Origin of the sequence: Mediterraneibacter sp. 210702-DFI.5.30 (assembly GCF_020560115.1) — a bacterium.
GTDB classification, from domain to species: domain Bacteria; phylum Bacillota; class Clostridia; order Lachnospirales; family Lachnospiraceae; genus Mediterraneibacter; species Mediterraneibacter faecis.
In genome coordinates this window covers 1-99,354 of record NZ_JAJCME010000011.1, presented here as the reverse complement: position 1 = coordinate 99,354, position 99,354 = coordinate 1, and the positions used below count along the sequence as shown (strand labels likewise).

Below are 99,354 nucleotides of genomic sequence, written 5' to 3'. Positions count from 1 at the left end.
AAGTGCTTTTACACGAGCACTTTCGCTGTGAATTCAACTAACAATGGAAAGAACCTGTTGAGCGTTTACATACTTGGTCATAACTTACGACCTCCTTTATCTGTATTTACACCCAAGGTGTGTATTTACAGTATAAAGGAAATATATGTAATAGAGCCCGATAAGGTGGCTCTGAATTACCGGAATATATGGCTCTCATTCTCCGGAATGGTGGCTCTCAAAGTCCGGACAGGTGGCTCAGAGAGCCCCGGAATAATCACGAGTACAAAGAGAAGGGGATAAGTATGCCCATATACAAACAAAAAGCAGGAATCATAGTTTTATAAATGCTTACGATTTCTGCTCTTTGCTAAACTACGGTTTCGACTACTAAGGCTCATGGGCGGAATCTGGATAAAGGCAAAGGTGTGGGGGAGAAATCCTTAGTAGTAAGGGACTACTAAGCGATGGCACACATACAAAACTTTGAACATAAAAAGCCACAATTGTTGGTAGGGAGACTACCGGGATTGTGGCTTTTTTAGTTTAAGAGAATATTTCTTTTTCGAAATCTACGGCTGCCTCGATTTGACATTTAGTGGCTGTATCATAATATATTTGGGCTTCATCTTTTGCATCAAAGAATTTTTTTATTATTTGTTTCTGAATTGGTATAGAGGGAACTGGAAGGCGGATAGCTCCAATTTCGTCACTATTCAAGTTATATTGTCCCCCTCCTTGTCTTCGCATAACTGCAATTTGTTCTCGAACAAGAGGTGTCATAAATAAAATATTTACATACTCAGGTAACACAATAGTTGTGTCAAAACGATATCTGATGAGATAAGATGCATACGTATATGTTTCGTCACTGTTAAAAATAGCGGCTTTGCCTATCAAATCTTTGCTACCATTAGTTCTCGTTATTAAAAAATCTCCTTTACGTAAAATCCACTTTTGAGGCTCTTTTTCAGTTGATGCACAATCTGCAGGCAAATATTTTAATGTTGAAAAATCGAGTTCTCCATTAATCACATTCGACATCCTTAATACAGGAATCATACCATTTTTCTTATCTAAAGAAGCCTTCACTGAAAGTCCAAATAGTGATTCCTTTTGCAAATCGTTAATACAATATTCCTGATACTTAAAACTATTGTATATGGTCTCTAATCGTCCTTTTTTTTGTATATAGTCAACTTCCCACCTTATAGTAGATGTGAAAGGGATAATTTGTAAGATTGACGAACTAGCAGTATTTTTAGTTGTTTTGTTTTTTAAATCTGAAACATCAGCTTGAACACTTAATAACAATCCATCGCTATAATTATTACCCTTCCTGATATTTTCATCTGCTTCATCAAGTTTAGCATGATATGCGTCGAGAATCTGTTGTTGCACGGTCACAGAAGGTATAGGTGCTTTTATAGATGCAAGTTTTTCAAAATGCAATGTTTGTCTAACTGAACCAGTTGTCGAATCCTTGATAAGCTTATTGAAGAAATCACTTTTCATCATCAGCCACAAATATTCAGGTAGAATAGTATCCTTACAACTAAAAACAACATATGCAGGACTTATATAACTACCTTTCAAATTAGGTGTTTTTATTCCTATTGAACCTACATTAATTCGATATGGGTTGTAGGCTAACCAATTATCTTTTACAACATGGTACTTTTGTTTAATTTTGCTTCCTTTTTCAGTAGAACCATCAAACATACCGATTTTATTTGACACGCCTAATATGGTGAATTCTTTGGTAGGCTCATCAGATAGTTGTATTTTTTCTGTTTGATGAATTAAATGTTTTCCTAATTCCTCCACGGGATATTTTGAAAGTATCTTTGCAAAAAAGAACTGTTTCACATCCCATTGGGAAAATGAAGAAAAAGGAACAGTTGAAAGTAGTGCTGGTTTATTGCTCATTCAACACCACCTCCTGACTACCAATATACCTACAATATTTTCCGTCGGTATTCATGGCATAGATTATTTCATTGTTTAAAACTGGCCATAAATTATTCTGTATTCTATAAGCTGAGTATTCATCTACTAACTGCGGTAACTGATTTCCTTCGGATGCAGCACCAGTCGTTGTGATTCCAGCATCATCAATCTTTGCAATAGGAATATCATAATCAAACTTCTTCTTAACAACCGGTTTTGTCTCTTCATCAATCTGCTTATAAAGTTCCTTCAATTCTTTTTCAGCAGTTTTCTTATTTAGCCTATTGTCAGCTTGCTCTTTTTTGATTGTTGTTATTTCTGTCTCAACTGATGTTGTATTTTTCTTGTCCTTCTTTGCCTGCTTAAGCTTTGTCTGTGCCTTCTTAAGGTCATCTTTAAGTGATTCCGTGAGAGCATCTGCTTTAGCAATAGTGGCTTCTAATTTGTCAATTTCTGCTTGGTGTAAAGCTGTTACTTCAGCAAGTGCTTCAGACTTGCAATTTGCATATTTAGATTCTTCATCATTTGTGAATCTTCGCATAAAAACAAGACTTGGTTTTACAGTTGCGCCTGCAGCTATAAATACATCCTGTGGGATAGAGCAAATCAGAATAATTTTTGCTTTTCCTTCAAAATATTCTCTAACAGCCTGCAGGTTTTTATTGTTTAGAACGCCTTCTGGGAGTACCATCCCCATACGACCTCCTTTTTTTAGAAGTCGTAAGCATCTTTCCATAAATAAAACTTCTGTCAGTGTAGAAGTATTACCTAAATCGTAAAGAGATAGTAATGACTCGCCGATATGGTCATCAACCTGCTTTAGGGCTTCATCGTAAGCTGCACCATATTTTTTCTTATATTTTTTCTTCATTTCTTCGTCAGTGAATTTATCTGCTTCTGAAATGAGCTGACCTCTATCCACATTCTGACCAAAAGGTGGATTTGTTAAGATAACGTCAAATCTCTCTTCAAAAATACCATTAACATTAAGCAACCCGTCATGATGATGCACACCACCATGACCATCGCCATGCATAATCATGTTCATTTTAGATGTACGAGCCATACGTGGATTAGCATCTGTACCATAAATGCAATTCCTAGAAAGCTGATACATTCGACTACCCTCAATGCCAGTATCTAATTCAGTATTTAGTGCTGCTTGCATTTTATCTATGGAATGACTTATCTTTACTTGTTTATCTTCTGGAAGAGCATCGTAGTCATTCCCTTCAATGGAAAGTCTTAAAGAATCCTTTTTTGAACGGATATCTGCCTCTATTTTTTCTCTTACATATTCAAAAGCCTTAATTAAGAATCCGCCAGAGCCACAGGTAGGGTCACAAATTACCTCACCCTCTTGAGGGTCAAGAATCTCTGTCATAAAATCAACGATAGTTCTAGGGGTGAAGAACTGTCCTAATTCGCCTCTGAATGTTGTTCCGAGGAATTCTTCGAATGCTATTCCTTTAACGTCATCTTGCGTATCGGATAGATTAAATGTTTCAAGTTTCTCCAAGATTTGAATGAAACTATTCTCTCTGATATTTATTTCGTCTTTATCATCAAATAATCTGTCATCTTTAAAGAACTCTTTGGTAGTTCTAAATAAAAACTGCATGTAAGAGAGTGCGTATAAGTCAGTGCCCTTTAGACCCGGTCTGACATTTTTTTCGTGATTTTGGGCAGCATCAAGGTATTCCTGTTTTGTGAATACTTTCATACCCTTATTGTCACGCTCGAATCTAATTTTCATGAAAAGTAGTTTGCTGATTTCGTCAAACGCAGCCTCTGGAGATAGCTTATCATTATTCCTAATTATGCTATGACAAGCGCGTAACGTCTTTGTGAATTCATCACGTGTAAAAAGCTTGGTTTGATTTTTGATTTGTTCAATTCTTGCAGCATCATCTACATCTTTAGCAGTAGGAATAGCTACAACTTCATCTAATTTTTGAGGTAAATATGCAGGGTCTACATTAAAATATTTTATTTCTTTTTCGTTTGTTGTTACAAAGAATTCTGCATGTGCCCAAGAAGCATAATTAAATCCTTGGTAATAATCTTCAACTCGAATCTTAACATTTTCAGCTTTGCACTCTACTACAATAAAAGCAGCCTTTTTGTCTTTTTTGTCCTGCTCACTTTTCCAAATTACAATATCTGCGCGAGCTTTACCTTGACCACGTTTGGAGTTATTTACTTTAAGTTCCTGATCCATTTGTTCAAGAGAGTATCCATATTTGTTAGCAAGAATAGCGATGTAATATTGACGAACTCTTTCTTCTGGTGTTGATACGTGCCATGCTTTCTTTAAGGGACAATATATTTTCCCGTCTTTTTCTTGTACTTCTAAATCTGCCATTATGTATGTCCTCCTTTACTCCATGGGGGAGTATTATCTCTGTAACTATTTATCCTAAAGACCGATGCCCCCTCACACACGTTTTTTCGCGAAATTGCATAGGGGGGATTCCGGCGTCTTTTAACATATTTTATATAATATCATAGCACATAATTGCATGTAGCTGGCTGACATTAGATACAATAATCTATTTGTCTTTCCGCCAAATCATATAAATTAATGTGCTTTTTTCTTGATTTTTTGAGCCTTTTCAATGGCTTTTCGCTCACGATAGGCTTTTTGCTTTCGGGCATTTCGAACCTTCTGGCATTCTTCGGCATCACAAAATTCCTGTCGGTTACTTTTTCGGATTATGAATTTACCACAGTTCCGACAACGAATCATAATGCCTTCTGGACGATTATCCGATTTACCTTTATCTTCTGGTGCAGGGTCTTCGGAAAGCATTCTTGCAAGTGTCAGCCATGCAATATCAAATACAGAATTAATATCGGTAGAAAATTCTAATCGGTTAGTGCGGGGATCTACCTTTAATTTCATGGTAAATTCCGGAATAATGTCAATAAGTGCATTCCGTAATTCATCGTAATCATCATATGGTATAGTAGCAAATTCTCCGGTTGGAGGTTTTTCTGCCGGATGATTTTTAATGTACTCATTATCAATTCGCATTTCTTCTATGAGATTTCCTTTTGCCTCCCCATAATCTAAGTCATCCGGTATTGCAACGATAGGATGCTTATATTTATCAAAGAAAGAGTAGCCCTCAAAGTATTTTCCTTCTTTGGATAAATCATATGCAGCTTCGTCATCGGCAATACAGACACCTTCAAGAGCAACATAAAACATGACTGCATTATATAATTTTCCGAGGTCATCTAAGAAGTTGTTAATCTCGAATGTTCCGTCTTTTTCTACCATTTCTGCATCGAAGCTATTTATATCAAACGATTCATTCAATTCAGAATAAATGAAATCAATATTATATGGATGCATATTATTTGTACACCATTTCATGATGAGCTGTGTATATGGAATTTTATTATCAAAGCTGTTTATCTGCATTGCCAGATTGCAAAGGCTGGTAAGCAGTCCCTGTCCGGAAAGAAAATCTTCTTTAGGAAAGATGGGTTCATATCCGGGGCGGCAAAATGGTGTTGCACAATAATCATCGCTTTTATCAATATCAAGTTCATATTTCTTGAATCGGAAAGGGTGGTAAATCAGTTGCCCGATACCACCGATTTCTTTAAATCCTAATATATCTGTTGTTTTATCTGCTTCTGATGGAATCGTTTCATCATTCCAGTTTAATGGCATATCATACCTCATTCCAATCGTTAATTCGTAACCGTTAGCGTTACCGTCAGTTTTTGGACTTCGGTTACATTATAGCTTAAAATATTCATGAAAACAATAAAAAGTTACACAAAATGCTGTAACGGATTTGTACCTTGACAATTTCATCCCGTTCTCAATGAACAAGCCTTTGTTACTGCGGGGACTGGTAGCCGCCATGAGCGGTAGCAGAGAAACGACCATTGAAGAGACGAACGCAACAAAATCTACGAAAGGAGCAACATCTTATGGAAAAAACAACTATGAGTGTGCAGGAATTATCTGCACAGATGGGAATCAGCCTGCCAAAGGCATATGAACTGGTAAAGACACCGGGATTTCCGACAATACGAATCGGAGCAAGAATTCTGATTCCGATTGAAGCTTATAAAGAATGGCTTGTAAGAACGTCTATTAACCATTAAATAGAATTGCAGAAAAGGAGGAGGTGAGCAGGATGGGAGATATGACAGTGGATGAATTAAAGGATAAAAATCTGTGGTTTTTATGGTCAGCAAAACCCGGCAAGAATGGGAAAGTTACCAAAGTTCCATTCGCAGCAAACGGAGGAGCTACAGGAACAGATGATGCACATAATGGTACATGGGTATCTTTTGATGATGCAGAATCAGCCAGAAATCAGTTTCGGGCATCGGGGCTTGGCTTGAAGATTCCGAAAGGCTTCTTCTTATTAGATATAGACCATAAGGATATTTCAGATCCATTTGCACAGCTTATGTTATCTCGGTTTTCTTCCTATGTAGAAGTATCTCCAAGTGGCAAAGGGATTCATATTATTGGGTCAGTGTGATATTACAAAACTTCCGGTACATTTTGATGACAGAAGGAAGAGACTTCTTAGCTGAAAAATAAAAAGTTTAATGCAGAAATAAAACGGCATATAAAAAGAGTAATTGTGATTATAAAACCGTGAGAACTGCTACCTCGGAAGATAGAACTGCTACCCACAGAGAAAAGGAAGGAGAGAAGAAGATGACACACAGAATATTTTATGGCACAGACTTCAAGTTGACAGATTCTGATAAGAAGATGTTTTCAAGAGAGGGATATGAATGCAAGGATTTATTGCAGGGAAGGGCAGGATTGCCTGTGGTGGTATCTCAGAAGCAGGATAAGAATTTTCCAATATGGAAAGTGCAGTATGGATTTTCGTGTCTGGTGTTCCCTACTTATGAAGATGCAATGGATTTCTGCAGAGACAGATTTACAAGATTAGATGGAAAGGCGGTGTAGTGGATGCAGATGATAAGATACCATCCTCTGATTGATGGAGATACAGATGGACTGGAAAAGGTACCGATGTTTTTATCAACAGACAAGGAAACAGTACGGCAGAACAGTAGAATGTACCTGTCGGAGATTATTTCCAATTATTACAGGCTTTATTCAAAAGAGCCGATGAGCCAGAATGCTACGGACAGCATAGAAATTCACTGTCCTTTGTGTGGTGCAGTATTAAAGCAGATGGCTCAGAATCATGATGCAAATAAACTTGGTCTGTACACCTGTGATAAGTGCAGACGATAGAACAAAGGAGGATTTTATTATGGTATTTCCATTAACTAAACTGAATAAGGAAGGAACATTGTTGAATGCGTCAAATGCATATTATTCTGAAGAATATGCACAGAGAATGTGCAGTTTATATCTGACGGATGAACTGAGCCGGGATGAGACTGGAAAGATAAAGAAAACGTACAGACTTCATGCGAGCAATGATCATACAGAGGAAATGGCATTTGCGTATGAAATTCATTGCCCGAAGTGTGGCAATCATTTGAAACAGATTGGAAGACAGCTGACATTAAATACACTTGGACTTTATAAATATCCTGTGTGTGATAGAAATTAAGGAGGAGAAAAGCATGATTAGCAATACACAGATTACGGCACAGCCAGAATATGATATTCAGTTCTGGAATGCGATGAGAAACAAAGAGGCGAGAGAGGATATTCTTGCAAAGGGTAGGGATATTAGTACAGGAACTTACAGTATGCCGACTGTTGCAGCCGGAAAGGTTATGAATGAAATTGAAAAGGAATCTGATTTCAGAAAGATAGCGACAGTTATTCGTGCATATAAAAATGGTTATAGAATCTTTGCGAAGGATTGTAAGGATAAAGCGGAATTTGTAGCGGAGGGAGCTGCAATTCCAGTATATGAAAGTGCAGGAGATTTCAATGAAAAAACGATTGAAAGCTATAAGCTGGCATCTATCGTTACATTGGATGAGGATTTTGTAAATGACGCAGGATTTGATATTGAAAAGTATCTGACACAAAAGCTTGGAAAGTCATTTGGAAAAGCTGAGGATAACGCATTTATTAATGGAACCGGAGCAGATGAACCTACTGATATTCTTCATGATACAGATGGAGCAGAAACAGCACTGGCAGTAGAAACACTGACTTATGATGATGTGATTTGTTTATATTTTAGTGTTGATAAAGAATATAGAAGAAATGGTATCTGGCTTATGAATGATAAAACAGCACTTGTACTCAGAAAACTGAAGGATAATAATGGCAATTATTTGTGGAATCAGGCAAATGATACAATTCTTGGCAAACAGGTTATTATTTCTGAATATATGCCGGATATCGAAACTGGTACTAAGCCGATTGCATTTGGTGACTTTTCATATTACTGGATTGTAGGAAGAAAGCCTGTGACGGTAAGAACATTGTTGGAAAAATTTGTACTGTATGATCAGATTGGATATCTTGCATTTGAGTTCCTTGACGGAAAACTTGTAAGAAATGAAGCAATCAAGGTTATCCAGATGGCAGATGCAGGGAAATAAGCATAGAATTGTTTGATTTTATTTCTATCATCTTGAATGGGATATATGCCCCTTGTATGGTATTTAGCTGTATTGGGGGTTAATACCCCGTTTAAATTCGCAGTTTTTGTGCGTGAAGGGGCGGCACCGTTGCCCGGCATAAAAGGTGACAGAGATTTAGACCGCCCCTGGGGGCAAATATCACAGAATCAGAGCGAAAATGACAAAAAAGAAAAAATAGTACAAAGGAGTTAGCTGTGTGACCACCTTGTCGGAAGGAGAGATACTATGAATGCAGAAAGCAATGAAATGCTTCCTGTTAGTGAGAAGTATATGATCACCATCAAGGAGGCAGCAGCTTATTTTAATATTGGTATAAAGAACCTGAGAAGAATTGCAGAGGATAACCTTGGAACGGCGGCGGTGTACTGTGGAAACCGAATCCTCATTATCCGCCCGAAGTTCGAAGAATTTATTCTTAATTCTTCAGAAATATAGTTCCTTTTATCTGCCGAAAGTAGTTGCTATTACAGGGTATAAGAGCGAACATAGGATGACCCCGAAAACCCTTGAAAACAGCCACTTTTGGCAGAAAGGAAGTCCTTTTATGGCAAGACCAAGTTTAGCAGAAAAGGATATTTTGAATCCTTCTTAGGCAATTGAATATTTTGTTTTGAGCCGGAGAAAATTTTACGATTTATTGAATAATACGGATGGGGAAGATTTTCTGGCATATTACGGAGAACGCAAGCTGATTCTTCGTGTAGCCTTTGAAAGGTATCTGCGTAACCATCCAGAACTAAGGAGGCGGGTATAATGGCAAAGGCAGGAAGAGGACAGACAAGGCGAGACTCCAAACGCAGAGTATTAAGACCGGGAGAAAGCATAAGAGCAGACGGAAAATATCAATATAAATATCACATTGATGGAAAACCACATTTTGTATACAGTTGGAAACTAGAGCCTACGGACAAACTTCCAAAGGGCAAGAAGCCATGCCTCTCCCTTCGTGAATTGGAAAAACAGGTAAACACAGATTTGGATTTGCTTGTAAATATCGTAGACGGACAGATGACTGTCTGTGAACTGGTAGACCGATATTTGAAAACAAAGACAGGAGTAAGGCAAAGCACAAAACAGGGATATGTTACAGTACAGAGATTACTTGCAAAGGAAGCATTTGACAAAAAGACGATACGAAGTGTGAAAACATCCGATGCAAAGCTGTTCCTTATCAAATTGCAGCAAGAGGATGGGAAAAGCTACAGTTCCATTCATACCATCCGGGGAGTGCTGCGCCCGGCCTTTCAGATGGCGGTGGATGATGACATTCTGGTAAAGAATCCATTTGGATTTCAGCTTGCCGGAGTATTGGTAAATGACGCAGTCACAAGAGAGGCAGTCACAAAAGAGCAGATGAGAAAGTTCCTAAAGTTTGTGCATGACGATGTGGTGTACTGTAAATACTATGAAGTAGTGTACATATTATTTCATACAGGAATGCGAATATCGGATGATGATGATAAAATAAGACTAAATCAACGGAAACCCAGTAAATACAAGGGGTTGAGTCGATTTGGTCCTGAAAAAAACTTGCAACGAATCAACAAATTTATGAAGGAAAGGCCTACCTTTTATAAAAAACTTATTCAGATGAAAGAAAATTTCCGCTTTTATCTGAGATGCTTTTACTGTATCACGAAAGTGGTGATATTACAATTTAATAGCGAAAAACAGGACCGAATTAGCTCGTAATGGATGAAAATCTGTTTAGCTGATTCGGTCATTTTTATTGATTGAAAGGTGATGAAAAAATGGCTAGAATTATTTCTATTGTAAACCAAAAAGGGGGAACGGGAAAATCCGCATGTACAGCTAATTTAGCAGTAGGATTGGCACAAAAGAATATGAAAGTGTTGATTGTAGATGCAGATCCACAGTCTGATGTATCCGCAGGATTTGGATATCGTGATTGTGATGAAAGTAATGAAACACTTACAGCTCTTATGGATACAGTAATGAAAGATGAAGATATTCCTTCAGACTGTTATATCAGGCATCAGGCAGAAGGAATAGACATTATCTGTTCTAACATTGGACTGGCAGGTACGGAAGTACAGTTGGTAAATGCAATGAGCAGGGAATATGTATTGAAACAGATTTTATATGGTATCAAGGATCAATATGATGCAATTATCATTGATTGTATGCCATCATTGGGAATGATCACAATCAATGCACTGGCTGCATCAGATGAAGTACTAATTCCGGTTGAAGCGTCTTACCTGCCAATCAAAGGATTGCAGCAGTTATTAAAAACGATCGGTAAGGTCCGTAAGCAAATCAATCCGAAGCTGCAAGTCGGTGGAATTCTGTTTACGATGGTGGATGCTCATACGAATGATGCCAGGAATAATATGGAACTTCTCAGAAATGTATATGGAAGTCAAATTAATATCTTTGATAATTATATTCCATTTTCCGTAAGAATGAAGGAGGCAGTCAGAGAAGGACAGAGTATTTTCTCTTATGATCCGAAAGGCAAAGCTACAGAAGCTTATCGGAGAGTGACGGAGGAGGTGCTGAAAGATGCCATCTAAAAAAAGAGCAACACCCATTTCCTTACAGCCGCTTGATGCGTTGTTTGGAACAAGCGAAGAGACAACCAATGGAATCAGTGAGATAGCAATAGGAAGCCTTCATCCGTTTCCAAATCACCCATTTCAAGTAAAAGATGATAAGAAAATGGAGGAATTGTCTGAAAGCATTACACAATATGGCGTGTTGGTTCCCGGTATTGTGCGGTTGAGAGAGTCCGGTGGTTATGAGCTTGTAGCTGGTCATCGGCGAAAACGAGCATGTGAACTTGCAGGATTAGAGAAAATGCCGGTTATCATCAAAGATATTACAGATGACGAAGCGACGGTGATCATGGTAGATTCCAACATTCAGCGAGAAGAGCTACTAATCAGCGAAAAGGCATTCGCTTATAAAATGAAATATGAGGCGTTAAAGCGTCAGGGGAAACGGTCTGATTTAACTTCTTGCCAAGTTGGCAAGAAGTTAGCGGCGGAAGAAGTCAGTCAGAATACAGGAGATAGTTCCAGACAGATTCTTCGATATATTCATCTGACAGAGTTGATCGCAGAGTTTTTAGAATTGGCAGACGAGAAGAAGCTTCCCTTTAATACAGCTGTTGAAGTTTCCTATTTGAGAACTGAAGAGCAGCAGATATTACTTCAGTATATGCATAATCACAATATAGTACCGTCCATGAAGCAGGCAAAGGAATTGAAACAGATTTCAAAAGAACGGATGTTGACGTATTCAGAGATTGACCAGATTTGCATGAATGAAAGTATTGAAAAAGTTCAGGTGCAGATTCCGGCGAAGAAATTGAAACAATATTTTCCAGAGACATATACAAAGACTCAGATGGAAGAAATTATATTTATGCTTCTGGCATCGTGGGCAGAAAGAGAGGGTAAAGAATGAACAATGAAGATATGGCAAGTAGAATACAAGTCTATCTGAAAAAGATAGAAAAGATACGTGTTAAACGGATAAAAAGAGAGAAATTTAAACATTTGTTGAAAACATTAGGATTATCAGCAGGAAGGAAGTGAAAGTATGGCTTTAAAAATTGTACGAAGATATGATGCGAACGGAAGGGAGCTTACGGAGAAAGATCTGGAAACCTTTCGATTGGATTCTCCTGTGGTTAGAGAAATACTGGCAAACCTTAATCGGGAGGTGGCGGAAGGAATCAGACAGAGGGAGAAAAAAAGATGACGATTGAAGATGTAATTAAAAAATCAATTCTGCCACTGGCATTTATGGTATTCTGGTTTTGGATGACAAAAACAATTATGAAGGTCAGTGGGCAGACGGATTGGTTCTGGTGGGTATTTATTGCCGGACTTCCATTTGGAATACATAAAATGCGGTTGATTCTAATTCCGAGAGGAATGGATACCACAGCAACACTTGGGATGGCTGCATTAAGTGTCATTATTGGAGCATTGATTGGAAGCATCATGATTCCAGTGTATGTGATCAGAGCGATATACGTGTTTATACGGTATGTCATTGGAAAATAGAATATTAGATTGATAAGAGGCAGGCTTGCGAAAATAAAAATCGTAAGTCTGCCTCTTTTTTTGTGCTTAAAAACAGGCAATTCAGGGGAATTCCCTTTTGCAAATATATATATTCTTGGAGGATTTTTAAGATGAGAGAGCGAATTGAAAGTAAGCATGTAACAAAGGAAATCAAAAGTCAGATGCCAGTGATTCCGGTGGCAATTGTTAAAGAAAGAGGCTGTACGTTCTGCCCATATTATCTGGGCAATTATGAGAAACAGCCACGCTGTATGATGAAAACCTGTGCCTGGGATGATGAAAATGAACGTTTCCATCCAGTTCTTCGTGAACTGATCCCATTTTACAAAGAGAAGATGGAAAAAGCAGAAGAAAAATTCCTGGCAATGAAAAAGATTTACACAACACTGTTAGGAATGTTTGCCGATGAAATGAAGCAGGAAGAGTTGGAAAAAGATGAATGTTACGGATGTGCCTATGGAAAATGTGGACCATGTATCGGTATCTGTTACAAATCAATGAAAGCATAGGAGGGGTAAGCCAATGAATACAACAGTTATTTCCGGGCGATTAGTAAGAAATCCCGGATACAACGAAGTGGAGAATGAAAAAGGACTTCATAAGATTGCCAAGTTTGTTCTGGCAGTCAGAAGAAATTATTCCGATGAAGTCAGTTTCATTCCGGTAAAGGCTTTTGCAAAGAAAGCAGAATTTGCCAGAGATTATCTGATGCAGGGAACGAAGGTCATGGTGGAAGGCGAGATTGTCACAGGTAATTATGAAGATAAGGATACTGGGAAAAAGATCTATACCACCGAAGTGTATGCAAACCGGATTGAATTCGCAGGTGCAAAAATGGTTGACAGACCACCGTTTCCAGAAGATGCGGAAGGGTTCTTAGAGATCCCAGAGGGTATGGAAGAAGAAATGCCGTTTAGATAGAGGAGGATAAAAGATGGTTTCAGTAGATCAGGCGTATATGGTAGGGCATATGAAAAATGCCGATGGAAGTATCAACAACAAAAATGTAGTGCTGTCAGCAGCATGTGAAGCAGCGGAACTGTTCCAGTGCATGATGGCAGTAAATCAGAAACTGGAGGACTGGCAGAGATTTAATCACACCTTGGAGATGCATCTTAGAAGTGTGGAATGTGAGAAAATCCATGATATCTGTCAGGCAGTATACGGAATGAAACATCCGTCCAATGAACTGGAAGGATTGTATCTGGCAAGAGAGGATGAACAGATATGCCTGCTGTACTATCAGGTGTTTGTAGGGATGCTGGAAATCAATATTAATTCAGCCGAAGTGCTGTACAAACAGAAGGAGGAAACAATCAATGAGTAAGATGGAGTATATGCCGGTAGATTGTCTGCAGGTGCCAAAGGTGCTGTTTCAGATGGAAAAATACAAAAATCTGTCAAATACAGCAAAGATTCTATACAGCTTATTTCTGGATCGTTTGAAATTTGCGGTGCAAAATGGCTGGGTAGATCATAACGGGAATCTGTTTGTTATCTATCCCAAAAGTGAAATAAAGAAAGACCTGAATACGACTCGGTATGGAGTAGATCAGGCAGTACAGGAACTGGTTCAGGTTGGTAAACTGGTGCGTATCATTCCAAACAATGGAAAGGCGAACCACTTTTATATCAATGGTATTTATGAAAATGAGATGGAGGAAGAATCAATGATGACATTAGATACTATCATGGCAAATATGCCGCTGGCTGAAAGAGAAATTATTATGGATAAGATGGTGAAAGCATCCAGAGATATTTTTGAAACTATTGCGGATATGGGATATATTGATCAATATGAAACGTCTTTAACTGCAATGGAAAAGCGAGGATACCAGGATGAGCTTGGAGAGATGGATATTGATCAAATTAAGGCTGATGGATATGAGTTTGGTATGGATCTTGCATTTGGAATTCTGGAGGAAAATGAAAATAATCCTGCTCGTGTGTTAGATATCCAGAAATATGTGAACAGACAGTATGAAAGCTGTTCAAAAAAGAAGTTTATGAAGGTCCTGGAAACCCTTGTTCATGCGATGGGGAATGATGAAGGCTTTATTGGTGATATGTATGCTTGTAACAAGAAGGCCAGAAATTATTATTTGGACGAAATGATTCAATCATTCAATTTTGTATTTGATGAGATGTGCCATGGTACAGGCAGTGCAGCAAATTGTGATTTTGATGTAGAAGAGTAGGAAAATATTATGGCAGATTTTGAATATTTCAGAGCAGAAGAATCTGACCAGTTTTCTTTTTTTCGGATACCAAAAGCTCTGTTCACAGAAAAAGAGTTTGCAAGCCTGTCCACAGACGCAAAGCTCCTTTATGGAATTCTGCTTGATCGAATCAGCCTGTCCAAGAAAAATGGCTGGATTGACAGTGAGGGTTATGTCTATATCATTTACACGATCGCAGAATTGCAGGAGCTGTTGCGAATGTCGCATACGACAGTGACAAAGCTTCTATATGAGCTGGATAGTGTGCATGGGATTGGATTGATCGAGCGGTATCGGCAGGGGAATAATCGTCCCTCTGTCATATATGTGAAAAATTTTGTAAAACGGAGTAGAGGAAAGCCAGTAAGATACTTTGTTTCTGGAATGCCAGAAACTGGAAATCCAGACTGCAAAGAATTGGAAATCCGGATTGCAAGAAACTGGAAGTCCGGAACGCAAAAAAATAGAAGTCCGGACTGCAAGAATCTGGATGGAAGTAATACTAAGATAAATAAGACTGAAAAGAATCATACTGATAAGAGTAAGGGCAATACACCCGCTTTGGAAGAAAAATTCAGTCAATATGGTAGATTTAAAAATGTTGTTCTGTCGGAAGCTGAACTGCAGGAGTTGATGACGCTATTTCCATGGGATTACCAGAAACGGATTGATCATCTTTCTGTTTATATGAAATCCAGTGGAAAAGAGTATCAAAACCATTTTGCAACAATCTGTCTTTGGGCAGAAAGGGATGGAACCAGGATAGGAATGGATAAATATGAATTTCAGGAAGGAGAAAGCCTGTGATGGAAAACAAAGTAACAGCAGATTATCTGGACGAAGAGGGATGTCTTCATTGTGGCACCTGTGGAAAAAGAAAACAGATGAAAGTCAGTCTGATGGGTTTTGAGCATGTAGTGTCCTGTTTGTGCGAATGCGAGGTAAAAGCCAGGCAGGAACTGGATGAGAAGATGCAGCGGGAAGAAGAACAGCGGCAGCTTTATCAGAGAAAATCCGTCGGACTTCGGGAAAGAAGATTCTGGGAATGGAAATTTGAAAATGACAATGGAAGCAACCAGAAGATACTAATCGCCAGGCAGTATGTAGAAAACTGGACAGATATGAAGAGAAAAAATGTAGGATTGCTTTTGATGGGACCGGTTGGAACCGGGAAGAGCTTTTTTGCAGGCTGTATTGCAAATGCACTTTTGGAACAGGGAGAACGTGTCATGATGACAAACTTTTCCAGGATTTTAAATGAAATGACCAGCTATCAGGCAGATAAGAACCAGATTATACAAAATCTTGTGGATTATCCGCTGCTGATTATTGATGACTTGGGAATAGAACGAAATTCCGAGTTTGCTTTGGAGCAGGTCTATAATGTGATAGACAGCCGCTATTGTAAAATGCTTCCGCTGATCATAACAACGAATCTGGGACTGAATGAAATGAAGTCCACAGATTTGGATACTGCCCATCAGCGTATTTACAGTAGAATACTTGAAATGTGTGTTCCCATCTATTGTGGTGGAGAAGATAAGAGAAAAGAAGAAGGGACAGAAAAACTCGTACAGGTGCAGAACCTGATTACCGGTTAATCTGTCTTTTTTCATTAAAGGGGGTGATTGCCATGATTACAGATTTGGACAGCAGTTGAATCGCTGAAAGGAGGGAAAAGTCATGCAGGAAGAGGTAACTCAGAAAACGGTCACGTTCTGTATTCGGGCTACTAAGATTACGGCAGACCTGTTGAAAAAGGTTCTTGTTGCGTATCTGCGTCATCAGAAGCAGAAATCAGTAGAGAAGAAAGCACAGAAAAATCAGCCGAAACAGGGAAAGGTCACGGTAAAAGAGCTGGCAAAACAGAATGCCGGGATGGTCAATATCGAGATCACGGACAAAAATATCAAGTCCTTTGAACGGTATGCCAGAAAATATGGGATCAATTATGCTCTGAAAAAAGACAAGAGCAAAGAGCCGCCGGTTTATCTGGTATTTTTCAAGGGACGTGATCAGGATGCCCTCAATGCTGCTTTCCGTGAGTTTTCCCAGAAACAGATTCAAAAAGCGAATAAACCTTCCATTCATAAGCGTCTTGCAGCTTACCGGGCAATGATGCCAAAGAAGACGAAGGACAAAGTAAAGAGCCGACATCAGGAACAGAGCCGATGAAGAAACAAAACGGCAATAATCTGATGCAGAAGTGGAAGAATAAAGCTGGGGTCAGGCTGTCCGCCCTGGATAAAAAGAAACTGGTTCTTACGAATCTTCCCTATGTTCTGACCGCTTTTTATGCGGATCGAGCATCCTGCCTATACAGGAGCAGTCCCGGAGAAGATATAGGGAACAAACTGTTATATGCGATGGAACATGCAGATCGGATTTTTACAGGGATTCTGTTGAGTTTTGACCTGAGAGATCTATTGGTTGGAGTTACTGTCGCAGTTGTTTTGAAACTATTAGTTTGGCAGAAACAGTCAGATGCAAAGAAACTTCGGAAAGGAATCGAGTATGGTTCAGCCAGATGGGGAACTGCAGAGGATATCAAGCCTTATATGTCAGATGATCCCTGGATGAATATTCCGTTGACAGCAACAGAAGCACTGACTATGGAGAGCAGACCAAAGCAGCCGAAGTATGCGAGAAATAAAAATATCGTGGTCATCGGTGGCAGTGGTTCCGGAAAGACACGATTTTTTGTAAAGCCGTCGGTCATGCAGATGAATTGTTCCATGGTCATTACAGATCCGAAAGGTACTCTGATCGAAGAGTGCGGGAAGATGTTAGCAAAGGGACCGCCTAAGAAAGATAAGAATGGAAATATTATGAAAGATAAATCTGGAAAAGTGGTTCATGAGCCATATGTGATTAAGGTTCTGAATACCATCAATTTTTCCAAATCGCTTCATTACAATCCATTTGCTTATATACGGTCTGAAAAAGATATCCTGAAGCTGGTGACAACAATCATTGTGAATACCAAAGGCGAAGGGGAAAAAGTTTCCGAAGATTTTTGGGTGAAAGCAGAGAAATTGCTGTACACAGCACTGATTGCTTTTATCTGGTATGAAGGGGATGAAGAGGAAAAGAATCTGAATACCCTTCTGGATCTTTTGAACGAAAGCGAAACCCGTGAAGAGGATGAAACTTATCAGAATCCGGTGGATATGATGTTCCAGGAACTGGAAGAAAGAGATCCGCAGCACTTTGCGGTCAGACAGTATAAAAAATATAAAATGGCGGCTGGAAAGACAGCGAAAAGTATTTTGATATCCTGTGGAGCCAGACTTGCCCCATTTGATATCGCAGAACTTCGTGAGATCATGTCTTACGATGAAATGGAACTGGATAAGATCGGAGACAGGAAAACAGCCTTGTTCTTGATTATGTCCGACACAGATACAACCTTTAACTTTGTGATTGCCATGTTACAGTCACAGCTTTTCAATCTGCTTTGCGATAAGGCAGATGATGAATATGGTGGAAGACTTCCGGTGCATGTGCGTGTCATCGCTGATGAGTTTGCCAACATCGGACAGATTCCTCAGTTTGACAAGCTGATTGCAACCATACGAAGCAGGGAAATCTCTGCTTCTATTATTTTGCAGTCCCAGAGTCAGTTAAAGGCAATGTATAAGGATAGTGCAGATACCATTCTGGGCAACTGTGATACCACACTATTCCTTGGTGGAAAAGAGAAAACTACCTTAAAGGAAATGAGTGAGCTTCTGGGGAAGGAAACCATTGACCTGTATAACACTTCGGAGACGAGGAGTAATCAGAAGTCCTTTGGATTGAATTACCAGAAAACAGGCAAACAGCTGATGACGGAAGATGAGATTGCAGTCATGGATGGAGGAAAATGTATCCTGCAGATCCGTGGTGCCAGACCATTTTTCTCGGATAAATATGATATCACGAAACACAAAAACTATCGGCTTCTTGCAGATGAAAACGAGAAGAACCGGTACAAAGTAGAGAAAGAGTTAAATCCGCAGTACACACCGAAACCCGAAGAAGAGGTGGAAGTGATTCATGTAGAACTGTCGGAGTAACCTTGGGAATGAACGAAAAATAATGAGGAAAGGAATAACTGACATTAGGTGCGCCGGCTTTTTAGTCGGTGTTTTTTCATTCCCGTAAACACCTGAAAGAAGTCAGTTTTGGTTTATGAATATATGGCATTTTTTAGCAGTGCAATTACAACTTTAAAAACTCTTGTAGTCGCAATCGGCGCAGGTCTTGGTGTGTGGGGTGTCGTAAACCTTCTGGAAGGATATGGAAATGACAATCCCGGCGCTAAGAGCCAGGGCATCAAACAGCTGATGGCTGGTGCCGGAATCATGCTGCTGGGAACTACCCTGATTCCACAGCTGGCAACATTGTTCTCTTAAGAGGAGTGGTAGATGAACACCATCATTGAGAGAATTACGGAAGCGATAAAGGATATCCTGATTGGACTTATCAAGTCATGTTTGGATAACATGTTCACGTCTGTCAATGAGCAGGTGGGAACCATAGCCGGGCAGGTGGGACAGACACCGCAGGGATGGAATGCAGGGATTTTTAATCTGATTCAGAATATATCCCAAACGGTGATTGTCCCCATTGCGGGACTGATCATCACCTTTGTCCTGTGCTATGAATTGATCACGATGGTAACACAGAAAAACAATTTCCATGAATTTGAGACTTATAACATTTTCCTCTGGATCTTCAAAGCGTATGTAGCCATTTATCTGGTGACAAATACGTTCAATATCACGATGGCGGTCTTTGATGTTGGCCAGCATGTGGTCAACAATGCCGCCGGGGTGATATCAGGAAACACTGCGGTGGATGCAACAGAAGCAATTTCACGGATTGTGGATGCCCTGGAGGATATGGAGTTAGGGGATTTGTTCCTGCTATCCATGGAAACGATGTTGATCAGTGTTACCATGCACATTCTGTCAATTATCATTACGGTAATCTTGTTCGGAAGAATGATAGAAATTTACCTTTATACTTCCATAGCACCAATTCCGTTTGCCACCATGACCAATAAGGAATGGGGCAATATCGGAAACAACTATTTAAAAGGCTTGTTCGCACTGGCATTTCAGGGATTCTTCATGATGGTCTGTGTGGGAATTTATGCAGTTTTAGTAAATGCAATGACCATATCCAGTGATCTTCATGCAGCTATGTTTTCAGTAGCGGCTTATACCGTGATTCTTGCATTTTCATTATTCAAGACCGGAAGCCTTAGCAAATCTATATTCAATGCCCACTAGCGGGCAGGAAAGGAGCGCATACCATGGCGTATGTACCAGTACCAAAAGACCTTACCAAGGTCAAAACAAAAGTAGCATTAAATCTGACAAAGCGGCAGCTGATTTTCTTTTCACTTGCCGCAGTTGTGGGAATTCCGTTTTATCTGTTCATGAGAAAACCAATCGGTTCCAGTATTGCTGCCATTTTGATGGTAACGATCATGCTTCCGTTTTTCTTCATGGCAATGTATGAAAAAGACGGACTTCCCTTTGAAAAAGTGGTGGCAAATATCATTCGACAGAAGTTTATCTGTCCGGCAGTAAGACCATATAAGACAGAAAATTTTTATCAGGAGATTTCCACCCTTGTAAAAAAGGAGGGTGTGCTGGATGGCAAAAAAGACAAAGCAGGAGACTCAGCAGGAGCGTCTGTCCCTGGCGGAAAAAAGAAACCGTCAGGAAAGAAGAAACAAAAAAAGCAGAAAAGAAAGAGAACAGGAAAAGCGTAAGAAGAAACAGGAACGGGACCGCAGGAAACAGAAAAGCATTCCTACAACTGCACAGCAGAGTATTCCGTATATTCGGATGTTGCAGGATGGTATCTGCCAGGTGACAAAGACCTTTTTCTCCAAGACGATTCAGTTTTACGACATCAATTATCAGCTTGCTTTAAACGAGGATAAGACCACGATATTTGAGAATTACTGTGATTTCTTAAATTACTTTGATTCTTCCATCAGTGTGCAGCTGTCCTTCATCAATCAGCAGGTGGATGTGGCAGAATTTGAAAAAAGCATTGATATTCCGGATCAGAACGATGACTTCAATGCCATTCGTGAAGAGTACCGTACTATGCTGAAAAATCAGCTTTCCAAGGGAAATAATGGTCTGGTAAAGACGAAATATATCACTTTTGGAATCGAAGCAGAAAGTCTGAAGGTAGCAAGACCAAGGCTTGAAAGAATCGAAACAGATATCTTAAATAACTTTAAGGTTCTGGGAGCACAGGCACATTCTTTGAATGGACTGGAAAGGCTGGAGATTATGTATCATGTGTTCAACCAGGATCGGATCGAACCATTTAAGTTCCAGTACAAGATGCTACCAGAAACCGGATTAAAGACCAAAGATTTTATTGCACCGACTTCCTTTAACTTTTCCAAGAATCAGACATTTTTGATGGGAAGAACGATGGGAAGTGTAAGTTACCTGCAGATTCTTGCACCGGAGCTGACAGACCGGATGCTTGCAGATTTTCTGGATGTAGATGACAGTATTAATGTCAACATCCATATCCAGTCTATTGACCAGAGTTCAGCGATCAAGATGATCAAGAGCAAGATTTCAGATTTGGATAAGATGAAGATCGAAGAGCAGAAACGAGCGGTACGTTCCGGTTATGATATGGACGTGCTTCCATCGGACCTTGTGACTTATGGAGAAGAAGCGAAGAACCTGCTGGAAGATCTGCAGTCCAGAAATGAGCGAATGTTTCTTGTGACGGTTCTGGTTATGAATACCGCAAAGAAGCGTCAGAAGCTGGATAATAATATTTTCCAGGTACAGGGAATCGCACAGAAATATAACTGTTCCTTAAAACAGCTGGATTATCAGCAGGAAGCAGCACTCATGTCCTGTATTCCGCTTGGAGTCAATCGAATTGAAATTCAGAGAGGGCTTACCACATCATCAACCGCAATCTTTGTGCCATTTACGACACAGGAACTGTTTCAGGAAGGGGAAGCTCTTTATTATGGATTGAATGCGTTATCCAATAACATGATCATGGTTGATCGGAAACGCCTGAAGAACCCAAATGGACTGATTCTTGGTACACCAGGTTCTGGTAAGTCATTTTCAGCAAAGAGGGAAATTACGAACTGTTTTCTGATTACGGAAGACGATATCATTGTCTGCGATCCAGAAGCCGAGTATTCGGCACTTGTGCAGGCGCTGCATGGACAGGTGGTTCGGGTTTCACCGGTATCTGACCAGTATATCAATCCGATGGATCTGAACCTGAATTATTCCGAGGAAGACAATCCGCTGTCATTAAAAGCAGATTTTATTTTATCTCTGTGTGAGTTGATTGTTGGTGGAAAGAATGGACTGGAGCCGGTAGAAAAAACGATTATTGACCGTTGTGTTCGGTTAGTATATCAGGAATACCTTGCCGATCCAATACCGGAGAAGATGCCAATCCTGGAGGACTTATACAACCTTCTGAGAAAACAGGAAGAGCCAGAAGCACAGCGACTGGCCACTTCATTGGAGATCTATGTTACAGGTTCTTTGAATGTATTTAACCATCAGACGAACGTGGATATCAATAACCGTATTGTCTGCTTTGACATCAAAGAACTTGGCAAACAGCTGAAAAAGATTGGGATGCTCGTAATCCAGGATCAGGTCTGGAACAGGGTAACGATGAACCGTTCTGCCCATAAGTCCACCAGATACTATGTGGATGAGTTCCATCTTCTTTTGAAGGAAGAGCAGACTGCAGCTTATAGTGTGGAAATCTGGAAGAGATTTCGTAAATGGGGTGGTATTCCAACTGGTATCACCCAGAATATTAAGGATTTGTTGTCTTCCAGGGAGATAGAGAATATATTTGAAAATTCAGATTTTATTTATATGCTCAACCAGGCTTCCGGTGACCGGCAGATTCTTGCAAAACAGCTGAATATCTCACCAACCCAGCTGTCCTATGTAACCAACAGTAATGAGGGGGAAGGACTTCTGTTCTATGGAAATGTCATTATTCCATTCGTAGACAGATTCCCGAAGAATTCCCTCTATAAAATCATGACAACCCGCTTGGAGGAAACTTCCGAAGCAGGTTAAATCAAAGGAGAAGACAATGTTACGAGCAATTTCATATGTATTAACTTTTAGTGGCGGTGCTGTATTTGGCATCGCTTTTCTCTGTTTATTACAGGCAGGGAAAGGGTATCCGAAGAAGGAGGAGTAATCAGTGGCAGAACAGAGAATGAAAGTCAGGGATAAGAAGGTCCAGAAGATGACCAAAGATGGTCTGGTGGAAGAAAACCTGACGGATAAATCTTCTGTTCGTGTCAGTAACCGTGCCAGTGATGTGCAGATGGGAATAAAACAGGGGGAAAAAGCAGAAAACCTTGTGGATAAGTCTCCCCGCCAGTCTGAACGGAGTGGGAAAAATATTCGACCCTCTGTGCAAAAATCCAGGGATGCACCGGAACTGATACGGACAGAGAAGCAAAGTGAGGATTTGGGACAGAGTAGTAAACAGCAAAATAGAAAAAGAATCCGTGCTGAAGTCGGAAAAGAATCCAGACTTGCAGAAAAATCCGAAGCCGGACAGTCAGGGAGACTGAAAGAAAAACGTGCTGATCTATCAGAAAACAGAGGAGACAGCCGGAGAAATCAGACAGGTGGCAGCAAAAAGCCAAAACAAAAACAACGTTTGAAGTTTGCTTATGAGGAAACTGGTACTTCTGTGAAAAATGACAAAGATATGGAGAAATTGAACCAGATGGATACGGATGGAGTCAATTTCCGTCATCAGAAACAGAAGGAAAAAGCCAAAAAGTTTTCTTATGAGGAAGCAAGAAAGAAAAAGGAAGCAAAGCAGCATTCCAAGAAGGCACAGGTTTATCAGGCAAATGAAGGAGAGGGTTCTGGAAAGAAGAAATCCCGCCTGAAGTTTGGGGAAGGGGAATCTGTGAAAACAGAAAAAGCTTTTGTTGTTAAGAAAGCAGGAAGTGCAACTTCCGCAGCATTGCACCGTGAGATCAGTAAAAATGAAGACGATAATGCGGCAGTAGAAGGTGCCTATAAGTTGGAAGAAGGCTGCGAAGGTATTTACCGGCTGGAACAGAGAAGTGCCAGACGAAGGAAACAGAGGGCTTCCAGAAAGAGAAGCAGACTGGAGAGACAGGCAGAGAAACAGACACAGGCGGCAGCCCGTCAGGAGCAGAAGAAGCTAAAAAAACAGATTCAGAAGCAACAGATCAAACGGGATTATGCCAAAGCAAAGCGAAGTGAACAGACCGTAGGTACAGCTACAAAAGGTACGATTGATTATATCAAGAAGATTGGCGGCAAAGTCACCAACTTCTTTAAAGAAAACCGGAAGGTGTATATCAGTGTGGCAGTTCTGATCGGATTGATGTTTCTGATTATAACGAATGTCACGTCATGCTCTGCAGTGTTTTTACAAAATGTGATCACTTACACGGGAACCAGTTATCTGTCATCGGATCAAGCAATCCGGGAAGCGGAACTGTATTATACACAGCTGGAAGCTAATCTGCAGGAGCGGATTAACAACATGGAGTCTGAAGAACCGGGACATGAGGAATACCGATATAACATCGGACCTATTGAGCATGATCCGTTTATCCTAATCAGTTATCTGTCAGCAAAGTATGAGGAGTTTACTTTTGAACAGGTCAAGCCTGAACTGGATGCATTGTTTGCAGAGCAATATCATCTGACTACTGAAGCAGTCAATGAAACTGTGACAGAGACAGCAACAGTAAGAGTTGGAGAATCGTTGGGACAGGTTGTAACAAGCGGATATTGTAACTGTCCAATCTGTTGTGGTATTTGGAGTGGAGGACCGACTGCCAGTGGAGCATATCCAACAGCCAATCATACCTTAGCAGTAGATGCTTCCAATCCGTTTGTTCCAATGGGAACAAAGGTGGTCATGAATGGTGTCGAATATACGGTAGAAGATACCGGAGCTTTCGCAAGATACGGTGTACAGTTTGATGTCTATTATGACAGTCATGCGGCAGCATCCGCACATGGTCATAAGACCTGGGAATGCTATCTGGCAGATGATAATGGAAGCCAGGAAGTGGAAGTGACCAGGACAAGAGATGTAGATGTGCTGAATGTCACCTTAAACAGCGGAAATCTGATGTCGATCTGTCAGGACAGGCTGGGATTTTTCCAGAAAGAACTGTTCAGTGCCTACAACGATACAAAAGGCAACTTGCAGATGTTTGCGACACCGGTTGATTTTAACTGGTATTCCAGTGTGACCAGCTATTATGGATACAGGATTCACCCGATTTCTGGAGCTAATCAGTTACACAATGGCATGGATATCGGGGCACCGGAAGGAACAAAAGTGATGGCAGGACTGACAGGAACAGTTACAACTTCTGCTTATAACGACAGTTATGGCAATTATGTTGTAATCAAGGACAGTAAAGGCTATGAACTACGGTATGCACATTTAAGCAGCCGGAGTGTATCTGCAGGAGCATCCGTCACGAAAGGTGATGAGATAGGTCTTGTAGGAAATACTGGAAATTCCACAGGAAGCCATCTTCATATTGAACTTCTGAAAAATGGAGAGCGGTTAAACCCGATCTTTTATCTGGAAACTGGAGAAGGAGCAGGCTTTGGCGGCAATGAATATACCAGTGAAGCAGCACAGCGTTTGTTAAATGAAGCAGCGAGATATCTCGGAACACCGTATGTGTGGGGTGGATATTCCCCAAGTGGATTCGATTGTTCCGGATTTGTAAGCTACTGTCTGACAAACTCTGGTGTAAGGAATACAGGAAGACTAACAGCACAGGGACTGTACAACATTTGTACACCAGTATCCCAGTCGGAGGCACAGCCGGGAGATTTGATCTTCTTTACTGGAACTTACGACGCAGGGGAGCCGGTAACGCATATCGGAATCTATGTAGGCAATGGTCAGATGATCCATTGTGGACATCCGGTGCAGTATACGTCCATCAATTCCCCATACTGGCAGAGCCATTTCTATGGATTTGGACGATGGTAAGAAAAAAGGGCGGCTGCATCAGCCGTCCGGAAAGGAGAAGCGATGAAAAGTCTTGAAAAAGCAACGGCGGATTATGAGAAAGCCAAAGAGAAAATGGAAACCTCCAAAGCCAGATATGAAGCAGATTTAAAGCGTTTCAAGGCTGCGGAGATTGCCAAAACAGAAGCGGAAAATCTGGAAATTGTAAGAATTATCCGTGCAATGGATATGAGTATTCCAGAATTGGAAGCTTTCAAAAAGAGAATGAAAAATGAACTGCCCGGCAGGGTAGAAATACAGAAGGAGGAAACAAAAGCCGATGATGAATCTGGAAAAAATGAAACAGAAGAAGAGAACAATTACTAAAAGCAGGGTAAAAAAGAGCTTGCTTGCAGCAACGACATTTCTTTGCCTGACAACACCTTTGCTCCAGACACAGACTGCTTATGCAGCTGAGAATACCACGCCTGCAATCACGATTGAGAAACCGGATGGCTGGAAACAGGGAGAAACAACCATTGCTGTTACGGTAGATGCCAGTCATATGCCGGAAGGTTTCTCAATAGCAAAGATTGAAGCAAAAGCAGGAAAAGATGGAAGCTGGCAGGATGTAACCGGAAGTGGAAGTATCACGATCACTGGAAACCAGACAGTGTATGTGCGTGTGACAGATGGTGAGGGGAAGGTCTATGAGCAGAATCGCTCTATTAAGTGTTATGACACGGAAAAGCCTACACTCTCTGCTTCCCTGACAGATGGTGTGCTGACGATTCAGGGGAATGATACAGTATCAGGGATTACTGCAGTAACAGTCAATGGCACCACTTATACAGACTTGAAGGATGGAATGCTGAGAGTGCAATTGACACAGAAAGATTTTACTACAAAACAGATTGAGATTACGGTAACAGACGGTGCCGGAAATACGTCTGAAAAGTATGTGTTACAGAATCCTTATTATGAATGGGCAAAGAAGCAGGCAGAGAAACAGAAAACTTCCATTGACAGTAATGGTGCAATGGCAACCACGACCAGTGCAGATGCAACTGGGACTGAGAAAACAACGACTTCACCGCTTCCGCAGGATGCACAGGCTTCTGAGCCGACAGATGCAAAAGGAACCGTGGATGATCGGACAGTGACAGGTATTGAGGAACAGCTTAATAAAGAAGGCGAGACAGCAGATTCTGTTACTAAAACAGCTACGGAAGGCACAAAAGAGTTTTATACCATTTCAACTAAGAGTGGTAAGATTTTCTATCTGATTATTGACAATTCAAAATCTCAGGATAATGTGTATTTTCTTACAGAAGTCAGTGAAAAAGATCTGATGAACTTCACACTTTCTGATTCGGTGACACTTCCGGAAGTGGATACGGTTTATGCAGAACCAGAGAAAAAAGCAGAGGAAGAAAAACCGGAAACGACAGAGACAGATGAGAAAGATAAGGTAGAGGATGATATTCAGATGCCTGAAGATAAAAGTCCATTTGGAACGTATCTTTTGATTGCACTGGTTGCAGTCGGAGCTGCGGCAGGAGGATATTACTTCAAAGTCTATAAACCAAAGCATGAATATGATGACGAGGATGAGATGGAAGAGGATGAAGATGAATCCGAAGATTCAGAGTCAGAAAAACGGGAAGTAGACGATGCAGATGAGCAGGAAGAAAGTGCAGAACCGGAAATCCTGAGAGATGAAGATTTCAATGATGATGTACTGGAAGATGAAGAAGAGGAGTAGGAGTAAATGAAATTAGTGATTGCAGAAAAGCCATCGGTTGCGATGGCACTGGCTTCCGTGCTTGGAGCCAGAACAAGAAAAGATGGCTACGTGGAGGGAAACGGTTATATCGTTTCCTGGTGCGTAGGACATCTGGTTGGATTATGCGATGCATCGGAATACGATGAAAAATATAAAAAATGGAGATATGAAGATCTGCCGATTGTGCCGGAATGCTGGAGACACAAGGTTTTGGATGGAACAAAGAAGCAGTACGGAATCTTGAAAAAACTGATGAGAGATTCCAATGTAGATGAAGTGATCTGTGCTACTGATGCAGGACGTGAAGGAGAGTTAATCTTCCGTCTGGTGTATGAGCAGGCAGGATGTAAAAAGCCGATGAAGCGACTCTGGATCTCATCTATGGAAGAACAGGCAATTAAAGATGGATTTGCGTCATTAAAAGACGGTTCGTGTTATGACAGTCTCTATCAGTCAGCACTTTGCAGGGCAAAGGCTGACTGGCTGGTGGGAATCAATGCGAGCCGTCTTTTTTCCGTTCTGTATAACCAGAATCTGAAAGTTGGAAGAGTACAGACACCAACACTTGCCATGATCGTGGATCGAAATCAGAAGATCAAGGAATTTACCAAAGAAAAATATTATATGGCTCATATCAAGTTTGATGATATGGATGCAGTCACGGAGCATTTTCAGAAAAAAGAGGATGCAGATAAAGTGGCTGAGGACTGCCTAGAGCGGATGTGCGAAGTGGAGAAGGATGATGTGAAAGAGAAAACGGTCCGTCCTCCGAAGCTTTATGATTTGACCACTCTGCAGAGGGAAGCAAACAGAATGTTTGGCTATACCGCTCAACAGACATTGGATGCCGTGCAAGAGATGTATGAGCAGAAACTTGTCACTTATCCGAGAACAGACAGCCAGTATCTGACAGATGAGATGGGAGAAAGCACAGAAACTCTGATTCAGATGTTACTTGGGAAAATGCCCTATGCCGAAGGGCTGGAATATCAGCCGGACGTGAGTAAGGTATTAAATTCAAAGAAAGTATCTGATCACCATGCAATTATCCCAACCATGGAAGTAGCCAAAGCAGATATTGGTGAACTGAAAGAACGAAGCCGCAAGATTTTGTATCTGATCAGTGCCAGGGTTCTGACAGCAACTGCAGATCCTTATATTTATGAGAGTCATAAATGTCAGATTACCTGCAATTATCATACGTTTTATCTCAATGCAAAGAAAACAAAACAGGAAGGGTTCAAGACAATTGAGAAAAAACTGAAACAGTTCTTTGGAATCATTGCAGAAAAAGAAGAGCCGGAGTTGGATATCTGGGCAGGCAAGCATTATGGTCCCTGTGATTCTTTTGTATCGGAGCATTTTACACAGCCACCGAAACAGTACACAGAAGATACCCTGCTTTCTGCGATGGAACGTGCAGGGAATGAAGAGCTGACCGAAGATACAGAAAAGAAAGGACTTGGTACTCCTGCAACAAGGGCAGCAATCATTGAAAAACTGATTCAGTCTGGCTTTGTGAAAAGGGAAAAGAAAAATCTGGTGCCGACAGATGATGGAAATGTGCTGATTACGGTTCTACCGGATGAGATTAAATCTCCGAGGATGACCGCAGAGTGGGAAATGGCATTGAATCATATTGCCCAGAATACAGAGACAGCAGATGAATTCCTAAATGGGATTACAGAGCTGATGCAGGAACTGGTTGCCAGGTATCAGGGGATTTCAGAAGAGAAGAAAAATCAGTTTCAGGGAAAGGCAAAAGGAGAAGTCATTGGCAAATGTCCCCGCTGTGGAGCAGATGTCAGGGAAGGAAAAATAAATTTTTACTGTTCTGATCGGAACTGTGCTTTTACCTTATGGAAAAATGATAAATTTCTTGCAAGCCAGGGAAAAAAGATGGATAAGGTGGCAGCAAAGAAGTTCCTGTCTAAAGGAAAAATCCATTATAAGGATCTGGTATCAAGAAAAACAGGGAGACAGTATGAAGCAACTGTGGAGATGGTCGATCCCGGAGAGGGAAATGTACAGTTCAATCTTATTTTTCCACAACGATAAGTAGTGTATTGCAGGCAGTCTAAGGACTGTCTGTTTTAATACAAATATTATGAAAGAGAGGACCTTAGCATGAAGAAAAAAGGTAATTTTAGAAAAGTAGTATCTGGCTTGCTGGCAGGCATGACAATGCTTAGTACAGTGCTGTCTCCGATGACGGCATATGCAGCGGAGATCCAGCCAGAGGAAAAACCTCCACTTTATGAGGAAGTGAAAGACCTTTTGGATGAAGATGAGGTGGTGACTGCCAAAGATTATGAAATTGAAACAGGCAGTGTATTTGATGTGAAATCAGACTTTACAGGACTGGAAATCAAGGATGATAACAAGGTTAAAGTCACATTTGAGGAAGCAAAGAATGACAAGAATGAAGATTTTACGACAGATCATGTGGACACTTACAAAGCGGTCTATTATGTGGAACCGGTAAATCAGGAGCATCCGAAGTACCAAATCAGCCGAAAACTGATTGTGCGTGAGAAAGCAACAGAAACTCAGACAGAGGTGGCAGTGAGTGAAGCAGTGACCGAATCCGAAACAGCTGGCAGTGAACAGCAGACAGAAGAAGCGGAGGATTCAGAAGCAGAATCGGAGATTACCGATATTGACGCTGATGAATTTGATGATTTGGTAGAGCAGGCACAGAATCAGGATACCTATGATGAAGAATCAGGGTTAGAGCTTCATGATGTTTTGGAACAGGCAGGAGACGAAGGTGTGGATCTTGATTCTATGGAAGAAGGAGAGATTGCAACATTTGAAGCAGTTTCGGCTTATTCAGCAAGAAGTACACAGCAGGTAACAATCGAAAAAGGACCTCTGTATAGATATGCAGATTATAATCTTGGAACCTATCTGACAGAGCCGTACTATATCAGCTACGGAAGCGTCAGAGCAACTGCGTATTGTGTACAGCCAGCAAAACCTGGACCAGGATCCGGAAATTATACAATCACAAAGATTGGGGACAATCAGGCGTTAGCAAAAGTGTGTTATTACGGTACAGATGCCGCAGGGAGCGAAAGCTTTTTTGCGAATAAACACACGGATTTCTCAGAAGGAAAAAGATTCATCATTATTCACATGGCTGCATCTTATGCCAATGGAAGCAGTGATGCATTCTATGGAACAAATGCTACAGGCGAGGCTTTGGCAAAAGAGCTTTATAATTATTGTGTGAATAAGCCGGAAATACCAGATGTAGCGATGTCATTTTCAAAACCGAATGTAAAAGCTTATGTAGATGGAAATGTTCAGAGAACGGAGAACATTCAGTTCAACGCATCTTCCCAGCAGAAAATTACAATGGACTTACCAAAGGGAGTAAAGCTCCATAATGTATCTACTGGAAATGTAAGTGCGGCAGGTGCAAGCGTAACAATTGGAGGAGGAACCACGTTTTATCTTTCAGCGCCTCTGACACAGACAAAAGATGTAAGTGCTACTTTTTCTACAAAGATGAAGGGAAGTATTACAAAAGATTACTCAGCATATAAACTGACTACGAATGCAAGTGTTCAGGATCTGGCATTTGTATTTGGAGAAGGTGTTGCTGATGAAAAATATGTAAGCTTAAAGGTGTCCTGGATTGAACAGGCTACGATCGAAATCGTAAAGAAAGACGATACAGCGGATGTCAATCTTGCAGGCGCAGTATTTGGCGTTTACAGCGATGAGGCTTGCACAAAGCTGATTACTCAGATGCCGGCAACAGATAAGAATGGAAAATCCTCTGTTACGATCATTAAGACACAGGATACCGTTTATCTGAAAGAGATCACAGCACCACAGGGATATGTAGTAAACGCAACGGCAACAAATGTAAAATTGGTAGCAAGTAAGACCTCATCTGTAACCGTGGAAAACAAGGAGCAGCTGGCAGAGCTTACCATTTATAAAGAAGGACAGGTTCTTACCGGAGCAGAGGTCAGTGAAAATGGAACGGTATTTCAGTATGAAAACCGCAGACAGAAAAATGCAGTATATAACGTGTATGCCGGAGCAGATATTGTAACGGCTTATGGAACAAAAGTGTACAGCAAAGGTGACTTGGTAAAAGAAAATCTGACAACAGGTGAGAATGGTTCTGTCACACTGAAAAACATGCATCTTGGAACCTATGTGGTAAAAGAAGCAAAAGCACCGGACAATTTCTATAACGGCAGTGAAGAAAAGTCAGTGACTCTGACTTATGCCGGACAGAATAAAGAAGTTGTGTTTGCAGATGTGACTTTTAACAACGAGAGACAGAAAGCAGATGTTTCCGTAGAAAAACAGGATAAAGACACCAAGAAACCACTGAAAGGCGGAATTTTTGCTCTGTATGCATCCGATGACATCAGAAATGCAGACGGAACAGCTGTTGTGAAAAAAGGAACACTGATTGAGAAAGCAACTACTGGCGAAGATGGAACTGCAAAATTCACAGCAGATCTTCCGATTGGATATTCCTATTCAGTAAAAGAAGATCAGGCGCCGGAAGGTTATGTAAGAAATATAGAAGATGTGTATACGTTCAAGTTTTCTTACACCAATGATAAAGAAGCAACCGTATCTTTTGCCCATACCTTCAGTAATGACCGTGTGACAGCAAAGATCAATCTTTATAAAGTGGATAAAGAGACAGGAAAAGCAGTACCGCAGGGAGATGCCACACTGAAAGGTGCAGTTTATGGTCTGTATGCCCGTGAGGATATCGTGCATCCGGATGGAGCAACGGGAACTATTTATAAAGCAGGAGAACAGGTAGCTTCTCTTACAACAGATGACAAAGGACAGGCTTTTGTAGATGGCTTATATCTTGGCAAATATTATGTCAAAGAGATTACTCCGCCGACCGGATACCTGGCAGATGCAGAAGAGCATGATCTTACGTGCAGTTATGAAGGAGATATGACAGCAGAAGTAAAAAGAGAGTGCACTTCCAGTGAGCAGGTCATCAAGCAGCCATTCCAGATCATCAAAGCAGCCAACAATGGAAAGACCGATGCAGATCTGTTATCCGGAGCTGGATTTACAGTTTATCTGAAATCTTCCCTTACAAAGAAAGCAGATGGAAGCTATGATTTTGATTCTGCCAAACCAGTAGTGAGTGGAGAAAATGGAGCAACGGAGATTTTCACAGATGAAAAAGGATATGCCTGCAGTATTCCATTACCATTTGGAAGCTATATCGTGCGTGAAACTACAACACCGCACAATTACAAGCCGGTCGATGATTTTGAAGTGAATATCACAGAGCATCATCCAAATGAGCCGCAGATCTGGCGTGTGCTTCTGGATGAAGAGTTTAAGGCAAAACTAAAAATCGTGAAAAAAGACGATGAAACAAAGAAATCCGTATTGATTGCCGGAACAGAATTTAAGGTATATGACCTGGACAACAAAAAGTATGTGGAACAGGTAACAACTTACCCAGTGACAACCACTCACAAGTCCTATTTTACGGACAGCCAGGGATATCTGATCATGCCGAAGAATCTGAAGATCGGACATTACAGGATTGAGGAAGTCAATGCACCGGAAGGGTACACGATTAATAAGAATTATGTAGAGATTGCGGTGGATGCTAACACAGCATACCAGATGGATTCTGAGAGTGGAGATGCCATTATTACGGTAGATTACGAGAACCATCCGGTAAAAGGAAAGTTGACGATCTATAAAAAAGGTGAGATGCTGACCGGATTTAAAAAGGATTTTGTTTATGAAGAAAGATACCTGAAGGGTGCATCATTTCATGTCTATGCAGCTGAAAATATCTATACACCGGATTATCAGAAAGATGAAAACGGAAACAGACAGCTGATCTATGCAAAAGATGCACTGGTAACAATGGTAACGACTGGAGAAGACGGAAAAGCAGTTGCAGAAAATCTGCCACTTGGTTCTTACTATGTAGTAGAAAAGACTGCACCGGAAGGATTTGTCCTGAACCATGACAGATCAGATGTCGCATTTGTCTATGCAGATCAGGATACACCTGTGATCGAACAGGAAGTGACGGTTGGCGATGACCGCCAGAAAGTTGCAATCCAGGTAGAAAAACAGGATGCAGAAAATGGTGCAACCGTAGCAGGAGCTGTCTTTGGTATCTATAACAAAGCGGATATTAAGGCAGATGGAAAAGTAATCGTGAAAGCAGACACACTCTTACAGGAAATGACTTCTGATAACGATGGTCTTGCAACATGTACGCTGGATCTGCCACTTGGACAGTATTATGTGAAAGAGTTAAAAGCACCGGCGGGATTTGTATCCTCTGATGAAGTTCTGAATCTGGATGCTTCTTACCAGGGACAGGATGTGAAGACAGTAAAACTGAAAACAGTGAAAAAGAACCAGCCGACAACAGTAGAAATTACAAAATCTGATATAACCACAGGTGTGGAACTGGATGGGGCAAAACTCACTGTTCTTGATAAAGAAGGAAATGTTGTGGATCAGTGGACTTCTGTAAAAGATCAGCCACATGTGATCAAACGACTGACAGTTGGAGAGGAATACACTCTTCGTGAGGAAATGGCACCGTATGGATATTTGAAAGCAACGGATGTGAAGTTCACGCTGGAAGATACTGCTGAGATTCAGAAAGTAGAGATGAAAGATGAAGTTCCGACAGGACTTCTGATCATCAACAAAAATGGAGAGTTTCTGGATAAGGTGACACTTTTGGATCATGTAAAAGGTACTGTGGAGCATCTTTTTGAGTATGTAACCGGAAGCCTTACAGATGTGACGTTCGACGTATTTGCTGCGGAAGATATCAAAGCGGCAGATGGTGTCAGTGAAGATTATTTCAAAGCAGATGAAAAAGTGGGAACCATTACCACAGATTCCAATGGTATTGCACAGATGGGAGATCTTCCGGCAGGAAAATACTATGTGAAGGAAGTAAAAACAGCCCATGGTTATGTGCTGGACAAAGAGCCGAGATATGTTGACCTTTCCTACCGTGATCAGGACACACCAGTCATCACTTATGATGAGAAATGGCAGAATGCCCGTCAGAAAGTAAAGGTTACGGTTCTGAAGAAAGAAAAAGATACAGAACGTGTTCTTGCAGGTGGTGTCTTTGGTCTTTATACCAGTGAAGATATCAAAAATGCAAAGGGCGAGGTACTCCTTGAGAAAGACAGTCTGATCGAGCAGCGGGTAACGGATGAAAAAGGACAGATTACTTTTACGGCAGATCTTCCGGTAGACGGAAAATACTATGTGAAAGAGATCTTTGCGCCGGATGGATTTGTTACAACAGAAGAAGTACAGGAATTTACCTTAGAATATGCCGGAGAAGACCAGGCAGAAGTAAGCTACGACTTTATTTTTGAGAATCAGCCAACCACAGTGGAGCTGACTAAAACAGACCTGACAACAGGTAAAGAACTTCCAGGTGCACACCTGAAAGTGACGGATTCAGATGGCAACACAGTAGATGAATGGACTTCTACGGAAGAATCCCATGTGATCAAAGAACTGGTGGTTGGCAAGGAATACACCATGACAGAGACAAAACCGGCAGATGGATATGTCACTGCAGAAAGTATTACCTTTACAGTAGAAAATACAGCCGAGATTCAGAAAGTAGAGATGAAAGATGATGTGACAAAAGTGCAGATCAGTAAGACAGATATCACAGGAGAAACTGAAATTCCGGGTGCGAAACTGACGATTCTCGATAAGGATGATCAGGTAGTAGAGAGCTGGACTTCCACAGAGGAAGCACACTATATCGAAAAAATTCCAATCGGTAAATATACCTTACGTGAAGAGCAGGCACCGAAAGGATATCTTCTGACATCGGATGTTAGTATTGAAGTAAAGGATACTGGAGAAATCCAGAAAGTAGCTATGAAAGATGACACTGCCAAGGGAAAAGTGATTCTCAATAAGACAGATAAATCATCAGGAGAACCGCTGAAAGGGGTAGAATTTGAACTTCGTGACAGCAAAGGAAAAGTTCTGGAAACCTTAAAGACAGATGCTGCCGGTCATGCAGAAAGTAAGCTGTATGAGATTGCCACATTTAAGAACGGCAAATATGATACCGCTATCAAGTATTATCTGGTGGAAACAAAGACACTGGATGGATACACATTGGATCAGACAAAGCATGAAGTGACATTTGCCTATGCAGATGACAGTACACCGGTTGTAGAAGTTACCTTTAATCTGACAAATGAGAAACCGGAAGTTCCAGAAACACCGAACACACCGGATACACCACAGTCCCATGAAGAGACAAAGGTATCAAACGCACCGAAAACAGGTGACAGCACGAATATCTGGCTGCCGATCCTGCTTCTGGTAATCTCCACAGGAGGTATGGCAGGACTTTATATCAGCAGAAAAAGGAAAAGCAAATAAGGAAATTAAAACCAACGGTTATGATTGGGAGCTTCTATGTGAGGCTCCCTTTTTCATACAAAAAACACAGAAAGGAACAGAAAACTATGATGAAAGCAATGGAAAAAAGACAGGAAGCACGAAAAAACCAGGAGAAAACTTTAAAGAGAATGATGGCTTATCAGAAGAAAGCCGAGCAGATGGTCAGCAGAAAAAGAATGAACCATCACATGATCAGAAAGGGGTAAAAGCGTATGATGAACAGAAAAGAATTTTATGAATATGTCAAAGACAATGTAAAGGAGTATCTGCCAGAGTCTTATAAGAACGCAGAAATTAAACTTCAGGAAGTAGAAAAAAACAACGGTTTGAAACTGACAGGGATTACGATTCCAAACGGAGATCAGAGAATCGTACCGACAGTCTATCTGGATTCCCTCTACCAGGAATATATCAATGGAAAAGATGTAGATTCTTGTGTTGGTGATGTAGCTGATATGCGTATTGAGGCACAGGGAAAAGCAGAATTTTTTGATATGGGAGTTCCGGATATTCTGGATTATGAAAAGATGAAGGACAAATTACAGATGAGAATTTGTGATAAGGAATGGAATACCGATCTTCTTGCAGATAAAGTAGTCACAGAACACGGAGATTTTGCAGCTTATTATGCAGTAAATCTGGAGGAAAATGGAGAAGGAATCAGCAGTATTCCGGTAACAATCTCTCTGATGAATGAATGGGGAGTATCTGTCGAACAGATTCAGGCAGATGCGATGATGGCAGATAGGAACAGAGGCGTGCAACTGGTGGATATGACGCAGATTATCAAATCTATGATTTTTGGTGAAGAACCAGAAAACCTGCTGAATGAAAAAATGGATATGGAAGCCATGGAAAACCCAATGTTCTGTCTGACAAACAAAGCTAAGATGAATGGAGCTTCCCTGTTACTGCAGGAAGATATTCGTAAACAGATTGGGGAATGCCTGGGAAGTGATTACTTTGTCATCCCATCTTCCATTCATGAAGTGCTGATTCTCCCTGATAACGGCATTTTTCAGGTTCCGGAATTAAATGCGATGGTACAGGAAGTCAATGAGACACAGGTGGAAAGACAGGAACAGCTTTCGGATAAGGTTCAGTTCTGTGATAAAAAGACCGCAGTAATGGAAAATGCTGAGCGTAGGGAAGCTCGTCTGGAGAAAGAAAAAGCAGCCGAAAAAGCGGAAGTAAAAGGTGGAATCCATGGAAGACTGGAAAAAGCCAAGGCAGAGATCAAGGCAAAAGAGGCAGACAAAGTGCCAAAGAATAAGTCAAAAGATCTTGCCGCAGCATTATAAAGAGAAACAACGATGATTTTAAGGGGACTGTACTAAGCAGTCCCTGATTTTATGAAAAGGAGTAGCACATGGCAAATAAATTATATGCAATGGAACAGCTGACGGAAGAGGTGGCAAAAGATGTGGCTGCCAGTCCGCAGGAATGGATGCGGTTCCTAAATACTGCCTCCAGATTGTACAAATACACTTTTCCAGAACAGCTTTTAATTTATGCACAGCGACCGGAAGCAACTGCCGTAGCATCCATGGAAATATGGAATCAGAAGATGTACCGCTGGATCAAAAAGGGATCCAAGGGGATTGCCTTGATTGACAACACTTCCGGACCGAAAACAAAACTTCGGTATGTATTTGATGTGCAGGACACTTATAAGGTGCGGAATCTGGGAAAAGATCCACAGTTATGGAATCTTCCGGTGGAAGGAGAACAGCTGGTGGCAGATTATCTGCAGGAGCAACTATCACTGGAAGATACACAAGGAGGACTTGCTGAAAGTCTGCATCAGGCAGCGAAGGAGAGTATGCAAGAATGGATTCCAGATGCATTGGAAGAACTGAGACTGGATGTAACAGGGACATTTCTGGAAGAACTGGACGAACAGAATCAGGAAGTCGAATTTCGGGAACTGATGACCAATAGTGTCTGGTATGTATTACTAAAGCGGTGTGGACTGGATGTACAGGAATATCTGGATGCAGAGGATTTTCGGCATATTACGGACTTCAATCAGCTGAAAGTATTAGGACACCTGGGAAGTGCAGTCAATGAGATCAGCAGACCAGTTCTGATGCAGATTGGACGATATGTTCTGAATGATCTGGAAAATGACCTGAAAACGGTTGCAAAAGAAAAAGAAGTAGCTTATAATGAATTTAACACGTTAATTCGTGAAAGTAATACAGATAACACAGAAGATAGAGAAGAAAAAAAGGAGGAAACAGACTATGAGAGAGATCAGTTACAGCCAGAACGGAGAGTATCAGATTCCAGATATCAGCCTGGAAGAGACGAGAGGAACCATCGGCAAGTACGGAATGATGCGGAAAGAGTATCTGAGAAACCACAAGGTAGCCAGGTTCAACATTCTGACACTGCAGAACCGTCTGGACAGTCATCTGATGGAGATCGACAGCCAGGCAAGACAGAGAGTAGACGACCTGATGAACGAACTTCTGGAGAAAGATCCGGCACCGGACAAAATGGCAGACGGGATGGCATGGACCAGACACATGAACCAGATCAAGGCACAGGCAGAGGAGCTGGTGATTCAGGAGATTATTTACAGTTAAGTCTGTTCCCAACAGAAGAGGAACAGTTAGGAGAAATAAGGAAAGCGGCAGCTGCATTGGAACAGCCAGCCGCTTTTCTTATTTCCGATGAAGTGGTAAATGATATTCTCCGCACGGGAAGCGGACAGAAAAATACACTGTTTCATATTACAGCAAGACTGATTGAAGGTCTGGATAATGAAGAAATGCGGAGTTTTCTGAAAGATGAATATGGAACTGGTGGCAAAGGATTTACCATAGATGGTCAGAAAATCAGTATCTGGTATGACAATGATGGTATCCGTATCCGGCGAGGGGACTCTGCCAGAAGAAACTTTGACCGCATGGTTACGTGGGAAGAAGCAGCGAACAGAATTCGGGATATGTATGAGGATGGAAATTACGTGGATAATTTGATTTCCAATAATGCCATTGAACAGGAGCAGGAAGAAATGACCAATCTTCTTGCACTTCATTTTCGGGATACTTGCAGAAACTGGGAAAAGAAACAATCATATTCAGACTGGCAGGATGTAGTGAGTGGAGCATGGACAGATCAAGAGGAAGCAGATGCGATTGTCTATCGTTTTGAATGGCTGCAGAAATATATGGATGAGAATCCGGGAGATTATCACCGCTGGGAGATTCAGCATAATCCGGAATATTTCCAACGCTTTCAGGATCTTCAGAGAGAGCGTTCCTGGGTAGACCAGAAATTTACGGTCGAACGTCCGGCACTATCCTTTATCACACAGGATGAAATTGACGCAGTGTTAAGAAGAGGCGGCATTACTGCAGGAGGACGTAACCGAATCTATGAGTATTTCATGGAACATCATGATATGAAAGATGCAGCTGAGTTCCTGAAAAATGAGTATGGAACAGGTGGTTCCTCACCCGGAATACCAGGAGCAGATGCTTCCGACGCATCCCATGATGCAAAAGGATTAAAACTTGCAAAAGGGAAAATTGGCAGTCCAGAGGTAGAAGTTTTATTAAAGTGGAACAAGGTTGCAGAACGTGTTCGCCAGTTAATCCGCACAGATGATTATTTGTCACCGGAAGAAATGGAAAAGTACGAAGAACGACAGGAAGCACAAAGACTGGCAGATTTGGAAGAAGCACAGCAGATGTTAGGAGAACAGCTGGAGCAGGATACTTTGACAGCGGAAGATATAACTGATTTGCGATTAGTTGATTCAGAATATATGTCTGGTACCAGAACAAAAATCCACGATTTTGATTGCAAAGTTAAGGGAGAAGCGAATCGACTTCAATACACATTAGAATATCATGATGATGGAGAAGGTTTCACGATTCATACGGAAAAAGATGATATTTGGAATCGAATGTCAACACAAGAATTGGAACGTCTGGATGTAAAACTCGGACAAGAAGTACTTTATTATCATTATCACAACAAAACTGTAAATGCGGATACTTTAGATGAATTACGGGAAATCAGGGAAGAAATTATGGAGGAAGAGTCCTCGTATTTTACTGCTATTTCTCAACGTGTGTGGACAGATTATGATAAAAAAGAAAAAGAATTATCTGGAGAAGTTGAGGTATCGGAAGAAAAAGAATCTTTGGAAGAGATTAACGGAATATCAGAAACGATTCCAGCAACGAACTTCCGCATCACAGATGATGAGCTTGGACAGGGTACAGCAAAAGAAAAGTTCCGTGCCAATATCATGGCTATCCAGTTGTTAAAGAAATGTGAGGATGAGAATCGCAATGCAACACCGGAAGAACAGGAAATCTTATCCAGGTACGTTGGCTGGGGAGGTCTTGCAGATGCATTTGATGAGACAAAAGCTGCATGGGAGACAGAATATTTGGAATTAAAGACGGTTCTTACACCAGAGGAATATGCTGCAGCCAGAGCTTCCACCTTAAATGCTCATTATACACAGCCGATTGTGATTGAAAGTATGTATCAGGTGTTGGAGAATCTGGGATTTACAAAAGGAAATATTCTGGAGCCGTCTATGGGAGTTGGTAACTTCTTTGGAATGCTTCCGGAGAATCTAAACCAGTCCAAACTCTATGGTGTGGAACTGGACAGCATCAGTGGTAGAATTGCAAAGTTGCTCTATCCAGATGCCAATATTCAGATTAAAGGTTTTGAGAAGACAGATTATCCTAATGATTTTTTTGATGTGGCGATTGGAAATGTGCCATTTGGTGCATACAAGGTCAATGACCGTCAGTATGACCGCTACAATTTTATGATTCATGATTACTTTCTTGCCAAGACTATAGATCAGTTACGTCCAGGTGGTGTAGCTGCGTTGATCACAACAAAGGGAACTATGGACAAGGAATCACCGGAAGTCCGGAAATATTTGGCAGAGCGTGCAGACCTGCTGGGGGCTATCCGACTGCCGAACACAGCTTTTAAGGCAAATGCAGGAACAGAAGTCAGTGCTGATATTTTGTTTTTCCAGAAGCGTGAGAGTTTCACAAAAGAGATGCCAGACTGGGTGAATTTGGAGAGTGATGCAAATGGGATTACCATTAACAAGTATTTTGTTCAGCATCCGGGATTGATTCTTGGTGAGATGAAAGAAGTGTCCGGTCCGTATGGTATGGAAACAACCTGTGCTCCAATGGAAGGAGCTGATCTGGAATTACAGTTACAAGAAGCTGTAAAACACATCAGAGGAAGCATGGTAGCGGCAGTAGATATAGAGGCAGAACTGGATGAGATGCCAGAGAGTATTCCGGCAGATCCGAATGTCCGAAATTACAGCTATACGGTGGTAGATGATCAGGTATATTACCGTGTCAATTCTTTGATGAATCAGGTGAAAATGCCTGCAGTCACTGCAGAACGTGTAAAAGGCATGGTTGCAATCCGTGATACCGTTCGTGAACTGATCGCCATGCAGATGGAAGAATTTGTCACAGACGAAGAAATCCAGAAACAGCAGAAAAAACTGAATCAGGTGTATGATACCTACACAGCAAAGTATGGAGTTATTGGAAGTAATGCTAACAAACGTGCATTTTCTGATGACTCTTCTTATTGTCTGCTGTGTTCCCTGGAAGACTTGAATGAAGATGGAACATTGAAGCGGAAAGCGGACATGTTCACCAAACGAACCATTAAAAAGGCGGTCGCTGTGACAAGTGTGGAGACAGCCACAGAAGCACTTGCTCTGTCCCTAAATGAAAAGGCTAAAGTAGATCTTCCATATATGGCACAGTTGACCGGAAAGACCGAAGAGAAAATCACAGAAGAGCTGGTTGGAGTTATCTTCAAAAATCCACTGACAGACCAGTGGGAAAGCGGAGATGAATATCTGTCTGGAAACGTCAGAGATAAATTAAATACAGCGAGAACTTTTGCAGAGAATCATCCGGAATTCACACCGAATGTGCGTGCATTGGAGGCAGTTCAGCCAAGAGATCTGGAAGCGTCGGAGATTGAAGTGCGTATTGGAGCCACCTGGATTGAACCTTCGGATTATCAGGATTTTATGGTGGAACTGCTTCATACGCCGAGGTATCTTGCACAGAAGGAAATACAGGTAAAATTCTCTGAGGTAAATGGTGAGTGGAGGATTACAGGAAAGAACGCCGACAGTCCAAGAAATGCGTTTGCTTATGCAACGTATGGAACGGAGAGAGCAAATGCCTACCGGATTCTGGAAGATACCTTGAATCTAAAAGATGTTAGAATCTATGATAAAGTCGTAAATGACAATGGGGATGAAGTGCGAGTTTTGAATAAAAAAGAAACTATGTTGGCATCACAAAAGCAGGATGCCTTGAAGGCTGCATTCCAAGATTGGATTTTTAAGGATCAGCAGAGGAGAGAAAGGCTGGTAAGCGTGTACAATGAGCGTTTCAATAGTATCCGTCCCCGTGAATATGATGGTAGTCACTTGAGTTTTCCAGGAATGAATCCGGAAATAGAGCTTCGTCCGCATCAGAAAAATGCAGTCGCACATCAGTTATACGGTGATAATGTGCTTCTGGCACATGTAGTAGGAGCTGGGAAGACTTACGAAATGGTAGCGGCGGCAATGGAGAGCAAACGTCTGGGATTATCACAAAAGAATCTCTTTGTTGTGCCAAACCATTTGACAGAGCAGTGGGGAGCGGAGTTCCTGCAGTTATATCCAGGAGCAAATATTTTGGTAGCAACCAAGAAAGACTTTGAACCGGCAAACCGAAAGAAGTTCTGTGCCAGAATCGCTATGGGAAATTACGATGCTGTTATTATTGGTCATTCCCAGTTTGAGCGTATTCCAATCTCTGATGAGAAACAGGAAGCCATGCTTCAGAGGCAGATTGATGATCTGGAAATGGCAATCCAGAGTGCAAGGTATGAACAGGATGGTGGACGTTATACCGTCAAACAGATTGAAAAGACAAGAAAAACATTGCAGACAAGGCTGGAGAAACTGAATCAGAAAGAGAAAAAAGATCAGGTAGTTACGTTTGAAGAACTGGGAGTGGATCATTTATATGTAGATGAAGCACACAGTTATAAAAACGCATTTCTTTATACAAAAATGAGAAATGTAGCCGGGATTGCACAGAATGAAGCACAGAAGTCGGCGGATATGTTTAATAAATGTCAGTATCTGGATGAGATTACCGGAGGAAAAGGCATTACCTTTGCTACGGGCACACCGATTAGCAACAGCATGACGGAATTATATGTTATGCAGAGGTATCTGCAGAACAGCAAATTACAAAATATGGGACTTGGACTGTTTGATTCCTGGGCCTCCACCTTTGGCGAGGTAGTCACGAGCATTGAGCTTGCACCAGAAGGAACAGGCTACCGTGCAAAGTCAAGATTTGCAAGATTTTATAATATTCCGGAACTGATGAATATGTTTAAGGAGATTGCAGATATCAAGACTTCCGATCAGTTAAAGCTTCCTGTGCCAGAGGCGGAATATGAAACAGTGGTGCTGAAACCAACGGAACAGCAGAAAGAAATCGTAGAAAGTCTGGGGGAACGTGCAGAAGTTGTCAGAAACGGAGGGGTAGATGCTTCGGTTGATAATATGCTGAAAATTACCAATGATGGAAGAAAATTGGCATTGGATCAGCGTTTGGTGAACGAATTATTGCCAGATAATCCAGAAAGCAAAATATCAGTCTGTGCAGAGAAAAGTTATGAGATCTGGAAAGACACGGCAGCACAGAAATCTGCACAATTGATTTTCTGTGACTTGAGCACACCGAAAGGTGATGGCAGTTTCAATGTTTATGATGACTTGAAGCAGAAACTGATAGCGAAAGGTGTACCGGAAAAAGAGATTGCTTTTATTCATGATGCAAATACAGAAGCAAAGAAGACGGAGCTGTTTGGAAAAGTGAAATCCGGGCAGGTTCGTTTTTTGATTGGCTCAACAGCAAAGATGGGTGCCGGGACCAACGTGCAGGACCGTCTGATTGCGTTGCACCATCTGGATATTGGCTGGAAACCATCTGATTTGGAACAGAGGGAAGGGCGTATTATCCGTCAGGGAAATCATAATAAAAAGGTTCATATCTTCCGGTATGTAACTGAATCCACATTTGACAGCTACATGTGGCAGTTGGTTGAGAACAAGCAGAAATTCATTTCTCAGATTATGACCAGCAAAGCACCTGTGCGAAGCTGTGAAGATGTGGACGAAGCGGCACTTTCCTATGCAGAGGTCAAAGCTCTTGCAACCGGAAATCCAGCAGTAAAAGAGAAGATGGCATTGGATGTTGATGTGGCAAAATTAAAACTTTTAAAAGCCAACCACATGAATAACCAGTACCGCCTGGAAGATGATATTGCAAGGAATTTTCCACAACAGATTGCAAAACTGACAGAAATCATTGACAGCTACAAGGCAGAAATCGCTCATTACTCAGAGCATAAAATCACAGATCCAGAGCAGTTTACTATGGAGATTGGCGGCAAAGAGTTCACAGAAAAGAAAGAGGCAGGAGCAGCACTTCTGGCGGTATGTAAAGATATTAAAGCTGTAGATGCTGCGATGGATATCGGAAACTATCAGGGATTCAATATGAGGATTCAGTTTGATGGATGGAGTAAAGAATTTATTCTATCTGTCAAACATGAGGCTGTCTCGAAAGTTCATCTTGGAGCAGATGCACTTGGAAATATTACTCGTATCAACAATCTGTTGGACAGTTATCCAGAGAAGCTTTCAGAAGCACAACAAAGACTGGAAACAGTATATGAACAGCTTGCAAATGCAAAAGAAGAGGTTGGAAAGCCATTTCCAAAAGAAGAGGAGTTGAACCAGAAACTGGAGCGACTGTCAGAATTAAATGCATTGCTCAATATGGATGAACGGGAAGATGCAGAAACAGAGGTGTCTGAATCAGATGAGAAAGAAGAAAGACCGACACGTGGTTCTATCCATGAAAAACTGCAGATTTATAAAGAAAAGAGTCAGCGGGAAAGTGAAACTGGCAAGGAAAACAGAAAACGGGACTTCGGTCTGGAATAAATAAACAGGAAAGATGGCATAATTTGGTAGAAGAAGGTTCTGCCTGTTATGCCATTTTTTAGAACACAGGAGGAATTTGAATGGCGAGAAGTATGATAACAGGAAAAGAAACGCAGAAAATGCAGGAATATACGCAGGAACGGATTGCTCAGGCAGAGCGTAGAGATATAGAATTTTCAACAGATGTAAAAGAACAGATTTTTGAATATGCGAATCTGATCGGCGAGGAAGAGAAAGTTAGGAATTTGGTAAGAAATCTGGCAGATGCAGTGAGTCAGGCAGATCAAGAAGGTGTAGAGGATTTGCTGGATGACGCAAGAATGGATATTCAAGAACTGCTGGATCCAACCATAGGTAAGCTGGAATTACGTGACTATGGATATACAGCAGAAGATATGGTGCCACTTAGAAAAGAAGCAGCCTTGGATTATCACAGAATGGGTTCTAAGATTTATTGCCTTGGAAGTGATGGCAGTAAAGGTGAATATGCGAGTAAAGAAATGATACAGGCACACGACGGTTTGTTTGGAATGGAATTGCAGATGTGGGAACGGATAAAGGATAACAACCTAGATTATGCAGAAGAAAATTTAGGAGCATTTCAGGAGCCTATGAGTGTCATTGAGCAGGAAGAAGCACTGAAATTATACGATGCAGGAGCAGATATCTATCTGATCACTAATTTTTCATCACCGATGTATGTCACAGAACGTATGGAAATTGAACGAGGACCAGAGCATTATCAGATGTCTATGACAGAACTGGAGCGTTTCCGTAACCTGGAATGGGAAATGCAGAAATATCCACAGATTCAGTCATTGAAAGAAGCAAACCTGTTGTTAGGAACAAGAAGGGTATTTGGTATTTATCAGATCCGGGATGATTCACCGGGCGAAAACTATGCTTTTATGAATATGAGTTTTATTGAAAGTCATGGTATGAAGATAAAAAAAGAAGATTACAAGCTGGTCTATGTTGGTGAATTATCAGGAAATATGTCACTGGATGATATTTTTGAAAGGTTCAACATTGATAGACCGGAAGATTTCCGTGGGCATTCCCTGTCTGTCAGTGATATCGTAGTTCTGAATGACGGGGAAAAAGTAACTGCTCATTTTGTAGACAGTATCAGTTTTGAACAGCTAGATTCTTTCCTGAATCTGGAAGAACAGGTCCTTAGTGAACTGGCATATGAGGTAGGAGAACGTTACTTTGCTATTCAGAGAACAGAAGAAGGATATGATTATTCCTTTTACGATGAAGATTTCCGCTTGATGGATGGTGGCGTTTATGAGAATGATGAAATTTCTATTGAAGAAGCGGCGGAGGAACTTTTGGAAGACGAAGGCTGGACTGGAGAACGCATCCGTGGAGATTATGATCGGTTGATGGAGAAAGTAGAAGAAATGGATGAAGTTGTAATGGCAGAGATTCAGAAAAGCCAGGGCGAATATAAGCCATTGGCAAAGGTGGAGGAACTGGAAGAGGCCAATTATAACATGATTGATAATGTACTCAATAATATGCCGCCTAAGAAAGAAGCTTATCTTGAATATTATGCTGCAGAATGTGATGAAATTCATGATATGGGAGCTTATGAGAAAAGCACAGATGTGAAAGAAATCGCAGCAATCTATGAGAAGTACAGAGAAGATCCGGAAAACGCTTATAAAGGCAGTGGAATGGGGATTATTTATCGTGATCCGGAGGATAGCTTGTTTGATGAAACAGAACTGTTGATTGTAATGGGAACAACGATACACGGCGACTTCTTGGATAATGTGCGGTTTTTAAAAGATCAGCCGGTGGTGCGTGAAGGTTTGGAGAAGATTCATAAAGCATTGCCTGATTATAAATATATCCCGATTCAGGATGTGCGTGAGGCAATGTATCCGAAAAAAATGACAACAGAAGAACTGGCAGCAGCATTGGATGAGATTGCGGAAGACTTCGATCCGTATGACTATCGGGACCATGTAGAGCCAGGGCAGGATACCATACAGGAAGTCATGCTGGATCTGCAAAGTGGAAATGTTGGTTCTTATATTTCCTTTCTGAAGGATGTGATTGAAGAAGACTGTGAGCAGTCCGTGTGGGCAGGTGTTTTGCTGGAACGGCTGAAATCCTACGAACCAGATATATCCAAAGAAACAGAGCCGATGGTGTATGTGAATTACTGTGAAAAGCGAGAGCTGATGGAACCACGCTGTCAGAAGCTCTCAGATCTGGATTCCCGTACTGCACAGAAGGATAAGGAATGGTACGCAGACCGTAATCCGAGGACGGATGAGCCGATGGTAACAGCCCAGATGTTTTTTACTATATATTATGCGGAAAAAGGCGATAAAATGCTGCAACATTTCAAAGGGAAAATAGATATTGGAACAGGAAATGGCGGTATTTTAAGTCAGCTGAAACTCCAAAATGAACTGAAACTTACGGATGAAAGCTGGATTGGTTATCTGAAAAACAAGGGAAATGAAGAGTTTCAGAAGTGTATGGAAGATCTGACCGATATGCAGAACCATGTGCTGCCATATTTGCAGAGCTTTTGCAGTCTGGAAGAAAAAAGTGTGCAGGAAAAGCAGGAACGGCAGGTTGCAGAAAAGCAGGACAGCAGAGTAGAAGCGTCAAGAGCAGCGAATGTGACAAAAGGGGATAATGACAAAGCTGTGAAAAAGGTAGTTTCGAGTATGCAAACAGAAAAGAATAAAGCAACTACGAAGGCAAAGAAGCCATCTATTCATGAACGACTGGAAATCAATAAGAGAAAAATCCAAGAAAAGCAGGGAAAAGATGAGCTGGAGAGAGGAGCTGATCGGGATGTAAGAACGGTATAAATTTATAGAAAGGCACTTGGCTCCGTTTTGGACATAGCAAAAGTGCTGACAGTGACGAACGAAGATGTGCTGCCTGCTTATTTGCAGAGAGTATCTGATTTTGAAGACTGCCTGCTTGCAACTTGTACGAAGGCGAATCAGTGTGATGCGAGTGTGACAAGGAATAAAAAGGATTTTCTTTCCTTTTGGATTACACTGCTTTCTCCGGAAGAACTGCTGAATATTTATTCGTAAAAATATGTTTTTACAATCGGCAGCAGAAGGAAAGTTGAATGATAACTCCGATCCAGCATACTGCAAAATATAAAAATTTTATAACAAAGTGGAAAACCCTGCGTAGGATCAGAAATGTTCTCACAGGGTTTCATGTATCTAATAAAATATAGAAATTTAGCGGATTTCTGCTAGAATAAGAAAAACTGTTAAAAAAATATCGTACATAGATCAAAAAGACTATATATGGGCGACCTTTTAAAGCCGATTTATATAAAATAGAAGAAAAAAAGGTGGTCGATACCGTGGATATAAAAACAGCGGTCATATATCGTTTAAACGATCTGATTAATCAGAAAGATATCACAGTGAATGAGGCGGCGGTATGTTCTGGCGTTCCTCCTTCAACATTAAAGAATATTTTGTATGGTCAGAGTAAGAATGCTGGCGTAGTTACAATAAAAAAGATATGCGATGGATTGGATGTCACAATACAGGAATTTTTTGCTGATCCCATCTTTGCAGATTTGGAACCCGAACTATAGGAAGAGTAAATGCTCATAGGATTCAGATTCTGCAGGATGGATTTTTTATGAAAAAGGGTTAGGGGAAACTAACTTAGGAGGACATAGATGTATAAAATAGCAATTTGCGATGATGATAAAAATTACAGGGAGAAAATAGAGAAGGTTATAGAAACGGAAGGGATTCTTCCTAAGAGCGAGATACGGTTTTATGAATACGAGTCAGGAAAGGAACTACTGAAAAATGCTGATATTTTGCATGATTTGGTCTTTATGGATATGCGTATGCCCGGATTGGATGGGAATAAATCGGTACTGAAGCTGAGGGAATACAATAGGGCAGCGATATTGGTGTTCTGCTCCGGATACTTTGAACCGACTTCAGACAGCATCAATATTGGGCAGCCGTTCCGGTATATTATGAAAGACTTGCATGACAGAAGTCTAAAAAGGGAAATCCCTGCAATTTTATCAAAAGTAAAATTGCACTGTGGAGATTCTTCCGTGACGGTTACATCAGCGGGAAGAGTAATTCGTATCTATACGGAAGACATTTTATATATCTGTCTGGCGAAAAGGGGTTGCTCTATATACGTTGCTAGGCAGGGGGAGATAGATGAGATGCATTGTAAGGAATCTTTAGGCGATTTATATGAACGTCTGGCCGGAAGGGGATTTGAGTATGCACATAACAGTTATATTGTAAATCTGGCGAAAGTGGAAGGATTGGAAAAGAATGTGGCGCTGCTACAGATGGGAATCCAATTGAATGTTTCAAGGTCGAGAAAAGGTCAGTTTGCTGACGCTCTGATCATGTTTCTTGGGGAAAGGAACGGCATGGTATGATAGTAAGAGATTTTTTGATCTGCCTTCTTCAAATGTATCTGTTGGAAGATCTGGAAAAGAACATGCTTCCATACAGAAGAGAAAACTTTTGGGGAAAATTTCTCATATATTTTGTCGTAGCGCTGATAATGCTCGGAATCAACCACTTGGAATCCTCAATATTTAATATGGTAATGATTCCGGTAACGTATATGATTGTGTCAATGGTTGTGTTCCGGGGAAATATATGGAAGAAGCTGGTTATAGTATGCTGCTATTATGTGCTGGCAATTATTCCTGAATTTCTCTTTGCAACGCTTACGAATGCGTATGGCGTGACTGGTGCATCTGAGGGTTTTGGGACGGAAATAGAAAAAACATTAGCGCTACTACTGATGAGTACCATGACATTTCTGTTTATTAAATGCATTAATCAGGTAACGAGAAAAAGGAATTATCTGACGATTGAGAATAAAACTTTTACTGTGCTGCTCATGCTGCCAACCGCTACGATCATTATATTAGGATGTGTGTTTTATTCAAATATTTCTTTTGAAGGAATGAACAGGGTTATGGTTCCGGTAGGAGCTTCGCTGCTGCTATTGACGAATATCTTCATTTTCTCAGTGTTTGACCGGTTTGTAGAGAAATCAGAAGAAGTGAAGAAGATGGACCGGCTTTACCAGAAAAGCAGGGCGGAGATTGCTAATTTACAGTATATGAATAAGGTCAATGAGGATAACAGGGCATTCTTACACGATATAAATAAATTTATTTGTACAGTAGCCGGTTTGATGGAAGAAGGAGAAAATCAAGAGGTTAAGGAGATTATGGAACATTTAGGTGTCCGGATTCAGAGCCTTCAAAAAGGTGTGTATTGCGAACACCCGATCTTGAACAGCATCCTGTGCGAAAGGAAATTCCTTGCGGAATCTAAGAATATTTCCTATAAGATTACCCTGGGTAATGATCTCAGGCTGGACTTTCTGGAAGAACTGGATATGATCTCAATCGTAGGTAATCTTTTGGATAACGCACTGGAAGCGGCAGAAAAGACAAAAGATGGCCGATATGTGGAATGCAGGATGTATATGGGAAATGAGGAACATTTCCTTGTTATGGAATTTTGCAACGGGTATGTTGTTCCACTGTTAAAGGACAAGGACCGGTACATAAGCACCAAAAGAGATGCAGACAGTCACGGGATCGGACTGCACACGGTTGGAAAACTGGTTAAAAAGTATGCGGGAATTATGCGAGTGGAGGCAGGAGAACGGGAGTTCTCTGTTAAGCTGATCTTTACAATCAAATAAGGACGTGCAAAAATCGCCCAAAAAGTTACCGTTTTTGCCACGGTAATTGAAAAGAGGGCGATTTTTGTGTAAACTTTCGGAAAAAAGGAGGCTTTGTAACTATGAAAAAAATAATCAGAAAAAACCTGGGAATCAAACTGCTTGGAGCTGTAAACTGTCTTGCACTCTGCTTGACGGCGTATACGGCAAATCTGGCGTGCAACTGGCTGTACTATCAGGAAGATGAGCCGGAAGAAGTTAAGAAAATGAGGAAATTCTAGTGTGGAAAAAAATGGCTGGTCGGCTTTTTGAACTACAAAGCAGGAATGGGATTCTTGAAGAGAAAGACCGCAGGCTGTATGAATATGCTTACGGCGTACTGCTGGGCAGGGTGGTAATATACCTTATCATCGTCATACTTGGCATCATAACGGGGAATTGGATGGAGATGATAGTCTTTTTATTGCCCTTTACTGTTTTAAGGCAGTATGCCGGAGGGATTCATTTGGAAAAGGCAGGGGGCTGCATGGCTGTTTCCGGTATCCTTGTCCTTCTATGCAGTCTGTATCTGGCGTCTGCTCCGGCTGTAATATGGCAAATGCGGATCATATGGTTTGTCGCGGTTGGCGTTATATTTATCATGGCGCCGGTAGATGCCAGCAGCAAGAAGTTGGATGCGAAAGAGAAAAAAGTTTATGGGATGCGCGCGAGGGTAATTTTAGTTATTGAATGCGCGATAGCAGGTGTTTTTTCTGTGATTGGATATTCCCTGATCGTAAACGGGATTATGGTAGCGCATATTGTTTTGGCGTCCGGTTTGATATTAGGATGGATCAAAAATTTTTTTGACAAAGAGTTAGATGTAACTAATTACAGGTAGAAATAAGAAGTGATTGAGAAAAACATATTACAAAATGATGGTAAACAGAGAGAAAAAGAACATTATGCCAGAGGAATATAAAAGTGAATATGAAATTGATAAAAAATACGGAAAATATTAGTAAAGAGAAAATAACCTTGTTTTGTCTGCCATTTGCGGGAGGCGGTGCTTCTGCTTATAACCAGTGGGCGAAAAAGATGCAGGGGAAAGTAACGGTATGTCCAGTTCAGCTTCCGGGAAGGGAAGAACAGATCATGGAGAAACCGTATATAGATATGTCGGTTATGTTAGATGACCTGGAAGAGGCTGTAAGAAAGGTTGTGTACGGACCGTATGCCTTATGGGGACACAGTATGGGTGGGAAGATCTCTTATGAGCTGGAAAAACGGTTGGAGGCAGCGGGATATACTGCAAAATGTCTGTTTATTTCCGGCAGCCGGGTTCCTAGTATTCCGGAGCCAAATCCAATCTATCATCTTCCGGATGAAGCGTTTAAGAGGGAACTGGGAAGATTTGAAGGGACGCCAAAAGAGATACTAGAGAATCAGGAATTGTTGGATTTCTTTCTGCCTATGCTGCGGGCGGATTTTACCATGGATGAAACGTATTATGATAAAGCGGGAGTAGTGCTGCATACACCTATCTCTGCATTTGGCGGAGAAAAGGACGACGAAGCGGATGAGAGTGCGATCTTGGAATGGGGAAAGTATACGGACAATGATTTTAACTACCGGATATTTCCGGGAGGACATTTTTATCTGAGGGATTGTGAAGACGAAGTAATAAGTGAGGTCATGAGACTGCTTTAGAGAATGAAAAATGGAGATTAAACGATACGGAGAAAAGGAATTTCTGTCAGCAGACAAACTTTATATCCGTGAAAATGAGATACATATATGGTGTATCCGCTGGCCTGAAATGACAGATTTCTGGAAGAACCATGAATATATCCTGAGTGGGCAGGAATTGGAGCAAGCCGGAAGATTCCGTTTTCCTGAAGACAGGATGCGTTATATAGCCGGGAAGGTTGTCGTGCGGATCCTCTTAAAAAGATACTTAGATATGGAAACGATTGATTTTTCTGTCAATGAACTGGGTAAGCCTTATCATAAAAAGATTGCGGGAAAGCGGACAGTGGATTTTAACATTTCGCACTCGGGTGAATTCATACTGGCGGTATTCGCTGTCGGAATGGATATCGGAGTAGATGTGCAGGAGATGGCAGAGTGCCCGGACTATAGGGAGATAGCGGAAAATTTTTATACTGCAGAAGAAGCGGAAGATGTAAAAAATGAAGGACCGGATCTGTTTTTCCAGTACTGGGCGGCGAAAGAGGCATATGTAAAGGCGCTTGGAATTGGATTAGGAAGAGGAATGGATTTCTTCTCTGTCAGAAACGAGAAAATTGCAGAAAAAGATAAGAAAGATCAGGACTGGTTTCTGTATCCGGTCAGGATCAAAGGATATGCTGCGTATGTGGCGGCGCATGAGAAAGGAGACAGATAAAATGGGTTATAAGAAAGATATGAGCAAATATGAGAATCTGGAAGGCTGGGAGAGATGTGGATTTGGAGAACAGCTTGATAGGTGGGCGGAAAAATATGGAGAAAGAATTGCGGTCACGGACAGTGAAGACGAGATCAGTTATATGGAATTAAAGCAAAAAGCAGATTGTCTTGCGGCAGCTTTTCTGCGTAAAGGGATTTTAAAGGGAGACAAAGTGCTTGTGCAGCTTCCGAATAGGATTTCTTTTGTGATCGTGTTTTTTGCGCTTTCCAAGATTGGGGCGGTGCCAATCATGATGCTGACGGCCCACAGGGAGGCGGAACTGGAAGGAATTATTGAACTGGCAAAGCCGACCGCTTATATTGTGGTGGAGAAATATCTGGGATTTTCATATGTGCCGATGGCAAATGCGATGAAAGAGAAATATTCATGTATCCGGCATATATTTGTAGATAGCGAATCCGGGGATATCAGTGGAATGATTGCGGAAACGTGTGGAGAAAATGGAGCATTTCCGGCTGTGGACGGGTATGAAACGGCGGTGCTTTTGCTGTCCGGCGGGACGACAGGGGTTCCGAAACTGATTCCGCGCACCCATACGGATTATATGTATAATGCCCGCATGTCCGCGAAGAGATGCCGCCTGGATAGCAGTGACGTTTATCTGGCGTCTCTTCCGGTAGCTCATAATTTCCCGTTATGCTGCCCGGGGCTTTTAGGCACGCTGGACGTGGGAGGAAAAGTTGTGCTTGCGTCTGCGACCAGCCCGGACGATATTCTTGACGCAATTACAGAGGAAGGCGTTACGATTACCGCATTGGTTCCTGCTATGGTTACTGTGTGCATGGAAATGTTGGAATGGGATGAAGATTATGACATATCCAGCCTGCGAATTTTGCAGGTGGGCGGCGCAATGCTGGAAGATTCCCTTGCAGATAAGATCATTGAAGAATGGCCTTGCAAACTGATGCAGGTATTTGGTACGGCGGAGGGGCTGCTGTCCTTTACCAGTCCGGAAGATGAAGATTCCCTGATCGTAAGATGCCAGGGAACTCCGGTGTCTCCTGCGGATGAAGTGAAGATTGTGGATGAAGAGGATAAGACCGTACCGGAAGGAGTTTTTGGGGAATTATTATCCAGAGGCCCGTATACGATTGATGGTTATTATATGGCGGAGGAAGCGAATAAAAAGAGCTTTACGCCGGACGGATTTTATCGGACGGGCGATAAGGCTATGTGGACGAAAGACGGAAGACTGCGTTTGGGTGGGAGGATCAAAGAGCAGATTAACCGCGCCGGAGAAAAGATCATGCCTTCAGAGATTGAAGCTTACCTTTGCAGGCATCTGGAGATCAAAGAGGCAGCCGTTGTCGGCGTTCCGGATGAAACCCTTGGAAATCGGATATGCGCATTCCTTGTAACCGATGATGAAGCCGGGATCGATTTACAGGAAATCCACAGGTTTCTACGGGAAATAGGCGTTGCGGCGTATAAAATGCCAGATCAGATAGAACGGGTTGAAACATGGCCGCTGACCAGCGTAGGGAAAATAGATAAGAAAGCATTAGAACGGATGGCTCAGGAAAAGTAGAAGGAGACAGTAGCATGGAATATATAGAGATAAAGGAACAGATCAAACAAAAACTGCCGGTAGCCAGAGATTTTGGAGATTCCGAAAATCTGTTGGAGCTTGGGCTTTCATCCCTGACGATCATGCGTCTGGTAAACCAGTGGAGAAAACAGGGGGTTAAGGTTTCTTTCGGTTCATTGATGGAAAATCCCACCTTTGAAGGCTGGTGGGCGTTAATCCAGCGCAGCATGAAGAAAAAAGCGGGCAAAAAACGGGCGCAAGAATCTAAGATAACGCCGGAAAAGGATATGAAACAGCCGTTTCCTTTAACAGACGTACAGTATGCATATTGGGTTGGCAGGGATGAAGAACAGTATCTTGGAGGGATAGACTGTCACGCATATTTGGAGTTTGATGGGGAAAACATAGAACCGGAGCGTCTGGAAAAAGCATGGAATGTACTGCAGTATCATCATCCTATGCTGCGCGCCTGCTTTTTGGATGATGGAACACAGAAAATCCTGGATAAGCCGTATTGTGAAAAAATAAAGGTTCATGATTTTTCCCGGATGTCATCTGAGGAAGCAGAGGCAATGGCAGTATCTGTCAGAGAACGTTTATCCCATCGGAAGTTAAAGATTGAGGAAGGCGAAGTAGCAGGAATAGAGCTTACGCTTTTTCCTGAAAATAAGGCACGCCTTCATGTGGACATGGCGCTTCTGGTTGCTGATGTACAGAGTCTGCAGATATTATTGAGGGATTTGGCATCTGCTTACCGAGGGGAAAACCTGCCGAAAGAATCAAAAGGGTGGAATTTTGCTTCCTATCTGGAACGGCAGAAACAGGAAGAAGGGGAGGAACGGAAAAACGCAGAAAAATACTGGAAGAATCGTTTAGAGCATTTGCCAAAAGGCCCTGACCTTCCATTGGCAAAACGTCCGCAAGAAGTGGAAAAAACGGTGTTCAACCGCAGGATTGTGAGAATCGAAAAGGAAGAATGGGATCATTTGCAAATGCGGGCAAAAAAATACCAGACAACTCCGGCAATGGTTCTTCTTACTGCATATGCGGTGGTTCTGGAACGATGGAGCAGGAATCATTGTTTCCTTATTAACATTCCGTTTTTTAACCGGAAAACAGAGCAGCAGGGGTTAGAGGAAGTAATAGCAGATTTTACTACTCTGTTATTGCTGGAGATTAACTGCGAAGAAAATCCGACTTTTGCGGAATTGTTGGACAGGATTCAGAAGCAGCTTCATGAGGATATGAAGTATACGGCATATTCCGGCGTGCAAGTCCAGAGAGATCTTGCACAGATGTATGGAGACGCATCGGCAGTGGCGCCGGTTGTTTTTGCCTGCAATCTGGGAACGCCGTTGGTAAATGATACGTTCCGGAAAGAACTGGGGCAGTTTTCCTATATGATTTCCCAAACGCCGCAGGTGTGGAATGACTTCCAGAGTTATGAAGATGAAAATGGCGTACAGCTTACATGGGACAGCGTGGATAAGTTATTCCCGGAGAATATGATCCCGGATATGCTGGAGTGTTTTGAGAATCTTCTGCATGAATTGGGAAAGAAGGACTGGAATCAGCGATTTGATGTGCTTCCTGAAAAAAGAAAAAGAGAAATTGAAGATACAGCGCGTACAGGAGTGCCGGAGCGTGTGGAATGCCTGCATTGGGCTGTTATGAACCATGCGGAAGTTTGCCCGGAAGATATTGCGCTTATTGATGCGGGAAGCGGAAGATCGGTTTCCTATGGGGAATTAAAAGCACGGGCGACAGCAGTGGCGGCAGGGATTTCAGAAAAGGATATTAAGGGAGTCCCGGTTGCACTTACCCTGCCGCGCGGGATAGAACAGATCGAGGCGGCACTAGGAATTTTGCTTTCCGGAAATTCATACCTTCCGGTCAGCTTAAGCCAGCCTAAAGATCGGAGAGCGTTAATCCATGAGAAGACGGGAGTCCGCTATGTGGTCACGAATCGGGAATTATCCGAAAAACTGGACTGGCCGGAAGGTACGGAAATCCTTGTGATGGAAGGTATGGAAGAGGGACAGGAAAATGTGAGACTGCCAGAGGTGTCGCCGAAGGACAGCGCCTATATCATCATGACGTCAGGCTCTACAGGTGTTCCGAAGGGTGTAGAGATTGCGCATGAAAGCGCATGGAATACGGTTCAGGATATTAATGAAAAGTACCATGTGACAAGTTCAGATCGGGCGCTGGCTGTATCAGCTATGGATTTTGACCTGTCGGTATATGATGTTTTTGGAATTTTAGGCGCAGGAGGAACATTGGTATTGCTTCCAGAGCAGGAGAGAAGGAATGCGGATTACTGGCTGGAACAAGTGTTGAAATATCAGATTACCGTTTGGAATTCAGTGCCGGTGCTTCTGGATATGCTTTTGATACGGGCGGAATCCATGAAACAGAAACTGCCGATCAGGGCGGTTATGCTTTCCGGAGATTGGATTGGGACGGATCTCCCGCAGAGGGTTGCGGCATGGACAGAGGATTGCCAGTTTGTCGCTATGGGAGGAGCTACAGAGGCAAGTATCTGGTCCAATTATCAGAATGTTACCCTGCCGATGCCGAAAAACTGGAAATCTATTCCTTATGGAAAGCCACTCAGATATCAGGCATATCGTGTTGTGGATGAGTATGGAAGGGATTGCCCTTACTGGGCAGAAGGCGAACTCTGGATTGGCGGTTTTGGTGTAGCAAAAGGATATAGGGGAGATTCTGCGCTTACGGGGCAGAAATTTATCACAGATCAGTATGGAAGATGGTATCGGACCGGCGATCTCGGAAGAATCTGGGATGATGAGACAATTGAATTTTTGGGAAGAAAAGACCATCAGGTAAAGATTCGCGGACACAGGATTGAATTGGGAGAAATTGAACATGTGATTCAGGAGTTTCCGGGTGTGGCTCATGCAGTTGTTGATACAGTTAGTGATGGTCATGGCAATAAAACGCTGGCTGCTTATATCGGAGCGCCGATACAGGAAGATTCTAAAGTTACAACGTATTTGTACGGCACAGATATCTTTGGCGGGGGCTGGAAAGAACTGAAGGATGATGTCAGCAATTGGCAGATGCAGCAGGAACGGAAGACAGCATACAAAAATTTCCTTGCCTATGCAGACCAGAGATGTGTACAGCTTATGCTGGAGACACTCATAGAGTTAGGCATTTTTGTATCAGAGAAGGAAGTTCTTTCGCAGAAGGAAATTTTTGAAAAAGGGAGCATTACGGAAACACAGAAGAATACTGTGGCAAGATGGTTGGAAATTTTAAAGAAGGAAGGAATCCTGAGAGAAGAGGACGGCAGACTATCGCGTACCGGGAAGGAAGTGGCTGTACCGGAAAAAGCTGGAGATACGGAAACGTATTTTAATAAACTGAAGCCGTATCTGAAGCATATGGTTACTGGGAATGAAGTTCCGCTGGACGTATTCTACCAGAAAGAGCCGGCTTTGGCTCCGAATATGCTGCTTCGGAGGATTCCGGGCTGCGAGGAAACAGTGGAAAGACTGGTGCAGGGATTAAGGCTTCTGGCAGAAGAACGCAGAAAAGAGCCACTCCAGATTATAGAAATTGGTACAAGGGACACTGCAATTACAAGACAGTTTTTGAATGCACTGGAAGATGTAAGCGTGGCTTATACTTATGCGGATTCTTCAAAATATTTTCTGCAGGAAGCAGAGAAAGAACTTGCGGGATATGAGAGAGTCGAGTTTGAGATGCTGAATCTGGAAGAAGGCATGGATAAGCAGCAGATGTCCTTGCATAGTTATGACGTTGTGATATCGGTAAATGCTTTACATAGAAATATTGATGCTGCGGATGCGGTAAAGAAAGTAGCGGAATTACTGAAGCCAAACGGAATATTGCTGATGACTGACCTTGTGGTAAGGACATACCTTCAGGAACTTACAGCGGCTTTTTTGGAAAATGGTTTTGCGGATATTCGGGACAAGAGAAAAGAAGCAGGGCTGGTTACCCCGGATTGCCTGCTGTGGAGAGAATGTTTATCAGAGGCAGGATTGGGCGAAGACTGTGCTGTGACAGAGAGATATGGAAGATGTATATGCTGCAGCAGACAGCAGGCGTCTGTCCTGTCCTATCATAATGGAGCACTAAGGGAATATCTGTCAGAAAAACTGCCGGAGTATATGGTTCCACAGAATTATCATTTCATGGAGCAGCTCCCAACATTGTCCAATGGGAAGATTAACAGGAAGCAATTGCGGGAAGATTTTAAAGAAGAAACTGCGGTTATCCGATTTTCAAAGTCAACGACAGAAACAGAAGAAAAGCTTTTAGATATCTGGAAACAATTATTTGGATATGAAAATATCGGAATTGAAGATAATTATTTTAGCCTTGGGGGAGACTCGCTGATTGCCACAAGGTTGATCTCGGAAGTACAGAAAACCTTCGGCTGCAAAATAACGATCAGCACGATTTTTGAAAATCTGACCGTAAAATCTCTGGCAAAAGCTATTGAACAGTCCGAACAGAAAGAAGAAGATACACTGCAGATCAAACCGAATCTGAAGGAAGCATATCATCCGTTCCCATTAACCGATGTGCAGTATGCTTACTGGCTTGGCAGAAGCGGATTGTATGAATTGGGGAATGTTGCAACGCACTGTTATTTTGAACTGGATGCAGACGGCCTTGATACTGAGTGCGCAGAGACGGCATGGAATCTGTTGATACAGAGGCATGGGATGATGCGTGTTATTATCCAGCCGGATGGTATGCAGCGCATACTGGAGAATACTCCCCAGTATCATATTGACGTGACGGATATCCGACAATTGGAAGTGACAGAAAAAGAAAAGGCATTGGATGAAAAACGGGCAGAGATGTCTCATCAGGTAATTCAGACAGATGAATGGCCTCTGTTTGATGTGCGAATCACTAAAATAGAGGACCAGAAGCATAGAATCCATATCAGTTTTGACAATATTATCTTTGATGGCTGGAGTATGTTCCATCTCTTAAATGAGTGGGCAGAAGTATATCGAAATGGAAAAGCGGAAATGCCGATTACTTTGTCTTTCCGGGATTACGTGCTGGGACTGGAGCAGATAAAGTCTACCTCTGCTTATGAGAAAGATAAAAAATATTGGGAAGACCGGGTGGAGACTTTTGCGGACGCACCGGATCTGCCGCTTGCAAAGAACGAAAGCCAGATTACAGAGCAGCGTTTCTGTCGCCGGAGCGCAAAACTGTCACAGAAAGAATGGCAGTCTGTAAAAGACGCGGCGGGAAGACTGGAGGTAACGCCTTCTGTTCTTTTGATGAGTGCTTATGCGGAGACTCTCCGCTTGTGGAGCAGTAATAAGGATTTTACACTTAATCTGACGCAGTTTGACCGGAAACAATTGCATCCGGAAGTGAACAATCTGGTTGGAGATTTTACAACACTGACATTGCTGGAGATAAAGAATGCAGGGAATAATTTTGCGGAAAGGACAAAGGCAATTCAGAAGCAGCTTACAGAAGATCTGGAGCATACAGCTTATGGCGCGGTTGAACTGGAGCGCGAATTAAAGAAAAAGACTGGAAATATGCGGGGCGCTATTATGCCGGTAGTGTTTACCAGTGGCCTTGGCGTGGAGCAGTGGAATGAAGGAAAGTGGCTTGGAAAACTGAACTATAACATTTCACAGACGCCGCAGGTGTGGCTGGATCATCAGGTGGTTGAAATGGATGGCTGTTTATGCCTGTTTTGGGATTCCGTGGACGAATTATTTTATCCGGGAATGCTGGATGAGATGTTCCGGGCATATACCGGCCTGCTTCATACGCTAGCAGTTCATCCGGAGATCATGCAGGAAAAAACGGCAAGTCTGGTAACAGCGGAAATTTCAGAAAAACGGCGTCAGGCGAATGAAACGGCGGCTGAATTTGAAGAGAAAACGTTGGATGGATTATTCTTGGAGGCGGCAGACAAATTTCCGGATAAGGAGGCGCTGGTAACGTGCAGCAGGCGGATGACTTATCGGGAGATAAAAGAAGAGGCGTTTTACATTTCCGGGCAGTTGAAGAGCATGGGAATAAAAAAAGAAGAGACGGTAGCTGTATTTATGGAAAAAGGGTGGGAGCAGGTAGTTGCTGTTTATGGAATCCTGTTTGCCGGAGCCGCATATCTTCCGATAGATATCCATAATCCGAGAGAACGAGTTGAAAAGATTCTCCGTGACAGTGGAACAAGAATCATTCTTGTGCAGAATCAGGCGGATGAGCAGGATACCGAATGGATGCACGAGTGGGATTGTATTCCTGTGTCGGGATTAAAAGGTAATTCTGAATACAAAGCACAGGAGAATAAGGTGGGAGATCTTGCGTATGTGATCTATACGTCGGGAACAACCGGGATGCCGAAAGGAGTAATGATTACTCACCATAATGCAGTGAATACAATACTGGATATCAATGCACGCTATCAGATTACAGAACAGGATACGGCGTTTGGAATCTCCAATCTTCATTTTGACCTGTCTGTTTATGATGTTTTTGGCGTTTTAGGCGCAGGTGGTAAATTGGTTCTTCCGGATCCGGAATATGGAAAAGATCCAGCGCATTGGATTCACTGGTTGAATCATGAGAATATTACCGTATGGAACAGCGTGCCAGCTTTTGTAGAAATGCTGGCAGAATATGAGGAATATCAAAGGCAGGTAACTTCACAATCGCTGCGGTTGATAATGATGAGTGGCGACTGGGTTCCTGTTTCACTTCCGGGGAGAATTCGTAATCTGTTCCAGAATGTTGAGATTGTTGCTCTTGGAGGAGCAACAGAAGGCAGTATCTGGTCTAATCATTTCGAGATTCCAGAGGTTGTGCCGGAAGATTGGAAGAGTATTCCGTATGGAAAACCACTTGCAAACCAGAAGTATTATATTCTGGATCAGAATATGGAAGATTGTCCGGACTGGGTACCAGGGACGCTTTATATTGCCGGAGACGGTGTTGCACAGGGATATTTAAACGATAAAGAAAAAACAGAGGAAAAATTTGTTGTTTTAGATAGAAATGGAGAACGACTGTATTGTACCGGGGATATGGGACGGTACTGGAATGACGGTAATATTGAATTCCTTGGAAGACTGGATAATCAGGTGAAAATCAATGGGTACAGGGTAGAGTTGGGCGAAATTGAAGCTGCTGTATCCGATATTTTCCCAGAAAATAGGTCTGTGGTAATTCCTATTAAAAGGAACAATGGAATTGTAATAATTGGAATAGTAGAAGGAAAACTTTATTACGATGAAAAAATAATTAAGAAAAAATTAGAATCGACAATTCCTAAATATGAGATACCAAAGCGGATTTTTAATATAAATGAGTTTCCACTTACAGATAATGGCAAGATAAATAGAAAAAAATTGGCAGAAGAGTATCAATACGAGGAAGAAAATAATAAGGAAAAAACAGAAATAACAACTCCTTTGGAAAGGGGACTTTTAGACGAGTATGAAAATATCCTGAGGATTCGCGTAAGTGTTGATAAAGAATTTTTCTCTATTGGAGGAGATTCATTAAATGCATTGAAACTAATAAGGAAGATAAATGAAAAATATAATATCGTAATAACGATAAAAGATTTGTATGAAAATGCGAGTGTAAGAAAATTGGCAAAGAGAATTATAGAAAAGACGGAGGACTATAATGAAGGAATATTATAAAAGATAATTGCAAAATAATTTGGAAATCGGAAGGGTAGATAAAATTTATTGTGTTTGAAAATTATTAAGGCAGGGTGAAAAGATGGAACTAAAAAGTATTATTGAAGAATGCGCTAAAAGAAAAATACAATTATGGATTGAAAATGGGAAATTGCATTTTAGAAGTCCAGTCGGCGTTTTCGATGAAAAACTAAAACAAAATATAAAAGTAAATAAAGACGCAATTATAGAATACTTAAACAGAAAAGAGAGAAAAAAAATTCAATCTAGCGAAGATCAAAAATACAAGCCATTTCCGCTTACAGATATTCAGACAGCATATCTGCTTGGAAGAAATCAGGGGTATCTTTATGGTGGAATAGGTTGTAAAGTTTATGCTGAGTTTTTAACTGAATTTACAGATGAGATTATTTTTCGAGATGCTGTAAAAAAACTTATTGAAAGACATGAAATGCTAAGAGTTCAATTTTCGAAAGAAGGCGAGCAAAGATTTTTACCATACATATTTAATGCACCTGTCCAAATTTACGATATAAGAGGCTGGGAGAAAGAAAAAATAAAACATAAAATACTTGCCAAGAGGGAAGAAATGCAATTTAAACAATATGATCCAGAGAAGGATATTTTGTTTGATTTATGTCTGTTCATCCATGACAATGCGAGCATTTTATGCTTGTCATTGGATATGTTAATTGGAGATTTTGTTAGTATAGATTTGATTATTAGTGATTTGGAGAAATTGTACAATAATCAAAAAATGGAAAAGCTAACACTGAATTTCAGAGATTATATAATATATAATCAGAATCAGAAAGAGGATATAAATTTTTTAATCAAATATTATGAGGATGAAAAATATTGGCTGAATAAGGTTGATGTTTTTCCTGGAAAACCGGAGCTGTATACAAGAGAGGAACCGGAGATTATAAGGAAAGGAACTTTCATATGTAAAGAATATACAGTTGATCCTAAAAAGTGGCAATATTTGGTGAGTAAATGTGAGAAATTAAATTTTACTCCGACAGCATTGCTTTTGTATTTGTATTGTGCAACATTAAACAATTGGTCAAGAAATAGTCAATTTACAGTTAATATTACAACCCTACAACGACCAAGTATTCATGAGGATATTCAGAGAATAGTAGGGGATTTTACAACAACATCGTTATTTGAATTCGATGGAACGTTTGAGGGAAAAGTAAACGCACAAGTAGAGAAGGTACAAAGCAATTTATTTGAAAATTTAGCACATGATAGCTTTACTGGAATAGCAGTTTTGCGGGAACTAAAAAGAAAAGGAAAAGAAAATCTTTTCCCGTATGTTTTTACAAGTACAATAGGGGGCGAAAGTGAAGACAGCACATTAAGTAAGAGACAATTATTATATAAAATAAGTGAAACGCCTCAGGTTATTATAGATTGCCAAATCAGTAAACAAATAAATGGAATATTGATTAATTGGGATATAAGAGATGGGGTATTTCCAAAAGGATTAATTGATGAAATGTTTGCATCATTCATCCAGCTAATTAATAAAAGCATAAGCGACGAGGATTTTTTTGAAAAAATTTTAGAAGTAGGGATAAGCGATAGAACAAAAGAAATACGGGCAAGAGTTAATGATACCAATACCCCTTTTGATGAGAAATCTTTAGTTGATGGTTTTTTTACGAGATGTAGGAATACACCTTATAATACTGCGCTTATTTATCAGAAAGAGAAATATTCATATAGCGATCTTCTAAAATATGTAAGTGCAATTCAACAGCGATTAATAGAAAAAAATGTAGAGGAAGAGGATAAAATAGGCATTTTGCTTGAAAAAGGTGTATGGCAAGTTGCGTCAGTGGTTGCGGTAATGTCAGTTGGAGCAGTATATGTGCCAATTGATATTACGCAACCAGCTGAACGGATACAACAAATAATGATTCAAGCTAATATAAAATTGAATATATGTGATGAACAAACATGCTGGAAAGATGAAAAAAGTATATTGCTAAATGCGGAAATGCTTAACAACGTATGGGATATAAAATATAAGTATATTGATCCACAGTCAACGGCATACTGTATTTTTACATCTGGAAGTACAGGAATTCCAAAAGGAGTAGAGATGAGTCATGCCGCAGCGATGAATACAATTATGGATATGTGCAAGAAATTTAATATTTCAGAGAAAGATAGAATATTCGGAATTTCAAATTTATACTTTGATTTATCTGTATTTGATATTTTTGCGACATTTTTTGTTGGGGCAACATTGATTTTACCATCAGAAACAGAAAAGGAAAAAGTTTCCTTTTGGTTTAAACTATGTCAGGAACATGGTGTAACAGTGCTTAATTTGGTTCCGGCGCAAATGGAAATGTATATGGCTTATTTACAGACTACCGAGTACAAGCTGGATACATTGCGCTTAATTTTGCTATCAGGGGATTGGATTCCAGTTAAATTAGTTGAAAAAATTCATCAAAAAATGCCAAATGTTCAATGTATTAGTTTGGGCGGAGCTACGGAAGGGGGCATTTGGTCCATATATTATCCAACGGATAGAGTAAAAAGTACGGATAAAAATATACCTTATGGAATTCCTTTATCTAATCAAAGATTTTATATTTTGAATGAAAAGAATTTGCCTTGCCTTGATTATGTTATAGGAGAGATTTGTATAGCTGGAAAGAGTCTTGCGAAAGGATATATGAATGATGTAACTCTCTCAGATCAAAAATTTCAATTTATTACTGAAATTGAGGAAAGAGTATATAAAACGGGTGATTTGGGTTTATATAGGGAAGATGGGGTAATTGAATTTGTAGGAAGAAAAGATACACAAGTAAAAATTAATGGATACAGAGTGGAGTTAGGCGAAATAGAAAATGCATTAAAGAGATACCCGGGAATAGAAAATGCAGTAGTTGTAAAAAGTAATGAGGGTAGTTTAACTGCTTACATTCTAGGAAATAAAGGCAAGCAAGAAAAAAAGGTAATAGAGAAAAAAATAATTGATGAGGAGAAAGAATTTAAATTTCAATTTACAAGAAAGGAATTTCAAGAATGGATTGAAAAAGCAGATAAAACAGCCTTGATGTATATCTTACGCTTTTTGGTAAATGAAAAAGTATTTGAGGATGTTGAAAAGCGATACTCCTTCGAACAAATTAAAGGTATTTTAAATGTAATACCGAAATATGAGCAGCTACTTATGCGATGGTTGATGGCTTTAAAAGAAAACAAATATCTTCATTTGGATAAAGAAGGATTTTATATTGAAGAGATATATAGTACTAATATTGCAGAAAAAGCAGAGGAAGAGTGGAAATTAGTAGATAAGAAGATTCAATATAGTGACGTATTGATGGAGTATATACATGAGTCCTCCATGCATCTCAAAGAGTTAATTACAGGAGTAATGCATCCGAATGAGTTGTTGTTCCCTCAAGGAAATTTTGATATAGCATATGCTGCATATAAAGATAATATTGTTAATAGATCTATTAACAGAATACTTCACAACGAAGTATTAGAGATTATAAAACAGCAAAAGAAAAAGAAAATAAGAATTTTGGAGGTTGGAGCTGGAGTTGGAGGTAGTAGCATAGAATTATTAAGTAAAATACAGTCATGTAATGTAGAATATTATTTTACAGATATATCTAATTTCTTTTTCAATAAGGCAAAAGTGATTTTTTCACAATATAATGATTGGATTCGATACAAAATATATGATATTAATAAATCGAATTGGGAACAAGGATTTGAAAATGAGAAATTTGATATTATATTATGTGGAAATGTTTTGCATAATGCTGTTGATATTAAAAAAAGTCTCAATAATCTAAAAGAAATGCTTCATAATGAAGGTAGTTTATTTATTATAGAAGAAGTAAGAAAAAGATATGCACTGATGACATCTGTGGAGTTTGAGTTCGCAGAAGCGGCTGTTAAATATGAGGATGGGCGTAAAATAAGTGAAAGTATATTTATAAATTTTGATGAGTGGCAACGCATTATCAAAACTATGGAGGGTAATATTTTTATGTCATATCCTGAAAAAAACGACATTTTATATCCTGCTGGACAAGTATTGATGGGAATTCAATTTTCGTCGGAAAGTGAATTAAATATAAGAGAAATAAAAGAATATTTAAAAGGGAAAATTCCTACATATATGATTCCGAATAGAATAGTTCAGTTAAGAGAGTTGCCAATGACTAATAATGGCAAAATTGATAGGAAAAAATTGTATTTACAAAAAAACAATTCTAATCAAACAGAGAAAAAAGAAGAATGCATTGATGACTTGGAAAAGCGAATTGAGAGAATATGGTGTGAAGTTATCGGTTGTCAGAACATAGGACGAAATGATGATTTCTATTCGATAGGTGGTGATTCATTACTCATTGCACAAGCGATTAGTAAAATGATTCAAAACTTACCGGAAGCAAAAAACTGGAAATGGGATGCTTTAATGATGGAGATGATGAAAAATGCAACTATAAGAGGAATTGCCGAAAAATTACAAAATAATTTTGTGACAAAAAGTGAAAAAAAGGAGAATGTCCCAGAAATTTCTCCATTTATTACGTTCAAAGATGCGGAGGGAGATTGTAAAAAGGCAAGAGTACTTTTTCATGCTGGAACAGGAACATTAAGTTCCTATAAAGAACTTCTTCCATATTTAGCAAATATCAGTGCTCCTTGTGATCTGCTATGTGGCTTCAATTTTGGGAGTTTTGATAAATATTTGGAGAGAGATACGGATAGTTTGATCATCGAAACTGCGAAAGTATATGCAGACATTTTAGAAGAGCATCCAGCAGAAGAGTATATTTTAATTGGTTATTGTGTTGGCGGATGGTTGGCTTTGGAAACGGCAAGAATTCTGGTTGAGAAAGGGAAAAATGTAAGCAGAGTAATTACAATCAGCTCAAGTCTGTGCGGTCATAATTATGATAATGAACTGCTTCTTGAAAGGGCATTTGGACTGTCTATAGGAGCGGATATAGAAAAAGCCGGATATTTGGGGAGTAATGATTTGCTACAAAAAGCACTAGAGACATACAAAGAGGAAAATGGGGATAAAGGTATATCGATAGGAGATCTATGTGCATTACATGGAGAATATGAAATTTTGGGCATGAGTTTTAGAAAATTAAATAAATTATCACAAGAAGAAAGGCTAAAAAAAATATATGAGAATGTTTCTGGTGATGAGAAAATTGATGCGGATAATGTAAGTATGTTTAAAATGTTGTTTCTTCTGTTTCGACACAGTTTCAAAGGAATCATGCACTATGAACCTTCGGTATATGTAGGAGATGTACAAGCAATGTTTGTGGAAGATGATACGAAGCATTTTTTCCCTGTTAGAAATATTACCAATAAAAGTTTGTGGGAAAACATTGTGTTAGGACAATTAACTGTAGATTATATTCCAGGGGAACATATTAGCTGTCTTAAAGAACCATATGTGCGTGAAGTGGCCAAGTTAATAAAATAAACAAAAAAGAGAATAAAGTAAATACAACTATAGATGTTTACTTTATTCTCTTTGATTAAGATTATGAATTATATTAAACAAAGTAGATAGGATGAAATTAAATATGGAAAATAAATTTTATCGGGTTATAGTTTGTGGGACAAACTTTGGAAGAATATATATAGAAGGTATCACAAGAAAAACTACAAAATGTAAGTTGGTTGGGATATTATCAAAAGGGAGTCAACAATCTAGAAAGTGTGCAGAAAGTAATGGCGTTCCATTATATACAAATGTTTCACAAATAAGTAGCAGTGAAGTAGATATTGTATGTGTGGCTGTAAAATCATCTATTACTGGTGGAAAAGGAACGGAAATTGCTAAAGAGTGTTTAAAAAAAGGAATAAACGTGATTCAAGAGCAACCAGTTCATTTTACAGATGCGAAGGAATTGTATGCAATAGCAATAGCGAATAAATGCCATTATTATATTAATAATTTTTATTCAAAGCTACCGTCTGGTATGGCAGCTATTAGATATGCAAATAAAATTCTTCATTTGGCGGATCCGATTTTAGTAGAAGCAGAATGTAGTATACAAGTATTGTATCCTCTTTTGGACATTATAGGGAAAATGTTGGGAGGGATTACACCATGTAAAGTATATAAGACAGGAGAAAAAAATGGAATATTAACAATACTGGAAGGGAGCATAAACGAAATTCCGTTGATATTGAAAGTTGAAAATAGAATGGTTTCGCAAGACTCAGACAATTATGCATTATTATTTCATAGAATCGTAGTTTTTACAAAAAGCGGTCAATTAGTTATGGATAATTCCATAGGAGCTGTACTGTGGGAACCGCGATATTTTATCCCTAAGAAAGATAATATACTAGAGCTGTTTGGAGACAATGAGTATTCAAAACAAAAAGTAAGTGAAGTGTTAAACGAAGAATGCCTTCAATACACATATCAAGACATATATGAGAATATATGGCCGGAGGGAATAGCCAATGCCTTTGATGAATTTATTACTATAATTAAAGAAAAATGTGATCGACAGTTTATACAATACCAATTGAATTTATGTAAGTTATGGAATGATATTGGCACATGTATAGGACCTACACATGATATTTATCCCGATAAATTTCCGCCAATTTGTATTAAGGGGCTTTAAATTAAGGATTATTTATGTAGAACATATAATGATAATAGTAGGAGAAACAATAAAAGCCATATGAGAAAAAACAAGTATACTGTATATGAATTACAAGATGAAATAAAAAAAATATGGAGCGAAGAACTGGGAAAGGATTTGAAAATAAATGAAAATTATTTTCTGATAGGAGGAAATAGTTTAAATGCAATTCGGATAGTTGGGGAAATAAAAAAATTATTTGATAATTCCATAGATATACCATTTTCATATATTTTTTCTTATCCTACAGTAGAAAAACTAAGTAATGCCATATATGAAATTTTAAATGGTTGCTTAAAAGCAGGGTTGACATCAAAAGAATTAGAGATGGAAGTAAAATTGGATATAGATTTAAAAGGAAAGAGTGTGCCAATAAAAAAAGAAGTATGTCTATTGACGGGAGCAACAGGAAATTTAGGAAACTATCTGTTGAAAGAAATATTAAGGCAAACTAATATGGAAATATATTGCTTGATAAGGGCGAAATCAATGGAAGCTGCACAGGACAGATTAGAAGGAGTATTAAATAAAATTAATATGTCACTTTATGAAGAAGCAAGAGTTCATATCGTTTTAGGCGATTTGGGAGAACCTAATCTGGGAATGGACATGGATGTTTATGAGAAATTAGCTGAAAAAGTTGATTGTATTTATCATAATGGAGCAAAGGTACATTTTTTGAGCGATTACTATGAATTAAAGAATATAAATGTAAATGGAACAAAAGAAATAATACGGTTTGCAGGATATAAGAAAATAAAAGCAATATTTTATATTTCCACAATATCAATTTTTTCAAAATTTAGAACAAACGATAATATAATTATGGAAAATGATGATATTTCTGATCCGGGTATTTTACCTATTGGTTATACACAAAGTAAATGGGTTGCAGAGGGACTGATATGGAAAGCAAAAGAATGTGGAATCCCTGTAATGGTTTACAGATTGGGGCATGTTGTTGGGGATTCGGAAACAGGAGTATGTAATGATGGAGACTTTATTTTTAGAATAATAAAAAGTTGTTTAATTCTAGGAGTATATCCTGATATTAAAGGAAGCATAGCGCCGATTGCGATAGATGATGTCGCGAAAATTGTGGTAGGAATATCCCAAATAGAAGATCAATATGGCAAGACATATCATGTTATAAATACGAAAGAGATTAGCTTTCAAGATGCTGTAGATATTGTAGATAGGATAGGGATTTGCTTGCAACCTTTAGAAAAAAACGAATGGATAGAAATTGCGAATAATAGAGATGATTTGCCTATAACGTTATTTCTTGATTTTTTTGATGATAAATATTGGAAACAAGAAAGACAGATAGAATTTTCAACAGAAAACTTACGCTCTGAATTAAAAAAAATGAATCTAGAAATTAAACCCATGACATATGAACTTATATATAAATATTATGCGTATATTAAGAATAAAGAGCAATGGAAAGAAGAAACTATTGAAGAAGGAATAATTGATTAAAGCTTATGCAAAATTTATAGGTACTTTTATAAATTATAATAATCAGAGTCACTTCCTATAATATAAGAAATGACTCTGACTTCATTTGTCATGAGTTTCTAATAAAAATATTTATTGTGAAAAATGTTAGAACCCGTCAGTTGGAAGTATTTCTCTCTAAATTTTTGCGGCGCTTAAATTCTAATGGCGAAGCGTTGAACTGCTTCTTAAATGCCGAAGAAAACTTGCTTTGATTCAAATAACCAACTTGTTCTGCAATTTCCGATACAGATAAGTTTGTAGTAGTGAGTAATTCAGCAGCTCGTTGCATACGAATTTCACGTAAATAAATTGATATATTTTGACCATAAACTCCGCGAAAGTAGTTCTTCAGGCTGGTTTCACTGACGGAAAACTGTGCAGCCAGTTCCCACGCAGGATGGTGTTGGCGCAGATCAGAAGTGATGATTTTTTCCACACGTTTTGCAATGTCTACCTGTGTTTCTGTGAAGAATGTGCAGGATTGGGAAGGTGGTATTTCTTTCAGATTTTGAAGCAGTGAAAACAGGGCAAGGGTATAGATTTTCATTTGTGGGATTGCCAGCGGAACAGAAATATCCAGTAATGACCACAGCTTTTTTAAGACTTCTTCTATCTCAGTCGTAACCGACGCAATATAAGTACCCCCATCCGGGCAGTAAAGATCTCTGAGTCTGTGGAAATCAATATCAAATTCAGCCTCTACCCAGAAGCTTTGAGCATTTACGGTATCCATATCCACAAAAAACTCAATTCCTTCATAGATTCGGCGGGGATAAACGTATTGCTGTCTGGCGAATCGTTCGGTTAAGGATATCTCCCCATCTTTCACATACACAAAGTTCCCGTTATTCAGGATGAGTTCGCATCGCCCTGTTACACAGTAATTTAAGAGTAATGGTCCTGTTTCCATGGAGCCATTATCGTGAAAGTCTGGGGCTGTCCAGGCAGGAGAGTTCACAAAAATATAAGCCAATGTAACTCCTGGGAACAGAGGGAAAAAAGTCATGGAACCTTTCCCGTCTCTCTCCTTTAGAATGAGTTCTGCGCTAAATTCGCCTCGTTTTATAGATATACCTGGAATTTCAATGCTTTTCTTGATAATTTCATCTATCTTCATTTTCTAACTCCTGTCATTTGGTCTGTTAACCGCTCTGTTTGAGCCTTGCACTTCTATTATAAGATCACAGTCAAAGTCAGTCAACAGAAAAACTCGGTGCTGTTTGGAGCTAAAAAGATGATTGGTTGTAGAGAATCAGTCGGTACTATGCTATTCTATAAAAAAAGGTTAGAAGATGCTAACTGTAAAATGAATGTGGAGGTATTCATCATGAATAACAAGTTACAAGCAAAAGACCTCATTAACCTTGGTCTGTTCACGGTTCTTTACTTTGTCATTGGCTGCTGTGTCGCCATTCCGATTGGGTTTGTCCCGATCTTTCTTCCTGTTCTCGGAAGCCTGTGGTCGCTGATTACCGGTATCCCTTTCATGCTGTTCCTCACAAGGGTTAAGAAATTTGGCATGGTTACAATCATGGGTGTTTTGAGCGGTCTGCTGATGGGACTTACCGGCATGGGGTTTTGGGGTGTTCCTATGGGACTGATTTTCGGCCTGCTTGGGGATCTCATTTTGAAATCCGGCGACTATAAAAGCGCAAAGAAAAGCATCCTTGGTTATGCTGTATTTAGCCTGTGGATGGTAGGTACATATATTCCGATGTATTTTATGGTCGAGGACTCCTGGGCAAGCTTTGCCGCCAGCTTCGGGGAAAAATATGCCGATCGGGTAATGGCGGTTATGCCGATGTGGAGCATTATCCTTGTGGTTGCCGGGATTTTTGTCTTTGCCATTTTGGGCGGACTGCTTGGAAAAACGCTTCTGAAAAAACATTTTGCGAAAGCGGGCATCGCATAATGGAGGGGGTATCCTTTTCCACCACAACGGACAAAAGGAAAGGAATCCGGCTCGACCCGCGTACGAAGTTGATTTTGCTGTTGACGGTTACTACATTGATGTTCAGCACCAGCAACGAAGGGATTATGAATTTTGTAAAACCTGTGTTAAGCCTAATCCCCTTTGTGCTGATCCTGTCGGAACGCCGTTTCAAAACGGCAGGCAAGTACCTGCTTTTATATCTCGCCTGCTTTGCACTGGAACGCATAGCGCTGACGACATTAAGCGATCTGCTGTCCTTTGTGGTTTTGGCGATGACATCCATTATGACGCGGTTTGCCCCTGGTATTATGACGGGGGCCTGGCTGCTTTCCTCCACCTCAGTCAGTGAGTTTATCGGTTCGATGGAACGTATGCACCTGACAGAGAAAATCGTCATCCCTTTGTCTGTTATTTTTCGCTTTTTCCCTACGATCAGCGAAGAATACCAGGCAATCAGTGATGCAATGAAAATGAGGGGTATCCGGTTTGGAGGGAAAAATCCATTTTTGATGGTGGAATACCGTCTTGTACCGCTGATGGTGTCTGTTGTGAAAATTGGAGATGAACTTTCCGCCGCTGCACTGACGCGGGGGCTTGGCGCTCCGGTCAAACGGACTAACGTATGTCAGATTGGTTTTCATGTTCAGGACATGATTGCGATCCTGCTCTGTGCTATATGTTTCGCTCTGTTTTTGCTGGGACAGTATTTTTCTTTTTAAGGGGGTGAGCTTATGATAAAGATTGACCATATTTCATTTTCTTATGGAGAAGAGAATGAAAATACCGGCGGTGTTCGGGATATTGATCTAAATATAGAGGATGGTCAGTTTGTTGTCCTTTGCGGTGAAAGTGGGTGTGGAAAAACTACGGTCACCCGCCTGATTAATGGACTGATCCCACATTATTATGAGGGAAAGATGACGGGAGAAGTATGGGTAAATGGAGCCAAGGTTTCCGAACAGCCCCTTTACGATACAGCTGCAGTTGTGGGCAGCGTGTTTCAAAATCCCCGGTCCCAGTTTTTCAATGTGGATACCACCAGTGAAATTACATTTGGCTGCGAAAATCTTGGACAGCCAGAAAAAGACATCCGGGAACGGTTGGCAAAAACGGTTCGGGACTTCCGGCTGGAGAAGCTGATGGATCGTAATATCTTCCACTTATCTGGCGGGGAGAAACAAAAGATTGCCTGTGCCGGGGTATCCATTATGGAACCGGATGTTCTCGTTATGGACGAACCCTCATCTAACCTGGATGCGGCTTCCATCCTTGATTTGAGAAAGATTCTTGCGTTTTGGAAATCGCAGGGGAAAACAATCATTGTATCGGAACATCGACTTTATTATCTTCGCGGTCTAGCGGATCGGTTTATCTATCTGGCAGACGGGCAGGTGAGTCATGATTATTCTGCGGCAGAATTTGAGCAGCTCACGGAGCAGCAGCGTTCCGATATGGGACTGCGCACGTTTGCTTTGGAGCGTCTCCTGCCTCCGGTTTTACCGCAGCAGGAAAAGACCGCCCTTGCGCTTCGTAATTTCCACTTTGCCTATAAAAACGAACCGGAAACCTTACATATCATGGATTGTGAAATCCCTACGAACCGGATCGTTGGAATTATCGGGAATAACGGCGCCGGGAAATCCACTTTTTCACGCTGTTTCTGTGGCTTGGAGAAGCGCTGTGGGGAGATTGTCTGGAACGGAAAGAAATACCGTCCGAAAGACCGGCTGAATACCTGCTATATGGTCATGCAGGAGGTAAATCATCAGCTTTTCACCGAGTCGGTCCTTGATGAAGTGCTGATCAGTATGGAGGAAGCAAACCAGAAGCGGGCAGAAGAAATCCTAAGTCGGTTAGATTTACTGGATTTTAAGGACAGGCATCCCATGTCCCTGTCCGGTGGCCAGAAACAAAGGGTTGCGATTGCTTCGGTAATCGCTTCAAAACGCTCGATCCTGTTTTTTGATGAACCGACCAGCGGCCTTGATTACAGGCATATGAAAGAGGTTGCAAATGTATTACGGCAGGTCAGGGATGCCGGAATCACTGTGTATGTCATTACCCATGACCTGGAACTGATTTTAGATTGCTGTACGGACATCATTCATTTTGAGGATGGTTCGATTATTGACCAGTACGGAATGGATGAAGATGGCCTCAGAAAAATAAGAGAATACTTCATAAAGGGGGTATCTGAAAAATGAAGGAAGAAAAGAAAGCGTCGCCAATAAGTGTTTTATTGGGATGGGGCAAACCGTATCACGGAAAATTCATCGGCAGTGTCGTCCTTGCGGTTTTGGGTGTTGCTTGTCAGATGGTGCCTTATTTCTGTGTGGCGCATATCGTCACAATGATGTTGGACGGGGAGCAGGATTTTTCCCGTTATGTGACAGCTTGCATGGTCGCACTTTGCGGCTACCTGGGGAAAGTGCTGTTTTCCAGTCTGTCAACGACTATTTCCCATACAGCGGCCTATTACACGCTGCGGGATATCCGGGAGAGGCTGACAGGGAAACTGGCCCGCGTTCCGATGGGAACGATCCTGGATACTCCGTCCGGTCAGTATAAAACAACGATTGTTGACCGGGTAGAAGGGATGGAATCCACGTTTGCACATCTCATCCCGGAGATGACCGCAAACATCCTGGTTCCGGTGGTAATTGTCGTGTATCTTTTCATTATGGACTGGCGCATGGCGCTGTTGTCCCTTGTTACGCTGGTAGTCGGTCTTGCCGTAATGTCTGTCGGTATGATGAGTTACCCAAAGAAATGGGAGGGTGCGGTCAAAGCCGGAAAAGATATGGCGAATGCCATTGTGGAATATATCGGCGGGATTGAAGTCGTCAAGGCGTTCAGCCAGTCAGCCGGTTCCTACAAGAAATATTCGGACGCCGTGAATTACAATGCGAATTACTATGTGGAATGGATGCGGGAAAACCAGAAAACCATGAGTGCCTACAATGCGATCCTTCCCTCAGTGCTGATCTGTGTGCTGCCCTGTGGGTTTGCCTTCTGGCTGTCCGACAGCCTGGAATTATCTGCGTTCCTCTCCATTGTGATTTTCTCCCTGGGGCTTGTGGGACCGATCATGTCCGTCTTTACCTTTACGGATGACCTGGCTGTACTGGGAACCAATGTGGAGGAAATCAGCCAGCTATTGAACGCGGAAGAACTGAACCATAAAGATACGCCAGTAAATCTGGCAGATACCAGTATCGGACTCGACCATGTTTCCTTTTCCTATGATGGGGAAACTGAGGTGCTGCATGATGTGAGCCTTTCCATTCAGCCGGGAACCATGACCGCCCTTGTAGGACCGTCCGGTTCCGGAAAATCTACCGTGGCGAAGCTGATCGCTGGGTATTGGGATGTTACGTCCGGTAGTATTACCCTGGGCGGCCATGAACTGAAGGAGATACCGCTGTCTGAAATTGTCGCCCAGATTTCCTATGTATCGCAGGATAATTACCTGTTTAACCGCAGCATCCGGGAAAATATCCGCATGGGCAGGCCGGACGCCACAGATGCGGAGGTGGAGCAGGCAGCAAAACAAAGTGGCTGTAACACCTTTATCCGCAAGTTGGATCAAGGGTATGATACCGTTGTCGGCAGCGCCGGTTCCCATCTTTCCGGCGGTGAGCGACAGAGAATCGCCATTGCCCGCGCCATGCTGAAGGACGCCCCTGTGGTCATTTTGGACGAGGCGACAGCATATATCGATCCAGAGAATGAGGCAGTTGTGCAGAAAGCAATCTCTGCCCTGACAGTGGGTAAAACGCTGATCGTGATTGCCCATCGCCTGTCTACCATTATCGGTGCGGACAATATTGTGGTGGTCAAGGATGGAACTATCCATGCCCGGGGAACGCATGATAAGTTACTGGAAACCTGTCCCCTTTACCGGGATATGTGGCAGGCGCATATCGGCGCAAAGGATCATATGTAAGGGGGTGTTGTCAAATGTATGGAACATTGAAAAAAATTTTTGCGTTTGCTGGCAGCAAAGAGGGACTGCTGAAAAAATCCCTGCTGTTTGCGTTCCTCTCCGGCCTGTTTGCGGCTTTACAGTTTGCCGCCCTCTTTATCGTGGTGGAGGCGTTGGTATCCGATAACCGGGACAGCCGGTTTATCTGGATTTCTTTGGGCATCATGGCTGTTTCCCTGGTTGGAAGGATCATCACGACCTATTTCTCCACGATGGAGCAGACGGAAACCGGCTACTGTATGGTGGCGGAAAAGCGTATCCACATCGGAGACCGGCTGCGTTACATCCCGATGGGATATTTTAACAAGAACAGTATCGGGAACATTACCGCTATCGTTACCACCACGTTAGGGGATGTGGAAAATTCGGCGGCGCGTGTGCTGGTATCTGTGTTGGGCGGATTTTTCAATTCGGTGGCGCTTGTCATCGTTTTGGTGGTTTTTGACTGGCGGATCGGTCTGATTGCCGCAGTCGGCGTCCTGCTTTATCTTGCAGCGGCGGAACTGGCGCTCCGCAAATCTGAGCGCTTAAGCGGAGTGCGGCAGCATACACAGGAAAGCCTTGTGGAATCCGTCCTGGAGTATATCCAGGGGATGGGGATCGTGAAAGCCTTCGGTATGGAGAAGGACAGCACACAGTCCATTGACAGCGCAATCAAGGCAAGCTGCCGGGACAATTTGAAACTGACAAAAGCCAGTGTCCCCTATGATGCCCTGAAACAGGTTGTTGTCCGGGTGTTCAGTGTTTTGCTGCTCCTGGCCTCCATTTACTTCTGGCTGAACGGTTCCCTGTCATTGGCCTATGGCGTGATTTTGGTGATCGCTTCCTTTATGGTGTTCAATGATCTGGAAAACGCCGGAAACATGGCCTCCCTGCTGCAAATGCTGGCGGCTTCTATGGATACGGCAAACTCTATTGACGATACGCCGGTCATGGATGAAAAGGGCGCAGATGTGGTTCCGGCATCCTCGGAAATTATATTTGATAATGTGGACTTTTCCTATGCAGACCGAAAAATTCTGGATCATGTCAGCTTTACGATCCCTGCCGGAACGACCACTGCCATTGTCGGCCCGTCCGGTTCTGGCAAGACGACTATGTGCAACCTGATTGCCCGATTTTGGGATGTAGACGCCGGGAGAATTACGGTTGGCGGCAAAGATGTCCGGGATTTTAAACTGGACAGCCTGATGAAGAATATCGGCATGGTATTTCAGAACGTGTATCTGTTTGCCGATTCGATTGAGAACAACATCAAATTCGGCTGCCCGGATGCCACGCACGAACAGGTGGTAGAGGCGGCGAAAAAGGCTTGCTGCCATGAATTTATTTCCGCCCTGACCGACGGGTATGATACGGTGATCGGGGAAGGCGGAGGAACCCTGTCCGGTGGTGAGAAGCAGCGTATTTCCATTGCCCGCGCCATATTGAAAGACGCCCCGATTATCATTCTGGATGAAGCCACAAGCAGCGTTGACCCGGAAAATGAAGAAGAATTGCAGCGGGCGATTGCGGAATTGACGCACGACAAGACTATTATTATGATCGCCCACCGCCTGAAAACCGTCCGGGGTGCGGATCAGATATTGGTATTGGATGATTCCCATATCGTTCAGCGCGGCACTCATGCAGAACTGATCCAGCAGAAGGGTCTGTATGCGGACTTCGTATCCGAAAGGCAGGAAGCTATCGGCTGGAAACTGGCACAGTAAAGGAGGCGGCAATGAAGATTTATGCGTCGGGCGAGGATTATTTGGAAGCAGTCCTTGTATTGCAAAAGGAAAAAGGCATGGTTCGCTCCGTTGACCTTGCCCGACACATGGGATTCAGTAAACCGAGTATCAGCCATGCAGTAGGTGTGTTAAAGAATGGCGGTTTTCTGACCGTGGATGAAGATGGATATCTCCATCTGACCGAAGACGGGCGGGAGGTTGCTGAGAAAATTTATGAACGGCATCAGTTCTTTACGGAGCAGCTTGTAGCTGTCGGGGTTGATCGGGAAACCGCAGAAAGGGATGCCTGTCGGATAGAACATGCAATCAGCGAAGAGACTTTTCAGAAATTGAAAGCTTCGGTTGAAAAACAGAGCAATGATACAGCATAACTTGAATGAATTATTTAGCACAGAAATTTGCATCTAATCAACAGATATTATCTATATATTGTGATTGAAATGTTGACGCAAACAAAATACAGTGCTATGATAATTGCGTAAATAATTTTATTTGGGAAATATCCTGAATAAGAAATTTCATTCTGGAGAGGTCCGGGATTTGAAAGTAGATTGTGCGAAAAGTACAGGAGAAGTCTGTTCGGACTTCTGTAATATTGATTCGGGCATCAGCCTGAAAAGACAGAAAAGACATCAAAAAGCAAAGAATTGTTTTTTGGTGTCTTTTTTTATGTTCAGGCTGGCAAAAGGAGGGAAGACAAGAACAACCTTTGATCGAATATATTTATATAATGGATTGGAATGTGGAAAAGTGGAGAACCCAAATACCTTTTACCCGAATTGTATTGTACGGTAAGGAACCTGGAAGAGAGATTTTTCAAAGAAGCGGCCGAAAGAATTACAAGGGATTGTAGGAAATAAAAGATTGGAGGAAACAGAAACGTATGGCAAATACCAGATTATTTGACAGCTGGCAGATTGGGATGGATCTGCCGGCACCTTTTGACAGGGCGATAGATGGAGGCGTGCGGTATTCAACGAAGGAAGAGGACTGTTCCTGCTACAACAAGGCGATAAGGGGGAAAAAGCAACACTCTTTCCCGTCGTGCTCCGTGCGGTGCTGAACCTGATGCGGGGAGGACTGGCCGATGGAAACATCGCTGCGGGAGCGCAGCTTGCCGCAGACCGGCAGGCTGCGTTCTACTGTATGGAGTACACGAAAGCATATCAGGGAAAAGCAGCTTTTGCGAAACAAAAGAAGCAGCAGAGGCGAGCAAGACAGAAAAAAGAAACAAGAGATAATCTGGCTAAAGAAGAAATCTTGCAAGATGACAGATTTTTCTTTATTGCCGGTTATACCTCCGGAGGTGCACCGTATGGTGTCACCTGGGAGGAAATGGGTCTGAAACCTTGGGAAGAAAATGAGTGAGTTGCAGTGCAATCTTATTGACCTCTTGTGACAGAAACGGATTCCCGTTTTGCCGGAAGTAAGTCTGAATTGATTTCCGGAGCATCGAGCAGCACAGAGAAATTTTGCTGAATGATTTCCAAGGTTTTCTGCTTTTTCTGCAATTCCTGTTTTTCCCGGACAGTAGCAGCCTGTTCAGATTCAAGATTTTCAATCAGCTTTTGGACTTTATTAGGGCTTGGGATTTTGGTAACGCCGAGATCCTGAAGCTCTTTTTTTAGTGAATCGTGGAGCTGGTATTCTGCCTGATGTTTGGTGCGGTATGCTTTTGGATTTTTAGCAGATTTACAATCTTCAATTACTTTACGGCAAAGCCGATAAGAATCACAGTGTTTCTGAATGACTTTCTGCGTGCTCAGTTCACTGTTGATTTGTGCTATTCTTTGGTCGGCAACTTTCACAGAAGCTTCAATGTCAGATACATGCTGCCTGAAATCGTCATAATTCAGCAAGTTATTTTCGGAAAGATAGTTGAAGGTGCGGGCCGCCTCTTTCAAATTATTGAGCTTTGCCCATCGTTCAAATCCTTCTCGATTGCCGGTTGTAACATACGTGGAGATATTGATATACAGGCGGGCTTCTCTGGACAGATGCTTTGGAGCTTTTACTTTGCTACGATTTTTTGCCAGGCGGATGCGAACATTTTCTTCGGAATAATAGCTTCCGAGAGATTTCATATAAGTGAAGTTTTTCTGCTCTGGTGCACGGAAGGACAGGTGCTTTCCTTGGCGGATTTCATATCCGGCTAACTGCATCTTTTGCAGAAATTCCTCATAGTTGATGGAAACCCAGATTGCCTTATCAACCGCAACACGTAGCTTGGCTTTCCAACTGGTGCCACGATGATATTCCATGTTCTCTTTATAGCTTTTGCCTTTTTCTCCGATTGGCATACTGGTGGTAAGTCCGTTTTCATGGCAGATACGATTACTGATCCGGCAGAGTTTATGGTAGCTCCGCTTATTGGAAACATACTTGTGATGATCAACAAAGCTTGCAGCGTTGAAGATGATGTGATTGTGAATATGATTTTTGTCAACGTGGGTGCTGATCACATACTCATATTTTCCTTTTAGTACTTCATCTGCGAATTGCTGTCCTAAGCGATGGGCTGTTTCGGCATCAACTTCTCCAGGTTTGAACGACTGGATCAGATGAAATGCCAGGTTATCACCTTTATCCATTCCATTCTTTTTTGCCATTTCTCTAGTCATAGAAAATTCAAGATCTGCAGTTTCCGGGGAACAGCCAAAACTGGAAACTAACAGTTTTTCTTCTGTTTTATCTGGATTTGTGATGTAGTCCAGAGCTTTCTTGTCTGTTACTTTAATGGGGAAGATCTTAAGATACGCCATAATTCTTTCACCATCTCTTTCAATTCTTGCATTTCTTCCGGATATAGATCTCCGGTGGTATTTACCTTTTTTGCAATCTGGTTGATATTTACACCAATCTTGTGCATTTCCTCATACTGTTTCTTCAGTGGAGTGGTATCTGTGTTGACGATGTAACCGTCGATTGCCATTTTGCGAAGATAAGCTCCCATGTTTTTGGTCTTTGATTCAATCATCTTTCTGCGGATAAGCTTCCGTTCTTCTTCTGTGACATAGAAATGGATTTCTTTGCTTCTCTTTCTTTCAGCCATTGGCGTGTTCTCCTTTCTGAGAAGGTAGTAGTATCGTTGCTTTCAGCTTTTTTCAATTTAGGGCAGGGTTCCCTAAATTGGGATTTCCCGGAAGTGTATCCTCACTTCCTGTCCTTGCTGTTTTACCCCTCTATTAGTTAAAGTCAGGAGAACCGGAAAAATGCAAAAGAATTTGGCAGGTAGTATGGGATACGAAAATGTGGTATGATTATGGGCAGGATATCAGAAAAATCAGGAGTTGAATAGATTGTGAAGAAAGAAGAAATTTTTGAATATGTGCAGAAACAGTATGGCACAATGCCGGAATATTTATGGAGTAAACTATCGGACAGTGCAGTACTTCGACATAAAAATGGGAAATGGTATGCAGTGATCATGACGGTTGAAAAATCGAAACTGGGATTAGAGGGAAATGATCTGGTTGAAATCATGGATGTAAAGTGCGATCCAGAAATGACCAGCATGATTATTCAGACTTATGGATTTTTACCAGGATACCATATGAATAAACAGCACTGGGTCACGATTTTACTGGATGGTTCAGTCAGTGAAGCGAAGATATTGGACTTTTTGGATATGAGCTATGACCTGATTGACGGAGCAGACAGAAAGGAAGAAAAATGAGAACAGCGATAGTATACGCATCTGTGCATCATGGAAATACAGAAAAATTAGTAAAGAGGATTGCAGAAGAATGTCAGGTGGATTTGATTGATGCTGTGAAACAGCCAGATGCAGACCTGAGCAGTTATGATATGATTGGGTTTGCATCAGGAATCTATTTTTCAAAGTTTCATCAGTCGATATTGGAATTTGCAGAGAAGAATCTACCGGACGACAAAAAGATATTTCTGATCTGTACTTATGGCGGGAGTGCGAATTATAAAACCATAGAGCAGATTTTGGATAAAAGACATGCCAGTGTGGTTGGAAAATTTGGCTGTAAAGGGTATGACACATTCGGACCATTTAAACTGGTTGGAGGTATTGCTAAAGACCATCCGAATGAAGAAGATATGAAAAACGCAGCGGACTTCGTAAAAGGATTACACTGATTTTTGAGTAAAAGGAAAACCGGGGATTTTACTCCTCGGTTTTCTGGCAGTTGTGTTTCTAGTCTTCAACCTGAAAAATATCTTCTACAGGCACTTTCAGGTAATGTGCCAGCCGGATTGCAATCTCAAGAGAGGGATTACGTTCTCCACGTTCGATGCGTCCTATAGTCTGGCTGCAGGAACCTATGGCTTCAGCCAAATCTGCTTGAATGAGATTCCGTTCTTCACGAATATCTTTTAGTGTATTATTGATTGCCATTCAATCACTTCCTTTGCTTATTGTTATCAGCAGGATCATGAACCTGCTGTTGAAATCTAATGAAATCCCGGAATTTCTGCACCTTTGCATTTCCCGATTACTTTTCCAAAAATCTTAAAAGAGTCAGATTCCAAAACCTGGATAGGACGATATTTTTGATTTAAAGAAATCAGATAAACACCATCTGGCTCATCGTGTAATTCCTTGATGTAAGTATTGCCGTTGAGATAGAAGATTCCAATTTCACCATTAGCAAGAGAATCTTTTTTCTGAATCCATGCAACATCATCTGTATGATAAAGTGGCTCCATACTGTCACCGGAAATCCGTACACCAAAGTCAGTCTGCTCAGGAGCAAGGTATCCTACATCATAGGTTTCTTTTACAGAATCCTCCAGGTAATTTCCAGTACCAGCAGAAACTGGTTCCCAGGTAATTTCTACAGGATGATGGAATGGGATAATTTTTGCAGACAGTGGAGAAAACTTTTTAGAAGCTTTCAAAATATCAGCAAATTCAATCAATTTATTTCTGCCTTCTTCATTCAATCCACTCATAATGTTATATGGGTTTTCTCCAAAGAAGGATTCATATATATCTTCGATATCAAGTAACTGGCAAAGTGTCAGGAAAACATGTAAAGCTGGTTCTCGTGCATTGGTCTCCCATTTGGAGAGTGCTTTTGTAGTGACCTGAATACCTTCCTGAGAAAGCAGGTCTACAAGATATGATTGAGAGTATCCTTTCTTTTTTCTATTTTCTGCTAATATTTCCCCGAAATCACGCATTTGTTCGCCTCATTTCTATTTGAATTTTCTATATGCATTATACCGTATGTTAGAAATAAAATCAACAATAATCTCCAAAATGGAGAAAATACAACCAAGATGTTACTTGACTATCTCCGGAATGTCGATATATACTAAACATACAAAAATTGATAAGACATCATGTTGAAGGAAACAGCTGGGAGGTAAAAAGTTTGAGTGAGCGTGTGATCCTGCATAGTGATATGAACTGTTTTTATGCCAGTGTAGAAATGCTGCATCATCCGGAATTTGCCGGAATGCCGCTGGCAGTCGGTGGCGATCCGGAAGCCAGACATGGGATTGTGCTGACAGCAAATTATATTGCAAAGCAAAAAGGTGTAAAGACCGGAATGGCATTATGGCAGGCAAAACAGATTTGTCCGAAAATCATATTTGTACCACCACGGATGGATTTGTATTTGAGATTTTCAAAGATGGCAAGAGAAATCTATTCGGAGTATACGGACAAGATCGAGCCATATGGAATTGATGAAGCCTGGCTGGATGTATCGGACAGCAGAAATCTGAAAGGAAGCGGAATGACGATTGCAAGAGAAATCAGCCATCGGATTAAATACGAATTGGGTGTAACGGTAAGTATTGGAATTTCCTGGAATAAGATTTATGCGAAACTTGGTTCAGATTATAAAAAGTCGGATGCAATCACAGAGTTTAATCGAGAAAATTATAAAGACAGGATATGGCAGCTTCCAGCGTCAGATTTGCTTTATGTCGGAAGACAGACAAATAAGAAATTGCAAAAACTTGGAATCCGGACAATCGGGCAACTTGCGGAATCAGACGAAAAGTTGTTAGAGAGTCATTTTGGAAAAATAGGAAATGTATTATGGGCTTTCGCAAATGGCTGGGATGAAGATCCGGTTTGCAAGGAAGGATATGAAGCACCAGTAAAGTCGATAGGTAATAGCACTACAACACCGAGAGATCTGGAAAATGATCTGGATGTATGGATCATTCAAATAGCATTGGCAGAAAGTGTAGCTGCACGATTGCGGAAACATGGATTTAAATGCAAAACAGTAGAAATTACAGTTCGAGATAATGGATTGTATAGTTTTTCCAGACAGATACATTTACGACAGCCAACGAATATTACAAACGAGATTGTAACTGCAGCATTTCAGCTATTTAAAGATAATTACAAATGGGAATATCCCATTAGAAGCCTGGGAATCCGAGCTGCGGATCTTGTGTTAGATGATATTCCCGTGCAGTTGGATTTATTTGGAAATCAGGAGAAAAAGGAAAAGTTAGAGAAGCTGGATCGTACTGTAGATGAGATCAGACGACGGTTTGGTTATTTCAGTATACAGCGAGCGGCAATGTATCAGGATAAAGTCTTATCCCACTTAGACGCTGGTACGCACACGATCCATCCACACAGTTATTTTCATGGGTAATTGGAGGGATAGATTTGAAAAAAGCATTAACCAGAAAACAGAAAGAAAGTTATCAGTGTATTTTGGATTATACGAAGGAGCATGGATATCCGCCGACAGTACGGGAATTTGGGAAATTGATCGGGGTGAAATCAACATCATCAGCATTTTCCAGAATCAAGCAGTTGGAGTTAAATGGATATATCCGCAGAATCCCGGCATCGCCAAGAGCAATTGAGATTTTATAGTGAGGTGTCGGCATGAACAAAGTATATGTAGATGTAGTAGCAGAGTTTCGTAAAGACGGACAGCTGGTTCCCATATTTTTTACATGGGAGGATGGAAGAAAGTATAGCATTGACAGAATTTTGAAAATCGAGCGATGCGCCAGCAGAAAGGCAGGCGGTGTAGGAATGATGTACACCTGTATGATACAGGGGCAGGAAAGCCACTTGTTTTACGAAGTGGATAAATGGTTTATGGAGAGAAAAACAGCATAAGGAGAGATTGGTATAGACGATATTATTTGGATTATTAACCGGCAGGGATAGTCACTTTCCCTTTATATTCCTGCAGGTTTTACATAAGAAGAGGGATTCCGGTCAGCAAAGGCAGCTCCCACAATGCCTTTTGGATATCCGCTTCTGCAAGTTATAGTAAGTAATTGCTTCCCATCAAAATCATGGGGAAAGCGAACTGGTCTGAAAGACCGCCAGTTAGTGTGATGATGATAAGGAGATTTTGAAACTGATGACAGACAGAGATTATGCAATTAAATCAATGAAAGAGATTACCTTCCAGATGGCAAGCCATGCGCAGGATTATCTGGAAGTTACAATCGAAAGACATTATACTGATATTAAAGAACTGATGACAAGCTATCAGAAATTGATTTTGGAAAATCAGATTGTGTTAGAAGAACTGGATATGGAATGCCAGGAGAAAATCAATGAAGATATGGCATATGCATTGAGTTATCTGAGCATTTATAACAACCAGCTGAATGTGCCAAAGATGCACCGGGAGATGAATAATCTGATGATTATTTATGGATTGTCGGACATGATCTATCGGGGAATGACTTTGGTGAAGTTCTATGCACCGAATGGTGTGATGCTCAGTGAAATCCTTCATTCCTGTTTTTGCAGTCATTATAATAAGACAGATGTGGAAGTACAACAGGAGTTAGGAATAGGCAGGACTTCTTTTTATAAAATGAAGAAGCAGGCACTTGGGTATTTAGGATTTTATTTTTATGAGATCGTGGTACCGCAGGCAAAGGATAAAAGATTTAAACCGTCACTGGGCGTTGAGGAAGAGTAGGTGAATAATATGAGATACGAAGATTCGATGAAAGGTGTAGCTGCTCAGATAATCAAAGAACAGCTGAAAGCCAGTAAAATTAAAAACAATCCAGAAGAGTTCCATTGGCATGATGAATATGCAACGTTGAATTTCTTTTGGTTTATCTGCAAAAATATCGGTAACTTGGGAAATGGAGAAATTGAAAAAATGGTCACACGCTTGAAAAGCATAGATCAGAAAGCAGTGGAAAACCATGTGAATGGTGCTGTTTGGGCATTTGATTATGATAAGATGTTCTGTGTATTGATGGAAAATGAAATTTGCCGAAAGGTGTGTGAAAAGAATAAATATAATAGTTGGATGAAGCTGATTGGACAGTATTGTATCTCAATGGCTTAAAGATAAAGAAAGTTGCTGGAGAGAAAAAATATTCTCCAGCAACTTTGTCTTTGATGAATAAAGGTCAATTTTTTATTTAACTATTCTCACTATTATTTGATTCAGTGATTTTTTTCTTCTTTGGAGAAACCAGTTTGTGACCGGAATAAATGGACATGCCCATACAAAGCAATGAAGAATAGGCAAAGTATTTATGTGCAGTCATAGATTTTTTGATTCCAGAATAAATGCATCCCAACATACAGAAAAGTGCGCCTAAGGACCAGTATTTATGTGATTTCATAATTTGATACCTCCTTTGATTTAACTGATTCAATCATAACGCTTTTTTACGAAAATGCAAAGAAAAACTTTGAATATAGTTCTGTAGAATTAGAACTTGGCTTTGCGATTCTGTATATTTAAGATATCCACAAGTATACTAAATTCAGAACGATTATTCGTTCTGGAGGAGGTGTTACGATGGATTTGAAAGCAGTAGGACAGCGAATCAAATCAGCACGAGAAGCAAAAAATCTCACGCAAGAGGAACTGGCTGCATTAGTAAATTTAAGTCCAACGCATGTGAGTGTAATAGAGAGAGGCTTGAAAGTTACAAAATTGGATACCTTTGTTGCAATTGCAAATGTATTAGATGTTTCAGCAGATACTCTTTTGATTGATGTTGTGGCACATTCAGTTACAGGTGTTACCAATGAGCTGACAGAAAAAATTGAAAAACTTCCGATCAAAGAGCAGAAAAAAATCATCAAAGTAATTCACACATTATTGGAAGAGTGATATGACAAACTGGGAAGAGCGAGTAGCTCTTCTTTTTTTGACCTTTTATTCAGCTTTAAGTTGTAAAGTGTCTTTTCATGATAATAGAAATATGCTAAATTAGTTCTATAGAACAAGGTGTAATTCTACTTATATATTGGAGGAAAATGAATGAGAGAGAAAACTATTTATGAGAAGATTGCAGAAAAGTACAACACAACACCAGAAGAGGTACGCAGAGAAATGCAGATAGCCATAGATGCAGGATTTGATAATCCCGATCCGGCTGTGCAGGAAGAATGGAAGAAAATGACACTTAAAGGAGACAGCCCCACACCGGAAGAAGTAATCAATTACGCAGTAAAAAAACTAAAAGGAAAATAAAAATATGAAGAAAAAGATAATTGCATTGATTTCAGGAGCAGTGATCTTGATAATTGCTGCAGGAAGTATTTATGGGAAATCTGAATCTGGTCATAAGGAAGGCGAACCGGATGTAGTTGGAACATTTTCCGTAAATCGAGATGAAAATATTACAGTGGTTGCTAACCGGGGACATATCGGGGATAAAGAAGCTTTTGCAAAAGAACTTTTGCAGATGTACAAGGATGATTCATTTTATTCGACAAAATTCTCCACAGACAGGGGATATGCGACGAGCCTTGATATGAACATCTATTTATGGAAAGAGGATATTGAAGATGGGGAATCGGTAATGACAGCCGAATACAGACCTGTAGAATATGGAAAGGACTATGATGTTGTCAATAATCCTGATAAATTTCAACTATATATAGATGGAAAAGAAGTAGAAGAATAACACGGTGAACTTTTTACACTGAAATATGTACGATTCTAATAATGACATGAACTTATGGGAACGTATTGCGGATACTTTGTGAACTTTATCCTGATACAATGATTATGCTGATGAAAGAAGGCATAGATAACTGAATACAAGAAAGAGACGAAAGCCTCAGTAGTTAAGAAAAAACTACTGGGGCTTTTTTTTCGTGCCTGAATTTCTCAGCCAATAACTGCGGGTGTGTCCCGGCAGGATAAAGGCGGAGCAGGCATGATCCTAAACAGAGGTCCGCCTTCTGGATTTGAAACGAGCAACAAGATTTCAAATTCAGGAGGAACGGATATGTATATTGAACACCCATATTTTTATGAAGGAAAGTATTACGCAAATATTGATGGAGAAATGATCGAGATTACAAGAGAAGTTGCGTATGCGATGAACAATTTTTACAGAAGCAGCAAGGCAAAAAAAGTTGAGATTAAGAACGAAGAGGGGAAAGTCGTGGATAAGATGCTGCGGGAGGTACCTTACAGTGGACAGTCCATTGATGGGGAAGGATTCATGATTGAGGATTTCCCGGATCTGAATTGTGACGTGGAGCACAGTGTACTGACGAAAATGGAACAGCAGGATATTCATAAAGTGATCGATCAGCTGAATACCGAGGAACGCATGATTATTTACGGCACTTTCTTTGAAAACAAGACACAGACACAGATGGCAGAGATTATGGGGATTTCCAGACAGGTATTAGCTTACAAGCTGAAAACGATCCTTAATAAAATGCGTGAAATGTATATGAAAAAAATTTTTTAAAAAATTTCGGAAATTTTTTTGCATCTGCCGAAGTCATTTGACTTTAGTAATTAGAGGAGCTTTAAGGACTCCCTAAAACGCACCATGATAACTGAATATCCAATAATAACTGACGTGACATTTCATACAGTGAGCACAAGGAAGATGCCGCTATAGGATTATAAGACGTAAAAAATTTTTTAGAGCTAATAATACTGCGAAAAAGCACTGACCAAAGCCAGTCGGCAGGCTGGTGATGCGATGATATGTGTGAGATGCGATACACTTGCAGACCCTGAGAAGTCTGTAACTGGTAAACCTATGAACTGCCAGAGCCTGGAAACGAGAGTTTTTGGGTTGTGGTCCGGAGTGTAGCATCCGGGCAGGTTATTATTCCCTTCCTGCAGATGCAGGAGTAACGATTCGGGGTATCGAGGGTAAATAGAATCGAGCGAGCACTGTTTAATAATCAAATTGGCTATAGAGGTTATGCGGCAGAGCTTTCCATCTTGGAAAGGAACTCTGCCGTATTCCTGTGGAGCCAATATAGCGCTATGAATGCTTTACAAATTAAAAAGATTGGAGAGATGACAAGTGACGATTCGAAGAGGAGATATCTTATGGGTGGATCTCGGTATGTTCCCGACAACTTCGGTTCAGGGAGGAGTAAGACCGGTGATCGTAGTAAGTAACAACAAAGCTAATACATATAGTTCAGTCATTACGGTAGTTCCGCTGACGTCAAGAATATATAAGAAGCGGTATTTACCAACGCATGTATTTATCAGTAAATACGATATGACAGGGATCCGGAAAGGAAGCCTGGCATTGGCTGAACAGGTTATGAGCATTTCTACAAAATGCATTATTGAGAAATGCGGAAGAGTAAATAAGTGGAGCCTGGATCGGGTACTGAAAGCAGTACGGATTCAGATGGGAATGGAAGGAGAAGGTCATGACTGCGGAAGAATATAGAAACTATCTGGAAACGGATTTTGATGATGTAGATCTGAAGGAATTGAAGGACATCCGAAAAATAAGGATTGACCGGAATCAGACGAAAGAAAAAAGAATAGCTCAATATCTCAGACAGGTGGGAAATCCCTATCTTGTCTGTATAGGAAATGTAAAAGTGAAAATACGGTTTGCAAACAATGGAGTATCTTTTGAAGATGCATTTGAGGAACTTTTGCTTTCTGTATAAAAAGTGATGGTAAAATCTGAAGAGTTATGTTAATATGGAGGCGAGGAATTCAGGACTCCTCATTCCAATCAGGACAAAATCGACTCACCCTCTGGGTTTTACCAATGTTGATGGAAAGGTAAAACTAAGGAGGATGAAGATGAATCAGATTAACAATTCAAAGAAAATCTATCATGCAGCCATTTATGTTCGTTTATCGAAAGAAGATGGCGATGTTGCTACTGCTGGAAAGCGTGAAAGCAACAGTATCTCAAATCAGAAAGATCTGATAAAAAATTTCCTAAAAGATAAAAAGGATATAGTTGTTGTATCAGAACGTGTGGATGACGGTTACAGTGGTTCTAATTTTGAACGTCCTGCATTTCAGATGATGCTGGAAGATATCAAAAAAGGAGTTGTGGATTGTGTTGTCGTAAAAGACCTTTCCCGTTTTGGACGTGAGTATATTGATGCCGGAAAATATATCGAAAGATTATTTCCGGCACTTGGTGTGCGGTTTATTGCAATCAATGATCATTATGACAGCTTGGAAGGAAAAAGTCAGGCAGATGAAATCGTGATTCCGTTCAAGAATCTTATTAACGATGCATATTGCCGTGACATTTCTATTAAAATAAGGAGTCATCTGGAAGTAAAGAGAAAAAATGGGGAATATATTGGAGCGTTTACACCGTATGGCTACCAGAAAGATTCAGATAATAAAAACAAATTGGTGATAGATGTATATGCGGCAGGTATCGTCAAAGAAATTTACCGCATGAAATTATCAGGAATGAGCCAGACAGCAATTGCCAATGTATTGAACAAACAGGGTGTTCTTTCACCAATGGAATATAAGCACAGTCTTGGAATAAGGATTCAGGATAATTTTAAAACACACGAACAGGCAGAATGGAGCGCCATGTCGGTAAAAAGAATCCTTGAAAATGAAGTATACACAGGAACTCTGGTACAGGGAAAAAGGACAACACCAAACCATAAAGTAAAAAAATTGATGAAAAAGCCAGAAACAGATTGGGTTAGAATTGAAAAAAATCATGAGGCTATCGTATCAGAACGAGAATTTGCACTGGTGCAGAGATTATTAGGGATAGATACAAGGACTTCTCCGAATGAAGAAAAGGTATATCCATTGTCTGGACTTGTGGTTTGTGGAGACTGTGGGGCAATGATGATCAAACGGGATGTCCCGGCAGGAGGAAAGATATACGCTTACTATATCTGTTCCAGACATGCGGCTACGAAAGAGTGTGCGGCACACAGAATACCAATGAAAAAATTGGAAGAAACAGTATTGGAACTGGTAAAAATCCACATTGAAAATATTCTTGACATGAAAAAGATTATGGATTTTATTCATGCAGTTCCGTTTCAGGAATTGGATATTAAAGAATTAGAAACCAGAAAAGAAGCGAAAGAGAAGGAAGCCAACCGTTGCAGAGAATTAAGGGATTATCTGTACGAAGACTTTCGTGAAGGAATCATATCAAAAGAAGACTATAAAGAACTTCATGACGGGTACACGGAAAAACGAAAAAAAGCCGAGGAAGCAATCCGAAACATTGATCAGCAGATCAGAGAAATTCTGGAATCAAAAAGTGATAAATATCATTGGCTGGATTATTTTGCCGCACATCAGAATATACAAGAAATTACAAGAACGGTTGCGGTTGAACTGATTGATCAGATATTGATATATGACAAAAAACATATTGAAGTCAGATTTAATTTTGATGACTGTTATCAATCCCTATTACGGCAGATACAGTCAATGGGATGTGATATCAGCACAAATATGGACGGAAGAATAGAAATTCAAAAGAGGGAGGTCGTATAAATGGCTCGAAAATCAAGAAAAGTAGATTATGTAAATGTTATAAATAAAGAAAATCTGGTTACAGAAGCTGAAAACCAGTGTGAAAAAGTTTCACATGCAGCCCTTTATGCAAGGCTTTCTTATGAGAGTGAAAAGAACAGAGAAAGAAATACTATAGAGACGCAGATGGTTCTGCTTCATAATTTCGTAAAAGAACAGAAAGATATAGTGGTTGCAAAGGAATATTTTGATATATCTAAAACCGGAACTAATTTTGAGAGAGATGGTTTTAATGAGATGATGCAGGACATCAAAGAGGGAAATATTGACTGTGTTATTGTTAAAGATCTTTCCAGGCTTGGAAGAAATTATGTAGAGGCGGGGAGCTATATTGAAAGAGTGTTCCCATTCTTTAATGTGCGTTTTATTTCGGTGAATGATCACTATGATTCGTTCAGAGATGACATAAGCCTGCTGATCAGCATTTCAAACGTGTATAATGAGTTTTATTCCAGAGATTTGGCTAAGAAAATAAGAAGTTCATATCGGACTAGCTGGGAAAATGGTGAATTTCCTTCAGGTCAGATGGCTTATGGCTATGAAAAAGACAAGGATAATCCTCATCAGCTGGTTCCAGATCCGATAGCAGCACCTGTGGTGAAAAAGATATTTCAGTATTTTATTGATGGAATGACTTATGCAGAGATTGCCCGGAAATTAAATTCGGATGGGTATCTTTGCCCGAAAGCCTACAAGCTGGATAAAGCAGGAAAAGCAAATGAAAAGTCAGCGACATGGACATGGAGTGGAGGAACAGTCCACAAAATCCTTGAGAATCAATATTATGCAGGTGATAGTGTGCATAATCAGTTTACCAATGATTCCTGGGCAGCACAGAGACAGAAAATGAATCAGAAAGAAGAATGGATTATTATCAAAAACACCCATGAGGCACTTGTGAGCAGAAAGGATTTTGAAGCGGTACAGGAAAAGATTGGTCATATCGTAAAACGGGTTAATGAGGCTCGTAAATCAAATGGCAATAATGTAAGAGACTTTAACTTTTTCAAGCAGAAAATTGTATGCGCAGACTGTGGGAAAACCATGTATTTATACGGGAAAACTAAAGGCAATCATCGTAGGTTTTACTGTGGAAATAATAAACTTTACGGGAAGTGTACACCACATTCTATCACTGATTTGGAAGTGAATGATTATGTGCTGCGTGTGATACGTGCACATATCAATGTATATGTTGAAAATGTAGATCTGATTCGTCGGTTGAATCAAAGGCAGGAAAGCATTAAAAAGTATGATGTATTTAATAGGGAGATCAAGAAATGCCGGAAAGAACTGGAAAAAGTGGCAGTACACCGGGAAAGATTGTTTGAGGATTACGTGTGTCGTATTATTGATGCAGAACAGTATGAAACATTTTCAAAGCAGGATGCGGAAACAGAAAAAGAGATCCAGAATAACATGGAGATTTTATTAAAGCATCAGGTTGGATATGAAAAAAATTTTCACACAGAGGAAGAGTGGGAGAAATTGATCAATAAATACCGCAATACGAGAACACTGACTAAGGAAATGGTCAATGCTTTTATAGAAAAAATCGAAATACATGAAAGCGGTTCTATTACGGTTCGTCTGGTATATGATGACATGTTGGAAGAATTAAGAAAATATGCAAAAGAACGGGAGGCTGAGTTATGCCAGTAACAGAATGTATCGCTGTTTATATCAGACTTTCGTCGGAGGATAATGATGTAGATGGCAGCATAAAAGCCGAAAGCAACAGTGTCGGTGCACAGAGAATGCTGATAAACGAATTTATCAAAAAACAGGACGAATTTACTAACTGTCCAGTAGTTGAATATGTAGACGATGGGTACAGTGGTACAAACTTTAACCGTCCCGGATTTCAGAGGATGATGGAAGATGCAAAAGCAGGACGCATAAAATGTATTGTTATAAAGGACTTTTCAAGATTCGGAAGGGATTATCTGGAAGTGGGAAATTATCTGGAAAAAATCCTGCCGGTTCTTGGTATTCGAATTATCTCCATTAACGATGGTTTTGACAGTATCAATTCTTCTGGTTTTACTGGAGGGATGAGTGTAGCGTTAAAAAACATGCTGAACGCAATGTACAGTAGGGATTTATCCAGAAAAGTTCGTTCTGCTATGAAAACACATGCTAAAAACGGTGAATATATGCCGGCTTTTCCAAAATATGGATATATTAAAGATCCAGAAGATAAGCATCATCTGGTTATAGATCCAGAAGCAGCTAAAACAGTAAGACTGATATTCACAATGGCGGCAGATGGGAAAACAAAAGGACAGATAGCAAAATATCTGAACGAAACCCATGTGCTTACATGCCGGGAGTATATGTGCAGAAAAGGAATAAAAATGCACAGGGAAAACGAAAAAGAAAAGAAACTCTGGTCAGTCACAACCATTTCAGATATGCTCAAAAATGAAGTATACCTTGGAAAAATTATTTGGAATAAAAAGAAAGTGTCAAGAACAGGAAGCAATAAATTGGTTTCCAATGATAAAGAGGATTGGATTGTTGTAGAGAATGCACATGAACCAATTATATCTGATAAATTATTCCGGAGAGCAAATGAGAAAGCGTTTACTAACCAGAAAAGGGTTCTTGCAAAAAGAGGAGTAGCCTGCCCTATTTTCTTTTGCCCGACCTGTGGAAGAAGACTTGGTTTTACCAGCAGAGAGACGGGGTATCGCTGTATGCAGGCACATATCAGTGGTCTTAGTGGGTGTGCGGAAAGTAAAATGGACAGGAAAGAAGCAGAAGAAACAGTACTGGATACAGCTAGAAATATGGCACAGTTCATTTCGGAAAATCTTGAGAAAAAGAAAAGCGAATGGCATAAAGCAATTTTGAAAGAAGAAAATATCGCAACACTGGAAAGCGAAAAAAAGCGACTCTCCTCAAGAAAGATGAAACTATATTCTGATTATCGTTCAGAAGTGTTGGACAAGGAAGGGTATATGAAAGAACTGGAAAAAACGACTTCTCGTATTTCAGAAATCACTTTGCAGATAACAGAATTGGAGAATGAGATTGCTACAGCAAAGAAAAAATGTGATGAAGCAACAGAAAAAGAAATGGAAGTAAATGAGATTGCAGCATTGCAGGATTTTGACAAAATACAGCTGTCGAAGATTATTGAGAAAGTCTTTATTTATGGACCAGGACGTATGGAGATAAACTGGAAAATGGATGACATTTTCTACAAAGAAGAAAAAGCATAAACTGAATAAGATTGTTCGCAGGGAGCATCACTGGATGAAAACAGTGGTGCTTTTTGCGAATTAAAAGCAAATTTTTTTTAGACTTATATTGACAAAAGCAGAATTTTGTGGATTGACGCTGAAAGACATTGATCTTGAGAACAGAACTGTAAATATTGACCACCAGTTGCAGAGAACATCGGATATGCGATATATCATAGAAACCACAAAAACGGATGCAGGAACAAGAGTATTGCCGATTACAGAGGATCTGGCACAGAACAGATGTTTCAGGCAATCATCGAGGATAGAAATACACCGAAAGTGGAGAAAGCTATAGACGGCTATAGCGGATTCCTATTTTATGATGATAATGGAATGCCACTTGTGGCAATGCACTGGCAGCATCGATTCAATCATATGGTTGGAAGGTACAATGATATCTACCGGGTGCAGATGCCAAACATTACTCCCCATGTATGCAAGCACACCTACTGTTCCAACATGGCAAAATCGGGAATGAATCCAAAGACGTTACAGTACCTTATGGGGCATTCGGATATTAGCGTTACCATGAATGTGTACACGCATATTGGATTCGATGATGCTGAGGAAGAATTGAAACGGATGGAAGAGTTTAGAAAGGCACAGGCAGAGGTTGAGCAGAAGAAAGAGAAACCGATGTCGCAGAAGATGTTTAAGGTAGTTTAATATGGAAGTGGGATGACGCTCTGGCTTAGGCTGGGGCGTTTTTTGAGTGGAAAAAAATTGCTTATACATATATAATGAAACTAGTGGTTTTCTGCGATTTTAGGGAAATAATATAAAAGATTGGAGTGAAAAGCTTGGTATATAACGAATTTATTAGGTGTGAAGTCTGCGGATGTATAACAAGAATTAGATTGCAGGTTGGATGGCTTGATGAGCATCCTATTGCTGTAACTTGCGGAAAATGTGGTATATCATTAAAAGGAAAAGTAAAGATTGGACAAGATACCTTGGGGCTTAAATTTGAATTTGAAAATGCTGAAAGAGTTAATGCCGCTCCAACAACTATTCCAGATTACGTAGTAGAGTGTTCAGGAGAATTCACAACAATTAAGATGTGTGATGGATGGTGCCTACAGGAAAATTTTATTACACCATTTATAAGATATCAGCAGAAAAGTGGTGATTTTGATAATTATAAGAGTTTTGGAAATAGTGTGAATACGCTAAAACAAACGGCTAGTATATGGCCTCAATATAAACGTGTTTTACAATTGTATAAAAATGGAAATCAAGAATATCTTAAACAAGAGATAAAGAAACTATTTCCAGAAGAATATATTATGTGTAGAAATGAACTTGAAATAATGAGAGCAGTTCGCATGATTGAAGTTCATGGATTCCTGTTACCGCTAAAACCAGTCATATTGGATTTTCCACAAATTGGATCTGATATTCTGAAATTAGATAAAGAAAAAATGAATTGTCTTATAGAATATCTTAATACACATGATGGATATTCGTTAAAACAGATGCAGGAACAGATTAATACTCTATTAGGCGAGTTTATAGTGGCTTATCCTTATTTAATTCCGGCTTTGTCGTTACAATTTTGTGATGAAGGAAGTGTAGATCTTGAAGTGGAGGGAACTACAACAAGTACGTATGAAGATGTAAAGCAGTTTTATTTAGATGCATATGAGACGTTAGGAAATCTTTTGATTATTCCAGCGACAATTGATAATATAAAAAATAGAGGTGATGCGAACGATTTTATTGCGAACAATGCAGGAATTGTTTCTTTGGATAAATTTATAGCTGCGACAAAAGCTAATAGATTTCATTTATATAACAAGAATGAACTCTATATGCGTACGATAGATGTAAAGTATAATCAAAAACTTCGGAATGCAATAGGACATAATGATGTTGAGTATGAAACATCAACTCAAAAAATAATATATATTCCAGATCCTAAAAAGAGAGAAAAGAAACTGTCTGAATATCTGCTTGAATTTGAAATTGAAGCATTAAGTATGTTTCAAGCAATTTTGGTTATTTCAGAATACCTTTATAGGTTAAGAGAATTAGAATTGCTTGCTAAAGGGGTAGTGCCTTTGCCGGTTGAATTTCCTATAAAGGAAAGAAAAAAGAAAAAGATTTATCCTAATGAAAAGTGTCCATGTGGCAGTGGACTGAAATATAAAAAATGTCATGGAAGACTCTAAAAATCCTTAGTAGTAATCTTTTATTTTTTACTACCAATTTTACTACTAACAGGTAGTAACAACATGCTCAATTCTGCTCTGATTTGCCATAATCTGTAATTTCAGAGCATTTCACAAAATCCACAGAAACCCTTGCAAAACAGGGCGTTTCCGGGCAAATTAAGGAGAAACAAAACAATGATAAGAATACTTTTCATCTGCCACGGAGTGTTTAAGGGATGGGACGAAAGCCTTGAGTTTATTGGGTTTCTTGGGAGAAAGTGTAGAATTTACACCTTATTTACACCTTTGGAAGATCGGATCGGAATAATATAATTTGCTAATCTGTGTTGATTTTTTTATGATTGAGTATAATAAAAGCAAGAACAGAAATGTTCTCGATGTAAGAGCATCATTAAAAGTTGGGCTGCAGATGGAGCAGGGTAAACTTCCATCTCATTAGATGTCTTAACTGGGCATCGAGCCTGGCAGCTTGGATAAAGCTGTAGTCCACGTGGGGGACTTAATGATTTTCACGTCGTTATGGGTATCTTAACTGGGTACCGAGGCTGACAACCAGCAGAAAACTCTTTTACAAAAGTAATTCTCAGAAGAGTGTGGTTTAATGCCACACTCTTTTTGGCATGTGAAGTATAAGTGGCAACAAAGGTAGATAAGAAAAACGCAATACGACAAGGTATTACAGAGGCGGAAATCGTATATTTCCAAAATTTGGCAGGTAAAACATTTCTGTATGTTTGTGGAGATGAATATTTTGAAGTTTCTTTTCCAATAGATCACTTTCTACATTTAACAGGAGTGGAGACAAGACTTTCGGCCAAGGATTTTTATAAGAATGCAAAAAAATCTATTCTTACAAATAATCAGTTCTATTTTGACGCAAGACATGTATATGCAAATGCCAAAAGGAAACTTCCGTGTTTAAAACGCTTGCCGGAATTAACGAATGAAATGGTATGTGTTCTAAAAAATATGGAAACCATGACAATTACATATAAACTCAGTGTTACAAATTTGGAATTTACAGGAAGTGTGACAAGAAAGCCAAAACGGTATACTGGGAAAAAAGATTAAGAAAAGAATAAAGAGCTGGTTTTAATTGTAAAATTTATGGGGAACTAACATCAGCTTATTGACATAAATTTAAAAATAAGTATAATAATAGTTGATTAATTGTTCAACTATTATTATTTGGAGGTGAACATATGTCAAAAACGTCTTATATTTGTAATTGCGATGTAATTCATGAGGATATTGTGAATGATGTGAAATCCAAGATGCAGCTAAAAGATGATTATATCCAGTTGGCTTCTTTGTTTAAGCTATTTGGAGATGGAACTAGAGTACAAATCTTACACGCTCTAGAACAGAGTGAGATGTGTGTATGTGATCTTGCAGTGCTACTGGGGGTAACAAAATCTGCAATTTCGCATCAGTTAAAGGCATTACGCCTAGCGAATCTGGTAAAATTCCGAAAAGAAGCACAGATAGTTTACTACTCGCTGGCAGATGATCATGTGAAAGAGATTATTGACAAGGGATTTGAGCATCTTTGGCAGAAATAATATTTTTTAACATTATAGTTGAGTAATTGAACAACTAAACAAATTGTAAGGAGATTATCATGAAACGCATATTTCTATTAAAAGGGTTGGACTGTCCAAATTGTTCCGCAAAAATTGAAAAAGAAGTCGGAGAGTTGGATGGAGTGCAATCCTCAGTGGTAAATCTGATGAAGCAGACGCTTACAATCAATGTTACTCAGACAGCCGCAGATACGATAGCCAGTCAGATTGAAACGATTGTTCATAGTCATGAGCCAGATGTGGAAGTTCAGGAAGAAACCGTTATGAATGTTACAAAGAGTTATTCGTTAAAAGGATTGGATTGTCCGAATTGTTCCGCAAAAATTGAAAAAGAAGTCGGAGAGTTGGATGGAGTGCAATCCT

General features: G+C 40.5%; 84 protein-coding genes and 2 pseudogenes. 77 read left to right on the top strand and 9 right to left on the bottom strand.

The features are described from left to right. Positions 1–282 (top strand): hypothetical protein (locus LI126_RS11665; protein WP_227165438.1); only part of this gene is annotated, 282 nt, incomplete at its 5' end. A gap of 243 nt (positions 283–525) precedes the next feature. On the opposite strand, the gene LI126_RS11660 is transcribed toward LI126_RS11665, so the two are convergent. The 3 genes from LI126_RS11660 to LI126_RS11650 all read right to left on the bottom strand — a co-directional run bounded on the left by LI126_RS11660 (position 526) and on the right by LI126_RS11650 (position 5,614). Continuing rightward, positions 526–1,908 (bottom strand): restriction endonuclease subunit S, encoded by a 1,383-nt coding sequence (locus LI126_RS11660; protein ID WP_227165437.1) that lies wholly within the window; start codon positions 1,906–1,908, stop codon positions 526–528. After that, positions 1,898–4,294: an N-6 DNA methylase gene (locus tag LI126_RS11655; protein ID WP_227165436.1), complete on the bottom strand. Its 2,397-nt coding sequence runs from the start codon at positions 4,292–4,294 to the stop codon at positions 1,898–1,900. The genes LI126_RS11660 and LI126_RS11655 overlap by 11 nt, the downstream gene beginning before the upstream one ends. A 216-nt stretch (positions 4,295–4,510) precedes the next feature. Further along, positions 4,511–5,614 carry a hypothetical protein gene (locus tag LI126_RS11650; RefSeq protein WP_227165435.1) on the bottom strand — a complete coding sequence of 368 codons (1,104 nt, stop codon included), beginning with the start codon at positions 5,612–5,614 and terminating at the stop codon, positions 4,511–4,513. 266 nt (positions 5,615–5,880) lie between these two features. Here LI126_RS11650 and LI126_RS11645 point away from each other — a divergent pair, with 266 nt between their 5' ends. The 48 genes and pseudogenes from LI126_RS11645 to LI126_RS11410 all read left to right on the top strand — a co-directional run bounded on the left by LI126_RS11645 (position 5,881) and on the right by LI126_RS11410 (position 70,593). Beyond that, complete coding sequence (locus LI126_RS11645; RefSeq protein WP_072523206.1) at positions 5,881–6,057, top strand: excisionase family DNA-binding protein; 177 nt, start codon at positions 5,881–5,883, stop codon at positions 6,055–6,057. Positions 6,058–6,089: 32 nt separating this feature from the next. Then, positions 6,090–6,443, top strand: a complete 354-nt coding sequence (locus LI126_RS11640) for a hypothetical protein (protein ID WP_227165434.1) — start codon at positions 6,090–6,092, stop codon at positions 6,441–6,443. A gap of 182 nt (positions 6,444–6,625) precedes the next feature. After that, positions 6,626–6,886, top strand: a complete 261-nt coding sequence (locus tag LI126_RS11635) for a hypothetical protein (RefSeq protein WP_227165433.1) — start codon at positions 6,626–6,628, stop codon at positions 6,884–6,886. Between the two features lie 3 nt (positions 6,887–6,889). Beyond that, complete coding sequence (locus LI126_RS11630) at positions 6,890–7,180, top strand: hypothetical protein (protein WP_227165432.1); 291 nt, start codon at positions 6,890–6,892, stop codon at positions 7,178–7,180. Between the two features lie 19 nt (positions 7,181–7,199). After that, on the top strand, positions 7,200–7,505 hold the full coding sequence (locus LI126_RS11625; protein ID WP_227165431.1) for a hypothetical protein: 306 nt from the start codon (positions 7,200–7,202) through the stop codon (positions 7,503–7,505). Between the two features lie 13 nt (positions 7,506–7,518). Continuing rightward, positions 7,519–8,457, top strand: a complete 939-nt coding sequence (locus LI126_RS11620; RefSeq protein ID WP_227165430.1) for a phage major capsid protein — start codon at positions 7,519–7,521, stop codon at positions 8,455–8,457. Between the two features lie 267 nt (positions 8,458–8,724). Continuing rightward, positions 8,725–8,934 carry an excisionase gene (locus LI126_RS11615; RefSeq protein WP_227165429.1) on the top strand — a complete coding sequence of 70 codons (210 nt, stop codon included), beginning with the start codon at positions 8,725–8,727 and terminating at the stop codon, positions 8,932–8,934. A 318-nt stretch (positions 8,935–9,252) separates the two neighbouring features. Next, positions 9,253–9,951, top strand: a pseudogene (locus tag LI126_RS11610) (integrase DNA-binding domain-containing protein); the annotation flags it as partial. A 299-nt stretch (positions 9,952–10,250) separates the two neighbouring features. After that, positions 10,251–11,036: a ParA family protein gene (locus tag LI126_RS11605; RefSeq protein WP_024720798.1), complete on the top strand. Its 786-nt coding sequence runs from the start codon at positions 10,251–10,253 to the stop codon at positions 11,034–11,036. After that, complete coding sequence (locus LI126_RS11600) at positions 11,026–11,931, top strand: ParB/RepB/Spo0J family partition protein (RefSeq protein ID WP_024720797.1); 906 nt, start codon at positions 11,026–11,028, stop codon at positions 11,929–11,931. The genes LI126_RS11605 and LI126_RS11600 overlap by 11 nt, the downstream gene beginning before the upstream one ends. Then, positions 11,928–12,062: a hypothetical protein gene (locus tag LI126_RS15730; RefSeq protein ID WP_255420280.1), complete on the top strand. Its 135-nt coding sequence runs from the start codon at positions 11,928–11,930 to the stop codon at positions 12,060–12,062. The genes LI126_RS11600 and LI126_RS15730 overlap by 4 nt, the downstream gene beginning before the upstream one ends. Positions 12,063–12,066: 4 nt before the next feature. Next, the gene (locus LI126_RS11595) at positions 12,067–12,228 is read left to right on the top strand and encodes a hypothetical protein (RefSeq protein WP_164468309.1); all 162 of its coding nucleotides are present in this window, start codon (positions 12,067–12,069) and stop codon (positions 12,226–12,228) included. After that, positions 12,225–12,536, top strand: coding sequence for a DUF6050 family protein (locus LI126_RS11590; protein WP_022068206.1), 312 nt, complete (start codon positions 12,225–12,227; stop codon positions 12,534–12,536). Before LI126_RS11595 ends, LI126_RS11590 begins: the two co-directional genes overlap by 4 nt. A gap of 131 nt (positions 12,537–12,667) precedes the next feature. Continuing rightward, positions 12,668–13,066, top strand: a complete 399-nt coding sequence (locus LI126_RS11585) for a hypothetical protein (protein WP_008688044.1) — start codon at positions 12,668–12,670, stop codon at positions 13,064–13,066. A 13-nt stretch (positions 13,067–13,079) separates the two neighbouring features. Further along, positions 13,080–13,478, top strand: coding sequence for a single-stranded DNA-binding protein (locus tag LI126_RS11580; RefSeq protein WP_005344165.1), 399 nt, complete (start codon positions 13,080–13,082; stop codon positions 13,476–13,478). A 13-nt stretch (positions 13,479–13,491) separates the two neighbouring features. After that, complete coding sequence (locus LI126_RS11575) at positions 13,492–13,884, top strand: hypothetical protein (protein ID WP_008688048.1); 393 nt, start codon at positions 13,492–13,494, stop codon at positions 13,882–13,884. Beyond that, complete coding sequence (locus tag LI126_RS11570) at positions 13,877–14,755, top strand: replication initiator protein A (protein WP_024728267.1); 879 nt, start codon at positions 13,877–13,879, stop codon at positions 14,753–14,755. Before LI126_RS11575 ends, LI126_RS11570 begins: the two co-directional genes overlap by 8 nt. A 9-nt stretch (positions 14,756–14,764) precedes the next feature. Further along, complete coding sequence (locus LI126_RS11565; protein ID WP_024720795.1) at positions 14,765–15,583, top strand: replication initiator protein A; 819 nt, start codon at positions 14,765–14,767, stop codon at positions 15,581–15,583. Then, the gene (locus tag LI126_RS11560) at positions 15,583–16,377 is read left to right on the top strand and encodes an ATP-binding protein (RefSeq protein ID WP_024720794.1); all 795 of its coding nucleotides are present in this window, start codon (positions 15,583–15,585) and stop codon (positions 16,375–16,377) included. The genes LI126_RS11565 and LI126_RS11560 overlap by 1 nt, the downstream gene beginning before the upstream one ends. Positions 16,378–16,459: 82 nt before the next feature. Further along, entirely contained in the window at positions 16,460–16,951 is a 492-nt protein-coding gene (locus LI126_RS11555; protein WP_024720793.1) for a PcfB family protein, read from the top strand. Then, positions 16,948–18,834 (top strand): VirD4-like conjugal transfer protein, CD1115 family, encoded by a 1,887-nt coding sequence (locus LI126_RS11550; protein WP_227165428.1) that lies wholly within the window; start codon positions 16,948–16,950, stop codon positions 18,832–18,834. The genes LI126_RS11555 and LI126_RS11550 overlap by 4 nt, the downstream gene beginning before the upstream one ends. A gap of 123 nt (positions 18,835–18,957) precedes the next feature. After that, positions 18,958–19,173, top strand: a complete 216-nt coding sequence (locus LI126_RS11545; RefSeq protein WP_017144663.1) for a Maff2 family mobile element protein — start codon at positions 18,958–18,960, stop codon at positions 19,171–19,173. A gap of 12 nt (positions 19,174–19,185) precedes the next feature. Then, positions 19,186–20,055, top strand: coding sequence for a VirB6/TrbL-like conjugal transfer protein, CD1112 family (locus LI126_RS11540; protein WP_118383792.1), 870 nt, complete (start codon positions 19,186–19,188; stop codon positions 20,053–20,055). A 23-nt stretch (positions 20,056–20,078) separates the two neighbouring features. Then, the gene (locus LI126_RS11535) at positions 20,079–20,543 is read left to right on the top strand and encodes a PrgI family protein (protein ID WP_227165427.1); all 465 of its coding nucleotides are present in this window, start codon (positions 20,079–20,081) and stop codon (positions 20,541–20,543) included. After that, on the top strand, positions 20,425–22,881 hold the full coding sequence (locus tag LI126_RS11530; RefSeq protein WP_227165426.1) for a VirB4-like conjugal transfer ATPase, CD1110 family: 2,457 nt from the start codon (positions 20,425–20,427) through the stop codon (positions 22,879–22,881). Before LI126_RS11535 ends, LI126_RS11530 begins: the two co-directional genes overlap by 119 nt. A gap of 16 nt (positions 22,882–22,897) precedes the next feature. Continuing rightward, complete coding sequence (locus LI126_RS11525) at positions 22,898–23,008, top strand: hypothetical protein (RefSeq protein WP_008688066.1); 111 nt, start codon at positions 22,898–22,900, stop codon at positions 23,006–23,008. 18 nt (positions 23,009–23,026) lie between these two features. Next, positions 23,027–25,828, top strand: coding sequence for a CD1108 family mobile element protein (locus LI126_RS11520; RefSeq protein WP_227165440.1), 2,802 nt, complete (start codon positions 23,027–23,029; stop codon positions 25,826–25,828). Positions 25,829–25,870: 42 nt separating this feature from the next. Then, positions 25,871–26,173, top strand: coding sequence for a DUF4315 family protein (locus LI126_RS11515; protein ID WP_227165425.1), 303 nt, complete (start codon positions 25,871–25,873; stop codon positions 26,171–26,173). After that, positions 26,127–27,551 (top strand): CD1107 family mobile element protein, encoded by a 1,425-nt coding sequence (locus LI126_RS11510; protein WP_330635084.1) that lies wholly within the window; start codon positions 26,127–26,129, stop codon positions 27,549–27,551. The genes LI126_RS11515 and LI126_RS11510 overlap by 47 nt, the downstream gene beginning before the upstream one ends. A gap of 6 nt (positions 27,552–27,557) precedes the next feature. After that, a complete protein-coding gene (locus tag LI126_RS11505; protein ID WP_227165424.1) occupies positions 27,558–29,630 on the top strand; it encodes a DNA topoisomerase 3 in 2,073 nt (690 codons plus the stop codon). A gap of 69 nt (positions 29,631–29,699) precedes the next feature. Beyond that, entirely contained in the window at positions 29,700–35,993 is a 6,294-nt protein-coding gene (locus LI126_RS11500; RefSeq protein WP_227165423.1) for a SpaA isopeptide-forming pilin-related protein, read from the top strand. An 86-nt stretch (positions 35,994–36,079) separates the two neighbouring features. Beyond that, complete coding sequence (locus LI126_RS11495; protein ID WP_005344203.1) at positions 36,080–36,220, top strand: hypothetical protein; 141 nt, start codon at positions 36,080–36,082, stop codon at positions 36,218–36,220. Between the two features lie 6 nt (positions 36,221–36,226). After that, on the top strand, positions 36,227–37,315 hold the full coding sequence (locus LI126_RS11490; protein ID WP_227165422.1) for a DUF5688 family protein: 1,089 nt from the start codon (positions 36,227–36,229) through the stop codon (positions 37,313–37,315). Between the two features lie 68 nt (positions 37,316–37,383). Next, on the top strand, positions 37,384–45,066 hold the full coding sequence (locus LI126_RS15725; RefSeq protein WP_237998808.1) for a DEAD/DEAH box helicase family protein: 7,683 nt from the start codon (positions 37,384–37,386) through the stop codon (positions 45,064–45,066). Between the two features lie 80 nt (positions 45,067–45,146). Next, positions 45,147–47,906: a YodL domain-containing protein gene (locus LI126_RS11475; protein WP_227165421.1), complete on the top strand. Its 2,760-nt coding sequence runs from the start codon at positions 45,147–45,149 to the stop codon at positions 47,904–47,906. Positions 47,907–47,933: 27 nt separating this feature from the next. Further along, positions 47,934–48,140 (top strand): hypothetical protein, encoded by a 207-nt coding sequence (locus LI126_RS11470; protein ID WP_172733506.1) that lies wholly within the window; start codon positions 47,934–47,936, stop codon positions 48,138–48,140. Between the two features lie 284 nt (positions 48,141–48,424). Then, positions 48,425–48,664: a helix-turn-helix domain-containing protein gene (locus LI126_RS11465; protein ID WP_054337273.1), complete on the top strand. Its 240-nt coding sequence runs from the start codon at positions 48,425–48,427 to the stop codon at positions 48,662–48,664. Between the two features lie 87 nt (positions 48,665–48,751). Then, the gene (locus tag LI126_RS11460) at positions 48,752–49,489 is read left to right on the top strand and encodes a LytR/AlgR family response regulator transcription factor (RefSeq protein WP_055059676.1); all 738 of its coding nucleotides are present in this window, start codon (positions 48,752–48,754) and stop codon (positions 49,487–49,489) included. Further along, entirely contained in the window at positions 49,486–50,781 is a 1,296-nt protein-coding gene (locus LI126_RS11455) for a sensor histidine kinase (RefSeq protein ID WP_227165420.1), read from the top strand. The genes LI126_RS11460 and LI126_RS11455 overlap by 4 nt, the downstream gene beginning before the upstream one ends. A 101-nt stretch (positions 50,782–50,882) precedes the next feature. Then, positions 50,883–51,041: a cyclic lactone autoinducer peptide gene (locus tag LI126_RS11450; RefSeq protein WP_005344225.1), complete on the top strand. Its 159-nt coding sequence runs from the start codon at positions 50,883–50,885 to the stop codon at positions 51,039–51,041. Continuing rightward, a complete protein-coding gene (locus LI126_RS11445) occupies positions 51,041–51,640 on the top strand; it encodes an accessory gene regulator ArgB-like protein (RefSeq protein WP_055650139.1) in 600 nt (199 codons plus the stop codon). The genes LI126_RS11450 and LI126_RS11445 overlap by 1 nt, the downstream gene beginning before the upstream one ends. 89 nt (positions 51,641–51,729) lie before the next feature. Continuing rightward, complete coding sequence (locus LI126_RS11440) at positions 51,730–52,449, top strand: thioesterase II family protein (protein ID WP_179961961.1); 720 nt, start codon at positions 51,730–51,732, stop codon at positions 52,447–52,449. A gap of 10 nt (positions 52,450–52,459) precedes the next feature. Beyond that, positions 52,460–53,146 carry a 4'-phosphopantetheinyl transferase family protein gene (locus LI126_RS11435; RefSeq protein WP_055650137.1) on the top strand — a complete coding sequence of 229 codons (687 nt, stop codon included), beginning with the start codon at positions 52,460–52,462 and terminating at the stop codon, positions 53,144–53,146. 1 nt (position 53,147) lies between these two features. Further along, positions 53,148–54,737, top strand: a complete 1,590-nt coding sequence (locus LI126_RS11430) for a (2,3-dihydroxybenzoyl)adenylate synthase (RefSeq protein WP_227165419.1) — start codon at positions 53,148–53,150, stop codon at positions 54,735–54,737. A gap of 14 nt (positions 54,738–54,751) precedes the next feature. Beyond that, complete coding sequence (locus LI126_RS11425) at positions 54,752–62,428, top strand: non-ribosomal peptide synthetase (RefSeq protein ID WP_227165418.1); 7,677 nt, start codon at positions 54,752–54,754, stop codon at positions 62,426–62,428. A gap of 82 nt (positions 62,429–62,510) precedes the next feature. Next, entirely contained in the window at positions 62,511–67,928 is a 5,418-nt protein-coding gene (locus tag LI126_RS11420; protein WP_227165417.1) for a non-ribosomal peptide synthetase, read from the top strand. Between the two features lie 103 nt (positions 67,929–68,031). After that, a complete protein-coding gene (locus LI126_RS11415; protein ID WP_024720768.1) occupies positions 68,032–69,090 on the top strand; it encodes a Gfo/Idh/MocA family oxidoreductase in 1,059 nt (352 codons plus the stop codon). 60 nt (positions 69,091–69,150) lie between these two features. Continuing rightward, positions 69,151–70,593: a thioester reductase domain-containing protein gene (locus LI126_RS11410; RefSeq protein WP_024720767.1), complete on the top strand. Its 1,443-nt coding sequence runs from the start codon at positions 69,151–69,153 to the stop codon at positions 70,591–70,593. A gap of 136 nt (positions 70,594–70,729) precedes the next feature. On the opposite strand, the gene LI126_RS11405 is transcribed toward LI126_RS11410, so the two are convergent. Continuing rightward, positions 70,730–71,731 (bottom strand): helix-turn-helix domain-containing protein, encoded by a 1,002-nt coding sequence (locus tag LI126_RS11405; protein ID WP_117576638.1) that lies wholly within the window; start codon positions 71,729–71,731, stop codon positions 70,730–70,732. A 210-nt stretch (positions 71,732–71,941) separates the two neighbouring features. On the opposite strand from LI126_RS11405, the gene LI126_RS11400 reads away from it, so the two are divergent. The 7 genes from LI126_RS11400 (at position 71,942) to LI126_RS11370 (ending at position 79,633) form a co-directional block, all read left to right on the top strand. Next, complete coding sequence (locus LI126_RS11400; protein WP_024720765.1) at positions 71,942–72,526, top strand: MptD family putative ECF transporter S component; 585 nt, start codon at positions 71,942–71,944, stop codon at positions 72,524–72,526. Further along, positions 72,526–73,266 carry an energy-coupling factor transporter transmembrane component T gene (locus LI126_RS11395; protein WP_117576637.1) on the top strand — a complete coding sequence of 247 codons (741 nt, stop codon included), beginning with the start codon at positions 72,526–72,528 and terminating at the stop codon, positions 73,264–73,266. Before LI126_RS11400 ends, LI126_RS11395 begins: the two co-directional genes overlap by 1 nt. A 12-nt stretch (positions 73,267–73,278) precedes the next feature. Next, positions 73,279–74,751 carry an ABC transporter ATP-binding protein gene (locus tag LI126_RS11390; protein WP_024720763.1) on the top strand — a complete coding sequence of 491 codons (1,473 nt, stop codon included), beginning with the start codon at positions 73,279–73,281 and terminating at the stop codon, positions 74,749–74,751. Beyond that, entirely contained in the window at positions 74,748–76,493 is a 1,746-nt protein-coding gene (locus LI126_RS11385) for an ABC transporter ATP-binding protein (protein ID WP_024720762.1), read from the top strand. Before LI126_RS11390 ends, LI126_RS11385 begins: the two co-directional genes overlap by 4 nt. A gap of 14 nt (positions 76,494–76,507) precedes the next feature. Then, complete coding sequence (locus tag LI126_RS11380) at positions 76,508–78,244, top strand: ABC transporter ATP-binding protein (RefSeq protein ID WP_024720761.1); 1,737 nt, start codon at positions 76,508–76,510, stop codon at positions 78,242–78,244. 11 nt (positions 78,245–78,255) lie between these two features. Further along, the gene (locus tag LI126_RS11375) at positions 78,256–78,636 is read left to right on the top strand and encodes a metal-dependent transcriptional regulator (RefSeq protein ID WP_024720760.1); all 381 of its coding nucleotides are present in this window, start codon (positions 78,256–78,258) and stop codon (positions 78,634–78,636) included. Positions 78,637–79,333: 697 nt separating this feature from the next. Then, positions 79,334–79,633, top strand: a complete 300-nt coding sequence (locus tag LI126_RS11370) for a hypothetical protein (protein ID WP_227165416.1) — start codon at positions 79,334–79,336, stop codon at positions 79,631–79,633. A 14-nt stretch (positions 79,634–79,647) separates the two neighbouring features. Here LI126_RS11370 and LI126_RS11365 read toward each other — a convergent pair whose 3' ends face one another. Together LI126_RS11365 and LI126_RS11360 are read right to left on the bottom strand one after the other, a co-directional pair. Beyond that, positions 79,648–81,027: a relaxase/mobilization nuclease domain-containing protein gene (locus LI126_RS11365; RefSeq protein WP_227165415.1), complete on the bottom strand. Its 1,380-nt coding sequence runs from the start codon at positions 81,025–81,027 to the stop codon at positions 79,648–79,650. Then, a complete protein-coding gene (locus LI126_RS11360; protein ID WP_005344262.1) occupies positions 80,994–81,317 on the bottom strand; it encodes a MobC family plasmid mobilization relaxosome protein in 324 nt (107 codons plus the stop codon). Before LI126_RS11360 ends, LI126_RS11365 begins: the two co-directional genes overlap by 34 nt. Positions 81,318–81,566: 249 nt before the next feature. Here LI126_RS11360 and LI126_RS11355 point away from each other — a divergent pair, with 249 nt between their 5' ends. Then, positions 81,567–81,941, top strand: coding sequence for an MmcQ/YjbR family DNA-binding protein (locus LI126_RS11355; RefSeq protein WP_054752903.1), 375 nt, complete (start codon positions 81,567–81,569; stop codon positions 81,939–81,941). Further along, entirely contained in the window at positions 81,938–82,372 is a 435-nt protein-coding gene (locus tag LI126_RS11350) for a flavodoxin family protein (RefSeq protein WP_024720755.1), read from the top strand. The genes LI126_RS11355 and LI126_RS11350 overlap by 4 nt, the downstream gene beginning before the upstream one ends. A 58-nt stretch (positions 82,373–82,430) precedes the next feature. Here LI126_RS11350 and LI126_RS11345 read toward each other — a convergent pair whose 3' ends face one another. Together LI126_RS11345 and LI126_RS11340 are read right to left on the bottom strand one after the other, a co-directional pair. Then, entirely contained in the window at positions 82,431–82,631 is a 201-nt protein-coding gene (locus tag LI126_RS11345; RefSeq protein WP_005344265.1) for a helix-turn-helix transcriptional regulator, read from the bottom strand. Between the two features lie 56 nt (positions 82,632–82,687). Beyond that, on the bottom strand, positions 82,688–83,419 hold the full coding sequence (locus tag LI126_RS11340) for a helix-turn-helix domain-containing protein (protein WP_055180588.1): 732 nt from the start codon (positions 83,417–83,419) through the stop codon (positions 82,688–82,690). A 194-nt stretch (positions 83,420–83,613) separates the two neighbouring features. Here LI126_RS11340 and dinB point away from each other — a divergent pair, with 194 nt between their 5' ends. The 5 genes from dinB to LI126_RS11315 all read left to right on the top strand — a co-directional run bounded on the left by dinB (position 83,614) and on the right by LI126_RS11315 (position 86,544). Beyond that, entirely contained in the window at positions 83,614–84,861 is a 1,248-nt protein-coding gene (dinB, locus tag LI126_RS11335; RefSeq protein ID WP_227165414.1) for a DNA polymerase IV, read from the top strand. 14 nt (positions 84,862–84,875) lie between these two features. After that, entirely contained in the window at positions 84,876–85,088 is a 213-nt protein-coding gene (locus tag LI126_RS11330; protein WP_005344268.1) for a DNA-binding protein, read from the top strand. Between the two features lie 12 nt (positions 85,089–85,100). Next, positions 85,101–85,340 (top strand): hypothetical protein, encoded by a 240-nt coding sequence (locus LI126_RS11325; protein WP_005344271.1) that lies wholly within the window; start codon positions 85,101–85,103, stop codon positions 85,338–85,340. A gap of 250 nt (positions 85,341–85,590) precedes the next feature. After that, entirely contained in the window at positions 85,591–86,163 is a 573-nt protein-coding gene (locus LI126_RS11320) for a hypothetical protein (RefSeq protein WP_008688147.1), read from the top strand. A gap of 9 nt (positions 86,164–86,172) precedes the next feature. Next, positions 86,173–86,544 carry a hypothetical protein gene (locus tag LI126_RS11315; RefSeq protein WP_227165413.1) on the top strand — a complete coding sequence of 124 codons (372 nt, stop codon included), beginning with the start codon at positions 86,173–86,175 and terminating at the stop codon, positions 86,542–86,544. A gap of 76 nt (positions 86,545–86,620) precedes the next feature. Here the strand turns inward: LI126_RS11315 and LI126_RS11310 are convergent, their stop codons facing one another. After that, on the bottom strand, positions 86,621–86,827 hold the full coding sequence (locus LI126_RS11310) for a DUF6219 family protein (RefSeq protein WP_008688150.1): 207 nt from the start codon (positions 86,825–86,827) through the stop codon (positions 86,621–86,623). Positions 86,828–87,006: 179 nt separating this feature from the next. Here LI126_RS11310 and LI126_RS11305 point away from each other — a divergent pair, with 179 nt between their 5' ends. The 14 genes and pseudogenes from LI126_RS11305 to LI126_RS11240 form a co-directional block, all read left to right on the top strand. Then, entirely contained in the window at positions 87,007–87,324 is a 318-nt protein-coding gene (locus tag LI126_RS11305; protein WP_117908206.1) for a helix-turn-helix domain-containing protein, read from the top strand. 150 nt (positions 87,325–87,474) lie between these two features. Continuing rightward, complete coding sequence (locus tag LI126_RS11300; protein WP_227165412.1) at positions 87,475–87,687, top strand: sporulation initiation factor Spo0A C-terminal domain-containing protein; 213 nt, start codon at positions 87,475–87,477, stop codon at positions 87,685–87,687. Positions 87,688–87,691: 4 nt separating this feature from the next. After that, positions 87,692–88,123 (top strand): hypothetical protein, encoded by a 432-nt coding sequence (locus LI126_RS11295; RefSeq protein ID WP_227165411.1) that lies wholly within the window; start codon positions 87,692–87,694, stop codon positions 88,121–88,123. 327 nt (positions 88,124–88,450) lie between these two features. Beyond that, a complete protein-coding gene (locus LI126_RS11290) occupies positions 88,451–88,924 on the top strand; it encodes a sigma-70 family RNA polymerase sigma factor (RefSeq protein WP_227165410.1) in 474 nt (157 codons plus the stop codon). A gap of 573 nt (positions 88,925–89,497) precedes the next feature. Continuing rightward, entirely contained in the window at positions 89,498–89,878 is a 381-nt protein-coding gene (locus LI126_RS11285) for a type II toxin-antitoxin system PemK/MazF family toxin (protein WP_227165409.1), read from the top strand. Then, the gene (locus LI126_RS11280) at positions 89,859–90,107 is read left to right on the top strand and encodes a DUF6870 family protein (RefSeq protein WP_005344286.1); all 249 of its coding nucleotides are present in this window, start codon (positions 89,859–89,861) and stop codon (positions 90,105–90,107) included. The genes LI126_RS11285 and LI126_RS11280 overlap by 20 nt, the downstream gene beginning before the upstream one ends. Before the next feature lie 139 nt (positions 90,108–90,246). Next, positions 90,247–91,944: a recombinase family protein gene (locus tag LI126_RS11275; protein ID WP_227165408.1), complete on the top strand. Its 1,698-nt coding sequence runs from the start codon at positions 90,247–90,249 to the stop codon at positions 91,942–91,944. Continuing rightward, positions 91,945–93,645, top strand: coding sequence for a recombinase family protein (locus LI126_RS11270; protein ID WP_227165407.1), 1,701 nt, complete (start codon positions 91,945–91,947; stop codon positions 93,643–93,645). Continuing rightward, on the top strand, positions 93,636–95,210 hold the full coding sequence (locus LI126_RS11265; protein WP_227165406.1) for a recombinase family protein: 1,575 nt from the start codon (positions 93,636–93,638) through the stop codon (positions 95,208–95,210). The genes LI126_RS11270 and LI126_RS11265 overlap by 10 nt, the downstream gene beginning before the upstream one ends. A gap of 97 nt (positions 95,211–95,307) precedes the next feature. Further along, positions 95,308–95,900 (top strand): annotated as a pseudogene (locus tag LI126_RS11260) (site-specific integrase); the annotation flags it as partial. Between the two features lie 134 nt (positions 95,901–96,034). Beyond that, complete coding sequence (locus LI126_RS11255; protein WP_255651244.1) at positions 96,035–97,405, top strand: YecA family protein; 1,371 nt, start codon at positions 96,035–96,037, stop codon at positions 97,403–97,405. A 636-nt stretch (positions 97,406–98,041) separates the two neighbouring features. After that, positions 98,042–98,479, top strand: a complete 438-nt coding sequence (locus tag LI126_RS11250) for a PBECR4 domain-containing protein (protein ID WP_226865870.1) — start codon at positions 98,042–98,044, stop codon at positions 98,477–98,479. Between the two features lie 131 nt (positions 98,480–98,610). Continuing rightward, positions 98,611–98,970 (top strand): ArsR/SmtB family transcription factor, encoded by a 360-nt coding sequence (locus tag LI126_RS11245; protein ID WP_005608558.1) that lies wholly within the window; start codon positions 98,611–98,613, stop codon positions 98,968–98,970. Positions 98,971–99,029: 59 nt separating this feature from the next. Then, on the top strand, positions 99,030–99,354 hold a 325-nt coding region (locus tag LI126_RS11240; RefSeq protein WP_173684236.1), incomplete at its 3' end, for a cation transporter.

What these genes read in the sequence shown, in the direction of transcription:
- LI126_RS11595 (WP_164468309.1), top strand. Translation starts at nt 12,067, where the DNA reads ATGGCTTTAAAAATTGTACGAAGATATGATGCGAACGGAAGGGAGCTT.
- LI126_RS11265 (WP_227165406.1), top strand. Translation starts at nt 93,636, where the DNA reads ATGCCAGTAACAGAATGTATCGCTGTTTATATCAGACTTTCGTCGGAG.
- LI126_RS11435 (WP_055650137.1), top strand. Translation starts at nt 52,460, where the DNA reads ATGGAGATTAAACGATACGGAGAAAAGGAATTTCTGTCAGCAGACAAA.
- LI126_RS11300 (WP_227165412.1), top strand. Translation starts at nt 87,475, where the DNA reads ATGAGAGAGAAAACTATTTATGAGAAGATTGCAGAAAAGTACAACACA.
- LI126_RS11630 (WP_227165432.1), top strand. Translation starts at nt 6,890, where the DNA reads ATGCAGATGATAAGATACCATCCTCTGATTGATGGAGATACAGATGGA.
- LI126_RS11460 (WP_055059676.1), top strand. Translation starts at nt 48,752, where the DNA reads ATGTATAAAATAGCAATTTGCGATGATGATAAAAATTACAGGGAGAAA.
- LI126_RS11440 (WP_179961961.1), top strand. Translation starts at nt 51,730, where the DNA reads ATGAAATTGATAAAAAATACGGAAAATATTAGTAAAGAGAAAATAACC.
- LI126_RS11320 (WP_008688147.1), top strand. Translation starts at nt 85,591, where the DNA reads ATGACAGACAGAGATTATGCAATTAAATCAATGAAAGAGATTACCTTC.
- LI126_RS11305 (WP_117908206.1), top strand. Translation starts at nt 87,007, where the DNA reads ATGGATTTGAAAGCAGTAGGACAGCGAATCAAATCAGCACGAGAAGCA.
- LI126_RS11245 (WP_005608558.1), top strand. Translation starts at nt 98,611, where the DNA reads ATGTCAAAAACGTCTTATATTTGTAATTGCGATGTAATTCATGAGGAT.
- LI126_RS11540 (WP_118383792.1), top strand. Translation starts at nt 19,186, where the DNA reads ATGAACACCATCATTGAGAGAATTACGGAAGCGATAAAGGATATCCTG.
- LI126_RS11520 (WP_227165440.1), top strand. Translation starts at nt 23,027, where the DNA reads ATGAAAGTCAGGGATAAGAAGGTCCAGAAGATGACCAAAGATGGTCTG.
- LI126_RS11510 (WP_330635084.1), top strand. Translation starts at nt 26,127, where the DNA reads ATGATGAATCTGGAAAAAATGAAACAGAAGAAGAGAACAATTACTAAA.
- LI126_RS11360 (WP_005344262.1), bottom strand. Translation starts at nt 81,317, where the DNA reads ATGGCTGAAAGAAAGAGAAGCAAAGAAATCCATTTCTATGTCACAGAA.
- LI126_RS11345 (WP_005344265.1), bottom strand. Translation starts at nt 82,631, where the DNA reads ATGGCAATCAATAATACACTAAAAGATATTCGTGAAGAACGGAATCTC.
- LI126_RS11275 (WP_227165408.1), top strand. Translation starts at nt 90,247, where the DNA reads ATGAATCAGATTAACAATTCAAAGAAAATCTATCATGCAGCCATTTAT.
- LI126_RS11370 (WP_227165416.1), top strand. Translation starts at nt 79,334, where the DNA reads ATGCGGGGAGGACTGGCCGATGGAAACATCGCTGCGGGAGCGCAGCTT.
- LI126_RS15725 (WP_237998808.1), top strand. Translation starts at nt 37,384, where the DNA reads ATGGCAAATAAATTATATGCAATGGAACAGCTGACGGAAGAGGTGGCA.
- LI126_RS11385 (WP_024720762.1), top strand. Translation starts at nt 74,748, where the DNA reads ATGAAGGAAGAAAAGAAAGCGTCGCCAATAAGTGTTTTATTGGGATGG.
- LI126_RS11415 (WP_024720768.1), top strand. Translation starts at nt 68,032, where the DNA reads ATGGAAAATAAATTTTATCGGGTTATAGTTTGTGGGACAAACTTTGGA.
- LI126_RS11590 (WP_022068206.1), top strand. Translation starts at nt 12,225, where the DNA reads ATGACGATTGAAGATGTAATTAAAAAATCAATTCTGCCACTGGCATTT.
- LI126_RS11325 (WP_005344271.1), top strand. Translation starts at nt 85,101, where the DNA reads ATGAACAAAGTATATGTAGATGTAGTAGCAGAGTTTCGTAAAGACGGA.
- LI126_RS11430 (WP_227165419.1), top strand. Translation starts at nt 53,148, where the DNA reads ATGGGTTATAAGAAAGATATGAGCAAATATGAGAATCTGGAAGGCTGG.
- LI126_RS11425 (WP_227165418.1), top strand. Translation starts at nt 54,752, where the DNA reads ATGGAATATATAGAGATAAAGGAACAGATCAAACAAAAACTGCCGGTA.
- LI126_RS11575 (WP_008688048.1), top strand. Translation starts at nt 13,492, where the DNA reads ATGGTTTCAGTAGATCAGGCGTATATGGTAGGGCATATGAAAAATGCC.
- LI126_RS11420 (WP_227165417.1), top strand. Translation starts at nt 62,511, where the DNA reads ATGGAACTAAAAAGTATTATTGAAGAATGCGCTAAAAGAAAAATACAA.
- LI126_RS11620 (WP_227165430.1), top strand. Translation starts at nt 7,519, where the DNA reads ATGATTAGCAATACACAGATTACGGCACAGCCAGAATATGATATTCAG.
- LI126_RS11535 (WP_227165427.1), top strand. Translation starts at nt 20,079, where the DNA reads ATGGCGTATGTACCAGTACCAAAAGACCTTACCAAGGTCAAAACAAAA.
- LI126_RS11350 (WP_024720755.1), top strand. Translation starts at nt 81,938, where the DNA reads ATGAGAACAGCGATAGTATACGCATCTGTGCATCATGGAAATACAGAA.
- LI126_RS11405 (WP_117576638.1), bottom strand. Translation starts at nt 71,731, where the DNA reads ATGAAGATAGATGAAATTATCAAGAAAAGCATTGAAATTCCAGGTATA.
- LI126_RS11500 (WP_227165423.1), top strand. Translation starts at nt 29,700, where the DNA reads ATGAAGAAAAAAGGTAATTTTAGAAAAGTAGTATCTGGCTTGCTGGCA.
- LI126_RS11585 (WP_008688044.1), top strand. Translation starts at nt 12,668, where the DNA reads ATGAGAGAGCGAATTGAAAGTAAGCATGTAACAAAGGAAATCAAAAGT.
- LI126_RS11640 (WP_227165434.1), top strand. Translation starts at nt 6,090, where the DNA reads ATGGGAGATATGACAGTGGATGAATTAAAGGATAAAAATCTGTGGTTT.
- LI126_RS11400 (WP_024720765.1), top strand. Translation starts at nt 71,942, where the DNA reads ATGAATAACAAGTTACAAGCAAAAGACCTCATTAACCTTGGTCTGTTC.
- LI126_RS11270 (WP_227165407.1), top strand. Translation starts at nt 91,945, where the DNA reads ATGGCTCGAAAATCAAGAAAAGTAGATTATGTAAATGTTATAAATAAA.
- LI126_RS11310 (WP_008688150.1), bottom strand. Translation starts at nt 86,827, where the DNA reads ATGAAATCACATAAATACTGGTCCTTAGGCGCACTTTTCTGTATGTTG.
- LI126_RS11565 (WP_024720795.1), top strand. Translation starts at nt 14,765, where the DNA reads ATGGCAGATTTTGAATATTTCAGAGCAGAAGAATCTGACCAGTTTTCT.
- LI126_RS11495 (WP_005344203.1), top strand. Translation starts at nt 36,080, where the DNA reads ATGATGAAAGCAATGGAAAAAAGACAGGAAGCACGAAAAAACCAGGAG.
- LI126_RS11340 (WP_055180588.1), bottom strand. Translation starts at nt 83,419, where the DNA reads ATGCGTGATTTCGGGGAAATATTAGCAGAAAATAGAAAAAAGAAAGGA.
- LI126_RS11625 (WP_227165431.1), top strand. Translation starts at nt 7,200, where the DNA reads ATGGTATTTCCATTAACTAAACTGAATAAGGAAGGAACATTGTTGAAT.
- LI126_RS11475 (WP_227165421.1), top strand. Translation starts at nt 45,147, where the DNA reads ATGGCGAGAAGTATGATAACAGGAAAAGAAACGCAGAAAATGCAGGAA.
- LI126_RS11295 (WP_227165411.1), top strand. Translation starts at nt 87,692, where the DNA reads ATGAAGAAAAAGATAATTGCATTGATTTCAGGAGCAGTGATCTTGATA.
- LI126_RS11580 (WP_005344165.1), top strand. Translation starts at nt 13,080, where the DNA reads ATGAATACAACAGTTATTTCCGGGCGATTAGTAAGAAATCCCGGATAC.
- LI126_RS11655 (WP_227165436.1), bottom strand. Translation starts at nt 4,294, where the DNA reads ATGGCAGATTTAGAAGTACAAGAAAAAGACGGGAAAATATATTGTCCC.
- LI126_RS11545 (WP_017144663.1), top strand. Translation starts at nt 18,958, where the DNA reads ATGGCATTTTTTAGCAGTGCAATTACAACTTTAAAAACTCTTGTAGTC.
- LI126_RS11410 (WP_024720767.1), top strand. Translation starts at nt 69,151, where the DNA reads ATGAGAAAAAACAAGTATACTGTATATGAATTACAAGATGAAATAAAA.
- LI126_RS15730 (WP_255420280.1), top strand. Translation starts at nt 11,928, where the DNA reads ATGAACAATGAAGATATGGCAAGTAGAATACAAGTCTATCTGAAAAAG.
- LI126_RS11515 (WP_227165425.1), top strand. Translation starts at nt 25,871, where the DNA reads ATGAAAAGTCTTGAAAAAGCAACGGCGGATTATGAGAAAGCCAAAGAG.
- LI126_RS11380 (WP_024720761.1), top strand. Translation starts at nt 76,508, where the DNA reads ATGTATGGAACATTGAAAAAAATTTTTGCGTTTGCTGGCAGCAAAGAG.
- LI126_RS11390 (WP_024720763.1), top strand. Translation starts at nt 73,279, where the DNA reads ATGATAAAGATTGACCATATTTCATTTTCTTATGGAGAAGAGAATGAA.
- LI126_RS11450 (WP_005344225.1), top strand. Translation starts at nt 50,883, where the DNA reads ATGAAAAAAATAATCAGAAAAAACCTGGGAATCAAACTGCTTGGAGCT.
- LI126_RS11505 (WP_227165424.1), top strand. Translation starts at nt 27,558, where the DNA reads ATGAAATTAGTGATTGCAGAAAAGCCATCGGTTGCGATGGCACTGGCT.
- LI126_RS11525 (WP_008688066.1), top strand. Translation starts at nt 22,898, where the DNA reads ATGTTACGAGCAATTTCATATGTATTAACTTTTAGTGGCGGTGCTGTA.
- LI126_RS11490 (WP_227165422.1), top strand. Translation starts at nt 36,227, where the DNA reads ATGATGAACAGAAAAGAATTTTATGAATATGTCAAAGACAATGTAAAG.
- LI126_RS11605 (WP_024720798.1), top strand. Translation starts at nt 10,251, where the DNA reads ATGGCTAGAATTATTTCTATTGTAAACCAAAAAGGGGGAACGGGAAAA.
- LI126_RS11550 (WP_227165428.1), top strand. Translation starts at nt 16,948, where the DNA reads ATGAAGAAACAAAACGGCAATAATCTGATGCAGAAGTGGAAGAATAAA.
- LI126_RS11290 (WP_227165410.1), top strand. Translation starts at nt 88,451, where the DNA reads ATGTATATTGAACACCCATATTTTTATGAAGGAAAGTATTACGCAAAT.
- LI126_RS11395 (WP_117576637.1), top strand. Translation starts at nt 72,526, where the DNA reads ATGGAGGGGGTATCCTTTTCCACCACAACGGACAAAAGGAAAGGAATC.
- LI126_RS11555 (WP_024720793.1), top strand. Translation starts at nt 16,460, where the DNA reads ATGCAGGAAGAGGTAACTCAGAAAACGGTCACGTTCTGTATTCGGGCT.
- LI126_RS11455 (WP_227165420.1), top strand. Translation starts at nt 49,486, where the DNA reads ATGATAGTAAGAGATTTTTTGATCTGCCTTCTTCAAATGTATCTGTTG.
- LI126_RS11635 (WP_227165433.1), top strand. Translation starts at nt 6,626, where the DNA reads ATGACACACAGAATATTTTATGGCACAGACTTCAAGTTGACAGATTCT.
- LI126_RS11660 (WP_227165437.1), bottom strand. Translation starts at nt 1,908, where the DNA reads ATGAGCAATAAACCAGCACTACTTTCAACTGTTCCTTTTTCTTCATTT.
- LI126_RS11615 (WP_227165429.1), top strand. Translation starts at nt 8,725, where the DNA reads ATGAATGCAGAAAGCAATGAAATGCTTCCTGTTAGTGAGAAGTATATG.
- LI126_RS11280 (WP_005344286.1), top strand. Translation starts at nt 89,859, where the DNA reads ATGACTGCGGAAGAATATAGAAACTATCTGGAAACGGATTTTGATGAT.
- LI126_RS11375 (WP_024720760.1), top strand. Translation starts at nt 78,256, where the DNA reads ATGAAGATTTATGCGTCGGGCGAGGATTATTTGGAAGCAGTCCTTGTA.
- LI126_RS11600 (WP_024720797.1), top strand. Translation starts at nt 11,026, where the DNA reads ATGCCATCTAAAAAAAGAGCAACACCCATTTCCTTACAGCCGCTTGAT.
- LI126_RS11645 (WP_072523206.1), top strand. Translation starts at nt 5,881, where the DNA reads ATGGAAAAAACAACTATGAGTGTGCAGGAATTATCTGCACAGATGGGA.
- LI126_RS11315 (WP_227165413.1), top strand. Translation starts at nt 86,173, where the DNA reads ATGAGATACGAAGATTCGATGAAAGGTGTAGCTGCTCAGATAATCAAA.
- LI126_RS11570 (WP_024728267.1), top strand. Translation starts at nt 13,877, where the DNA reads ATGAGTAAGATGGAGTATATGCCGGTAGATTGTCTGCAGGTGCCAAAG.
- LI126_RS11560 (WP_024720794.1), top strand. Translation starts at nt 15,583, where the DNA reads ATGGAAAACAAAGTAACAGCAGATTATCTGGACGAAGAGGGATGTCTT.
- LI126_RS11530 (WP_227165426.1), top strand. Translation starts at nt 20,425, where the DNA reads ATGGCAAAAAAGACAAAGCAGGAGACTCAGCAGGAGCGTCTGTCCCTG.
- LI126_RS11365 (WP_227165415.1), bottom strand. Translation starts at nt 81,027, where the DNA reads ATGGCGTATCTTAAGATCTTCCCCATTAAAGTAACAGACAAGAAAGCT.
- LI126_RS11650 (WP_227165435.1), bottom strand. Translation starts at nt 5,614, where the DNA reads ATGCCATTAAACTGGAATGATGAAACGATTCCATCAGAAGCAGATAAA.